This is a genomic window from Legionella sp. 227, from assembly GCF_043161935.1.
In the GTDB taxonomy this organism is placed as follows: domain Bacteria; phylum Pseudomonadota; class Gammaproteobacteria; order Legionellales; family Legionellaceae; genus Legionella; species Legionella sheltonii.
Genome location: NZ_CP171154.1, coordinates 2,330,685 through 2,446,027, shown reverse-complemented (window position 1 = coordinate 2,446,027; position 115,343 = coordinate 2,330,685). Strand labels below are relative to the sequence as shown.

Here is a 115,343-nt window from a genome sequence, read left to right as displayed (position 1 = left end):
TGCTTTTTCATATGATGAAGAAATTGGTTGCCTTGGTGCACCAAGTCTTATTGATAAAATGACACAGCTCAATTATAAACCGCAAGCCTGTATTGTGGGAGAACCCACTTCGATGCAACCGGTAATCGGGCATAAAGGAATACAATGCTATCGTTGCCAAATTCATGGTGTAGCAGCTCATTCATCGCTGACGCCTCAGGGTTGTAATGCCATAGAACATGCTGCATCATTAATTACGTATCTTCGCAATATCGCGCATCACCTTAAATCTCAAGGACATCGTGATATAGCCTATGATGTACCGTATACAACGATATCTACAAATCTCATTCAGGGTGGGAATGCATATAATACGATACCTAGCTTGTGTGAGTTTATTTTTGAAATTAGAAACTTGGTAGCAGATAATCCCGATGAACTTCATCAACAAATTGTTGATTATATAGAAACTCAACTGCTTCCCACACTCCGTAAGGAACAATTGAACACCAACATTATTTTAGAAAGGCTTGCGAATGCTCCTGGGTTAGATACTCCCCCATCAGAACCAATTGTTCGCGCCGCTCAATTAATTTGTGACAATGACCAGCTACTTAAAGTGGCTTATGCAACCGAAGCAGGTTTATTCCAACATGCGAAAATACCGACGATTGTTTGTGGCCCAGGGAGCATTGAACAAGCTCATCGTGCCAATGAATTTGTTTCACTGGAACAATTGCATCGTTGCGAACAATTCATTATAAAATTTCTACACTCACCATTCCTTAATTCAGTTAATTAGATTAAAAATCACGATGAGCCAAGAGCATGATTATCCTATATATTCCATTCTGTGAAGAAAATGATTTAATAGCTAGTGCAATTTATTGGCAAAAAGTGCTCAACACTCAAAATCTGCTCATCATACAACATGGTAAAAAAATTAATTATCAATCTATGATGAAAGAATCCCTTACAATCTATGTGCTGGCGCATGGTATTGATTATTTGTTAGAGCAGTTTCATCTGGCAAGCACTTTTCCTACTACCGCTCAGACTACACTTCTTAGTATTGATAAAATAGCTGAGCGTTTTAACTCCGATTTCCTCTATCTGCATCATCGAATAAGAAGCATTAAACTTTATTTTTGCAACAATAAGGGAAATCAGAAATCCATAGCAGAGAAATTTCATCAAAATTTAATCTTATTTAATGCATTCATCGATTATTATGCAGGAACCCTTTTTAGCCCTTCAACAGATAAAAAAAAATATTCATGTCATAATGGCCAACGGCTCCCCGCTTCCAAGGTACGCCAAACATTAGATAAAAGCAGAAGAGATGAAGATTCGCCTGAGAGAATGAATATCAAACAGCTTAGCAAGGCGGATTTCATTGATGAGACAAAACAAAAGAACCTTGAGTTTATGATTCAACGACAAAAAAAAGTACGCCAGGAGTTATTTATGAATAAAAGAAATATACGTCTTAAACATCCTGTAGATAGTGAGCCAAGATCAGTCAATCCATTTTAGGTTGATTTCATTGATAGGCCGTATAGGGTTCGAACCTATGACCAAGAGATTAAGAGTCAGTTTTTCATCAATTTCATAAGCTATCAAAAAAGTTCAACCACAACCAACAGTCCTTGTAATTACTGAATTTAAACATTATTCTAGATATCAAAGAATAACAAAAAAATTCATCTAAGCACATTAAAAAGTACCCACCAAAGTGCCCACTGAATAACATAGGATTGTTATGAATCAATTTACTGATACCTTTATTAAACGATTAAAACCACAAGATAAACGACAGGAAAAATTTGAAGGTGGTGGCTTTGGTATTCTCATTTATCCTTCCGGAACTAAAAGCTGGATTTACCGCTATAAAATCAATAATAAGAAAGATTACATTATTTTTGGTCACTACCCAGCAATGACGTTGGCTGAAGCGCGAAAATGTTTTAACGAATTAAGAGAAATTCGTCGTTCTGGTATTAACCCAAAATTAAACATCGAGCAGGAACGAAAGCGTGAACGATATACCATAGAGAAACTCTTCACCTCTTGGTACACAAACTACGTCGAAAAAAATCACAAGCAACCCTTGAAAATTAAGCAGCATATTGATGCAAACATCATCCCCCTGCTTGGAACAATGGAAGTAAATCAAATTCAAACCATGGATATTACAATGGCACTTGACACTATTGTACAGCGTGGAGCACCTGTGCATGCCAATCGTATTTTAAGTACATTAAAGCAGGCGTTTAATTACGCAGTTAGCCGTGGAGCAATGCAACAAAATCCGGCAAACAATATCCGTGCACGTGATATTGGTGGTGTAGAAAAACCTCGTGAACGTTACTTAAGCATCGATGAAATACAAAAAATTTGGCATTTCTTAGATAGTGAAGCCTGTAAGATGTCTATCCAAACGAAAAGCGCCATCAAAATCATTATATTGACTGGCGTTAGAACTGCAGAAATCCGCCTCGCCCAGTGGCATCACTTTGATTTTAGCAATTCTATTTGGACTGTTCCTCCTGAACATAATAAAGGTGCTGTCACGGTTAAGATTCACTTACATCAATTAACAAAATCTATTCTTAAAGAACTGCAATCCATCAGTGACTCCCCTTTTGTTTTGATGGGTCTGGATCCTGAAAAACCACTGGATGAAAGTGCCTTACCACGAGCAATTAAACGTATCCAGGACCGTGTTGGCATCCCGGAGTGGACAGCACATGATTTAAGAAGGACCTTTGCCACTCAATTAGGAGAATGTTTGAATATTGACCCCGTTGTTATAGAAAAATGTCTCGGTCATAAAATGCCTCGCATTATGGCTACTTATAATAAGAATGAGATGTTACCTCAGAGAAAAGAAGCTCTTGAGAAATGGGCAATATGCATTCAAGAATGCATTGGATATAATTCTGAAGCCACAGTCGCTTTACAAAACCGTGATCAAGAATGTATAATTTAGATAACATAACCGCCACGCCTAGAGAGCTTCGGCCCTTGCGTAACCTTGGCGGTTTTTTTATATGTGCGCTATGAACACTAAAACAAAAATAAAATACCTCAAGCCCGCCCTTAGTTTTCAGGAACAACTGATACAATTAAAAGATCGTGGACTGATCGTCAATAATGAAGAAGAAGCCTTAATAATTTTATCCAATATTAGTTACTACCGATTGAGTGCGTATTGGATACCTTTCAAGAAAAGAGATAAACAAGGAAAACTCCTTAATCAATTTCAAGATAATATTTTCTTTGAAAATATTATTGAGCTATACGAGTTTGATAGAAAGTTAAGACTTCTTATTATGGATGCCTTAGAACGTATCGAAATATCGATAAGAACACATATCACCTACCATCTAGCCCATCATTATGGTGCATTTGCTCTTGAGAAGAGCGAAAATTTTCATAACAAGTTTGAACATAAAACTTGGCTTTTACAGATACAAAGCGAAATCATTCGCTCCAAAGAGCCATTTATAGAACATTTTATGCATAAATATGAAGGCTTCCCTACGCTGCCCGTTTGGATGGCAACCGAAGTTACGTCTTTCGGATCACTTTCATTTTTATATAAAGGTTTGAAAAATGAAGATAAACGAGTAATTGCTGAAACCCATTATAATTTGCATCCCAAAACATTAGCTAATTTCCTGCATTTTTTAACTTACGTCCGAAATATATGCGCACACCACAGTAGACTTTGGAATAAAGAACTTGCAATTAGGCCAAAACTAGATGGACTTGATCAAGCATGGCTTCCACCCATAACCCCAAGAAGTGATCGTTCCTTTTTTATTCTGCTTATTCTTAAATACTTATTGAATCATTCTGATAAAACTCAACAGTGGGCAAAATCCTATGAGGAGCTGATTCTTCCAATATTGGCGAAATATAAATGGAGTGCAAGCTCAATGGGGATACCAAATAACTGGCAAAATCATCCACTGTGGAATTAATGAATAATTTTTTTCACACAAAGGATAATTTTAAATCCAAATGAGCAACTTATGCATTTCGTATAGATGGAATTAAATGCATCATTGATGTAATATTGCGCACTCGATCAAATTTAGATCAAAACACTCTTAACTCCTAAAAATACAAATATGGAATTGTGAGACAAGAATTTCTATGGGTTTGATGTTGTGTAATCAACATCCAAGATAAAACAAACGAGCTAAAGATTTGAGGTCATTAATGCAAAATTACTCCAATGCGGATGTCGATGAGTCTATTCAAGAAGTAACTACTCCTAGCACTATAGAACAGGAACGCTTTTTATCTCTTATTGAATTTGCTCAGCAATCTGCTCGTTTAAAACTTAACCCAGTCAAAGATGTCAGTAAGCATGGAATATTTCAACGTTTTGAGCATGAATTAATTGCTTTACCAGGAGTGCATTTCGACACGAGTGAAGACGATCAAGATGAAGTATGGTTACGAATTGAAAGATTAACCGAAACATCGCCACCAATACCGGAAGATGATCGATTAATCGTATGGCTAGATATATCAAATAAAGCTGAAACAGAACCTCAGTTAAAAAAAGCTGTTGGGTCAGATAAAATTTATGATTCTATCGATCCTGTTACTGAGAACTCACAAAAACAACAGAATATAATTCTTTTATCTGAATATGAAAATCGCGATACTATAGAAACTCTCTTTCAAAATTACATTAATAATCAATGGGCTATTTGGTCAACCGAAGAAAAAAAACGTAGACTTACAATCAAATTATATTCTGAGCTTTTTACACTGAAACAACAACTTGAAGGAGCAATTACCGATACACAAATTGAATTAGTGTGGGGAATTGGACTTGGTATATGGAAAAGAACAGAATTCAATATTAGATATCCTCTAATTACTCAGTCAGCTGAAATTTCATTAAATCAAAAAGATATGGCCATTGAAATTCGTCCAAGGCGATCTGTTGAGCCAGTTTTTGAAATTGATGTGTATATGTCTATAGATAATCTAGGGGTAACTGACTTTCAGAAAGCATACAATGATATGATTTCACAGCAATCTCAAGACTTATCACCATTTGAACGACTTTCATACGAACCACAGTTACAATTGGCAGTTACACATTTGGATTCTAAAGGCGTTTATTGGCCGAACCAAACCAAAGAAGATGATCGCAAACTACCAGAGGCTAGTGAAGAATTAAAAGTTACTGATACATGGATTTTATTTGCCAGACCTCGTAGTAAGAATCTTTATATTCAAGACTTAGAAAATTTCAAAAAACAATTTAAAGATGAAACGAACCCCGAAATAACAAGCATTATCAAAGAAATTATCACAGAACCTTTAAATGAGCATCGAGAGATAAAGCTTACTAACTTTCGAGGCTTATCAAGTATCAGTTATTCCTCAACCTCAGAAACTGCGGAAGTTAAAGAATTATTTTTTCCTCTACCTTTTAACGAAGAGCAAGTAAAAATTGTTCAAAAATTAGAACATTCAAATGGAGTTGTTGTACAAGGTCCACCGGGTACAGGAAAGACACATACTATTGCAAATATTATTGCCCATTATATGGCGAATGGTAAACGTGTACTTGTTACATCGATGAAAGAACCAGCCCTATCTGTATTAAAAGAAAAATTACCTCCCTCAATCCAACCTCTTGCTATTTCGCTTTTAACTAATGAACTAGACGGAATGAAACAGTTTGAGTTTGCAATTTCTAAAATTGCACAAGAACTACAAACTATTAATCGTATTGAATTAGAAAGTGAAATTAGAAATGACGAACTATTTATTGATAAGCTCCATGCTCAACTGGCATGGGTCGATCGATCAATTTCAAATTGGGCTATAAATAATATTCAGTCTCTCTTCATGGATGGTCAAGAGATTCGACCTGAACAAGCTGCACAGGAAATAGCTGAAGCAGATGGAGAATTTAATTGGCTTGACGATTTAATTATCATAGGAGATGAAAATAAACCAAGGTTCGATAATACTGATATAGTTCATTTGAGAGAAGCCCGGCGTAAATTACAAACAGATCTTATTTATCTTAATAAATCATTACCTAATCTTGAACAAATTCCGAAACTTAATACCATTTTAAATTTACATAGCAAATTATTAAAAAATAAGACTCTGAAAGAAGAGGTTTTATCTGACAGCTCTCTTCAGTTTGTAGACATATCATCAGATATTTCAGTAATTGAATCCGTTCTGCAGTGCATTTATGAGTTGCAAAACCTAAGAAAGCAGATTGAAGCTGCAAATAAATCTTGGGTTAAATCATTAGCCCTTTCTTTGAAAAGTACAGATACAGCTCAAATAATAGATATTATCGAAAAAATTTCTGCTGACGTTAATGAATTACACATTGAAAAAAATTCTTTTTTAGAAAAACCTCTCTCAATACCCAAGGATCTTCAATTAACCGAGGACGTTATTCAAGCAATTGCCAATAAAAGCCAAGATAAGCAACCGTTCGGTATAAGTGGGATATTAACTAAACGATCATTAATTAAAAAAATTGATGAGATTTTTATTTTAAATAAACCAGCCAAGACCAAAGAAGAATGGCTATATATATACCGTTATGTTTTATTTTGTAACCGAACTAATGAACTGATTTTGAGATGGAATTCAGTTGTTACAGGAATGTCAATCTTCACATTAGTTAATGAAGAGCAAGTTAACTCTTTAAAACTGATAAAAGAAGATCTGGATATTTATTTTGCAATTAAAAAGAGTAAGGAGCTTGAATCAAAGATTTTAGAACAATCAGCTTCAGTATTACAAAACTACTTATATGATGATCTTTTTGAAAATGATCATCGCTTGCTTGAGTTAGTGGATTTTTTTGAGAAAAATATAAATTACTATCACTCATCGAAAGCATGGTCCGATAGAGAAAATATACTCAACAGTACATTGGACTTTAATGGTCCAATTTCAGATGCAATCAGAACATTTCTTTCTGAAACATTGGGTGATCCATCGCTTAACGATATTGCACTACAAAACCAATGGACAAGCTTGATTGAAGAATTACGACGTATTCAAAATCTTAAACCAGCTTTTGATGACGTACAATCCATAACTGATTTAATATCGCAATCTGGCGCTACTCAATGGGCTCGAAAACTCAAGGAAAATCCATTAGAGGGTACAATAGATCATTTACTTCCTGATGATTGGCACCAAGCTTGGCGCCTTCGCCGTTTAGCAAATTACTTTCATTCAATAAATCACTTTGATGAGTTTAAAAAATTAACGTCTCAAAGACATGAGATTGAACGGGAATTAGCAAAAACCTATCAAGATACTGTGGCTAAACGTACATGGTTAAAATTATCCAAGAATGCAACACCAGACATTAGAGCTGCTTTACAGGCGTTTCAATCGGCAATTTCAAAAATAGGAAAAGGCACAGGTAAAAGAGCAATTCGTTATCGACGTGATGCTAAAAATGCAGCAGCACTAACCAATAAAGCAATACCTTGCTGGATAATGCCTCATTATAGAATTTCTGAATCATTACCTCCTGAACTTGGATGTTTTGATCTCGTTATTATTGACGAAGCCTCCCAATCAGATTTGAGCGCACTTCCGGCTATTCTTCGTGCAAATAAATTACTTGTTGTTGGCGATGATAAACAAGTGTCACCCGATGGTGTTGGTTTAGAAGAAGAAAAAATAAATAATTTAATGGTTCAATTTTTAACAAATCAAGTTGAAATATATAGACAAGCCATGTCACCTGAGCGATCAATTTATGATTTGTGTAAAGTTGTTTTCGCTGATTCACAAGTTATGTTACGTGAACATTTTCGTTGTGTAACTCCTATTATTGAATATTCAAAACGTGAATTTTACAATCATGAACTCAAACCATTACGATTACCAACAAAATCAGAACGGCTAGATCCACCATTAGTAGATATTATTATTGAGGATGGATTTCGTAATAATAAGGAAAATATTGCAGAAGCAAAATTTATTGTAGATGAGATAGATAGAATCTGTGATGACCCAAACATGGCAAACAGGACAATTGGTGTAGTTTCGTTGTTAGGTAATGAACAAGCACGAAAAATTTGGGAACTAATTCAACAAAGGATCTCACCCGATAAAATAACAAATCACCAAATCACTTGTGGGGATGCTCTCACGTTCCAAGGTAAAGAACGAAATATTATGTTTTTATCAATGGTTGCTACCCGGGAAAACGTTAAAGCCGATACTCGTGACTCATATGCTCAACGATTTAATGTAGCTGCCTCTAGAGCTCGTGATCGAATGTATTTGGTACGAAGTGTTGAACTCCAGGATTTAAGTATCGTGGATCGTTTACGGCGTGGTTTGATTGAGCATTTTAATTCGCCTTTTGCTCAGGATGAAATAAAAGTAAAAAATCTTCGTGAACTTTGTGAGTCAGGTTTCGAAATAGAAATCTATGATTTACTCGTTGAACGTGGTTATCGAGTTATCCCTCAAGTGAAAGTTGGAAATTACCGATTAGACATGGTAGTGGAAGGACATAATGACACCCGATTAGCAATCGAATGTGATGGGGATCGGTACCATGATGCGTCAAAGTGGGAAGACGATATGAATCGGCAGAGAATCCTTGAACGTGCGGGATGGAAATTTTGGAGATGTTTTGCCTCTACATCTGTTTTGGATAAAAAGTCTATTATGCAAGATCTAATTCGTTCATTAACCGAACTCTGCATCGAACCTATTGGAAGTGATGGAGTGATTAATAGTATCCATTGTGAGCAACGTCGCGTTAAAACACTAGCACAAATGGAAACAGTAGAGGAATAAAAGTGCGGTGTAGTCTCGGTGAATGAGTTTGATGAGTATGAGTGCATTTGTTCATAGACCCAAGAAAGTTGAAATAGTAAATTAATTATTCAAATAAAGATTTTGATGTATCCATTGCTCAATAACATCATAGTGCCAAGATAGTACGCTATCATTCAACTTTACAGGCTTAGGGAATTTTCCAGTCACCCACCATCTCCGTAGTGTAAGTCTGTTTCGACCAACAATTTCCTCAACATCCCGGATAAATAATATTTGCTGTTTAAATTGATGCTCTCTCATGGTTACTCCTGTATACTCACTTAACCCAATTATATGCTCAATACGAGCATTTATTAAATCATAACGAGTATTAACAATCAACAAATAAATGCACTTCTTTTTGATAAATTGTCAATCACATTCACGCAATTGCATTGCGCTCTAGAAATATTTATATCAGAATTTCTCATACGTATTAAAAATGTCTATCTCAAGAAAAAAATAAATTTAGAGTACGATACACACCTTTCGCACGACAAAAATATGCAATTTATCTGTATGATTAATAAATAATTTTTCATAAATTTTGCGAATTAAAAGCAAAAATGGCGGTGAACACATGATGAAGCAAGTGGTGAAGGATAATCCTTTACCCTACTGTATTAGAGATTGGTTTTTCACCACTCATTCACCACCAATTCATCAGAATTCACCAAAATGCATCATTGTTTAATCAGTGCTTACAAGATAGAGGGCTGAGAACTTTGAGAAAAAAACTCCATGCCATTGGCTTGACTATTGGCATTACTTGAAGAAAATGACATTGTTTTTGTTGGTTCAGTATCTGCTTCACATGGATTTCAAAACATCTCTTTTGAATTTCCGTGTTTAATGTATTGAAGATTTTTTTTGAGTAATGAATTCTCAAAATTTAGAAGCTAGAAAGCGTTCCATGCAAATGGGATTTCTTCTCAGGATAAAGCAGTCAAAATTTTTCGAATTGCAATAATAAATAAATATAATATTATCTTTATGAGGTATGGCGGCTTTTTGAGATTTTCCTATGTCGGCTTTTAATGGCTCAAACTCAGATAAGCCAGTATTTACAAGGAATCCCTCATGCAGGTTTATGGTGGCTTTCTGTGGCGGGTTTATGGCGGCTTTATTTTGGACGGAATAATGCCTTGTCGCTGATTGGCATTCTAAAATTAAATATATCCCACAGACTGAATAGTAATAACATCGCACGGACTAAACCATATAACACTCAACCTGAGGCTCAACGTATAATTGATAATTCATAATCAAATCCATTTACTCACTTCGTTCTTTCTTCTTATCGTCATAAGGTTCTGATTGTGTTATCTTTTAGACGATGGACTACATTAAAATACTCTAAATGAGCAATTCAACTCATAAAGAGTACAATTTAGCACGTATTGCGCTTAAGTCAATATCTGCTAATTGGCTATTTTCTCAGAAACTGGAAGGCTCGGTAACGATATGAATGTCAAAGAAAAAATTGGGCAACGGATAAAACACGAACGTATAACCAAAGGGTTGACCCGAAAAGCATTAGCCGAATTGACTGATAGTTTAAATATTTCCCGAATTAATAATTATGAGCGTGGAGAACGAACTCCTGGCCCAGAGGAAATTACCCAACTTGCAAAAGCATTAGAAGTCTCCCCTGCTTTTCTAATGGGTTTATCAGATGATCGAGAAGGACAATTTAATAGGTCAGGATTAGGAGCATTAATTCCTCTACTAGATTATAAAAAAGCATGTGATCCAAAATTTTATATTGATAAAATAAAGAATGAACTCCATCCCGAAAAATTAACATTTGTCCCTATAAGTCCGGAAATTGCAAGCATAATTGATGAAAATGCATTTGCACTACAAATTAAAGATAACAGTATGGAACCTGAGTTTAGAGCAAATGATATTTTAATCTTAAATCCCAACGCCAAATTAAATCCAGGAGATTTTGTTGCAGCTCAAATTGGAAATGAAGATGAAGTTGTTATCCGAAAATATAAGCAATTATCTGTTTCTAAAACAGAACCAGTCTATGAATTAATTGCATTAAATGAAGATTGGGCAAATCTTCATGTTGACAATCAAATTGTATGTAGAATCATTGCTAGGGTTATTTACTTGAATAGAAAAATTAAATAATTTAAAAAATTATTCATACTCCAACAATACTCTCTAGAAATCTCACGGACGGACACGTTGCACACCTCCGTAGTATTACATTTAAGGACTTTTATTTATTTGAAAAAAAGAAGCGTATAGATTTTTAACACATTAATTACTGGATGCCACAAAATTATTTTGGATATTTTTCAATTAGGGCCAAATACCAATGAATAATTATCAGGAAATAACCAACAGTTTAAATAAACTTAAAAATGATCCATATCAATTGATTAATGCGATGTTGAATTTACAAAGACAATATCCATTCGACTCAGAGGAGTTTTGTTTATTAATATCTAAATTTATAAATAATATGCAAATAGATATTTTTTGTACTGCTCAAATAGCTATAAATTCAGGAATAAATATTTTTGATGCTTCATCACTTCTTATAAAAATTTTAACTAGACTTAAGATTATTTCTCCTGACTCATTATTGGATTTCTTAGCTCTTTTCTCTGAAGCTGCAGAAAATGACCTTGCTTTAGGGATGTTCTACGAGCCAATTAAAGAGCTTGCCAGAATAACCAATAAAAACACAGATAAAATTGATAAAATTGAATCAGCAATTTTGGCAAGAAAAGATTCAAGATTGTATGGTTATTTAAATTCTATTTATCTTGGCACCGTATCAAAGGATTTTAATGTGGGCTATGAAAAAATAATAAAGATGCTAGATTCGGAAGATAACGAAATAATAGCAACCGGCGTGAGATCGCTAGGAATGATACATGGGCTTTCTATTGAAAAAATTCACCAAACCCAAAATAGAGTTGCTAATTTATGCTTAAATGAAGACATGCAAATTGCTTCAAGTGCTGTTTTTACTTTGTGTAAATTTGCTGAGAAAGATAATAGTCTGAAAGAAAAAATTTATGCTTTGTCTGAAAGTAAACATCCTGAGATTCAATATGAAATTGCTAAATATCTCCAATCTAAAAAAGGGGATATGGATAATGACGATATAAATCTAATATTAAATATTTGCTGTTATAACCTCAAATGGAAGGCAATCTCCCAAAGCTTAGATTTTATTCTTTTTGATTTAACAGAAAAGAATAAAATTAAAGAATCCATCCAAATTATTAATAAATGGATATCTTCGCATGCTTTAGAAGATTTGACCCTAACAAAATTTGAAGAAATATTTCATTATTCTATTAACAATATCGTTAAAAATAAGATTATTATGTCTTATTTAACAACAGATTGGCTAAACTCAGACGATCCAAGGTTTCATAAGGTATTAAACGAGTTATTTAATTTTATAAATACAATCAAATCAATATATATTGAAGTAAACCCTGAGTTGTTAATTGATTTTAAATATAATGATTTCTTATATGTCATGAGGAAAATACTTGGATATATTAATGATTATGATCATTCAGCATATTTGGTGGCGTCGATTCTAAAGGTTCCAAATTTAACCACCAATGTTGAAAATTTAATCAAATCAATTTTAATAGAATATCATGGGATAAAGTATCATAATAAAATCAATTGTATTTTAAACGGTTTGTTATCAAAAGAATTCGGTTATTCAGTAAAAGCAAAAAGGATTATAAAAGAATGTATCGCGGAAATTGATCAAAAAAATAAATTGAATAACAGTCTTGGCAAGATGTATGAGCTCCAACCTAATCTTGATAATCAAATTAAAATAAATCGTGCCGTACATCAATCAATTTCAAAAGCCTCTGCGGCAGCGTTAAGCAACTCTACACTCCTAGAAAGCATTAATAAAATTCAAATTAAAGAAGGAAATAGTTGGTTTTCTTACAACCAAGGGCAAGATATTGTAATTTATAAAATGAATACACTATCACATACTATTGAGATTCCAAGAGGTGAAATTCTTGATGAAATTGGGTCAGCAATGGAAAGATTTAATTTTAGACGGGTAAAAAGAGGTGAAAATTGAGACTTTTAATCCAAGAATATTTAGGTATGTTAAAAGAAGATGGTGAATTAGAATCAATAATAATAGAGCTTGTTGCCTCTATGGGAATGATTGTGCGCTCGAGTCCCCAAAAAGGAGTTAGACAAGATGGTGTAGATATTCACGCAGTTGGAGTAGATCCTGATGATGGTAATAAAAAGAATTTTTTAATTACTATCAAACAAGGCAATATTAGTCGTACAACCTGGGATGCTCCTAAACAAGGCGTTAGAGAGAGTTTAAATGAAATAATAGATGTTTATATTAATAATAAACTTAGCAACTCAGATAAAAAACTGCCTATAAAAATAATTACCTGTTGTGGTGGAGAATTAATGCAGGATGTAAAGTCTAATTGGGATGGTTTTCAAAGGAAGTATAGCCAATATGAATTTGACTTATGGAATGGAAACAGTCTTTCTAGAGACATTCTTAAATTTTTATTGAATGAAACAATATTTTTTGAAGAAGCTCGGAATAAAATGAGAAGGACATTAGTTGTCCTTTCAGACACAAGTTACGATCTTTATCATTTTAAATTGATGATTAACGAACTTTTCTTCAATAGTAAATGGCATAATTTAAAAATACCTAAATTAGAAAAACAAGCAATGAAAGCCTTAAGCACAGTTCTTGTCTGTTTAGGTATGATTTATGAATATTCTAAAGAAAACAACAACTTAACCCACGCATTGATGGCAACCGAATATTGCTTATTAAAGTGTTGGCACTTCATTCAGTTTCATAAACTTGATAAAAATAAAACAATAATAAATAAGCATGCTGAAATATTTAATCTTTATTTTCAATATAGTAGTGAATATTTCAGTAGAATATATGCTCATTGTTATGTTAAAAACGCTATTACAATGGATTGTTATGAACGAGTATCTGCATCTGAAGTTGTATTTAAACAAATAGGTTTGATAAGTACGCTTGGTTTAATTCAGTTATCTCGCACAGGGATATGTGATAACAGCCAAATTATTGTAAGGTCTTTAATAGAGTTAATTAATAATAACGGTATATCTGGATCTCCTGCCTATGATAATTTAACAATCGAAATTTGTCTTGCAGTGTATTTTTTAGCTTTATCCGGTGAATCAAATTTTATTAAAAAATGGTTTAATGATCTAATTAGTAGATTTCATTTTTCATATCTTTATGGTAAAGGGTTCCCCATAGCATATGATTCAATTGATAAACTAATAGAATTTGAGTATAGAAATGAATACACCAAAGAAGATATGATTTTATCTTCTCATTTATTGCCTACTTTAGCTTATTGGTGTGCAATATTGGACTTCCCAGATGTTTACGCTAACCTTCTTGATTTTGTTGAGAGTAATTTAAAAAAATGCTGTCTGCAGATTTGGTTTCCTGCAAAAGGGATCAAAGATAAGTTGTTTTCAGGTTACGTTGGAAATGAGTTTGGGATTGTAGAGGCACCAATTATCTTACCAAAGAAATTAGAAGAATTAAGGGCCCGTCTAAAAGATTTCGTAATATCATCAAAGACGAACAGTTGCTTTGAAACTGATTGGCAAGATCTCACATTAATTTTTTCAATAATTGCATCTAGACATTTTAGAACACCTGTTAATCCCTTCATTTGGTTAAGTCGTATTCATGATACTCATTAAACTTTACTTTACAGGTCTTTGCCATATTTCGGCCTTGAACTAAGTACCCACCAAAGTACCCATTAAACCATTTAAATTTTCTGTAAAAATCCATAACTCATTGATTCTATTGATAGGCCGTATAGGGTTCGAACCTATGACCAAGAGATTAAGAGTCTCCTGCTCTACCAGCTGAGCTAACGGCCCATTTTAAAAGGAATTATAATTACATCCACAACATGTTGATTACACATAAAATAGTAGCTGATAAAGATAAATTTTTCCATATGACCATGAATTATCATAAAAGTTGATATTAGCGTTTATTTTAAGTGCTGGAATCTCATTCTATTCAATAACAAACAATTTAATCCCAGACATGGCAAACCATTACCATTCCGGGATTTTTTTAAGTAGGAGACTCTACAGGATAAAGTTTTGCAGTGCCATAATTCTCCCGATACGTCAGAAACAGGAAACCAATAACACCCATTGCCAGGGTAACAGGAATAACGCCTACCCCATAAACAAAAGCATTTGCTTCACGAATACCGCCATTTGCATTGATTACAAAACCAATCACTGAATGAAAGGCATAGCCAAAAATCATGATGATCATATTGGCAATCGCCGTAGTCAAACCTGCAAGGTGCTCTGGCACAAAAGTTGAAACTTTATAAATCGCCAAGATTTGATAAGCGCAGCACATTCCAACCAATATAAAGGATATCGTAATAGTGGATACGGTTAACATCCCAGCAATAAGTAAGGAGAAAATCACGAACATGGTTATTCCTGCGGCAATAATCGTTCCCAAGTAATATCCGGTTTTTTCCGCGATTAAACTTAAAATGGGCGAGCCAAAACACATTCCTATGAAAATCATTGAAGGCAAATAATTTGCTGTCGAGGTATTCAAACCATAAACCTGTTTTAAAAAGCCCGATCCCCACACATCAGAAAAACCTTCAAGTGGACCTAGCATCAATCCTGCAAACAAACAGAGCAAAATTACTTTTTTGTTGGTAAACACCGTTTTAATATTTGTAAGGGCTGATGCCTGATAAGTAGGTTTCTCATCAGGTACAATAAAATAAGTGATGCAGGCAAGAATGAGTCCAACAGCAATAAATACTTCGACTACCATTTTATAGCCTACTGCATGACACATATAACTAACAGGACCGCCACCATAAACAGCTCCTATCAGTCCTATCATCACAGAAAAACTGAGCATTCTAGAAAAATGCTGTTCTTTGAACGTCATCCGTATTATTTTAAACGTCCCCAAAATTGCAGCTGAAGAGCCAATACCAATGAGTGCTCTTCCTATAAGAGGATAGGCCCAATGGTCTGCAAAAATAAGAGGTAACAATCCAACAACAGGAAGCAAAATGCATAAAGTCATCACTTTTCTTGGACCATAACGATCCAGCATAATCCCGATTGGCAAATGCATTAAAGAATAACCAAGATAATAAACACCAGAAAACTGCCCAAATACTGTCGCATCAATGTGAAATTGCGATGTAATATCATCCATCATGATATTGGGCATTACTCTTAGAACATATTGGTACGCATAAAATATGGACGCAACAATCCATACAAACCAGGCAACAATTCGTGATGTAGACATAAAAATCCTCGAAAAAACAAGCAGCCAATTGATGCACAATGACTATAACCTGCGCATCAGTATATTCTAATTCATTTTTTGTGAAATTTTATTGCAAATATTGGCGGTTAATGAATAAATTTGAATTTTAATTTCATAAAATTATTATTTCTTAGAATAGAATGCTAAAATATAAAATATTTATGTAATTTTTAAAAATTATGGACCGTACAGATAAAAAAATTCTTGATATCCTGCAATCCAATTGCCAAATCAACAACCAGGAACTCGCGGACATGGTGGCTTTATCTCCCTCCCCTTGTCTTCGCCGAGTTAAGTTGTTAGAAGATCAGGGTTACATCAAGAAAAAGGTTGCCCTTCTTGAACCTGAAAAAATAGGTTTAAAATTATCCGTGATTGTTTTAGTTGGATTAAACAGTCATCAGCCTTCCGTGATGAATCAGTTTGAAGAAGCGGTGCGTTTTCTTCCTGAAATAGTTCAGTGTTATTTAATCACCGGACAATCTGCAGATTACGTATTGAAAGTGATTGTACCTGATCTCAATGCCTATCAATCTTTTTTATTAGATAAACTAACACGTATCAATGGGGTAACCAGCGTACAATCCAGTTTTATTTTGAGAACGATTTGTGAAACAACCACGCTACCATTAGATCATCTAGATTAAATTTTATTCCTTCATCCATTAAGTAATTTAATTATAAAGCAATTTTATTGATTTAATTCCATAAAAAAAGTATTGTGCCAAAGAATTTTAATAAGGAGAAATTTATGACATTGAAGTTTTTACCCTTGGCTCTTTTAGGGTTATTTTTTGCAAATGCTGCATCTTCTGCTCCGCTTCCCAAATACATTGACAAAGACGGCCCTGTTTGCACGAGTATGCTATGCGCCTTTAAAAGCCCCGGCGGCCTCTATGTAAGCGGTACTGGGTATTATGTACAACCAAGTGAAACCGGGATTGGTTTAGTCACTGACAGCTGGTTATTCGTTGTACCTGGTGGCACCCAGGCAGAAAGCAAACCCTTTGATCCCGATTATCAATGGGCTGGAAGTGTTGCTCTGGGTTATGATATACCTATGTCTGCAAATAATATTGAAGTCAACTATCTTTATTTAAAAAATAGAACCCACGCTGTAAATAGTTTTGCTAACGGCTCCATTTTATTTGGAAGTATTTTATTCCCAGATGCCACCATCCCCAAAGCTTTTCTTCCAGGACTGGTCAGTGACGCTTATTTAACTTATAGAGTGGACCAAGCAGATGTGCGAGTAGGAAGAAAATACAGTGATACTTCCGGTGCATTTAAAATACGTCCCTCTCTTGGGGTGCGTTATGCGCAGATAACCCATAACCTTTCATTTATGGCTCCCGGACTTGTAACAAGCAAATTCAGTGGTGCTGGTCCTTTAATCAGCTTAGATGGCCATTATGACCTAGCCTATGGTTTTGGTTTGCTTGGTTATTTTGATTATGCACTCATGGCAGGTTCTATGCAGTCCTTCTCAGAAGTTTTCCTGGGAACCAACTTCAGTTTCAACTGGCCTAAACGCAACCGGGTTGTTAATAGCGTTACTGGTAAAATTGGTCTGGACTATACTCATGCCCTAACGAATACAGCAACATGGACTGCTGCAGTTGGATATCAAATCAATGAATATCTGAGTTCTATGGATACACTGAGAGGATTTACTGGAATAGGCGGTTTAGGACCTCAGCGCATTGCTGGCAATGAAACCAATAACTTCTCATTCCAAGGATTATTTTTAAGCCTTACTTTGCATGCATAAAAAGGTTGATTAGGACAATCCTGGCTACACCCAGGATTGTCCGCTTTTAAAGCACCTCTCTTCTATTCTCTCTACATTCACCTCAAATTAAAATTTCTGGAATTTGCTTTCTTCATATACCCAAGGTATACAATTTAAGGTAATACTTACAGTGTCTCATTGAATGATATCGATAAATTGCAGAGAGCAGATGCTTACCGAACCACATATATGTCATTGAATAAAAGGATATAAGAGATGACAAAAACAGTTGATTTTTTACTCATTGGCGGAGGACTTTCCTGCGCATTTAGTGCGGACACTTTGAGAAAAGAAGGTGCTAATGGCAAAATCACCATACTATCGGAAGAAAATTTTCTCCCCTACCTCCGTCCTCAACTCGCTAGAGGATTTTTGATTGGAGCACGAAAAAAAGAACAGCTGGTTTTATTCGATGCAGATTATTATAGAAAAAATGATATTGAGGTTCTACTTAATACCAAAGCGCTATCTGTTGATACCGAAAAAAAGAGAGTCAAAACGGATCAGGCTGGCTACATATACTTTAACCAATTGCTTATTGCCACAGGTTGCAGCCCCCAAAGGGTTTATCTACCAGGAAGTCAATTAGATAAGATCTACTACCTTAAAACGATTCTCGATGCCCAACCCATCATTCATGAAATAGAAAATGCAAAAAAAGTCGTCATTTGGGGAGGAAGCTATATTAGCGTTGAGATCGCCTCCTTATTGGTCAAAAAAAAGATAAAGGTCACCATTGTTACCGAAGAATTCCATTTGTTCAATGTCAGTTCTTCTGCTGAGGTTGCTGCCTTTATAACTCAAAATGGCGTTGAAGTACTCCTCAATCAAACAGTAACAAAATTTAACGGTAAAAATCAGGTTCACTCAGTGGAGACCAGCACAGGAAAAATTTTATCATGTGACTTTGTCCTCATTAGCGATAAATATTTTCCGGTTACTGATTTTCTCCAAGGCAGTGGCATTGAAGTCAATGACGGCATAATAGTAGATCAATACCTACAAACAAATAAAAAAGATATCTACGCCTCGGGTGATGTTGCTAATTTCTTTGATCCCGTATTTAGAAGAGGGCATCGAAATGGAGGAGTGGATAATGCGATTAAACAAGGAAAAATTGCCGCATATAACATGATGGGAATGAGAAAGAGCTACCACAGTGCATCCTATTTCAATCTCCATGCCTTTGATACATATATTGTCATTATTGGTGATGCAACAGATGCTACAGAGCAAATTGTAAGAGGATCTATTAAGGAAAGGAATTGCTCAATATTGTATTTAAAAGATGGATTGTTGCAAGGTGCCTTTTTTTCTGGACGCCCTATAGAAGAAATTAAAGCTGCAGAATCACTCATTATCAATCGAGTAAATATAAAGGCCCATAAAAAAAAGCTTTTTGATGTAAACTTCCGCCTGGAGAAAATTGCACTCCAAACAATTCTTACTCTACAGGGAGGAGGTGCTTTAGGGGCTTTTGAATGTGGCGTGGTCAAGGCCATGGAAGAGCATGGCGTTTATCCAGATATTGTTTCCGGAATTTCTATAGGCGCATTTAACTCCGCAATTATTGCTGGAAATCCAAAACATGCTACTGAGGCATTAGAAAGTTTTTGGAATGATCTTGCTTTGGATACGTTGCAGGTTTCCGATGAACAAACTCGTCGTATTCTCTCTTCTTGGCAGGCTATGATTTGGGGCTCCCCTAACTTCTTTCATCCCAAATGGACAATGCCAATATTTAGTGCCGCTCAATCTCCAATACACTGGACAAGTTTTTACGATACTTTTTACGTTAAGGATCTTTTACGCAAATACATTAATTGTGATACGTTAAAGGACAGCCCCATTCGTCTGCTGGTCATGGCAGTTAATGTTGAAACATCTGAATTTGAAACGTTTGATAGTTACACGGATAACATCACCCTAGACCATATTCTTGCCAGTGGCAGTTTGCCTCCAGGCTTTCCATGGACAACAATTAATCATAAACATTACTGGGATGGGGGAATCATAAGCAATACACCAATTGATTCAACACTCGATGTCTGCGGCCAATCCAACAAAAAAATTTATACCGTTGAGCTCTATTCAAGGCATCGGGCCCTTCCTCAAAATATGATTGAAGTTCTCTCAAGAAAAGATGAGATCTTATACTCAGAAAAGATAAGAAAAGACATACGAACTACCGATCTTATCAACAACTATAAAAAGCTAATTGAACAAATTTTGCGTTTATGCGAACCCAAAGTGGCTGAAGAAATCAGACAATTTCCTGCTTACATTCAAGCAATGGGTGATGCGGGCATACAATCCATCACGCGAATTATCCGCGAAGTAGGAAAAAATGAACCCTATTCATGGGACTCTGATTTTTCAAGAGAGACTATAGAGCAACATAAGAAAAATGGTTATAAAACAGCTAAGAAAATCCTGGAAAAAGAAGCATTGAAAAAGAAACCGCTTAAATAAATCGGACTTATCCTGATAGGACTAAGTTAAGCCAAAATAACTCCTCCCTACATCCCGAGAGGTAGAAATGGACCAAATTGAGTTAAAAATTCTTTACCTAGTGTCATAGAGACAGAATGTAACCTACAATTAGACTAAAATTCATGTTATATCGGTTGTATTGTTTCTCAGTATGAAAAGGACCATCATGCTCTGGGCACTGATTTCTCTATTTTTCTTCTGGTTAGTTTTTCGAGAGCTCACAGGCAATTTACCCATATCCAAAGGATATCTTATCACGGTACTGAGCTTGGCTTTGTTATTTGCATGGCCTCCATATCATCACTGGCACTTTGAACGTTTTTTAACAGCTATAGCCGGCCAACTTGCTGAAAATCACCCGGCAAAAGTACATTGCAATACTTTATTTGACACACTGTTTGATGAAGAACCCAGAGTTTATGGTCATGCTGATCCTAAAACTGGATATATTGTCATCCAATATCCGAGATGCTCTCTATTAATGGATTATCTTCACCATCCTGCACTCGCAAACATGCAAGAATTGATTAGTTTGGATATCCTGACCCATGAAAGCATGCATGCACGTGGTGAATACAATGAAGCGAAAACTGAATGTGAGGCAGTACAAAGAAACTATCGCACAGCAAAACTGCTTGGGGTTCCAGACAATATTGCGAAACAAAATGCTCTTGACTACTACAATGGCTTTTACCTGAAACGTCACGATGGTTATTTCTCAAAAGAATGTGCTCCAGGTAAAACTCTGGATGAACATTTAAATGATTCAACCTGGGATGAATAATTAGGGATGCTTAAGGCGAACGCAGATAACCTTCAGCAAGTAAACGCGGCAAAATCTGTTGTCCCAAAATTGAAGCAAATTGATGTCCGCTCGTCTTAAAATGAGCATCTAACCATACAAAATGATCAATCTCACTGCCAGGAACTGGAATGCCTTCAATACGCACAAAATAGGTACGCATCACCAATAATGCATCTTCATATATAGCCTGTGCTTGGAACTCATCATAAGGAATAACGGATAGGACACCGACATTCAATTCTTCAAATAATTCCCTTCTTAATGCGTCTTCATCCGTTTCTCCACATTCAATCTTACCTCCAGGGACAATATACTCATTGGGTGGTTTCCCACGTTTATGTACTGCCAATACTCGATGCTGTGCATCAAAAATTAATGCACCGGCTTTAAAAATAGTTTTCACCAATTGATTCATTTTCTAATACCTTATCTGTTAAGTCAGTTAATTGGTTTAAAATGGCTATAGATGGATTACTAATACTCTTGGAAGTAGTAAACACCGTATTACATTGTTCGCATTGGTGTTGCTGATGAGGAACTACAGCAAGAACTTCTGTATCAAAATGAGCGTGATAGCAACTAGGACAGCTTAGACTAGTTAAATAGAGTTTGAGTTGAGGAATTGCTTTTTGAATTTGCAATACACGTACCATTTCAATATCCAGAAGAATTCCATTGACCCAAACTTCGCTATACGTGTTATCGATAACGCGCTTTTTTTCACTATTGTACGCGTGGACATGAATTGCACTTTCTTCCAAACGTGGTGCCGTCCAAATAATTGAAGGATTTGCCCCCCAAATCTGAAATCCACCTGGATATCGTGTGCTGTCTAAATATATTTTACGTTGCGGCATTATCGAGGGTCGCTTTACTAATTTATCATCAAGTATCTCTTTGAATCGAATCACCGGATTTGCAACACAACGCCTGTTGGTTAAGGTTAAACCGCCACAAAAGGTACAATAATGTTCAAAAGAAGGGAGAACTGAGGCCAAGTCTTTATCAAGTATTTCTGCGCCGCAATGACTGCAATTCAAACTCACGATATCAAAATCAAAAATTGAGCTCATGGTGTAACTTAGAGCACACTCTTCAGTAAGTGTCATCGTTTTTTCTTGCCAGATGAGCTCAACTTCCGGGAAAGATTGGTCTATGATTTTTTTGCGCGAGTGAGCCATTCTTGCATGAATATGAACACCGCGATCAAATTTCTTATCGTGGCTATCAAACACTGCAGGTAAAGCACCCCATGCAGCCACTCCCCCAGGAAAATCATCCAGATTGATTGAAATGGATGTACGTTTCAACATTGAAATGTCATTGAGCATAGAGATACCTTAAAAAGAATCAAAGTATCCCTCGCCCTACAAGTTGAATAAGACATTACAAATCGGGAGGGACTCGAGAATAGATGTAATCATCAACTTGCGTGGATGCAATAGAATATAGAGAAAACTTTTTTGGATGTCAATGTAAAGAATAAAGTGCGGTAGTTGACTAAAGCTAATCATTTCAAGGAATATAAGAATATCTAAATGATATAACTATTCAAATTACAATGATAAAAATACCCCTATTCCATACGATGATTGGTTCATGCTAAAAAAAATAACACTTTTAATATTATTGTTAACAGGATTGTTAAGCTGCAATAAACGGGTTGAACAGCCAATCTTCTCACCACCTAATAAATTTCCTTCCAGTACTAAAAATTATAAGCCGGTAAATGATTTACCCTATGTTGCCTGGTGGCAGCAATTTCATGATGACGAGTTAAATCAATTGATTGAGACTGGCTTAAAGAACAATATGGACATTCATATTGCTCTAGGAAACTTACAACAAGCACAAGGCGAATTGCAGCAAGTTAAGCTTAGCTGGATACCTATAGTACAAATATTTGCTGGTTATTCCACAAACCCCGCACTGGGGGCGCCTGGGGCATTTTTAGGAGTATGGCCCTATTATTTTTTGAATATTATGAAACTTTATACGCAACAGAAACAAGTTACGTATAATGTTCAATATCGTCTCGCTGCAATTGATGCAACACGTCTTACATTAATTGCTCAAGTAGCATCAGCTTATTTCACATTAATCGCTCAATTAGAACAATTGAGATTATTACAACAATTAGATAATGACTTAAAATCACTCGTTAAATTGAGCGAAGGAGAAATTAAAATTGGATTAGAAAATGAAATTACTTTAAGCCAATTGCAAACCGATGAGCAACTTGTTGCAGCCCAAATGAAACCTGTTTTGTATAATATCGTATTCAGTGAAAATGCACTTCGTTATTTGATTAATGCAAATCCAGGGAACGTTAAAAATAAACATAACTTCTCAAAAATTGATTTTTCTCGCTTTAAACCTGGCAGCCTACCTGCTACGGTATTAAATAATCGTCCTGATTTGAAAATGGCTCAATATGCATTAAAAGCTTCTCATGAAGGAATTAAAGTGGCTTACAGTGATTTTTTCCCTGGATTACAACTCGATGACTTTCTTGGTGACGTACATCTACCCCATAGTAACTTTGCTCAGGCAACGGATGCCTACGTTAATTGGACTATTCCACCAAGTTCTCTTGGTAAAATTGCAGCAAGCAAAGGAGCTTATAATGCTCGAGTTTCCGAATTTAATAAAACAGTGAAACGAATTTTAAGAGAAGTTGATAGCGATTACTCTGCCAATAGGCGCATGAATGAAAAATTTGTGGCTTATTTACGCGCTGAAAAAAATTATCGCCATAAATATAAATTGCAACAAGGTCTGCTAAAAACAGGGCTTCTTTCTTACAAAGAATTATTACAAAGCAAAATCTATTTGGATAACTTGGCACTCTCAACGAATCAAGCTAAATTGGAACTTGCTATGTCATTGGTTATTTTGTATCAAGACTTGGCTGGAGGATATGCTTACAGTAACTAGTTATTGGGAATAGTCGTAGCTTCACTGCATTTTAGGGGCTTACATCCAGATTGGCACCAGGGATCTGCATGGTGTAGCACCGTGTTACGATGCGAGATTCCTTGTGTCACTCGGGATGAAGGATTTTTCGCTGTGCTCTATCCCGGGCTTGTATCTTTAATCTGTAAGCAAAAAAGCTTAATCTCAAGGGCACTTGAGATGGGAGAAGTGATCTTGTAACCGGGCAAGGCATAAAAGCCTGATGTGTAGATTAGGACCTTCTCCCCACTTATCAATCGACCGAACAGTATCTTAGGCCGCTCTCGTCAAAGTAAGCCTGTATTCGCAAGCTTGGTCAATGATAAATAACCTCAAGTATTTTTTACAGCCATTGGAGATTAGCATGAGTGCATATGATTTTATAGGTGTTGATATCGCTAAGGATAAGTTTGATAGTGCTCTAGCAATCAATAACCGTTACAAACATGCTGTTTTTCCTAATAACAAACAAGGATATCAAGCATTTCATAAATGGCTTGAGCAACACACAATATCTCCTTGGGTCTGTATGGAAGCAACTGGTCATTACAGCGAGGGGCTTGCTGACTTCTTAACGGAAAAAGGAATTCGAGTGAGTGTCATTAATCCCTTTCAAATTAAGAGCTTTGCCAAAGCCTCCCTAGCACGCAATAAAAATGATACGATTGATGCAAAAATCATTGCCCAATTTGGTCAACGTATGGAACCCCGCCTTTATCAGCCAAGCTCTATAGAGCAAAAAGAAATAAGAGAGTTAACTAAAGTATTGGATATGCTAAAAGCCCAGGTCATTCAATTAACGAATCAACTACATAGCCTTAAGGGACATGCAGCACAGAAAAGCGTCAAGAAAATGATTGAGAAGCTGGAACAAGAAATTAAAGCCATTCAACAACAAATTGATGAACGCATTGATAATAATAAGCAGCTTAGAGAGCAATTTGAATTATTACTGTCTATTAAGGGTATTGGAAAACTTACTGCCTATCAGATATTGGCACGTATGCCTGAAGTACAATGCTTCCAAACAGCAAAACAATTCGCTGCCTATATGGGGATTACTCCCAAACAACATCAATCAGGTTCTTTTATCGGCAAAACTACGATTTCGAGACTCGGTGACAGCCGATTAAGAAAGGCTCTTTACATGGCTGCTTTAGTTGCCAAACGTTACAATAAATCGCTGCTTCCTTTTGCTAATAAACTTCAAGCGAAAGGCAAAACACCGAAAACAATCATTTGTGCTGTGATGCGCAAGTTAGCTCACATTATTTTCGGTGTCTTAAAAAATAAGCAAGCTTTTAATGAACATTTAACTTGCTTTTAAAGACAGTATCTACATACTCATTTTAAGGCTGACCGTATATTTTATGATAAAATTTACTCGAACTCGTATACACATTAAACAAGGTTTTACTCGATTAAAACACTGGCTCACTATAGCCAATATCATCATTTTTATTGGCTTTTTAACGACAATTATCTATCTTTTTTCTTTTTTATTTCCTTTTACCGATAATGCATTTGTCGTCAATAATGTGCGCCCTGTCGCAGCCCTTGCAAATGGTTATATTACAAATCTTTATATAAAAAATGGTGATTTTGTCAAAAAAGGCCAAAAGCTTTTCACTGTATTTCAAAAACCCTATATCTATGCCCTAGAACAACTCAGCGCAGACTTAGCAGGCGCAGAAGCAAGACTTGCTGCTTTAAAAGCAACCTATGAACGCCATCTCAAACTCAGTCAAAATGAGCAAAGGAATTACATTAAACTCAAGTTGGATGACCAAAAATTTCGTAAAGGTTATTTATTAAAATCGGTATCGCTGATTACCTTACAAAATTCGCAGCAAGAAACAAAAGCAGCTAAAGACAGATGGGATGCGGCTTTAAAACAACTAGAAATTGATCAGCACCAGATAAGAGCCCAAGAAAATGAAATTAAATCCCTGTATGCCCGTTTAAAAAATGCGAAGGTCAACTTGGAACAAACCGATGTATATGCGCAAAGTAATGGCATTATTCAAAATTTGTTTTTTAGTGTCGGAACACCGGTAAATATGAACCAACCACTTTTTTCTTTAGTTGATACAGATAATATTTACATTCAAGCAAACTTTAACGAAACCGATTTAGGTCAGGTGCGTAAAGGTTCGAAGGTATTGGTATTCCCTAGAATGTATTTGGGAAGAAAAATGTTTCATGGTGTGATTGACTCTGATTATTGGTCGGCCAATAGGCAGTTAGTGGATAACCGCACTCAGTTACAAAATGTCATCAACGAAAATCAATGGATCTTATTACCACAAAGACTGCCGGTGATTATCCGAATCACTGATCCCGATCCCGATTACCCACTACGTCTTGGAACAAGTGCTTATGTCTATATCAAAGTTTGAGCAATGGCTTGATAAGGTTGATCCATATGCCTTACAAAGGATCACTCTTTATAAGTCTCTTGTTGTTGCGACAGTACAAGTGTATGTTTATTGGTTATTTCAACCCGTCAGTTTTCTGGCTTTTTTTTCACCTTTTCTTTTGTTGTCCCTCTATGAAGCGCCAGTGCTTCCTACCTTTAAAGAAAAGGAATGGTTACTGATTTTTATCGGAATTGCAGTGATCCTCATTAGTGTGTCTTTTTATCTTGTTTACCCATTCCGTGGCGTCTTTTTCTTTTTTTCAATATTTGTCTTCGCAGTAACCTATTTTTGCGTATTAAAATATTTCTATGCGTTAAAAAGTTTATCCATGCTGCTTATCGCTACCGGAGCCGTTGTTCTAAGCACCGAACCACCTGCAAATCTTGAAGTAGCGTATGGTTTTATTTCATCCACTGCGTTATCAATAACCACGACCTTAATTTGTTTGAGATTTTTTCCAAATATGTATTTGATCATATGGAATAAGGCGCTGCAAAAATTCATTTTATACCTCGAAGAAGATATTGATTCGGCCCTGAATCAAGATCGTAAAAGCCCTATAGGAGAAGAAATTCAACATTTAGGAATGGTTCGAAATTATCGGCGACTGCTTCCCAAGAAGTACGTAATGCAAACTTATCGGGTTTCAGTATACATCCGAAACATTCAACATTCTTTGGACAATTTATATTATGAGACCAAGAGTGAATTATTTTGGCATGGTGTCAAAAATAATCTTTCTCGGCTGAGACATAATATGAAAACTTATACTCCATGCGGCACGCCGACCCTATATGTAGCCCCTAAAACCCAATTGCAGTTTTATATTGCCCGCTGTCTGCAACTGGCTTTTCTCCGTTGGAATAAATTATGCTCACTGCGGAAAAACTAAAAAAGAAGCTTGATTACGCACGGTTTACTCAATTGACAATTATGTTTATGGTCGCCATGTGGGTTTATTTATTTACGACTATTCCTCACAAGTGGTGGGTTTTGCTGACCGTAATTATGGTCAGTGCGGGAATCGAACCTGGGTTAATTATTAGAAGAGCCATCCATCGTATTGGGGGTACTTTTGCCGCGTTGTTCGTTTTAATTCCCTTGATTTATCTAATGCAGGTAAATTATCGATTAATCCCGATTGTATTTATTGTCGCGATCATTGGATTAGCTGTCACAGCATTAAATACAAGACGGTACGATATCAGTGTTTTTTTCATTACGCTTGTCGTTTTTTTGCTTTTAGCGCAAACAACCGACGCAAACTCCCCCGAGGGGCCATTTGAAATGGTACTGAATCGAGGGATATGTACGCTGATTGGCGTTTTTATTGTTTTGGTTGGCGATTATTTTTTATTTCAAGCCTATCGTTATTCACAAAAACTTTATTTATTTCACCAAATGATGGTATACAATTTTTTTAACGATACCATGCAGCAAATCGTCAAATGCCGAGCTAAAAAAATTAATACCTTTATTTTTGTTGAAAAATTGCGTGGCCAAGTCATTAAACATTGTGCTCCTATCGCAATTAGTTCTGAGAACTTGAAACTTGAAGTAAAAATCAGTGCCGAAACCAAAAAAAGGGTAGACCTTTTCCAAGAAACAATTTGGGACCTACGAAGGCTTATCTTTGCGTTATGTGTTTCAGAGTTTGTTTTAAATTCCTCAACAACAACCGAGAAACATTTACAACAGTTTAAGATACTAATGAAGAAAGCAAAGGACAATTTTATATATACTGAAGATATTTTAGAGTAGGCTCTCCTGGAACATAAAATGTCACAGTCGCACGCTCCAGGATGACGGGGTTCGTGACACGTCATCCCGAACGTAGTGAGGGATCTCCAACCCGTGGCTCGAAATTCATCAAGATGACGGACTTGGGCATTTGCTACATTCTATTAGCCCGTTCAGTATTATATTCACTCGCTCCTGGGGTAACCTGATTTAAAATTTCGGCTCTCTTTTCTGTAATAACTCGATTTAAAATTCTTAATTCAGAAATCGCATCCGTTTTCTTTTGCTCTAAGGCAGTCAAAAGCTGAATCAAATGATCAATTTTTTCAGAGTGATTTGAAATTTCGGTGACTAAATGCAACTTTTGATAATCATACTGCTCCATCGGTGAAGCACCCGCCGCTTGTCTTCCAAGAAAACGATCAGTCCTGCTGGAATCTGCAAGTACGCTATTTAACTGCGCGCGATATGCTGCTTCGGAGGTTTCTACTGTGTCATAATTATTTAGATGCGCTTGTTTTCTTTCCTCAAACCGCTCCAAACGTTCTTGCGCATCAACTATGTTTTTATTGCAGCGCTCAATTCGTTCTTCCAACTGCTCAAAATGCGGTCCGTATGAGCGGTTAATTTCGAGTAATTGGCCCAAGGTCAATTGTTTAAAATATTGACGCAGTTCAAAAGCAGTTCTATTTGGAAATTTTGACATGGTTTACTCCCTAACTTACAAAAAAACAAATAATATCCTTTTGTTACCCAAATAAAAAGTTATTTTACCATTTTGGATGTTTATAAAACATTTCTTGATTGGAAATTATGAAAACCTGGAGTAAGTAAAGTGGTTTACAAAAAAATGTTATTTTATTGTATCTCACCTAAGGTATTAGAATTATCACCATGAAGCGTGTGAATTAGATTAATTTTAATGAGCTCAGCCAATGTCTTAGCCTCCATTTTCCGCATGACATTTGCACGATGAACTTCTACAGTGGATATCGATATATCAAGCTCATGAGCAATTTGCTTATTTAATTTTCCCTCAATAACAAAATCCATCACTTGCCGCTCACGTTTGGTTAGTCGTTCAAGACGTTCAAAAAAATCAGATTGAGATTGGAGGGGATAATTATACGTTTTTTTAAGCAATTTTTGCGTAATTTCAAGTAAATGCTGATGATTCACTGGTTTAAGAATAAAATCGGATGCTCCGGCTTTCATTGCACGAACAACCATTGGAATATCACCATAACCCGTAATCATAATCACTAAAAGTTGCGATTTTGATACATTCAGATGCTGCTCTAGTAACTCCAAGCCACTCATGACTGGCATACGCACATCAATAATCAAGCACCCTCTTTGCTTCATATCATAATGTTCAAGAAACTCCTTCGCATTACTGAAGGTGTATACGGGGATGTTTACTGATTCAAATAACCAACGAAGCGCTTGGCAAAGCTCAGGATCATCATCTACGATAAAAACTGCAGCATCGGTGAAATCCATCTCTATTTCCTTAGTGAATGAGTACTAAGTTGAAAGCAAGTAATTCATACAACAGGATATTGCTATTCCCAAACAGAATCCAATTACAATGGGTTCGTTGTCTTGATAACTCCGGTTCCTTCATCACAAAATTCACTCTTATTATAATTTTAGCAGTTTTTTCTATCTATTGTGACGCACTGAGGTTTTTGAGTTTATTAGGGTTTACCTCAGCTGTGTAAACCCCATTAGTCATATTACGATAACGATTTGAATAATAACAAAACAATTTAATTGAGCAAATAGAAAAAACATCCAATTTTTTAGCAGGAGGTTTATTTATGGAAAAAAAAGTAGCTCTTGTTACCGGTGGTACTGGAGGGATAGGTACTGCAATTTGCAGACGTCTCGCAGCGAATTATAAGGTTGTTGGCTGTTACTTTAAGAATGGCAAACATGACGAAGTATTGCAATGGCAAACCCTGCAAAAAAAAGCAGGTTATAATATCGAAATTCTTTTTGCAAACCTAGTCAATTTTTCTGATTGTGAAGCAATTACAAACTCTGTTATAGAACGCTTTGGTCGTATTGATATTTTAGTAAATAACGCCGGTTCTACCTGCGATGTCAGTCTAAAAAAAATGGAACCACATCATTGGCAACAAGTAATTGATGCCAATTTAACAAGCACATTCAATATCACCCGTAATGTACTTCCTTTCATGATAGAAAAAAAATTCGGGCGTATCGTGAGTATTTCATCCGTTAATGGCCGAAAAGGACAATTGGGTCAATGTAATTATGCTGCTACCAAATCCGCCTTATTTGGATTCACTAAGAGTTTAGCGCTGGAAGTTGCAAATAAAGGGATCACCGTGAATACTATTTCTCCCGGTTATATTGAAACTTCAATGCTGGCCACTATGAAAAAAGAAGTCATTGATAAAATTACCAAGAGCATTCCAGTAGGACGCCTTGGAAAACCTGAAGAAATTGCCAACGCCGTATCTTTTTTAGTGAGTGAAAATGCGGGATTTATCACAGGTTCTAACCTGGATATCAATGGGGGCCAATATATGTAACGCCGAGCATATTCATCTATTCTTCCAACTATGGTTCCTAAAAATTCGCTCTGTGTTTGGGGGGCTTCTAACCTCTTTAAGCAGCATTTTATTTTTACCATCGATTTATTCCCTATCAGTGGACCCAGCCAAGCTAAAATAGTGCCTTTTTCATTCTTTCTGTAATAAGATGAAAATAATAAAGCATTTTTTACTCAACGATAATTTTAGTATGAAATAAATAACCAACAACAATAAGGGCTGTTTTCAATTCGCTGGCTTGAGCCAAATTAGTAGAATGGTACATAGCCCCTACGTTCATTACTTTTTTTGTAGGAGATAATCATGCCAACGCTTCATCATGATATTGAGCTCAAAGAAGTAAAAAAAGAAAAGCTGCCTGATAAAATTGCCTCCTCTTTATCAAAGGGAATCACTGAAAAAAGAATATTAAGTGATCAATTTGGGACCTATTATCTGATTAAAAAGCCAGATGTTTTAACTATAGAAGACGTATTTAAAGGATATCTTTCTCATCAGGAACTGCAAAAACCCTCCTTTGACACCATGGAACATATTTTTTCAATTAAACTTGAAAGTGCCTTTCTGGAAATTTTAATTCCGCGGATGGCAAAAAAAATGTTTGAGGGGATTTTAGAAGTCCCTGAAAATTACCTACATGTAGATAAAGACAAATCCATTGGTGTCATTTCAAAATTCATCAATAGTTTTTCTGAATTTTTATCGCAAAAAGAAGCAGTCAAAACGAAACCATTATTCGAACGCGAACAATTACCTAAACGTGATGATTTATCACTTACCTCTGAAGAAGCACGATTTCTAGGCCAATTGTACGCAGTAGCACTCGTTTTTAATTTATGGGATTTATTAAATTCCAAATTGCTCAATTCAGGCTATTGTGAGGATAAAAATCATGTAAGGCGAGCTGCTATTGTTGATTTTGGTTGTGGAGGCACTCTAAGTTATAAGGGAAGACATACAGATACACTGGCTTTTGATGATCCTGATTTTTCTCCAACTAAAAAAGTAGCTTATTCATTTTTCGGACAAAACTATCGTGAACATTATCGTCATGGTTATGCCTTACCTTTTGATAAATTGGTTGCCCCTCTTTTACCTCATACGATAATTGCTGATTTATTTGATATGTCTCAAGAAGATAAAATTAGCCGCTCCATGCTTGAAGGTTTTTGTGAGGCAATTACCACAGCGGAGAAAAACATGGCTCAAGATCCTCGTTTATTAGAAGACGCCTTATTACAATCATTCAACGCAATTACTTTAGATTCCTCGATACAAACAAACGATTTGAAATCTCATTTAAATGCAGAATTTTATGGGAAGCCAGAGAAAAACTCACATTCTTTAGTGACTATTCTTCAGCAACGTCTTGATAGCGTCAAAATGCTTCTCATGCAATTTAAAGTAGGAATATCAGCAACTGAGATTCAACAGGAAATCAGAGACTATTATTATTACTCCCAAAATTGGGTAAAACCCTAAAGGAACTGTATCGATCGTCAATCCACTCAATTGGAATTTGCTATTTTAGAATTTTGTGTGTATTAATTTAATATTGTGATGCACCATTTTTTCGCATCTTTCTAAAATATGTGAGGCACTTCTATGCATTTTCACCCTCTTGATAATCGTTATCTTTACAATATCTATGATTTTAATATGCGTTTGCTTCAGCCTTACTCCGATTATTTTGACCATATGGCGAAACGTCTTCGCAGAATTTCTGACAATATTAATTTGCCCGTTAACATTCCTTATATGCCCAATGAAGGACAAGAGGTGTTGAAAAAAATATTGGATTCATCTTCAGGTCATTTTCGTAGGTTATCCGGTTACTCCTATGTATTTCATATTATTACGAATGTTTACGATAAACCCCAATTTGATATTAATGAAGTGAAAATCCATGATGAATATTACGATGTCCAAGAAGAAATTATAAATAAAAAAAGTTTTTGCAACCTAATTCGTTTTAAAAAAGTAAATGCGGAACACTTGGATTTACCCAAATTACTCGTCGTCGCACCAATGTCCGGACACTATGCAACCTTGTTGCGAGATACCGTTAAAAATTTACTTCCTATGTACGATGTCTATATTACTGACTGGAAAAATGCTCGTGATGTGCCCTTAATTGAAGGATCGTTTGATTTGGATGATTTCATTGATTACATCATTTCCTATTTAAATTTACTTGCACCCAATTTAAACGTCATGGCAGTTTGTCAGCCGACGGTACCGGTTTTAGCTGCCGTTGCTCTAATGTCCACCAATAATTCACCCAACCTTCCTCGCACAGCAATATTGCTCGGGGGACCTATTGATACGAGCCAATCACCTACTTCGGTCAATGAATTAGCTTCTTCCAGAGGAGACGATTGGTTTCAACAAAATGTCATCTCGATTGTGCCCTCTCGTTTTCCAGGTGCAATGCGTCTTGTATATCCTGGATTTATGCAACTTGCAGGTTTTATGAGCATGAATTTTCAGCGTCATATGGAATCACTGCAAAAAGCAGTCGATCGATATGCAGACAACCAAAAAGAAGCGGCCTTCAAGATAATCAAGTTCTACCTTGAATATTTTTCAACTATGGATCTGACTGCCGAATTTTACATGCAAACAATCAATACAGTTTTTCAAGAAAAACTATTAACTACTGGACGCTACAAATCGCGCGGACATAATGTGCGCTTACAGGACATAAAGAATACTTCTATTCTGGCAATTGAAGGTGAACGAGATGACATCACGGGCGTAGGCCAAACAAAATCGGTGCTTAGCTTATGCAAAAACTTACCAGATTCCATGAAAAAATATTTCCTTGCCGAAGGCGTAGGTCATTATGGATTATTCAACGGCAAAAAATTCCGCAACATTATTATTCCAGAAATTAAGGCCTTTACAGAGGAACATTCTGATTCCTAAGGCTTGGTTTACAAATGATATTGTCGAAGGCAGAGCATGATTTTATGCACTTTGATATGCGTATACTTGATGTATGCCGCACAGTTAATACCCCCGAAAAATAACGTCATTCGGACTTAATTTAGCGATTGTTAAAGAGCCGACTAATTTACAGATGAAATTTTCTTCGAGAATTCAAGAGAATTGGCCGCATCGATATTAAAAATAAGCTATATTATTAAAGTTAGACAATCAAAAGGAACTGATATGGCTACTAATCATGTTATTCATCGTCCCGAATCAGAACTCTTGCAACATCATCGAGGATGGCTCTTTGGTTTTGGAATACTGCTATTACTCTTAGGGTTTATTGGTTTAGGTATGGAAATCGCATTAACCATAGTGAGCATGTATTTTTTTGCAGTACTCCTCATGGTTTCTGCACTATCACACATTGCAGATGCATTTAAATATAAAAAATGGGAAGGCGCGATTTGGAAAGTTTGTATTGGCATATTGTATCTTATTGGAGCCTGTATCATCTTATATGATCCCTTGTTAGCCTCTACAATTATCACTGCCTTACTGGCTTGGACACTTATTGTTATTGGTGTTACTCGTATTTTCATGTCGATTTCGTTACGACATACCACAGGCTGGGGGTGGATCTTTTTTGCCGGAATAACCTCCTTAATACTCGGGATCCTAATTTTAATGCATTGGCCGATGAGTGGATTATGGGTCATTGGAATGTTTATTGCGATTGATATGATAGTCAGTGGTTGGACTTACATTATCATTGCAATTGCTCTACGCACCTCCAAAAGGTTACCCAGCTAATAATCAGTGCGCTGAATATCGAATCTATGTGGGTCATTTTGACCTGAGTTATTGTCACCTTTTGTGAAGAATTTATTAACAATATGAACTATGCAAAAAAGTGACAATAACTCAGAGCATAATGACTCAAAGCGATTTGCTGTTTTGGTTTTTCTTGCACAATGAGTACAATTAAGTTTTAGAATTCATTAAAAATGCCTATACCCATTATAACTTACTTAGCGAATTTGCATGTCCCTAATCTCACTATGGATTTTCCAAAACTTTTAAATTAGCGAAACATTGGAACTATCACTTTTAATAGAGCTATTTATGTAAAAAAAATCTAGAATTATAGAAAATAGGAGTGAGATATGGACAAGATTCCCAAAGAAGGTTTTATTCTTTCTATCCGTAGCCGATTAGTTATTGGCTTTGCAACACTTTGTTTGCCTTTATTGATATTAATTATGTTATTGCTCCCCAAAATAGATTGCGTCATGCAATTGAGCCAATTAATTAATCGCGAAAGTTTACCTCAAATTCTTGATACCCAAATTTATCAAGCCCAAGATATTCTTGAACATTGGGCAATGACGGGAGATCCCCAGGATAAAGACGCTTTTGCGCGGATATGGAGAGAAATTAATGAAACCCGAAATCTATGGAATCAGATTATGAACTCCACCGAGCTGGATAATACGGAGTTACAGAAAAAATGGGACAAACTTCAAAACTTGTATGGGCCTCTCTATGAAATCCAAGCAAAAATAATCAATGCCCCTAGAGATCCAAATGATCCCAATAATGTAGAAAATAGTAGAAATAATACAAAAGAAATTCAAAATGCAATGATTGATATTATTGATGGTCCCTATTCTTCTGATGCAGGAAAAAGAATAGGAGGTTTTTTTAATGAAATATCATCAGAAATTGACAAAAGTACAACTAGAATAAATGAAAGCCTAACTTCTTTAAAAAAATCGGCTTATGGATTACTTGTTTTAGCCATTGCTTTAACTCTTATTGTGCCTTATGTAACCCAAAAATCGATATTAGGCGCCGTGGGTTTTGCGATTGATATTGCGAAACGAATTGCTGCAGGTGAGCGTAATATTCCAATTCAACTTCGCTCAACAGGTAGGCTAGGGAAATTGTTTATAGCACTTAAGGCCATGCAAGAAGCAATTGCAGCAAATGATGAGGCTCTACGTGCAAAAGAAGTGGAAACTCGAGAATTATATGAACAACTAGTCAATTCATCAAAAAAATTTAGCGAATTCAGCAGCAAAGTTGCTGCAGGAGATCTTCAAGAGCGACTTAAACTCGATAAAGAAGACATATTGCACGATTTAGGCCGTGATTTAAATTCAATGACCGAAGGTTTGGCATCCATTACTAGAAATATTACCGAAGTGAGTACGAACATAGTCACTATGGTGAACACGGTGATTACTTCTGCAGAGGAACAAGCAGAAGGTATTACCTCACAAGCATCCGCTATTAATGAAATCAGTGCTTCACTGGAAGAAATGGATAAAAGCTCAAAACAAACCATGGAAAAAGCTCAAACGCTGCGAGAAGTAGCTAAGAATACTTATGAGCAAGGGAAATTAGGCACACAGTCTGTAGAACAAAGCATTCTGGGTATTAGAGCTTCAGAAGAAAAAATGAAGCTCATTGCCCAAACCATACTTGATTTAAACAATCACACCCAACAAATCGGTGACATCACCTCAGTGGTCAATACTTTGGCACAACAATCAAAGATGTTGGCATTGAATGCTGCAATTGAAGCATCAAAAGCTGGAGAATCTGGAAAAGGTTTTGCAGCAGTAGCTAAAGAAGTAAGAAATCTAGCCGAACAATCGGAACAATCAACAGTACAAGTACAAAAAATTCTTGAGGACATTCGTCGCGCTACTGAAAAAGCGGTCATTGTTACCGAAGAAGGGACAAAAACATTGGATTCAGGAGCAAAATTGATTGAGAATGCAGGTAAAATCATTCAAACACTGAGCCAAATGATTAATGATGCCTCCATAGCAAGTCAACACATTGAGGTAGCCATTCGTCAAGAAGCAGTCGGAATCGAGCAAATCGTTGAAAGCATGAATGAAATTAATCGCACAACCTCGACTTTTTCCAGCGGCATCAAAGAAATGATGACATTTATTCATCATTTGGACGAGATTGCCAAGCAGCTCAAAGATGATGTGGATGTGTATAAAGTTTAAAAGGTTGGATCAAAAGGATCCAACCAGCTTGTTATAATTATCTATGCCAGGTAGATCCATAGCGTGTGGTACCACAATGACCGTTAAAGCAACCTTTATTTACACTCGTATGGTGACAATTGCCTCCACGACAGACGGTATAGCTTCGGTGATATCCCCAAGCAAAAGAGTTAGAAATAAAACCGCTCATAACAATAATCATCGTAATTTTTTTAATATTTTTTGATAACATATACCGCTCCTTGTAATTATTTAATCAATAAGATCATTAAAAGTACAATTATGCATGCTAAGTATAGTTTAGTTTGATAGGCTTTGTGGTTTTTTACGAAGCTTTTTACGTTCGCGTCCCTACCAAGAATTAAGAATAGTTTAGGCCGAATCATTTGCATTTCAGCAACTTTTAATGGTTTGATGATGTTGACTCGAGTTAATTACAACATCATAAAATCTGTAATGCATCAAATTACATGGACGATAGGCTAAAAATAATTCCTGCAATGCTGAGTTTGGATTACAAATTCGATGAGAACGGTGTTTGCTTTGACGTAGTAAATACGAAAGATGAATCTATTTTAAAGTTTATAAGGGTTCTTTTTATTGAACTTCATAAAGTTTACTAAACTTAATAATAAATAACTCTCATGTTTTCGATACATATGACGCCTTACGAAAATAATCAAATAAATCATGTGGACACTATAGCCATTTTTGATTTTGATGGCACCATGACGTACAAGAATACCACCATTCCTTTTTTAAGATTTATTGAGGAAAAACACTTTTTCTGGAAATTTTTACCCAAAGTCCCTCATGCACTAGCCTATAAACTTCACTTAATCGATGTCGATGGTTTAAACAACATTATTGCAACACATTTTTTAAAAGATTTATCACAAGAGTTCCTCTATCAAAGCGGAGAAAATTTTGTCGATTCGATATTGCCGCAATTAATTAAAAACTCGGCAATGCAACGGTTAAAATGGCATAAAGAACGAGGTCATCATTGCATTTTAGCTACGTCTGCTTATAACCTTTATGTAGATTATTGGGGAAAGCAAAATGGCTTTGATCATATCGTCTCTACACAAATTGATTTTGACCCTCAAGGTAAGGCTACAGGTAAGTTACGAGGTAAAAGCTGTAACGGCCAAGAAAAATTAAGACGTGTACTAGAGTGCATCAATAACCCCAAAACACTTTATGCTTATGGCGACAGTAATGGGGATAAGGAAATCTTAAATTATGCTACTCATCCTTACTATCGCCTATTTAACTAGCTTTTTATCCTAGCGAGCAGCTCACTTATCATCATGTCCATTATTGTTTGAGCTTCTTTCTCAGTCACCAACATGGGATTAAAAATTAAACCCAGAATGTCTCCTTGAGAACTACTTCTTACCATTAAATTACATCGCTCCGGATTCGAATAATTCCACAGAGCGACCTGTTTGGTTTCCTGAATTATTGTTTCAAACACATAATCTGCAGAATTAAATTTCAGGGGATCGATTAAAGAATACTGATTGAAAATAAACTGAGGCTGTTTGTAGTTAATTCGTGTCATATCCTGCAGTAAAAATGGAAATTCAAAGCGAGAAACTAACTCTACTATCTTTATTTGCAAAGCCTGTAATTGAGAGATAAGAGGGTCATCGTTAATGGAAACTAACAAAGGAATGTTATCAGCATAATAACCCACTATATTATGATGCTCCAAATGTGTTCGATTCGATTTTACAATACTGATATAAACTTCTTTATTACCCCAATACTTGGCAATACTCGCACAGAAAAGATGGAGATAAAAAGTATAAAGGGATATTTTATTGGTATGACAAAAATCAGCTATTTTCTTGGAATAAATTTCCATTACCTGCTGATAAACCACACCACCATAATAAGTCTCTTTTACTAAAAACGTATCTTGCTTCCTGGTAAGGTTTACTGAGGCCAAATAATCCGTGTAATCATTGAGTCTTAATTCATAATTTTTATAATCTGCAGCAATATGATTTAAATAGCTTGAGTCCTGCTCAATGATGCTTGTTTCATCAGGGTGTAAATAATAGTGTTCGAGTTCCTGAAAAAAAATCTCTGCAGACAAACCGTCACAAACCAGATGATGAATTCTAATTAATAAAATGGGCTTTTCTTCTGTAGATAAAACAAGATACCACCGTAATAAGGGAGGGCTATCTATAGCAATAGGCTCTAGTAATAATTCACCCAGCGTTTGATAGAGCTTATTTGTTTTTACTTGCTTTAAAGGTAAGTGCGCCTCTTTTCTAGTGAGAATGAGCTCAAGCTTTTCTTCTTTAGGGGTAAAATAGGTTCTCAAGGCTGGGTGCTTACTAATGCAAATGCGCATCGCATTATCTAATCGTGCTAAATCAACATCCTTCTCTAACTCTTTAATAAGGGGAATATAATAAGGCATGCCATTAGGATGCGATTTTAATAACTGCCATAAATTTTGTTGTAAAATAGAAGCATTCATGACGGTTAAATTAGCTTTTTGTGCATTAATTTTTTGATTTTTTTTCTGAATGCAGTTGCTGATCAAGGTCATCCATTGCATTAATAAGGCCTGTGCTAGATTATCTCTTATTTTATCTGCGCGGTATTTTAACGCTAACTTGAGTTCTGTGGGTTCAAGCAATGCTTTAAAAGACAAAAGCCTAGGCATTTCTCCCCACAAATAATTTTGCACATTACCACTTTTTGCAGCAGTAACCTTAAGTTGTGAACTGGTCACACGTATTTGAACACCGCGCTGAAAATCAAAAGAAATTTCTGGAAACTCAAGGCCGTTTTCCGGGAGCATAGGCATGCGTAAATATTGCTTATCGACTCGTGATAAAATTTGCTCTTGTAGTGCCTGCGCATGCTGTAAAATATCCTCGCATTGATGGGAAACTATGACCACATCACTAGAGGTATCACCGAATACTGAAGTAAAATTGCCATCTTCTCGGCCTGAAAAAAATACTACAATACCTTGCTTTTCTCTCTTAAAAGACTTAAGGAGTAAATCAAATAAATGAGCAAGTATGAAGTTACTTAAGGAAAGTTTGTTTTTTTCAAGAATTTCCAATGTCTCATTTAGATTCTCAAGAGGTATACTGGCTGAAATAACACGGGCCTCCATAGGACAATGGGTGACACAGACAAAGGGAACACTCAAAGGAATATCTTTTAAATAATTCAGCCAATAATCTTTTAGACTGCCATCAAGTAAATCCAGGACATTATTCCATTGCCAATACACATAATCACTATATTGCTGAGGTTTTTCTTCGAACTGCTGATCGTCATAATGTGACATCACTTCCTGAATAAAAGAAGTTACTGTATTACCATCACAAATCAAATGATGAAAAACAATCAGCCAACGATGTTCTTGCTCATTAACACGAATGAGTCGGTTGCGTATCAGTGGTGGCTGCTTTAAATCTATGGGGGTAAGCAAAAATTCAGCTACCTCCCCTGCATCATAATTATCACTATATTCGAGACAAACCGCTACATCCTGATGAATATGTTGGTTAACCTGATGCAAAATTTTGTGGAAACCATATCGGAAAATATCATGACGCAGCATTGTCTGTTTTAAAGCATACTCAAATTTTTCTCGGGATATAGTTCCCTCTATCTTTATTTCCATAGGAATTTGGTATGCCCTTTTATCTTGACAACGATTAAGAAAATTCCATACCTCTTGCTGCTGTAATGATAGAGGAATAGTGTTCGCTGTAGGAAAAGTGTTTTCTTGTGCTATGTAATCAGTTAACCTTGCTTGAATTTGTGTGGCCAGTTCTTCAGCTGAGGCATGCTGAAATATATCTTTAAAAGAGACAATATTGTCTTTGTATTTTTTATTCACTTGATGAACCAATTGTGTTGCCATTATTGAATCCATGCCGGCTTCGAACCAATTATGGCTTCTCGATAAACTATCATCATCCGCTTTTAATATCTTTTGCACCATATGGAGAATGTCATCTACACGACACTCTTTTTTGCCCGGTGTTGGGGTTATATTTGCAGAGTCATTGGAAGATGTTTGCGTGTGCATCGCTTCTTCATGAGTTGCAGAGGCATTATCATTAAGAAAATTCGCAACAATAACCTTGTTTATGCCAACTTTTTCTTTCACTACTGCCCGAATTACTTCTTGGGTAATTGGAGCAATTCCTAATGAAGCCAAGTAAGGAGTTAATGATTCTTCATTTTTTTTGAATAAACCCGTATTTTTTACCGGCCCTAGTATCCAATTTAAACCAGGTTTCCCCTGTTGTTGGCGTAAATCAGTTAAAGCATCGAGAAAAGCATTAGCTGTTGCATAGGCCGCTTGCCCCTGACTTCCTAAAACACCAGCAATAGAAGAAATACAAATAAATTCTTTAAGTTCACATGATGCTGTTGCACGATGTAAATTAAAAGCTCCCAGTGCTTTGCCTTCCAGAATAAGTCTAATATCCGTCTCTTGCATAGCAAGCCAAGGTTTATCGATAGTGACTCCAGCTGCGTGAATAACACTGACCAATGGAGGTAATTGTTTATTAATTGCTCCAATTAATCGTTCTACCTCATTGGCTTCGGCAATATTACAGCAGTAATAGTGAATCTGCGCGTCATGTTTGAGATACGATTGGATCACTGGAGACCAAATTCCAGGTTTTTTCCTGCGTCCTACCGCAACAATTGTTTTTACTCCTTGCTGTAGGAGCTCTTCAATTAAAACTTGACCTATGTCGCCACAAGCACCTGTAATTAAATAGCTATTATCCGGGTAAATCACCTTATTACCCAAAATTAACTCAGGCATAAGTGGAACAATGTTTAACGAATAATAGCGTTGATTTTCATAACGTAAAATCCAATCGTTTTCCGACTCACCAAGCAATATATTAACCCAATTCTTATCGGTCTCTTCTAGAGTGCCCTCTCGATAGTGGACAGACCACTGGGGATACTCCTGCTTGATGGATTTAAGCAGAGCAAGTAGGGCAGTACCTACCACAGAGGAGTTAGCATTTAAGAAAATAAAAGATTTATACATCTTATTTTTAATCAGTAATTGCGTTATCCGAGCAAGAAAAATAGTCTCGGAAATTACTTCCTCTTCATCAGCTTCACAGCAATAAATAAAATGAGACGCGTCTTTGAGTTGTGCTAAAATAGTCGCTTCCTGTGCTTCTCTAGCAATCCGTACCGTGGTAATGTCATGCTGCTTTAACAGGAAATTCAGAAGCTCTATTTTTGATTCTGTGCGAGCCATGACAGCAATTTTTTGAGTGGAAGAAATAGAAGACGCGTGCCAATTCAGTTCCTGCCATTGCACCTGATATAAATTTTTTCGCCACTGCCCCTGCGATGTGTTCTGCTGTTGCGAAAAAGCAGGTAACCAATAATCCTTTCCTGCAAAAGGATATTTAGGCAGCGATTCTTTGTGAAAAAATGCCTTCAAATACAATGCACTCCAATCAATGCTCCAGCCTCTTAAATAAAGTACTCCCAAGACCTGAAGCAGGCTTGGCCAAGGATTCTCTGCGTTCATAACCGATGGCAAGACTGTGAAATCCCCAAGGAGTTGAATTTGTGCCGTTAAAACGGGTTTGGGGCCAATTTCCTGATAGAGATTAATCCCCTGTTGCATTAACGTTTGGAGCCCTTGATAAAAATTAACTGTTTTTAGCAAGTGCTCACACCAATATTGCGCATTTATTTCCTCAGGATTCAATTCTAAACCCGTAACATTGGAAATCAGCGCTATTTTGGGTTGATTGTAGGTTACTTTCTGGGTTTCCTTATAGAAATCAGCCACAATAGGCTGCATGAGTGGTGAGTGAAAAGCATGAGATGTCGCTATAGCGGTACAACGCAGATTATTTTCTGCGCAATAATTTTTTAAAGCCTCAATCGCCTCACGAGGGCCTGAAACAACAGTTTGCTGTGGACTATTCTTTACAGCAATGACCAAATCTGGGAAATCCAGCAATAAATTTTCGGTTTTTTCGGAGTTCACAGCAACAGCCAGCATTGCCCCCTCTTCAGGCAGAGAGGCAATCAACTCTGCACGAATACATACTAAACGCAGGGCATCTTCCAAAGACAGGATCTCAGCAACACAAGCGGCAACATATTCTCCCAAGCTATGACCAATTAAAGCATGCGGACGAATCCCCAATGAAAGGAACCATTTGGCCAGCGCATATTCATAGACAAATAAAGCGGGCTGGGCATAACGAGTATGATTAATATTGATATGCTCGGGGGTATTGAGTAAAACTTCGTGCAAATCATAGGAAAGCAAAGGATTAGCGATAGAACAACAGTGATCCACAACGAGTTTAAATAATGGCAATGTTTTATAAAGTTGGGCCGCCATCCGTGGATGGAGGCACCCTTGACCGGTAAATAGCCATACTAATTTATTATTGTCACTAACTTCACCTTGCTGCCACTCCCCCTGTTCCAAACTCTTCTGCCACTCGCTCCTATCTTTAGCTACGATAAAGGCACGGTATGCAAAATGGGTGCGTTGGCTAATTACTTGTTGGCACATTGCAGCAAAATCCACAGGTGCGTTTTTGCTGTATTGGCGATAAATTTCTAAATAATTTTTTAAAGCAATTTCTTCTCGGGCACTAACTACCCAAAGATGATAAGGATAAGTTTCTTGTTCGATTTGAGGCTCTGAGAAGCGGGCATTTTCCAAGATAATATGGGCATTCGTGCCACTAAAACCAAAAGAACTGACACCGGCATAACGCTCGCTCATTTGCCAAGTTTGACTTTGTGTGGGGACATGCATGGTCTCTTGTGGCGTAATTTTGGGATTAAACTGTTTTAAATGAAGATGACTTGGGATTTGGCCGTATTTAATTGCCAAAACTGTTTTAATAAAACTCGCAATACCGGCAGCAGCCTCCAAATGCCCTATTCGTGTCTTCAAAGAAGTAATATAAAGTGGTGTTTTTCGTGCAAGCGCATACGCTCGTCGTATGCTTTCCCATTCAATAGGATCACCTAATGACGTTCCTGTACCATGTGCCTCAATATGAGTAATTTGCTCTGGAGTTAAATGAGCAAGCTTGATGGCATCTTGCATCACCTCAACTTGTGCTTGTAAATTAGGCGCAGTTAAACCATTGCTCGCCCCATCTTGATTTACCACACTGCTGCGAACCACCGCATAAATTTTATTTTGATCGCGAAGAGCATCTTTTAAACGCTTTAAAACAACCATCCCGCAGCCTTCTCCTCTAACATAGCCATCGGCTTCGCTATCAAAAGTACTGCAGCGATTCTTAGGGGATAACATGCCCGTTTTACAAAAAATAATATTGGTTTCTGGTGAAAGGATTACATTAACACCCCCAGCCAGAGCCAGATCGCACTCTCCATCTTGCAAGGCACGACAGGCTTGATGAATGCTCACCAATGAAGAGGAGCACGCAGTATCAATTGCCAAGCATGGTCCATGGGTCCCTAAAAAATAAGCGATACGCCCAGCGGAGGTAGAGAAACTGGTTCCTGTTGCTTGATAGGTAGTTAATTCCTCCAAGGGAACATGCTTTTGAATCAAAGCATCATAATCATGAGTACTGATTCCAAGATAAATGCCCGTATGTGTGCCGCTTAAATCAGCAGGAACAATACCGGCATCTTCCAATGCATGCCAACTCACCATTAACGCCAGACGCTGCTGAGGATCCAAATATTCAGCCTCTCTGGGTGCTATATTGAAAAATTTGGTATCAAATCGTTTAATTTCAGTTAAAAAACTTCCAGCAGTAGAGTACATCATCCCTTTTTTCTGGGGATCGGCATCATAAAACTGCCTATTATCCCAACGATCTTTTGGAATCGGCCTGATACTGTCCTCTTGACCTTGCAGGAATTTCCAAAACTCATCCACATTTTCTAAAGTCTGATGAGAACCTGGAATACGACAATCCATGCCAATGACGGCGATCGGTTCATAATCTTTTTCCAATAATCTACTCTCTTCCTTATTTTTTTTAACTATATGCTGGCTTAAAGCGAAAATGGTCGAGTACTCCCAGGCAAGCCAGGGATCTAAAGGTTGCTGGATAAATTGCTCCAACTCATTGACCATCGTGACTAATTTAATGGAAGTAAGCCCAAATTCTGCGAAAGCACGTTGCTCATCAATATCGTCATAACGAACGATGCTATTGTTTGCTATCCATTGCTTAAGCCAAGAAACAACTTCCTTGTTATCTTCAATGGTTACCGTTGGGTTTGTTTTCTCTTCTTCGAACTTTTCGGGCAATAAAAGACGTGCGAGATAATTGAATTGTCCCTCAGTGTAGGCGTGCTTACAGGCACTGCGCTGAATTTTGCCGCTGGTGGTCTTAAGAATTTTTCTAGGAGGAATCAGCAATATATCATAGAGAACAACGTCGGTAGCCTCAAAAACCGCTTTTTTTATTTTATTTAGAATTTCGCTGTATCTTGCTGCCTCAAGATGGCGGTTTACTTCAGCAACCACAACACATTCTTCTGAAGATGTCCCTACGATGGAAAATGCAGCGGCGCCATTTTGAATTAAATTGGAATCAGCTTGATAACAAGCTAATTCAACATCCTGAGGATAAATATTACGACCATTAATGATAATTAAATCCTTAACGCGCCCACAAATCACTAAATAATTTTGCTCATCTATAAAGGCTAAATCCCCCGTTCTCAAGAAAGGACCATCACCACCAGCAGTAAACGCATTAAAAATTTCTGCAGTTTTTTCTGAATTGCGATAATAACCTGCAGCAACAGAAGTTGCCTGCAGCCAAAGTTCACCAACCACCTGTGTAGGAAGCTCTTTCCGAGTAGTCGGATCCACAATTTTTAGGGAATAATGATTAGAGACTTTACCACAACGTACTAATTCAACTGCCTCCCCCTGAATGGAATGAGGCCTAACTCGTCCATTGCTCAATTTTTCTTTATCAACCAAGAGAAATCGATTCTCAGGATTCTGGTTATAGAGGGAAATGACCAAGGTTGTTTCGGCCATCCCATAACCAGTCTTCATCGTTCCTGGTGCCAAATTATAAGTTTTCAACTTTTCTTCAATCCGTCTCACCGTGTTTGGCTTTACCGGTTCGGCGCCGTTAACCAAATGGCAAACAGAACTAAAGTCTAGTCCTTGATATAAAGAAGCGTTTTTTTCCAAGGCATCAATCGATAAATCATAAGCAAAGTTAGGAGCCATGGTATAACTTCCCTTCTCTTCGCTAATTTTTTGGAGCCAAAAGAAAGGATTTTTTAGAAAGGTTAATGGCGCCATAAAAGCACATGTTCCCCCACGATACAAAGGCAATAAGGTATTACCAATTAATCCCATATCATGGAAAATAGGTAACCAGGAAACACAGGTGTTTATTGAACTTTCTCCTAGGTACTCTACGAGCAGATTCAGGTTAGCATGGAGATTTCTATGGGTCACTATTACCCCTTTGGGCGAACCGGTAGAACCCGAGGTATATTGCAAAAAGGCAATATCATCCGGTTGGGCAATTGATGGAGAGGCAATAGAAGAGTTTTCTATATCGAGCATATCCACACAAATTAAATCAGCGTTTGGGAACATGAAATGATTGGTATCACAGTAATTTTTAACTTTTGCGGTTGTCAAAATCATCTCAACTTGCGAATCCTCAATTATTTTTAGCAGGCGCTCCAAATGACGGGTTTGCCGAGGAGGATAGGCTGTAACTGCAATATTTCCAGAGTGTAATGTGGCTAAAAATGAAACGATATAATCCAAACTCGAATCAAAAATTAATAAAATGGGGTGTTGTCGCGCCGATTTTTGTTTCGTAAAACTATAGCTGGTAATTACTTGAGAATAAGCAATAATTTTCTCTTTTAATTCACGGTAATTAAGCTGCTTTTCAGAGAAATAATCTCCCTCGAAAAATTTTAAAGCGATTTTTTCCGGTTGGACTTCCGCATAGTGGAGGATTTTAGTTAAAATTAGTTCAATAGTCATGGCATACCTTCTTTTAATCTATACAGCATTTTTTGATTTTAAATTTCTTAAAAAAAAGGAATCTTTTCGAAAACTATTAATTCGCATAGGTAATTTCCTCTTTAGAAAAATAAGAATACTGTGGGTAAAGTGAAAGATGGGTGAAATACATCTGATGAGGTAGAAATAAAGCCAGAAACACCATTTCAACATAACAATACAGACACTTGGCATTGACTCTTCTCGTTTTGTATAATAAACAACAACCCAACGGGTTCTAAAACCAATTTTCGGTAAATTATAGTACAAAAATTAAACAATTTTATTAAAAAAAACGACATTTCCTGAAAAAACTTGGTTTTATTTCAAAAAATGGTTATGGAAAGCTAATTCTGATGTGTTGAGACTAAAATCTTATAAGCTCTCCATTTTGACCTGGGGTCTAAGACAACATGTTGAATTAAATAAAAAACCGCTCATTAAATAATATACTATTTGCGTTCTCATGAGCTAAAGTAGATTTTATGGATCTAATCGATGTAAAGGATTGCAAATGAATCATATTCTTATTGTCTATGCACAACAAATTGAAGATTACAAAAAGCATTTTATCAGTATACTCGAAGATTTTTTAACACAGAGAAACTACGAGCTCACTGTATGTACTTCATTAAAAGATGCTTATGATGTGAGCAGTTTAAATCCACGAATTGTTACTATTCTTTATGATTGGGATGATTTTGGATTTGATGATTTACATCATTTTTCGAGTCATAATAAATTGTTACCTATATTTGCAATGGCGAATAGACATGCCTCCATTGACATTAATCTGAGTGACTTTGATCTCACTCTGGACTTTTTGCAATATGATGCAAACTTAGCACACGATGATTTTAAACGCATATTACTTGCCATCGAAAAATATCAACAAGAGATTTTACCTCCATTTACCAAAGCGCTGATGCATTACGTGCATGAATTGAATTATGCATTTTGTACACCCGGGCACTTAGGAGGCACAGCATTTCAAAAAAATCCGACCAGTGCCGCATTTTATGACTTTTTTGGCAAAAATATTTTTCGCGCTGATCTTTCAATTTCAATTGAAGAGCTTGGAAGCTTACTGGACCATTCAGGACCTCAACGTGATGCAGAGCAGTTTATAGCCAATATCTTTAAAAGTGATCGTTCATTAATTGTAACGAATGGCACATCAACATCCAATAAAATAGTGGGAATGTATTCGGCAACTTCCGGCGATACCGTAGTGATTGATCGTAACTGTCATAAATCAATCGCCCATTTTTTGATGATGGTCGATGTTATCCCTATTTATCTAAAACCAACACGAAATACTTATGGAATTCTTGGTGGGATACCTAAATCAGAATACACAGAACAAGCGATCCACGATAAAATTCTTGAACATCCAGAAGCTACTGCTTGGCCTACCTACGCGGTCATTACTAACTCGACCTACGACGGTATACTTTATAAGGTTGAAAATCTTCAAAACGAGCTCAAGGTAAAACATTTGCATTTTGATAGTGCCTGGGTTCCCTACACCAATTTTCATCCCATTTACGCTGAAAAATTTGGGCTCAGTTTAACGCCACAAAAGGATCAAGTGATTTTTGAAACGCAGTCAACCCACAAATTATTGGCAGCGTTCAGTCAATCATCCATGATCCACATTAAAGGCTCTTTCGATGGGGCCATTCTTGATGCCAATTACATGATGCATATGAGTACTTCTCCTTTTTACCCTCTTGTCGCCAGTTGTGAAGTCTCTGCGGCAATGATGGCCGGTAATCAAGGCTATGATTTAATCAATGAAGCGATTGAATTAGCAATAGACTTTCGCATGGAAGTAAAACGCTTAAAAAAACAAAGTACCGATTGGTATTTTGACGTGTGGCAACCGACAGTAGAAAGAAAATCATCCTGTTTTCCCTTAAAACCCAATGAAAAATGGCATGGTTTTCATCACGTAGACGAAGACCATTTGTTTTTAGACCCAGTGAAGGTAACCTTACTTTTACCAGGAATCAAAAATGATGAGCTCGATGATTGGGGAATTCCAGCTGTCATTGTCGAAAAATTTCTTGCATCCCATGGAATTATTGTTGAAAAAACAGGCCCCTATTCCATGTTGTTTTTATTTAGTTTGGGAATTACTCGCGCAAAATCGATGGCATTATTGGCTGCTTTAAATAAATTTAAACAACTTTATGATGAAAATGTACCGGTCAAAGTCCTACTCCCTCAGTTGTATCAAGAACATCCTGAATTTTATGAAAAGATGTCCATTCAATCCTTGGCTAAAACCATCCACGGTTTAATGCAAAAACATAATTTACCCAAAGTGATGTATCATGCTTTTGATACATTGCCTAAAATCGTCATGACACCTCATCAGGCTTACCAAAAACTCATTCGGCAAGAAACACAATTGATCCCCCTATCCCAATTGAAAGATAAAATCTCTGCTGCAATGATCCTGCCCTACCCACCTGGTATTCCTTTAATTATGCCAGGAGAACAAATTACTGATGACAGCGAAGTGATTCTTGATTTTCTCCTCATGCTGGATGATATAGGAGAAGCACTACCAGGTTTTGCAACTGAAATTCATGGCGTTGTCACTGGAGATGATGGAAAGAGTTATGTGCAGATCATTAAAAAAGCTTAGGGCAGCAATGAGGCTGGAGTACGTTGCCTTAAAATCGTTTAGACATAGGTACAAAGGCTTCTTTTTGATCAGTTATGATATAATTTATTGTGTAACTAATGAGCTTTGATGATGCGATATAAAATTACAGAGCAATTTGCGCGCGGCGAAGAAAAACTCATTGCTGAGTTCGATGAATTAAAAAATATGAATGTATTTATTACTAAAAAGGTCGCGAATTCAGCTCAAGAAAAGCAAAAAATTATTTATAGAATCTACGATGATTCTGAATTATTGCATGTGTTAAATAATGAAAATGTCTCTATAGCTTATGCAAAATATGCAGAGGGCAATGGAGATCTTAATCTTATCCAGCTTCCATTCATGGTACTGAGCAAGCCAGAAAACGTACAGGAAAAAACTGAAATTGCTCACTTTAGCGATAAAATCGATGCAGATTCATTTATAGAGGATAAGTGCGAATTAGATGAAACGGTCCAAGATAACGATCTCTTCTTTCTATTTAAAAATCAAAATCTTATTGACACCTTAAACAGAGTGATCAATTCACATCGAAAAAAAGAAGCAATTGACTTTACTGAAAATGAAAACGGAGCAAAATTTCATCCATCGCCATTACCAAACCGCCCAAAACCTCCAGGTGGTCCTAGCGACTGCTGGATTGAAGAAGATGAAAATAATTGAGAAAAACAGTACCCACCAACAACGTGAACTTAGACCACCCGTTCTCAAACTCTTGGTGCGGTGAATGAGCAAATTGTATCCTCATTAAATTCAGTGATAAAATTCTTTAGAATTTTTTCAATTTCAGATTGAATGGCTTCTTTGGCTTTTGGATCCATATTCTTAATATATTGCTCCGGATGATGAAAAAGAGAATCTAGAGTAATAATTTCTGCCGAAGATACAGCTTTATTGAGTTGTCCCTCAAGAATCAGATTAATCGCAGAAACGATATGGTTAGGATCATTTTGTTTTCTTAGACGATTAAGTATCGCTTGGACATGGATCTTAAATGTATTAACTTCTGTAAAAAATTTATAATTTTTAGTTTCACGCATAATAATGTTTATCGATTCTTGCAACACATAACAAAAAGTTGCAATATTGTATAATAACTTACAACTTTATTCCATTTTCATGCAAAGCAAATCTGCATTTTTCGCTTCCAATGGCTATTTTTCCATAGATAACTTTGATTACGTCTTTCGAAAAATGGTCTTAAGTGCCTATGCGAAGCGTTTTAATAGTGTGGCAGATGCTCGACTTTATTTAGCGATATGCGGAGTAGACATAGAATCCACAGTCAAAATACTCTTAACAATGGAAAGAACTGGACTGCTCACTACCCCCATAGCCGAGGCTATTTTTGCACCAGTGGGATGTGGTGATATTGCAAATGCATTTTGTAAGCTGTTGACTGGCGATATCATGATAACGGGAAAAAAGGGAATTGAATCTCTTACCCCGCTCGTTGAGGCACTCGAAAATGATTTGCCCAAAATTATTCGCATTGATATTCCTGGACATTCTTATGTGATGTTGGCTTGCGAAAAAAAAACGGAAGGAGTTTTGGGGTACATTTATCAATCTAACGTAGCGTATGACATGGAAGATAATGCTTTTTCCCTTGCAGCATGGCTAATGGATGCGAAATCGTGTAAAACAAATCTCTCTGAACATCTGCAAAAATTAGCGCGACTGATTAATCCCGCTGTTTCTAATTTAGAGAAAGAAAGCATCTATTTTGAGTTATATTCTGCCAAACCCATCGTCGATGTAAAAGTTCCCGCGAACATGAAAGAAATGGTCTCATACATTAATGAGAATATGAGTTTTCAATACACCATCAAATCCATAAACGCTAAAGACATGCTCCATGTTTCAAAACGAATACAGAAAATAATAAACCAGCACCCTGAAGAACAATTCCAATCCTTAGAGAGTTATATTTCCAGAATGAGAATAGAAATAGAGTGTGATAACGAATTTTATCCTGTAACAGAGCCCTCCTAAGACCCGTCAAATGAATGCCTACTTAAGGATTTGGAGATAAAATCGGTGCTATGCGTAGCGTAGTACCAAAACGGTTTCAGTATCTTGGGCATAGCTAGGCATAATTTGGTGAGCGATTACCTTTCATTAATGATCAATTATGTTACAATATGGACAACAATAGATTGGAATTAACTCGTGTCCTCCTCAGTATCCCCAAAGAACTATCAATGGATAGCCAGTCTCTATTTTTTTCAAAGTATACCCTATGTGGTCGTCACGTTGATCGCAACCATCATGTTTCAACAATATGGGATGACCAATACCCAAGCTGCGTTTTTGACCAGCTTATTTATGATCCCTTGGACAATTAAACCGCTGTTTACACCTTTTTTGGAAGATCGTGCTACCAAAAAAAAATTAACCCTTTATGCACAAGCCACCTTGAGCTTCCTTTTTATGTTCATGGCATTTGGCATCGATACGCCCTATTTTCTAATATTGAGTTCATTAGGTTTTGCAAGTCTTGCCTTTATTTCTTCACTTCATGATAGTGTTTCTGATGGTATTTACTTACTGTTAAATAATGAGGAACAAAAAAGATACGTTGCTTGGCGCAGTTTCTTTTATCAAATGGGAAGGTTGCTTATTAAAGGAGGCCTATTGGCCCTCATTGGCGGCCTCGCCTTGCACTATCAATTTAATGTATGGCGAATATTTTTTCTCAGCTTATTTGTCATAGGGCTTCTGCTGACCTGTTACCACAAAGTGAAAATCCCAGAAAACGACTCACGAATCGAATCGATTAACCCCAACTATCAGCAAATATTTAAAACGCTTTTCTTTAATAAAAAAATCTATCCTATATTACTCTTTATTTTTTTCTATAATTTTTCCGAAGCGCAAATGCAAAAAATCATCCCTTTATTTTTATTGGATCAAGAGGGATTAGCGCTCAACTTATATCAAGTTGGAGAGCTCTATGGGATTTTTGGAAGTACCCTATTGATGTTAGGTATTTTTATGTCGGGCTGGCTTATTACTCATTATAAACTGGAGCTCTGTATCAAAAAGGTAACGGTACTCTTGCTCCTTGGTCATTCACTCTATCTTTTGTTTCCCCTTTTTAATGCAAACCATAACCTACTTTATCTGGTTATTTTATTGAATCAATTCACTGTAGGTTTGGCCAATGGAACCTATATGGGCTATCTGTTGGAAGCAGCCAACAAAAGCGCCTACCCAATGTCCATGTACACTGTTTGTACCTCCATCATGGCCTCAAGTTATGTGTTTTTTGGTGCACTGAGTGGGTGGATGGAGCAACAACTCGGTTATTCTGTTTTTTTCCTTTATATTTTTGCAGCAAATATAATGCTTGTCATAATAACCTTTAGAATGATGAATCAGTATGACTGACTTACTTGTAACCTTAGAGAATCAATTAGTACAGGCATGCTCACTTGCTGATTGTGATCTTGCCTTGAGTTATTATTTAAATAAAAAAGGGATTACAACCTTTTCATTTACTTATTATGCATATCATCCCAATTCAGCCAATCGTTTAAAATATGATATGTGTTCCGCCAATTTCAAAGCCTGGCATCAACACTACCTTGCAGAACAATACCAAGATATTGATAGTACAATGAATTTTGTTTATAACAATCATTTACCAATTTATTGGAATTTAAAACAGCAATTGGCACAAGCAGCCAGTGAGTCAGAACGTAAAATGCGCGAGGACTCAATTGCGTTTGGCGCAGAAGCAGGCTTATCAATCCCTATCCATGGTCCACATAATAATTTTGCCATTTTGTTATTGGTGCAAATGCAAAATCAGCACTGTAATTTGCAGGATAACCGTGCACACTATGATTTTTTTGTTACTGCGCATCTCTACTATCACTACATCCAAACTCATCTTCTCGATCAAATTAGTGAGAAAGAAGCTTTCCATTTAACCCAGCGTGAAATTCAATGTTTGCTGCTGATCGCAGAACAACATTCCGTCAAAGAGATATCTCAACGGCTTGAAATCAGTGAACGAACTGTTAATTTCCATATCCAAAAAATCAATAAAAAATTAGGTACTAAGAATAAATATCAATCCTTGGCTAAGGCCTTAGAATATCAATTATTAGTCTTATGATCCCCCTGTCACAATTGACAGTGGTCAATGACCAATTGACGGGATTAAAATTTAACTTCCTGTTCATTGGAGATACATAATGAATTTTTTTAAGAAAATTATTCAATTAACTACAATTACTGCTTCCCTAACTCCTATAGTAGGAAATGCAAGCTTAACTTTATACACGACCAATTGGTCTATGTATGGCCAAAATCCTTACGAGTATGATGGGGCTTACAAAATAGGTCGGCCTTATGGACAGTTAGCTTATGTGTACAATCCGGAAATGGTCGCTCAATTCAATAAAGCGGATGTAGTCGCCTGGAGTTTTTTACAAGTATGGAATAGCAAAGACCCCAACCAGGCTCAATATCAAATCCCTTCCAGCTGGGATGGTTTAATGCATTTTGCAGATCTCTGGGGTGAGCTGCCTTTGGAAGGTTCCTGGATCTCACCTTTACCACCAGAAACTAAAGATTTCCTTGATTTTTGTACCGCAAATCAAGGTGCATGTACTTCCATACAAATGAATGGCAACACCGGACAAAAAGAATTATTTAATTACACAGACCAAAAAGGTGTGGGACAACTCAACAGTTTTGGTGCATTTATTCATTCCAATAAATATACTGCCAAACGCATCATTGCAATTGGTGGTGCCAACACAGTAGAAAATAAAGGAATCAGCACCGCTACATTTGCTGCCATCTTCGCCAATCAAGATAAATTTTTAAATCAATTTAAATCCTGGATGAATCATTTTAAAAATTTAAAGGGAATTGATTATGATTTTGAACCCCCTATTGATTTGCAAACAGGTGGCCAATTACCTCCTGATGCCAATACTCTGGCTGACTACAAACATCTTTTTGATTTAGTCAAAGCCAGCCGACAAACCTTAGGAAAAGATGCCTATATCTCTGTAACCATCACGGTGAATAAAGAATATTTGGAAAAAATCAATCAATCGGTTGATGGCGGCTGGTTTAAACAAATCGCCAATTATGCCGACAGCGTTAATTTAATGACCTATGATTTACATGGCCCTTGGTCACAAAGTAGTGATCCCTATACCGCTGTACATGCCTATTTAAAGCAACCGGACACCAATCATAAGGATGAGTTTGCGATTAACTATGCAACAGACTCCATTACCGAACAAGTTCTTGCATACGGTATGCCTAAAGAAAAATTGCAAGTAGGTTTAGCAGCCTATGGCCGAGGATTTTCCGGGGTAGCGTCTGGTGAAAATCCTGATCTTCCTGGTTTTGAACAACCTTGGACTGGGGCAAGCCATTTTGCCACTGAGTATTCAATACAAGATGGTCTACTCCCTTATAAATCTGTAGATAAAGTGGTAAACCAACTCAATTATAAGAGCTATCGAGTCAATGCCTTCGATGAGAACAATAACCCTTTTATTACCGGTTCTTATCTCTACAATGCAACAACCAAACAATTTATTGGCTATCAATCTCCCGAGGTAGTAAAGGAGGTATGCCGATTTATCAAGAATAAACAACTAAAAGGTGCCATTATGTGGAGCGCTGATACCGACCTACCTGTTTCTAATCCTAATAGTTTGGTTGCAGCGTATAAGAGTATGTGTAACTAATCCTTGTAGCCTGGGTGAAGCGTTAGTGGAACCCGGGATTTTTTTTGCCGTCATCCCGAGTACAACGAGGGATGACGAGTTTCTTGAATCTCCATAACTCCTTGACTATTATTTAAAAATACCAAATCTCAAACTCAAAACAATGAACCCATTCTCTTTATCAATAGCATCGAAATGGAAAATGATTTTGGTTTTCCTCTCATTGATTGCTATTTTCTTATACCTCGTGATGAAAATAATGAATGCTCCATTAGCTGAAGTGCCTTTATTGATCATTATCATCATTGGAGGCATCCCCTTATTTTTACAAATCGTAGGTAAACTATTTCAAGGTAATTTAGGTGCAGACTCCTTAGCCGCTATTGCTTTAGTCACCGGTACTCTCCTCCATGAATACCTGGCTGTGGCGCTCATTATTCTCATGTTGGCTGGTGGACAAACGTTGGAACAATATGCCATGCGTAAGGCATCCTCTGTTCTAATGGCCCTCGCCGCGCGTATGCCCACTAAAGCCCATCGAAAAACAAAAGATCAAATTGAAGACATCTCACTAGATGATATTCGTATTGGTGATGACATTGTTATCTATCCCTATGAAATTTGTCCCGTCGACGGCAACGTTGTGGAAGGACATGGCATGATGGATGAATCCTATCTGACAGGTGAACCTTATATGATTTCCAAAGCGCCTGGAACTTCTGTGATTTCGGGTGCAATCAATGGTGAATCTCCTTTAACTATTCAGGCAGTCAGACTCCCTTCTGATTCACGTTATGCAGCTATTGTTGAGGTACTTAAAGAAGCAGAACAACGAAAACCTTCTTTACGACGATTAGGAGACCAGATCGGCGCCATTTTTGCTCCGTTCGCCTTGATCTTTGCCTGTGCTGCCTGGTACCTCACCGGGGATTCGATGCGCTTTCTCGCCGTAATCGTCATCGCCACACCTTGCCCATTACTCATTGCCATTCCCATTACCTTGATTAGTGCGATTTCTATGGCGGCAAAACAAAGTATTATTATTCGTGACCCAACCGTTCTTGAGCGATTACCGACCTGTCGCACTGCGATTTTCGATAAAACAGGAACATTGACCTATGGTAAACCCGCATTATCAGAAATCCATGTTGCCCAAAACACATCCCTGAATTCAGATCACATTTTGCAATACACTGCAAGTTTAGAACGTTATTCAAAGCATCCTCTGGCTCCTGCAATCCTGAAAGCTGCTGAAGAGCGTCATTTAAAATTGCTTGACGCCTCTCACGTTTCTGAAAAACCAGGACAAGGGCTAATTGGTATTATCGAGCATCATCAGATTCATGTTACCAGTCGTAATAAATTTCTGCTTAATAAACCCGAATCCGCTAGGGAACTTCCACCTGAATCTCCAGGGTTAGAATGTATTATTCTCTATGACGAACAATTTATAGGCTCATTAGTTTTTCATGATGCACCGCGTAAAGAAGGGAAATCCTTTATCAGCCATTTATCCCCTTCACACCAGTTTAAAAAAATAATGCTGGTATCCGGTGATCGTGAGTCAGAGGTTAGATATTTAGCTTCCCAGTTAAATTTGAAAGAAATTCATGCCTCACAAAGTCCAGAACAAAAGCTTGCCATTGTTCGCGAAGAAAGAAAAAACTCGCCCACCGTATTTATGGGGGACGGTATTAATGATGCTCCAGCACTCACCGCAGCAACAGTGGGAATTGCCTTTGGACAATACAGCAATATAACCTCTGAGGCAGCCGGCGTCGTAATCATGGAAAATACTTTGAAAAAGGTAGATGAATTAATTCACCTAAGTTTGGATACCCGCAAGATTGCATTACAAAGCGCTGTTGGAGGAATGCTACTTAGTGTTATTGGGATGGGCTTTGCATCAGTCGGTTATATCACTCCCGTAACTGGTGCTATTCTTCAGGAAGTAATTGATGCAATTGCAATTGTTAATGCGCTCAGGCTTGCATGGGGCGGCAAAATTAAAATTGATTTACCCCCTGTTTCTGCCAGCTAAATTGTGTCGATGGTAACAATTTTAACTCCAATTGTGCATTTATTTGCACCTGTTTAACTATAATAAATATAGGAACACGAAAATTGGAGGTATTGGATATGAACTCACTCCGGCAGAAAGACCCATATGAGGCCAGAGTTACAATTGAAAACAAAATTATCTCTAAAACTACTGGACAAAATATCGATGCGTTGAAAGTACATCTAAGCCAACAATGTGATTTAGAACATTCGGGGGTGGAAGGAGAAATTATTGAACTTGCCACAGGCAAGATCGTATATAGGTGTCATAAACAAACGATAATCGATCAATAAATTTTCCCCGAAATCTCTCATAAGTACAGATGATCTATGCTTCATATTAATCTTTCAACAAAATATGTAAATCGCTATAATAGCAATTCACTTAAGACCAAGGATAGGACATGCGAAATTCATACGGGTTTGGCAAAAAAGTCGACTACGCATTCGATCAAGCACTTGAGCATGTAACAAATGAACTACAAAAAGAAGGCTTTGGGATTCTTACGGAGATCGATGTATCCGCAACCATGAAGCGGAAACTGAATAAAGACATCCCGCCCTACCGCATACTTGGAGCATGTAATCCCCATTTAGCTCACAGTGCACTGGAAACCGATCCATCTATTGGTTTATTACTTCCCTGCAATGTTGTTGTCCGACAGGATGATAACCAACAAGTCCATGTTGAATTCATGGATCCTGAAGCCATACTCCAATTGGTTAATAAACCAGAGATTAAACAGCTAGCCCAAGAGGTAAAAGCTCGCCTACAACGAGTTCTCCAGGGAATTTAAGAACTGATGTGCCCCTCTGTCAACCCAATTGAATGTCTCTATATTAGGTGTATAGCGTGATAACTCGAGGAACTGTTCAAAAAAAATTATTGCTCTTGGGACTAAGCCAGTTCCTGGCGTCTTCATTCGTAAGTGCTGAGGTGGTGAAACCCATCAGTTATATTGAAGCGGTGCGACTTTCACTCAGTAGCAATCCCCGCATTGGTGCGAGCCAAGCCCAAATTGAATCAGCCAGAGCAGCAATTATAGAAACACGGGGAACCGGGTTACCCAAGCTAGGCATGGAAATGAATGCTGCTCGCAGTGATAATCCTTTAAACGTTTTTAGTTATAAATTAAGCCAGGGCAATGTTTCATTTGCTGATTTTGGTCTGGGGCAATTCACAGGTCCCGGTTCAATTAATGTAAGGCCCCAAGCATTGGATTCACCTGGGTATTACAGTAATTACAACGCAGGATTTAAACTAACCGTACCCATTTACTCAGGGGGTGAAACCAGCGCAAGACTGAGAAATACTAATGCCCTGCTTCGTGCTGCTCAACACGGTGATCAAGCAGCACGTATGCAATTAGCTTATGATATTCTCCAAGCTTATGAAGGTGTTCTTGCTACCAACAAACTCATAGTTCTTGCGAAAGAAGAAGTCGATGCGGCTACCGCATATCTCAAAACAACGAAAACACTTTTTAAGCAATCGCTGGTCATAGAAAGTGACTTGTTACTCGCGGATACTTATCTGAGGACAGTAAAAATATCTTTAATAGCAGCGCAAGCAGAATTGCAAAACCATCTTGATGAGTTCCGCAGCTTAATTGGCCATCAAGAAGGTTTGTATGTTCCAAAACATTCCGTTCAGTTTCCAACAACAAAAAGAACGATTGCCGCCTTGACACAAAAGGCATTCATCCGTAATGCACAATTGCGTGCCATTAAATCAACCATAGAGGCGGGTCGCGCCAATGTTGATGCAGTAAATGCAACAAACAAGCCGCAGGTAAACTTACAATTACGGCAGGATTGGAATGGGAATACTGTAGGTGCTGGACTTCCATCAAATCTCATTGCCCTTGGTGTCAATTGGGAATTATTTAGCTCAGGCGAACATTCAGGAGCAGTCCAAAAAGCGGTTGCTGAGGTAAAGCAAGCTACTTTTCAATTAGAAGATACTGCGAATGCACTGCGTCTTGCACTTATCCAGGCACGACGCGCTGAAGAACTTGCAATGGTTCAATATCAAGCACATCATGCTAACGCAATGCAAGCAAAAAAAGTTGTAGGCCATCTTAGCAAAAGATATGGGCGTGGATTAGTACCACTTGGGCAATTGTTGGAAAGCCAAATGAAATGGGCTGAAGCGAAAAATCAGTGTATCCAATCACAATACAATCAAATTCTTGCGCGAGGACGATTGTTAATGCTAACGAATGAGTTAATTCCATCAGAGAAATAAAATAGTGTAATTTATTGGACAAATGGGAGTTGCTACTAACAAGATGTTTTTACAACTCTTTCAACAAAAATGCATCGGAGCACATGGATTTTGAATAAAAATATCCCAAATAAACCGCTATTAAACAGTGCTGGCCAAATGGCTAGAGCCTTTATTCACTCAAAACTCACGCTGCTCATTATTCTTAGCTCCCTGCTGTTTGGTGCGCTTGCATTAGAATTCACACCGCGAACTTATAATCCTGAAATTGTAGTGCCTGTTGTTGCAATTTCCGTGAGTCGTCCAGGCAGTGATGCTCAGGAAATGTTGCATCAAATTGTAAGGCCATTGGAAGGACTTATGGCATCTATTCCTGGAGTAGATCATACCTATGGCATGGCAATTAATGACAATGCATTAGTCACAGTACGATTTAAAGTAAACGAAAACGAAGAAAACAGCCTGGTTAAAGTATACAATCAAATCAACAGCAATGTGGATAAAATGCCTTCAGGCACATTAATGCCTTTGATACAATCAATCAGTCTGTATGATGTCCCTCTGTTGACAATTACGCTTAGCTCCTCGCAATACAGTTCCATTCAACTGCAGAACATGGCAACCAAAGTACTCGAGCAATTACGCGGGGTACCTCAAGTAGGTAAAAGCTGGGTTATGGGTGCATCACCTTCCGCGCTGCGAGTATGGTTAGATCCTGATAAAATGGCTGCGCATTTCATTCCATTGCAAAAAATCAAACAAGCGCTCGAGATGAATAATATCAGCCTGAATGCTGGGAAGTTGGAGCCTGAACAGCATGAAGTTCCTTTACGTATCGAAGGAAATCTCATCTCTGCGGCTGATCTGAATAAAATCATCATTGGAGTCGATAATGGTAAACCCGTCTTATTAAAAGATGTTGCTCGCGTTGAGTTAGCGCCAGCGGATGAACATATTCGCTCCTATCTCGCCTTTGGCCCAAGCGCCTCGAATCAGCCCACAGGAGTACTCAAACCTGCAGTGACGCTGGCACTGGCTCGCCAAAAAGGAAGCAATGGGGTGCTTGTCGCCAATGCACTACTTGAGCGGTTAAAACTCGTTCAAGAAAGCAACATGATACCCAGCGATGTAACAACTACTGTAACACGCAATTATGGTGACGATGCAAATGACGCCGTCAATACGTTGATTGAGCATTTAGGAATTGCGATCGCTTCTGTAGTACTTCTTTTAATGCTGTTTTTAGGTTGGCGTGAAGCATCTATAGTGATTTTTTCCATACCACTGATTCTCTGTATTGTACTTGGGATAGGATGGATATCAGGACAAACAATTAACCGGATCACCTTATTCGCATTAATTCTGTCGTTGGGTTTATTGGTAGATGACAGTATCGTTGTGATTGAAAATATCCATCGTCATATGATGCAAAAAGCACAACATAACCTCACTCGGTTGATCGTATATGCAGCAAATGAAATAGGAAAACCAACCATCATTGCTACTTTTACTGTCATTCTTGCGTTAATTCCCATGGCTTTTGTTTCAGGCATGATGGGCCCTTTTATGGCCCCTATCCCATTTAATGCGCCGCTGGCCATGCTTACTTCACTGATTATTGCCTATACCGTTGTTCCTTATTTGGCTTATAAATGGCTAAAAACAAAACACCGGTCTTATTTGCACTCAGAAAACCAGATCGTAATTTCCCAAGAAAAGCACCACTTAAGCTTTATACATAAAATTTATATTTATCTTATTACTGCGCTTTTAAGATCGCGATGGTTACGCTATTCATTTTACGTTTTTATTTTTGTTCTTTTATTTCTAGTGATGTTGCAACCTTTATGGCAGTTCATCCGACCATCAGGTAGTAATGGCCCGTTGAGTCCCTTAGGTGTTGAGCTTAAAATGCTTCCTGATGATAACGTGAATACCTTTTTACTTGAGGTGAACTCTGGAGCTGGTTCCTCGTTAGAGCAAACCCTAAAGATTACAGACGATATTTCCAACGTTCTTGCCAAAAATCATTTTATAACCAATTATCAGCTCTTTTTGGGACAAGCAGCCCCCGAAGATTTTGCAGCGATGGTTCGAGGGGATACCATGAACAGCGGCACCCATTATGCGCAAATTCGCGTTAATTTAATTAGCAAACACGAACGAACCATTGGATCGCATGAAATCGCCCAACAGGTTTATGATTCATTGTCTGAAGTGCGTCATACTTATCCTTTGGCCCATATCAAACTTTTTGAAAGTCCTCCAGGACCTCCGGTTCGCTCACAAATGGAAGCAGGATTGTATGGACCAAACTACTATTATCTAAGAGAGCTGGGACAATACATCAGCAATACCCTTTATCCCAAAATCTATGGAATGATTAATATTGATAATTCAGTCACTGAGGATTTAACTGAATACAGCATTTTGATTAATCGAAATGCTACTGTTTTCTCAGGCCTGCTTCCTAACACACTGGCTAACGATATACGTAGTTATTTTAAAGGGGTTAAGGTAGGTAATGGCCACAGACCAGGCCTTCTTGAACCCGAAAATATCATACTTCGCTTACCCAGAATCACGCGAAATAATATTACATCTCTAAAAAAATTGTATTTATTAAATCAGCAAAATCAACTTATCCCCTTATCAAGGGTAGTTGATTTTAAAAATGTAATCCAAGAAAAACCCATTTTCACCCGCGATCAACATCAAGTTGTTTATGTCACAGGTGAGATGCTGCACTCAAGCCCAGCCTATGCGGTAGCAACCGTAACTCATATGCTGCACAATGAAAAACTGCCTCACGACCTCCATTTAACCGTTGGAAATCTTGGCTTTGCAGAAGAGCAACCGCAGAATATTACTAAAAATCAGATACTTTGGCTTGGTGAAATGCGTTTAACTTTAGACGTATTTCGTGACTTGGGCTCGGCTTTTATAGTAGCAATTGTACTTATTTATATATTACTGACAGGGTTTTATCGATCCTTTTTCATCCCATTGATTATTATGGGAGCTATTCCACTCACGATTATTGGTGTATTCCCCGGTCACTGGATTATGCATCAACCATTTACGGCTACTTCCATGATTGGAGTGATTGCTCTGGCAGGAATTGTTGTACGAAATTCTTTATTACTCATCGATTTTATTTTGGAGAACCAGCGAGCCGGATCTTCAATCGAATCTGCAGTCACAGAATCCGGCGTGGTTCGGCTCTTGCCTATTCTTTTAACAGCTTTTGCAATTATTTTAGGCTCCGCAGTGATGTTATCTGATCCTGTTTTTGGTGGGCTTGCCATTTCATTAATATTTGGAGCCTTTGCTTCAACTATACTTACATTATTTCTCATTCCTTTAATTTATTTGGGTTGGTGGAAATGGCGTAATTCTTAGCATGCTCAAAAGGAGCTCCTCATGAATCAGTTAGAATCGACTCAGTTTACTTTCATTAGGCTATAATTTCAGTTAGGAAGGAACCACTATGAAAATATATCTCATTCAGCATGGAGAAAGTCTGGGAAAAGAAATTGATCCCCAGCAATCACTGAGCAAGAAAGGAATAGCTAACATTGAGCATTTAGGGCATTTTCTGAATCATAAAAAAATAGAAATCGCTCGGATATGTCATAGTGGCAAACGTAGAGCCGAGCAAACTGCGTCAATACTAGCATCCAATTTGGCCTTTTCCGGGGAGATCGAATTTCATCAAGGGCTGGAACCTTTAGATGATGTTAACCCGGTTGTAACTGAAATAAATCAGCTACAACATAATATCATGCTTGTAGGGCACATGCCTTTTATGGGCAAATTGGTTGGTAAACTTGTTGTTCACGATGAAGAAAGAGCTCTTGTTGCTTTTGTTCCGGGAACTATCACATGCCTTGAGCGAACGGATGAAGGTCAATGGATTATCAATTGGATTAAACGCCCTGATATATAGAATGGGGTATTGCAAGCAAGCGAATGGATTATTAAATAAATAATTTTTACTGGCAAGGAGGTCTCATCTATGTACAAACAAATTATGGTCGCTGTGGATGATACTAAAGCCTCCACTTTAGCGTTAAAGGAAGCCATTAAACTTGCAAAAAATCAAAACTCCAAACTTCGCGTGATTCATATAATTGATACCTTGTATGAAGGTGATGTCGATCGCGAATCATTTGTTGAACTCACTAGAAAGCAAGGACAGGAGGTCTTAAATTCAATGAAAAAAATGCTGAGTCGTGCAAAAGTAGAATTTGAAATGAAACTTTCTGAGTTAATCCCTTCTAAGGCTGAAATTGCTGAAAAACTCGTTGATGAAGCAACAAGTTTTTCTGCTGACTTAATTGTTATAGGGACCCATGGTCGTCGAGGAATTCATCATATATTGACAGGAAGTGTAGCCGAGGAGGTCATTCGAATTTCCAAGACTCCTGTACTGTTAATTAGAGGTTAGAAAAATAACGATGGACTATCAATTAAAAATTACTCTCGATTTGATAAATTGACTATATTCTACTTCACTTAACTCATTTGAATTCATTCTTCATACCTATTTTTGGAGAAACTGCTGTCTCTTGCGGTAAATTAAGACTCCTTTTAATAAAATCTTAATAATCTTATGCTATAAATTATTAGCCGGCAATTAAACATATTGATATAAATATGACCAAGCCATACTCCAAGCAGCGTATAAATTTCGATTTGTTGACTGATATGGATCTGCCTCGCTATGAGTATCATCGAACCTTGCGTCAGGCAATTGATCTATCTGCTACGAGCTATTCACAACAACAAACGAGTGATGGGGTAATTTATCAATGGGATAATATCGCACCAGAAATAGCACTGGTTATTCTTCAAGAGGCTCAAAAACAAAAAATTAATATCCAAGATGAAGTGATTCAGGGCATGGGAATTGAAGCTTTTCATGAAGCACGCTTGCAACGAGCGATAGAAAAATTACAAAACAATCCAAATTACTCTTTATTTATTCAAAAACTGGCCTTACATAGTACTGCGAACAAATCTACAGAGCTAACTCTAAAACAATTAAAATCGGCAGGAATTGTCAGCCTCGAGCAATTCGATGAAGTATTCACTAACTTTTTATACACACAAAAGAAATTAAGCAAGAGCTTTCCTAATTTCAAAAAAATAACTGAGGAAGATGATTTTTATCAATTCATTACTTTTATAGCAAATGAACCCTTATATGAATCGTTCCTTTTGGCATTTACCCAACATCTTGCTGCCGAATTTAATCAAAATAGAATAAAAAATAATCAGGTTGAAGTTCCTAACGAAATGGATAACAAAACTCTATTAAAATTTTTCCAGTCCATTAGTTATGATTTAAGTTTCAAATTTCCAAAATCCGGCCCCCTACAAAACAATACCTTGTACCTTGAAATACTTCATGACAAGCTAAACTATGCGGTCATTGATCCCTCTGGGAATGAAATTAGCGCCACAATCAATTTTAGTGAACTTGGTTTTACCCTAGACGAAAAAACTACCGAAGAAGAGTTAAGAAGTCATTTACCTAAACTGTTGAAAATCACCTCGCAAAGAGGCCATACCGGGAACATCGCCCTTAATAGCACCGCAGCGTTAAGAGATAAAGGAATTGATTTTTTGGAAAGCGATGTGGGTACTAGTTTATTTTTATCCCATTTACCAGCAGTCGATCTCGTCAAAGACGAAGGATATCAATTTACTCTATATCAGTGGTTAAATCAGGGAAATTTGGAGCGTTTAAACGATCTATTGGTTTCGGGGGCTTGCCAACGTTATAACCAGGAACTTGACGCCTGGATAAAAGAGATGAAAGCCCCTACAGAAATAAATGAAGAATTTCAACACGAGATCGATGCAGTCGGTGACTTAGTGAAAGAAATTACCGCAATAATCGCTACTCTTGATGATGATCCGCATGCACAAGATAAAGAATTAGATAATAAAATAACGTCACTGTTCCTCCATTTAAAAGTCCTAAAACAATTCTATAGCGACACCCCTTTTTTAAATCCTGGAGAAACATTACCCTCCACAACAGGTCATTTTGAACAGTTCATCAAAAGAATTCTATTCAACTCATCAGGTGATAAATTAATTCAATATATACCAGACGATCATGAGAAAGGCCGAACTTGGAAATTAAATTTGGTGAGTTTAGTTAATGGAATAGTGAACAACAGAAATTTTGTTTCGGTTCGTGATGTAAAGAATAAAAACGAGCAGTCAATTTTAACCGATGAATCAGGACTTGTTGTAAACCCTTCTATTGTTTTTAGAGAACAGCTAAAACAGAGGCTTACAGCCTATCTTAAAAACGATGTTCATCATTATCATACCGTACAGAGTTATCAAAATGATAAATTAAATATCACTCCAGCACCTGTTGTTTTTAGAGGCGGACATTTTACTGACTCTGTGGGTGAAACAATACAGTTTGCTAAAAAAATGACGAGAACTGGTGAGTATACTGCGGACAGTCATTTATTAGCTGGGCAAGAAAATAATGTTAAAAAGCATGAAATTCGCTCTGGAACAGCATCTACCCTGGCGGCTACAGGGGTTGCTGGAACACGTTCTGTTACGGATAAATTTGATGTAGCAATCAAATTTGGTGGAATGAACGAGGTAAAGATTCTCTATATCGTTCGGGGTAAGGAATCATTTCATTCACAACCTTTTGCAGAAATTGTAGGCAAAACAAAATTAGGTGAAATAGCTTATACCCACCTGAATCCTCATGATTATATCATGACAATCCTTTATAACCGCCATAATGAAATTCTTGATGTGATCCCTGGAAATTTAAGTGGGGAAATTCAGGAGGTAAGTGAATTTACCAGGGAAGTTATTACTTCGGGAATTGAGTTTTATAATAAGAAACAAGACAACTCGTTGACTTCCAAACCTTTAGTGAAGCTCCCCTCCCCCGGACAAAAACAGATGGCAACAATTCATTTACCTGAAAAAAAACCCTTAATTGATATTCTTCACTCTCATAAAACAGAATTAGCTCCAGCAGTTCACACAAAGTCTGCTCCAAAAAAATTAGACAGCATCAGGATCACGCGAGGCATGCATCAAGGTCATAAAATGCTGTCATTAGAAACCTTGCGCTCGGAAGTAGCAGTCATGAAGCCAATGAGCGAAAAATTAGATCTTCCACAGGGAACATTCAAATTAGTTCCTGGAAGATTAAGCGAGGTAAGAGAGGCAGCAGTAGCTCATTTCAATATGCGGCATGTTTTAACGCTTAAAGATTTTAACCGATGGAGTGTTCAAGAAAGAAAGTTGCAGGAAACTTATAATCGAATTTTACAGCCTAATTTTATGGAAGGGGACATCCAAGAGCAGTTAACACATGCCAATATAGCTCATGAAGAGTGGTTAACTGATGTACTGGTGCCCAAATTGCAAACGGCGTTGATGCTTCATCTCGCAGCACGCTTAATAACCGATTATCGCGTTGACACTGAAGAGGTGAATGAGCTCGCTCAAAAATTATTCCATGACATTCTGGAATTACAGGAGAGCGGTTTGAAGCTAATGACTTTTTGGTCAAAAATTCATGAATCCCTGAATAAAGAAGAAGTACATCACTTTTGCGTGCAAAGAGCGCATGAGCGGATGGAACAATTGTACCCCTCCTTGAGCAAAGACAGTAGCGAGTATACATTCAAATATAATTCATGCTTGGTGATAGAAAAGAATAAAATCCAAAGACAATTAGTCAACAAAACGATGTCCGAGTTTTTGGATAAAAATCTGGATGGTTTTGCTCAAAAATATAAGCTGGAGAAAAAAACAGTTTATCCATTCGCTGATAATCATGATTTTGTTTTTTTAGGCCCGGCAGCAAGTGGCAAGAGCACCATTTCCAGTCAATATATTAAAAAAGAAAATAGAAAAGATTATGTTTCATTGGCCACAGATGATTATCGAGGCATTTATATGCCATTTACCGAAGAATTTGAAAAACAAGAAACCGATCAGGCCTTTATTCGCACCCAAGACAGCGCCTATTTAATCAGTGAACTCGTTGAAGAACGAATGCATGCTCAGAAAGATAAAAGGCCTAATGTAATCGTTGATGGGGTAACCTATAAACCATCTCAAAAAGCTTTGGTCGAAAGAAATAATAATTCTATTGTAGTCTGTGCTTGCTTGGATGATATGTCCCAAGTGGTTAAGCGTTGCTATGATAGAGCAAGACAAGAGGAAAGTGGATCAGCGGATAAAGGACGATATGTCAATACAACCAGCTTACTCCACATGCATAAAACGGCAAGCCTCAACTTATTAGTTCATTGTGCACCGAATACAAAAATTGATTTTTACAATACGAATGTCCCACGAGGCATCACTCCTCCTTTAATTGCTACGGTCGATACTCATGGAGAAAAAACACTCACAATTAATCATAATAAAGGCTCTTTAATGTATTTAGCTTCTTTTTTCAATAAAGCTCGCGTTAATGTAGGGGCTAAAAGTGATCAACATCTCTTTTTAGAAAAATTAAAACAACCCGAATTCCAGATTGATTCATTATTCTCAGTTATGGAGTATGGATTTAAAATTATGTTGCTGGGCGAAATGAACAGTCCCTGTTTAACTATTAAAAAGAATGGTGATGGAATTACTATGGAAATTCTCCATCCAGAACAGCTGAAAAATAAAATTGAAGAAAATCAAGCTGAAAAACCTCTATTGCAAATGCTTTTATTGTATGGGCATCTTGGTGGTTTGAAAGCAGTTCAAAAGAAATGTTTGGTGCATGAAGATATTGATTTAATTGTAGAACAAATAATTGATACCCAATCTCAAACCCAAAAAACCGCTGTAAGCAATGGAGAAATGCCCTTTTAAAAAACAGTTTGCAGCTACAATATATAGAATATGAAATTAATAGATATAATGCATTCCTAAATCGAAAGGAAGATACAATGAATAAGCACTTACTAAAAAAAATTGAGAGAGAGAAAAATAAAATAGAACATTTTATTGATTCTATGCGTGATTTTTTCTCGAAAACTCATGATGAATCTGAGAGAAAGAATCGTCTTGAAGTGTTTGATACTTTATTGCTTTTAGCCACTTATGCGCAAGCCGACGAACTTGAAAATGAGTTTCAAAGTGTATTACCACGTAATGAACGAGGAGAGGCAATCAATTATTTATGTCAGGAACTTCGAGAAATCAATGGCTTTTGTCAAAGTTCATTTAGCGATGAGCATGACGTATATAGAGATTTATTCTCTGAAATAAAGTTTCCTACTGCAGAAAAAAAACACGCAGTGCGCAAAATTTTAAGTACAACGATTACTGAACTAATTTTTGAAAAGACCAATACCCCGTCAAACCGTTTAGGTGCATCAAAATAGTACATCCTTCTTCTTTTTTCTCATTTTCTCACCTCTTCAAATAAAATTATGTTCAAATTTTTTTTATGATAAATACCTGTTTCAAAAAATAAAAATTTACGTTTGAATCCCAAAACCAGATGAGATATGATGACGATTTGTTGTTTCTGTATTTTTTGAAAACAACCATAGGATTAACATTAGCCATTGTTTCTCAGGAGGGTTATTCTGAGTACTTTTTTTAATGCAACACGCATCGCAGCGTACGCGATTTACGCTGAGCTCAAACTTTACCCTTATTATAATTTTGGTTTTCATCTCGATGCCATCACCAGTTTTTTTTGTCATATACTGCGTGCTCTATATGATTTGAGTGCATTTCTATGGCGCGTATTCATTACCCCATTTTATCTTTTAAATCCTTTTTCTTGGCCCAGTGTACCAGGTCATGCCTTAAATCTTATCGATGATGTAGTGGGTTTTGGGCTCAGTGCAGTCAGTATTGCCATTCACCCTATCATTTTTGTTCTCCGTACCTTAATTTCTATGATTCGTGGTTATGATGAAGGAACAGATTACGATTGGGATGGGGGGCTTACCGAAGAAAACGACCTAGAAATGGCAATGACCTTTTGGTAGGGGTTCAAATACAGCATTATTTCTCATTTAGGTATGTGTGTTCGAAAATTCATGTTGAGCCTAGACCTCGCTTATTAAATACGCATGCTTTTCCCGAGCGTGAATCCGTTCACATACTACTGATCGACCACCTGTGCAAATGATCCTGTTTTAAGAAAACTCATAATTAATTGCCTGGTTTTTGCATTATTCATAATAAATGTATGATTGGAGTTAACAATAATCGGATCATTTTGTCCTTGTAAACGCGCTGATTCAGGAGGAACTTTCGCATCATAGCGCCCTGCTATAATTCCGATTTTAATGTTTGGTACGGGGACACGATGTACATAGGACGTTTGCTCAGAACTCAGTTCAGCCAGGGGTTTTATTGGGGAAGTAAACATAGGAAATATTTTGGAAGACAGTTTTGCCATTTTTGAGCCTTGATTTGGGGGTGCCAACATGATGAGACAACCGATTTGTTTTAATTGTTCTTGCGACCAAGTAGATAATGCCTGACGAGTAATAATTCCGCCAAGACTATGAGTTATAAAACTAACCTTCACCCCTGGGTTTTTTTCTAATAAATTTTTAATAAATTGATTTAAAATTATTCCGTGCTCTTGAATACTGTATTTTGGAGATGGATAACTGTAGGAATAAACCTCATAGCCTTGTCTTTTCAAATAATTTTTTAATGGCCACATACTAAGGGATGTGCGCATCAAACCATGGATTAGCACGATGATTTCCCGATGATGAGCCGGTTTAACTTGTGCTGCAGAAGGCACTGCATAAAGTTGCTTGCTGGTATTGGATAATGCGTATGCTTGAACCATACCGATCATTCCAATGGCCATCATTAGAATGTATCGCACAAATGGGTTGGTTTTAAAAATGGTTGTGGTAGCCATTGTTTCCCTTTCTTTAATTTTATAGGGGTCTGCCCCAATTATCCCTTATTATTTGAAGTGAATTAATATAGCAGGTTCAAAAAACTTTCCAATTAGAGTAAGTACGTATTCCTTTTAAAATCAGCTTCCTCGACAGATTAACCCTTCTCTCACTGCAAATTTTGTGGATTTATTGTTCATATTATGGTACATGATAACAGTTCACTGTAAAGTGAATAAATCATTTTAAAAGATCTAGTGTATTAAATAGTATCATTGTTCGATTCAATTAAATCCAAACCGATGAGGAGTTTATTATGTTGAAAAAAGTGATTGTCGCTACACTGTCTATTATCAATTTCTCTGTTTTTCTTCCTGCCTATGCCAATGAAGATTTGAGCTGTAAAGTTGAGGTTGCTGTTGCTACTCCACCGGTGCAATTTGATCAAAATGTAGCATTTAATGTGACTAATGAATTCGGACTCAGCAAATCACTTACCCTTCTTGGAGGCAAAGCACCTCAATTTATCGATAAACTACCTTGTTCTCCGGCGCCTTTAACCATCAGTGCCACCTTATACTCAACTCCAACTCATTCTTTGCTACAAGGCCCCATCATTGGTCAATGTGTTTTAAAAGCAGGACAAGTCATGTTAAATGGTTCAGATAATAGTGTTTCTGTAGTATTTCCTTATGATTTTAATTGCAATTAAGGTAGGACGTTCCCTTCTCCCCTGCTCTCGTCATTCCGAGCAAAGCGAGGGATCACCATACTCGTGTCATAATGAGAAGTGCTCTCGTTGGTTCGGGATTTGATGGCAGGCTGATGAGCCCTCCACCCCACCCCTCTTCCACAAGTAGGAGAGGGGATTTTAACTTCAGGGCACGAGTTAAGAATTTATAGGGTGTCATCATCTCTCTTACAACGCATTCCCCAACGCGCTCCTACACAAGTGAAGATAGCCCCTAAGAAAAAGAGCGTGAACATAATAAATGCCCCTGAGGTCAAATTAGCGGGAGTCACATTAACCTCTACCACCGCTTCATTTTGACCATTTTTCATGGCAGAAGAAATTTTGGTGGTACCTACTGGGGTTGAAATTTGATTAACTGTAACTGGAACTGCGACGACAGTACGGGAAATAGAATTGGTATAGGTTGCTACGGATTGGCTTAAAAGTCCTATCAATACAGCGCCTAAGATTAATGCCATAACCCAGGTGATAAAGCCATATATCACTCCCAAATTACGTTCAGGACAATACAAGCGGCCCAAATAACCAGCAGTATATCCTGCAACCAGCGAAGAAATCACAACACCTATAATAATTCCCAACATTCCGCCAACGACGACTATAACTGAGCCATTACTCATGGTTTTAAAGGCACTTAGCCCTATAGCAATTCCGAAGAGATTCAATAAAAAACTGAGACCTAATGCAGTTAATGCACCAGCAACAACTGCTGTCCAAGAAATGCGTTTATTAGGATGTATGTGGCAATGTTCTCGAACCGATGAATTTTCACTTACCATTTAAATCTCCTTATTTCATGATGAATGTGTGGTTGGGGGAATTATATTTGAAGTTTGCTCTTTCGGCTGTTACTTCAACTTATATGAATTGTATAGGCTCAGCTTGCATTTCTACCCTCTTGGCCAAGCCGAACCCTAGTACAGGTAATTATTTTTACTAAAAAATTACCCCATATATTTATATTTTTCAAGAGCATACCTTCTCTGATAGCGAGGATGTAAGCGCTTAACCTCATCTACGGCTCAGCGATTTGATCTATATTTCGAGCAATATTTTTTGCGATAGCACTTAAGGGTAAATCGTTATCTTCCTTACCAAAAGGTTCTTCCAAGTCCTCAGATAAGATTTCCAAACCCAATAAAATATATACAATCATAACCATCATCGGGATAATCATAAAACCGAATGTATCTACCCAACCAAAGGGGAACATAATGGCATAAAAAAGTAATGCTTGTTTTACAAAAAAGGCAAAGGCAGGCGGTACATGGGTATTTGCGATTCGTTCACAACCTCCAGCCATATCAATCAAATTGGCCATATGAGTGTCCAAAACCAGATATTGTTCCAATGTTAATTTATTTTCTTGGCGTAGTTGATTCAGCATACGATACATTTTTTTAGTTACTAAGAGGACCGGATGCTTTCCCTCAAACTCATGAATGCACAAAGAAAGCAACTCTGTTTGCACCTCTCTACTGTCTTTTCGTAAATGGGCTTTAATAATAGCAGGTAATTTTTTCAACAACTCATAAAACTCAGGATATTCCTGCAAACCCACATAAGTATCGAATTTTAGACCTAAGTTTCGACAATTATTTACAATTGACCCCCATAAAACTCTTCCCTCCCACCAACGTGAATAACTGGTATTTACTCTAAAACCAATGACTATAGTCAGGATAAAGCTAAAAATCAGATGAAATTGACCTAAATTATAACGAGTGGCATTTTCAAAAAAATAAGCAATTATTACCGCATAGATAACTATAATGATGGTTATGGGTAATAATTTTCGAAAAACTTTTTCTTTATAAAACAAGAAAAGATGAGGAATCCAGGTTAAAAGATTATATGTTCTCAGTTTCATCAATGCTTCCCTACATAAAAAAATACAGTGTAACTTGACTGTTATCTCGAAGCAAAGTCTTAGATCGTGACATGAATTATTAAAAGAGTTTAATATGCTCATCCGATTTAAATAAAAGGATGTATCATTATGTTGACTTATATTACTCAACTCTTAAGCAGTGGGCTTGAAGGATTTGATGAAACGTTTAAAGACACTCCAGCCCATCAGATCGTTTTTGCTACCGCAGCGCTTTATTTTCTTTGGCAACAATACCCCGCAATAGCTCAAGCGTATCGCTCTCGAAATAATACAACTTACAAACAAAGTGTGATTGATGTCGCCTTTAGTTTGGGTAAAAATTTACCGCAAGTAAAAGCCTATCTCGATAAGGAACTGAACAAGGATCTCCAAAGCACGAAAGACAAATTAAAGGAATTACGCGCTCAGATGGCGCTACAAGATAAAATTCCTGAAGAAAGCACTTCCCCAAGTCTCATTTTAAAAGAATTTGGCATCAATCCAGAGGAATGTCTTTTTAATTTTGCAGGTGTAAAAAATAACGATACGGCAAGACAATTTACGGTCCAACAAGGAGATGGTCAGGATTCAGGTGCACTCTATGCAGTTCATCCTCAAGAACTTAAAGAATTACTCAAGGAAGTATATGCCAAAACTGCTTTAACCAATCCGTTGCATGACAAATGGCCACGCATTATTGCCATGCAGGCTGAAATTATTCGCTGGTGCCAGGGGTTATTTGGTGGTTCTAAAGAGGGTTATGGGCTCATCACTCATGGCGGTTCGACAAGCATTATTGAGGCAATGGCTGCCTATGTCATTCACGCTCGAGCCAAAGGAATTAAACAACCTGAGATCGTAGTACCTGAAACCGCTCATGCTGCTTTTAAAAAAGCAGCAGACTTGACCGGAGCTCGACTAATTACAGTTCCAGTCGATCCTAAAACCGGCGCAGTTACTGCAAATGAAATGAGAAAATACATTTCCAGCAATACGGCCGTAATAGTTGGCTCAGCACCATCCTTTATGAATGGAATTAATGATCCTATCGAGGACTTAGGACAATTAGCTCTAGAAAAAGGGGTCCCACTTCACGTCGATGCCTGCTTAGGCGGATTTTTAACCGCATTTCTAGATACTTCCAAAAAGCCTATGGATTTTCGTGTTAAAGGGGTAACTTCCATGTCAGCAGACTTACATAAGTATGGTTGCTGTCCTAAAGGAACATCTGTATGTCTATTTAGCGAAGACTCTCCAGCTTTATCCGTATACGCTGCCTTAAACTGGTCTGGTGGGCTTTATACTACTCCAGGTATTTTAGATGGCTCAACCAGTGGTGCCCGCGTTGCAGAAATATATGCCACATTGTCATATTACGGACGTCAAAAGTATCAGGAAATTTCTGAAAATATTATAGCCCTGCGCCAACGACTGCAAAATAAAATTGAAGAATTATATAAACCCAATGAATCAGGAAAGCGAGACGTCACTATTTTTGGAAATCCTCAATGGTCCATATTGGGTTTCCGTAGTGATACATTAAATCCCCACTTTATAGCAGATGAGTTAGAAAAGCGGGGTTGGAAACTTAATCTGTCACAAAAACCGGATGGATTTCATTTATGTTTAACCCATGTGCATACCTTGGTTGATCACTTTGAGGAGAAATTTATTAGCGATCTTGATGCGGCAATAACTGCAGTAAAGCAATATCCTGCTGACAAAAAACCTACAGGAAATGTTAAAGTTTATGGCACCATCGGCATGCTACCCACCGCCGTACAAGAAATGGTATGCAGGCAATATCAAAAAGCTCGTCTTTATTATGAAGCGACGTGTACTAAGTTAGGATTTTTTGCACCCAGCAGTAAACAAGAAATCAAAGAGGATACGCAGGAAGTTAAGAATGAACTAATTTTATAATTAGCCATTTGGGATCAAAGGAGGACTCCCTCATCCGCCCTAACGGGCACCTTCTCCCCTATGGGGAGCAGGGATTCAGAAATAGATTGAACCTCCCACCGATGGGAGAAAGAATTCAAAAATAGATTCCCCTCTCCCAGCGATGGGAGAAGGGCTAGGGGTGAGGGTTATGTTATGCCCATTGTCTGATTTTATTTTCCACTTCCAACGATAATGCTCGGTGAGCCATATCAGTAGGATGAACTGAATCAGCAAAAAGATAATTGTTTGAAGTTTGCTGACATAAAATAGCCAATGGAGCAGTACACACTGGATCAGTAACGTTCTGAAATAAGAAAGGTACACCACTTACCACTGTTGGCTCCCCTGCTTCTGCATTTAGGATTAGATTATCCAAAGCCATATAAGTATCAAAATATAAAATCTTGACTTCATGACGCTTATAACGCTTCACAATAGCACCCAGCTTTTGATTTAACAGTGAATCAAACATAAAGCTGAGATTTTTTATATTTCCAGGAAGCGATGGATCCCCTATTGTTACAGCCAGTCGAGTGATAAAGGGGGTAACACCGATGTTAGGCAAAGATAACACTACAATTCTTTTTGCACCCCGTGCAGCAAGTGCTTCAACCTGTTGGACAATCTGGGTTGTGGTCACGTCGATCAACTGCATAAAAGCAATTGGATTAAGTTGTGACGAAATACCAAAAAGCATGTCATTTGCACCAGACCAAATGAAGTACATTGCTTTGGGATCCAGTACTTTTGGTGCGGTAGATAAATAATTTTGAACTTGTCGTTGAACGGATGGCGCCCAATAAAAATTAATGCCGGGCTCGGCTGCAGTTCTAGCCCCTCCACACGCATAATTAAACCAATTAAGCGGCACGACTGGTGGTGCTGGGGGACGACTTGGATCAACATAGATAGGCGTTGTATTGTTGGTCATCTTATCATTAAGTGATGGGAATAAGGTGCCAGGGGGAAGAAGAGGAACACCTAAGATATCATGCGCAATATACTGAGACCAGGTATAGCCGTCAAAGGTTGTGAAGGTAGGGGCTTTATCAGGAATTCCATTTATAAGCGTAAATGTATTATTGAAGCCACTATCCGTTAAACTATCACCAAAAAACACCATTTGGCTAATTTCACTAAATGGAACTGCCTGCGCGATATTGGACAAAGTACAGCATAACGAAAACATACCAACGAGCACCGTCAATTGTGTTTTGGCATGTAATATCATTTTTCTAATTTTGGCTAACATTAAATTATCTCCTTATAATGGCCTTAGCAACTGTAACGTAGTCCCAGTGATACAATATTATTTGTTCCTTTATAATCAGCGCTGACCTGATTAATTTCCAATGGTGCGACCAAGCCAGGAACACCTTCATTAACCTGAGTGATGTTCACAGATTGCTTATGAATAAATATGTGCGAATAAGCTCCATCAATGGAGAAATGGTCGTTTACCAAATAACTCAATCCAAAATTTAACCAATATTGATCTGAGTCAGGAATCAGTGGAGTACGGTTTTGAGAACTTATTGGCGACTGATCCCAGGCAAATCCGCCACGTAGTGTCAAAGCAGAGTTGTAACGATAATCAGCACCTAACGATCCGAAAAAGGTATTGTGCCATTTCATTGGAACAACATAAACAGTCTCAAAAGCATCTGGGGTTGAAACAACAATATCACCCAAATAATCCCAGAAGTTCACTTGTGCTGTTGCTTTGAGCGTCCACTCATTAATATCACGAGCTAGACCAATGGTTAATACGCCGGGAGTTCTCAGCGTGTTACTCACAGAGGTTTCCGTATTAAACAAAAAAGTAGTTGCAGGCGAAGGAACTATATCACCAATGATCGTATATTGTTCGCCATGACCACTCAGTTTGGTAGAGATTTCTGAACGATAGCTCAACCCTATACGAGTAAATTGGTCCATCTGATATAAGGCACCCACAGTATAGCCATAACCCCAGCCATCACTTTTCATATGAGTTGGTTCTGTTGCTGAAATCAACGCATCAATGGGAGGAACCCCAGTGTTAATTCCGTCAAAGTGAGAAAAAATTGTTTTTAAATACTGGGCTTGAAAACCAGCACCCACAGACAGTTTTTCATTAAGTTGGTAAGACAGAGAAGGATTTATATCAACAGAGTTAATCTCGGTCTTTACCGATGCATAGCGTAAAACGGAGTCTTCCGAATATTTGTTATAGAGGTAGAATGGTTCAACAACAGCTAAACCTAAGGTTAACTTATCAATAGGAGTTCGCCAACCAGCATAACCTTGAGGAATAAAAACCGCATTACTGATGTTATGTTCTGATGCATCTCCTTGTACCCGGCCCACAATGCTTGATGGTGGCGTGCCAGGTACATTAAATGTATGAGTAGCCGCTCCATCATACATACTAATTTGAGGAATAAATTCGCTCGCTCCAACATATATCTGGTTTTGCTTTAATGTAGATAATGTTGCAGGGTTGTTAAATAATGCAGAAACATCATTATTAGCCGCAGCAGAACCGGCCATTGCCGAACCTTGCAAGCTGGGGCTAGTCTCATTTAACTGAAAGCCACCCGCAAATACAGGCAAGCCAACAAAAAATTGACCCATTACAAGGGCAACCGCAAATTCCTTATTTAATAAACGTGAATTACTCACCTTAGACTCCTTTCTTCATTTCAGTGCGCTTCATTTTTAAAACTCAGCAATTACCTTGTCAGATTTATGCAAAAAGTTCAAATTTATTTTTATTTTTCTTGCCAAAAATTAAATGTTTTCTGAGATCTATTGCCAACACGCCCCCTTATCACTCGTGACATAGAGAGAAATTTTTCGTGGTAAGGGGGTATCAATAACCCTCGATTGCTCCCCGTCTTTAGTCCGGTTAATATAGATGGAATGTAACAATCTAAAGGACTGGATTGATGAGTGATTTTTTCCAAACTCCCCCCCGTTTGGGTAATCAATATGATGAAGATCGGGTTTTAAAGACGTATCTAGAGTGGAAGCTTCCTTCCTCCATGCTGACCGAAATTCAACCTGAATTGCATCACCTCGGCCAACGAGTCATTGAAGATATCTATCAATTAGGACAAGAAGCGGAAGCACATCCACCTCGACATATACCCTATGATCCATGGGGAAAGCGCATTGATCACATCGAGGTTTCTCAAGCATGGAAAGAACTCGACCGAATTTCTGCGGAAGAAAAATTAATTGCCATAGGTTATGAGCGCCAACATGGCGCTTTATCGCGCATACATCAATTTGCCAAATTGTATTTATTTCACCCATCATCAGCAATTTATACCTGTCCTCTTGCCATGACCGATGGCGCTGCGCGAGCATTAGAACTTTATGCTGATGAATCTTTAAAAAAACATGCGCTTTCCCATTTAATTTCTGCTGATCCTAACTACTTCTGGACTTCCGGCCAATGGATGACTGAACGAACAGGCGGCTCTGATGTCAGTGGCACATCAACCATTGCCAGACCAGATGGCAACCAGTTTCGTCTTAGCGGAGTCAAATGGTTTACTTCTGCTACCACATCCCAAATCGCCATGACCCTTGCCCGTATTGAAGGCGCTCCTGAAGGAAGTAAAGGTTTAAGTTTGTTTTACGTGGAGCTTAGGGATCAAATGGGTAGACTGAATGGAATTCGCATCAATCGCTTAAAAGACAAGTTAGGTACTCGTGCCCTACCTACTGCAGAATTAACTCTGGAAAATGCGCCTGCCGTACTGGTGGGTACAGCAGGTGATGGCGTTAAAAAAATTTCATCCTTATTTAATATTACCCGCATTTACAATGCCTGTTGTGCCGTGGGTTATATGAGACGCGCTATCGCTCTAGCCCGTGATTATGCAACAAAACGTGTCGCATTTGGCCATACCTTGTCAAAGCAGGTGCTCCATTTAGAAACATTGGCGAATATGCAAGTAGAATTTACTGCATCGTTCCATCTGGTTTTTCATGCCATTGAACTATTGGGAAAAGACGAGTTAGGTGAAGCAACAAAGGCCGAACAAGCTGTGTTGAGGCTTTTGACCCCTCTTGCAAAACTTTATACAGCAAAACAGGCAATCGCCGTGACCAGCGAAGCCTTGGAAGCTTTTGGTGGAGCAGGTTACATTGAAGATACGGGTCTACCTCAATTACTAAGAAATGCGCAAGTACTCTCTATCTGGGAAGGAACAACGAATATTCTAAGTCTTGATGCCTTGCGAGCGATACATAAAGAGAATGCAGCAGAATTTTTTCTTGACGACATTCAACAACGACTGAGTCATATCCATCATAAGGAACTCATACAGTCTAAAGTGAAAACTGAGCACACCACACAAAAAATAAAAAACTACATTCATTCCATGCCTAAGATGAGTATTGAAGAACAACAAACTGGTGCACGACAACTTGCCTATGCATTAACACAAAATTATGCAGCCAGCCTATTGTTGGAACATGCTCAATGGTCTTTGCAAAACAATAAGGATACTTTACCTACAATTACTGCGATTCGCTGGTGTGAAAAAAATCCATCTGAACTGATTTCATTTTCGGAAAACTACAACAAAGAATCACAATTACTGGCTATGGATTACAATGAGTTCCACTAGAGCAGCTGCTCTTTGGGTTCTGACTGTACTTTCAGATAATTCAATACAGGGAGTTATAAAATATGAACCTTTTGCATTCGCGCATTGTACCTTTTTTCTTTTTATTTTTTTTATTACCCTTTTCTGCACAAGCTGCGACTGATAATTCAATCAGTCTGGTTGGGGATCAAGGCTATGACCTTGTCTCCTATCAACAAAAAAGTGGGCCTGTACGAGGAAGTGGAAATCATGTCGTCATGTATCATGGTATTGCTTACATTTTTGCAACCCAGGAAAATAAAAAAGCATTCGCAGCAAATCCTGAAAAATATTTACCTGCCTATGGGGGTTATTGTGCTTATGGAGTTGCCTCGGGACATAAAGTCATCAGCGATCCTTTAGCATGGAAAATTGTTGCTGGGAAACTTTATCTTAATCTGAATAAGCAAATTCAGGCTATTTGGGCAAAAGATATTCCTGGCAACATTAAAAATGCAGATGAGCAATGGTCTCAAATAAAAGATAAAGACGCATCCATTTAAATCAGTAACAACTGTTTTTTTAGACTGGAATGAGGAGAAAAGCACAGGCTTAGCTGTGCTTTTTTATTACAAAAAAAAATCTTGCATTAAATCTTAAAGCTCTTTATTGTTTAAACCCCAAATCACTAATTTTATGAAAATTAAGGGAATTTATGAAAAAAATAGGACTATTAGTGGGTTTCTTGTTTTTCTTAAATGATGGTTTTGCTAAAACGCCCATTGTTGCCCCCCAACCAACTTCTTGTATTACAGGCAGCTTCAGCTCAACTGGTACAAGTAGCTGGCAAACCGTTTCATTGAAAATAACCAACAATTGCAGTCAAACTGTAGATTTTCAAAACTCGACTATAACTTTTTCTAATGGCAGCAATCTTAATACCTCTTTTTGGGGAAATTTTTCGCCATTATCTTATCCAGTGAATACCTTGCAAATCACGTCACAACCTCAAAGCGGTACCTATTTATCCTCGCTCTCATTACAATTTCCCACCTATCAAGGAGCCAACAGTAAACTCCCCAAAGGAAGTTCATTTACCATTATTTACGGGGAACCAACTGCAGATTATATAGCCAATAGCGTCTCTGTTTATTTAAATTCTCCAGTATCTACTGGCACTGTCAATTTAATTAACGCTACAGCAAAACCTGCCAATGTAACCCAAACCTATGCACTGGTTAATTTAACTTTAAACGGTCAAACAGTGAGTGCGCAGGTTCCTTGGTCTGGACAACAACAGATATCTGGCCTTGCTGCCGGAACTTATACTGTTTCGCCTACTAATGTAACGGATAGTAATGGAGTCGTGTATCAAGGAGTGGCAAATCCTGCAAGCTTAAACGTTTCAGCAGGCGCTACTGTTTCTTCTACAGTGAACTATGCTGCAATGCAAACAACAGGAAACATCAACATCAATTTAGCTGCATTGCCTTCTCAATTATCTGGTTATACAGGCAATCCAACCGTAACCTTAACTCGCATGGATAATCAAAGTGCAACCAATGCTCAAGTGAGTTGGAGCACAATTAACGTAGTCAGCCAGTTATCCAATGGGGTCAGCTACGCTTTTTCTACTCCAGTAATCACCTATAATGGATACAACTGTACTCCGACCTTTACACCAACATCAGCTGTTGCTGCAGTGACTGCTCCCACAGTACAACTCACTTATAATTGCGTTCAAGTAGCCCAAGACAGTATTCCCGTTACCATAACAGGAGCACCTTCATCTCTTTCCGCCATTAATGTAACCTTTACTCCGAGCGGCAATGGCACACCAGTTAATGAAACCATTTCATTAAGCAACGGAACTGGTACAGCTAATGTCAGCTTAACCGATGGAATGGTTTACACTGTAAGCGCTACATCAGTAAATGGTTATGCGGTAAGTTATGCTCCCCAACCGTTAACTGCATCATCCTCTGCCACTGAAACCATTACTTATACTCAGAACACAAGTACCGGAGGCAGAATTATAGGTTACTTGCCTGGCTGGGAGACTCCACCCTCTGCTACCGCGTTGGCAAATGCGGGTTATACCCACATCCTCGTAGCATTTGGAGTCTTTAGTACCACCAATCCTGGACAAATCACTTCTGCATTTGATACCGTCTCCGCAAGTTACATTCAGTCCTTGCATAATGCAGGCATTAAAGTGTTACTGTCCTTAGGTGGGGCATCATCTGGTATTGCGAATACTACGGTAGATTTTCATCAAGTATTATCAGCAGCCTCTTCACCTACAGCATTTGAACAAACTTTTATTAGTTCCTTAGAAAACCTGCTCACTCAATATAATTTTGATGGATTTGATTTTGATATTGAAAGTGGATTAAATGCGAGTGGAACTTTTAGCAATCCAACAGGTGATATCGCTGTTCTTGCGAATATTATCAATACAATGCATACGAATCATCCTAATTTGCTTCTTACTTTAGTACCACAAACTGCGAATATCGCTGCTACCTCAGGTTTTGATGCAACGTGGGGAAATTATGCTTCTTTAGTGATGCAAACCCATCAATCTTTAGCATGGGTCGGTATTCAAATGTATAATGCGGGTTGTACGTATGGCATTGACCTGATTTGCTATGATCCGAACAATACAAGCAGTCCAAACGCTTCAGTAGCGATGGCCACCGATTTACTTGAAAATTGGCCTGCGATCACCAGTTCTGGACAGCAAACTGGGTTCCAACCTTATATTAGTTATCTAACTCCATCTCAAGTGGTATTAGGTTATCCTGCACCTAATGCATCAGGACAAAGCGATGGCTCACCTGCAGCAGTTATTGGTACAATCAAACGAGCCATACAATGTTTACGGACTGGAGTTGCCGGCGCATCCAGTTGTGATACCTACATTCCACCACGGACTTATCCAGGATTTGGAGGAGTCTTTGACTGGGAAGTTATTCATGACGAGAGCAACAATTATCACTTTGCCTCCAGTTTGGTAAACTGTGTCATTAATGGGAATTGTAATTAAATTAAATTCCCCTTCTCCCCTAGGGGAGAAGGTGCCCGCTAGGGCAGATGAGGGCAACTGACTAGCATATTCACCCCTCTCCCACTCTTGGGAAAGGGGATTTTTTTTATTTCGAAGTAGCATACTAGAGAATACACCATGGAAAATACCGGATTATTTTTAATCGCAATGGCCTTTTTGCTAGGTATCCGCCATGGTTTTGATTTAGATCATCTGGCAACCATAGATTCCGTCGCACGAATAGTCAGTAGACGTCGAACTCTAGCAAAACTTGTAGGATTTTTATTTTCCCTAGGACATGGTTTAGTAGTCATTTTAATCAGCTTAATTATTGGCAATGGGGTTAAGCCAGTACTTGTTCCCAAATGGCTCGATGGGCTTGGCAATAGTATATCCATTACCTTTTTATTGATTTTTGGATTACTCAATCTTTGGAATATTTTCCGAGATCCCGCCCAATCTCCTTTTCCAACCAGTTTCAAAAACTATTTCTCAAAAAAATTAATCCGCAGTCAGGCTAACCCTTTTTTTATCGTATTGATTGGCGCCCTCTTTGCCCTGTCGTTTGATACAGTAAGTCAAGTGGTCTTATTTTCCCTTTCTGCTCGGGCGATGGCAGGATGGTTATTCTCAGGGATGCTTGGCCTTGTTTTTATGTTTGGGATGATGGTTTCAGACGGATTAAATGGATTACTTGTTTCAACTTTAATCCAACGTGCCGATTCAGTATCTCTGTTATTTTCCCGGCTGGCCGGCTTTATGATTGCATCATTTAGTCTGATTATTGGTATGATTAATTTTATCAAAATGTATAATTAGAGTCGTCTCATGCATGAATTATGGGTATGTAAAAGTATTCTTGAGATTATTAAGCAAAAAGCAGCTGCAACAGAGTGTACTCGTGTAAAAAAAATCATTTTAGAGATTGGCCAGCTTGCAGCAATTGAGAAAGACGCCCTGACTTTTGGTTTCAAAGTGATTACAGAAGGAACGATAGCGGAGCATGCAGAACTTTATATCATCGATATTCCAGGTGAAGCACTTTGCGAATCGTGCCAAAACCGGAGTCCTTTACAGCAATATTACGATGGATGCCAGGTTTGTGGAAGTCATGAATTAAAGGTCATTCAAGGTGAAGAATTACAAATTAAATCAATGGTGGTTGAATAAAAATGTGCGGAATCTGCGGTTGTACTGAAGAACATAATGAAATGGAGCATCATGATCATACTCATGAGTCGATGCATCACAGCCATGATGAACATCTAATCCACGTGGAGCAAAATATTTTAGCCAAGAACCAACAATTTGCTCGTGCCAATAAAAATTTTTTAACCAGTAAAACTATTTTGGCCTTGAATATTATGTCAAGCCCAGGTTCTGGTAAAACAACCCTTTTAGCAAAAACCATTCTGGATTTAAAGAATGAAGTGGATATTGCGGTTGTGGTTGGCGATCAACAGACCAATCATGATGCAGAATTAATTAAAGCCAGTGGTGGTAATGCTTTACAAATCAATACAGGAAAAGTGTGTCATTTGGATGCGCATATGGTCGGTCATGCCTTAGAAGATCTACCTTTAAAAGAAAATTCACTCTTGTTTATTGAAAATATAGGTAATCTTGTTTGTCCTGCTTTATTCGACTTAGGAGAACAATTTAAAGTGGTTATTCTTTCAGTGACCGAAGGAGACAATAAACCACTAAAATATCCAGATATGTTCCGTTGTGCTGACTTAATGCTCATCACAAAAATGGACCTCCTGCCTTATGTGAATTTTGATCTAGACCAATGTATTGAATACGCACGTCGAATTAAGCCATCCATTGAGACACTAACCCTCTCAACGGTGAATGGCAATGGTTTAGAAGCCTGGTACGAATGGCTCAGGAAAAAACAAACGGACACTCGTGTGAATTAATGGAACGTCTAAGAATAATCATTCAAGGACAAGTCCAAGGTGTTGGCTTTAGACCCTGTGTGTACCGAATCGCCAAACAACTTGCGCTCACAGGTTGGATCCAAAATAATGCTGTGGGCGTATTGATTGAAGTACAAGGGATTTTGGCCTATCAATTTATTTCTCATTTACAAGAAAATCTCCCCCCGCTTGCCAAAGTACAACAAATTCAATCTGAAACGATTCCCTTAAAACACAATGAAACAGTCTTTGAAATTATTGAAAGTCAAAAAGGGAGAGTAAATACGGTTATTACCCCTGATGCGAGTATTTGCACCCTATGCTTAGACGAACTGTTTGATCCTCAAAGCCGCTATTTCCGCTACCCCTTCTTGAATTGTACGCATTGCGGCCCCCGGTTCACAATCACCCGAAATCTTCCCTATGATCGCCATCAAACCTCGATGGATTTGTTTCCCTTATGCCTGGATTGCCAAGCGGATTACAACGATCCTGGAAACCGACACTATCATGCCCAACCGACAGCCTGTGTGCATTGTGGTCCTCAACTTTCATTACCCGTGGAAGAAATTGCCCGATGTATTACACAAGGCGAAATCATTGCTCTCAAAGGTTTAGGCGGATATCAACTAATTTGTGATGCGCGTAATGAGGAAGCGGTAGCCAAGTTGCGCATAACAAAGCGCCGTGACGAGAAGCCTTTTGCCCTTATGGTCGCAAACAGCTTAAGTGCAGAACAGCTTGTCACAATGAATCAGCAAGAACGGGATTTGTTAGAGAGTATTGCGCGTCCCATTGTATTGCTCAAAAAAAATGATGTATTGAACACATACAGTCCTGCAATCGCTCCAGGATTAAATACCTTGGGAATTATGCTTCCGTATACTCCATTACATTATTTACTTTTCAATGCTCTTGCTGGAAATAAAAACGGTTGTGCGTGGTTGAATGAGTATCAAAATACCGTATTAGTAATCACCAGTGCCAACTTAGGCGGCGCCCCCCTCATCATTGAAGACCATAGTGCCGAACAGCAACTCAATCACATCGCCGATAAAATAATTACCTATAACCGCCAAATTATCACTCGTGCCGATGATTCGGTCGTTCGCGTAGTCCGTCATGGTCCTCTATTTATTCGCCGCTCTCGAGGTTTTGTACCAACTCCCATTCAGCTCTCGCATGAAATTCCCCCCACTTTGGCAGTAGGCGGACATTTAAAAAATACGTTCTGTATTACTCGTGGTGATGAAGCTTTTGTTTCTCAACATATTGGCAGTTTAAACAATAAAGCAACTATTGAGTTCTTTCATGAATCATTAGAGCATTTACTGCGTTTTCTCGATGTGACCCCAGAACGGATTGCTCATGATTTGCATCCTGATTTTTATACCACCCATTTTGCCCGACATTATGGAATTCCTGCTTTTGCCATTCAACATCATCATGCGCATTTAGCTTCAGTTATAGCGGAGTATGGGATTAAAGAAAAGGCATTAGGACTTGCGCTTGATGGGTATGGATACGGTATCCATGGTGAAGCTTGGGGTGGAGAACTTTTTCTATTAGAAAATTCAACCTGCACTCGGGTGGGATCTTTTTTACCTCTTTTACAACCCGGTGGAGAAATTGCAGCACGGGAGCCCTGGCGAATGGCAGCCAGCATTTTACATCATTTGGGCCGTAGCGATGAAATTAGCGAACGATTTTCAAATCATCCCCAAGCGCACATTATCCATCAACTGCTGAATAAAAGAATAAATAGCCCCAGCACAAGCAGTTGTGGTCGCTTGTTTGATGCAGTAAGTGCCTTATTGGGAGTTCAATTGATCTCGCACTATGAAGGTCACGCTGCCATGCGTTTGGAAAGCATGGTCACTCAAGTACAAATACTCCCCAATGGATGGCAAATAAAAGAGGGATTCTTTGATATGATGCCTACCCTAAACGTATTAGCTAATCGATGTGAGCCGATAACTGGTGCGAATCTTTTTCATGGAACACTCATTGCTGGTCTTGCAGCATGGATCACGGGAATCTGTCGAGAAAGAAAAATTGATGTGGTAATATTAAGCGGAGGTTGTTTTTTAAATCCAATATTAGCCGAAGGATTAATCACCACGTTAAGTGAATCAGATATTACCTCTTTTTTACCACGTGTTCTTCCACCCAATGATGGAGGAATTTCCCTCGGACAAGCGTGGATTGCTGGGAATTTATAACCATAACAGGGCTCTAAGAGCTTTTCCCTTCTCCTTTATCCTCGTCATCCCGAAAGTAGCCAGAGATCTCCATCGGAAACACTGTGCCACAGCAAGGGATCCCTGGCTACGCTCGGGATGAAGAAGCTTGGGGAGAAGCTGCCCGCTGGGTAGATGAAGATCAAGATATTATAAAAAAAGGATAACTTATGTGTTTGGCGTTACCTGCACGAATTACTCAAATTCTTGATGATGACAAAGTCCTAGTGAATATAGGTGGCATCACTAAAGAAATCTCAACTGCATTACTAGACAAAGTCGTTCTAGGAGATTATGTCATTATTCACGTTGGCTACGCTTTAACACGACTCGATGAGCATGAAGCTCAGACCACTTTAAATTTATTTGCGCAAATGGCGAAGGATGAATCCTTATGAAATATATCGAAGAATTCAGGAATGCCGATTTTGCAAAAGCACTGGCCAGAGAAATTGCTGCACACGTTGCTCCGGATCGACATTATCAGTTTATGGAGTTTTGCGGGGGACATACCCACGCCATTCATCGGTATGGAATACCCAGTTTGTTACCCAAAAATGTGGAACTGATCCATGGCCCAGGATGTCCAGTCTGCATATTACCAATGGCAATCACAGACAAAGCCATGGCATTGGCATCATTACCCCATGTTATTCTCTGCAGTTATGCAGACATGTTGCGAGTCCCTGGTTCAGGACAAAAAAATCTATTACACGCCAAGGCAACGGGTGCTGATGTGCGGATGATTTATTCGGCAAGTGATGCACTAAAAATTGCCAAAGAAAATCCGCAAAAAGAAATCATATTTTTTGCTATTGGCTTTGAAACCACAACGCCCCCCACAGCCGTAATTATCCAACAAGCGCGTAAACTGAACCTCAAAAATTTTAGCGTTTTTTGTAATCATGTTTTAACACCGGTCCCCATGGACCACTTGCTGCAATCCAATGACGTCAGCCTCGATGGATTTGTTGGCCCAGCTCATGTCAGCATTATCATTGGCAGTCAATCTTATGAATCAGTGTGCAAAAAATACAATAAGCCCATCGTGATTTCCGGCTTTGAACCTTTGGATTTACTGCACTCCATTTTAATGTTAATTCAACAAATCAATGAAAAACGGTGTGAGGTAGAAATTCAATATACTCGTGCCGTGAATCGCGAAGGAAATTTACTGTCGCAACAAATAATGGCTGACGTATTTGAATTACGTGATCAGTTTGAGTGGCGTGGTTTAGGATTCATTCCTCAAAGTGCTTTAAAAATCAGAGCAAAATATGCGGAATTCGATGCGGAGCAACGTTTTGATATTCCTGATTTTGTCTCCCAAGAACACAAACAGTGTGTTTGTGGTGACGTACTTCGCGGTGTAAAGAAACCCATGGAATGTAAATTATTTGCCAAAGTATGTGCCCCTGAGAATCCGCTGGGATCCTGTATGGTGTCGTCAGAAGGTGCATGTGCCGCAGTATATGCTTATGGACGGATGAATGGATGACTGAAGCAATCATAACGAATACACCAAAAACACCTAAACTTAATGTTCGAGAAGGAGTTATTAATTTAACTCATGGGAGCGGTGGACGTGCTATGACTCAATTAATTGAGCAAATGTTTTTAGCTGCTTTCGATAATCAGTGGCTTGCTGCACGAAATGATCAAGCCTGTTTTTCAATATCTGCAGGTCGAATGGTCATGACTACAGATGCCCATGTCATTTCCCCTTTATTTTTTCCAGGCGGTAATATTGGCTCTTTATCGGTACATGGAACAGTGAACGACGTTGTGATGTCCGGCGCCAAACCCTTATACTTATCTGCCAGTTTTATCCTCGAAGAAGGATTTCCATTAGCGGACTTACAAAAGATCGTCGAAGCCATGGCTGTCGCAGCGCAACAAGCGAATATTGCCATCATTACTGGCGATACAAAAGTAGTCGAACGTGGGAAAGGAGACGGTGTATTTATTACCACTACGGGAATAGGCATAGTTCCTGAAGGAGTTCATATTTCCGGAAACAGGGCCAAGCCAGGTGATCGGGTGTTGATTAGCGGGTTCATTGGCGATCATGGAGTTGCGATTATGGCGCATCGAAATAACTTGCAATTTCATACCGAAATTCAATCGGATACTGCGTCACTTCATGATTTGGTCTCTTGCATGGTTGATGCAGTACCTGACATTCATTGTTTACGTGATCCTACGCGCGGGGGGCTGGCAACCACATTAAATGAATTGGCGATACAATCCAAAGTTGGATTTATGATTGAGGAAAATAAAATCCCTATCCGCACGGAAGTTGCCGGTGCATGCGAGTTATTAGGGCTTGATGCGTTATATGTCGCAAATGAAGGGAAATTAGTTGCCGTTTGTGCTGCTGATGATGCAGATACATTATTAGCTGCAATGCGAGCACATCCTTTGGGAGTGCATGCAGAAATCATAGGGGAAGTGATTGAAGATCCACACCATTTTGTGCAGCTTAAAACAAAACTTGGAGGTATGAGAATTGTCGATTGGTTAGCGGGTGAACAATTACCACGAATTTGTTAATGTTAATTAATGTAGGGGAATATCCCTTCTTCCCAACGGGAGGAGGTGCCCTTTAGGGCGGATGAGGACATTACTTGCGATTAAATGAGCCTCACCCCCGTCCCTCTCCCAAAAATGTGAGCGGGGATCTCTTCAATTTAATGGCAGTGACATTGTGCTGCACCCAGGTGAAAGGAATTTTATGACAGCAAATAAAATAAGCTATTTCATGCCTTATTTGAAATTGCAGAATTTATTGGACACCCTGCACGATGCAGGATACTCCTGTGTAGGCCCTCAAGTACGTGATGGAGCGATTGTTTATGATGTGTTACAACACGCCGAACAATTACCTTGGGGCGTCCGTGATCAACAAACCCCGGGTAGTTATCAATTAGAAAAAATTAAGGAACATAAAGCATTCGCCTTTGCAAATGGTCCGCAAGCAATCAAACCGCTTCTATTTAAGCCCCAAGAAACCGTATGGAAAGTAGAACGTAACCAAGAAGGAAAATTAATTTTTCAACCACATCAAGCAGAAGAACAACCGATTGCGATTATTGGCGCTCGTTCTTGTGATTTAGCGGCAATGAGTATTCAAGATAAAGTGTTTATTGAGAGTGCCCATCCCGATCCTCGTTATAAAAAACGTCGTGAGCAGTTATTGGTTATTGCGGTCAATTGTTCTTATTCTTCAAATAATTGTTTTTGTGTTTCCGCAGGAACTGGACCTGAAGTCAGAAATCCTTTTGATATTCTGCTGACTGAAATCGATGATGGATTCGTAATCCAAACTGGCAGCGAACGGGGTCAAGCAATGATTGCCAATTTAGATTTACCCAAAGCGGAAGCCCATCAATGTAAAAAAGCCAGTCACAATGTGGAACACGCGGCAGCAATGCAAACCAAAAGAATTCCCTTAGAGAATAAGCAGGGTTTACGGGATTTATTATTTGCCAATTTACATCACGCAAGATGGGACGATGTTGCACAAAGATGTTTATCATGTGGTAATTGCACCTCAGTGTGCCCTACCTGTTTTTGTCATAGTGAGGTGGAAAAGCCCAGTTTAGATGGCACAAGCAGTGAACATCAGCGCGAATGGGATTCTTGTTTTACCGCAGGCCACAGCTATTTAAGCGGGAAAGTCATTCGTGACAATACCCATAAACGCTACAGACAATGGTTGACGCATAAGGTCGGCAGTTGGTTTGATCAGTTTGGTACGAGTGGTTGTGTCGGCTGCGGACGTTGTGTTACCTGGTGCCCTGTTGGTATTGATATCACCGAGGAACTCGCGGCAATTTCTGGTGAATCCAATGTAAGGATAAAAGAAAGTGATTAACTCCATTCCCGACCCCTATCTACCACTTGAAGCCATCATTATGGAGAAAACCGAAGAGTCCTCTTCAATTTTTACCTTGCATTTGCGTTTTCTTGACCCAGATCATCATGAACGATTTCTCTTTTATCCAGGCCAATTTAATATGCTCTATCTGTATGGCGTCGGTGAAGTTGCCATTTCCATTGTCTCTGATCCGGAAAAAAAGGATATTCTCACGCATACCATTCGCGCCATAGGGCGAGTGACCAAAGCATTACAAAAACTCCAACCTGGAGATCGAATAGGAGTTCGTGGACCTTATGGACGCGGATGGCCGCTTGACCAAGCAAAAGGTAAAGATGTAGTGGTGCTTACAGGAGGACTAGGTTGCGCCCCCTCGGTCTCCATTATTGAATACATTTTGGCGCGCCGAGAACAATACGGTCATTTGAGTATTCTGCAGGGCGTGAAGCACAGCGATGATTTTATTTTTAGGAAACAGTATGCAATTTGGCAAAAATCGCCTGATACTGTAATTCATATCGCAGCAGATCAAGCCGGACCGAAATGGCCATGGGCTGTAGGTTATGTTACAGATATGATTGATAAACTTCATCTGAATCCTGTAAATACCATCGTGATGATGTGTGGACCGGAAATGATGATGAATACCGCAGTCAAAGTACTTACGCCACGAGGAATTTCAGAACATGATATATATTTAAGCATGGAACGAAATATGGAGTGTGGTATTGGACAATGCGGCCATTGCCAATATGGAGGGGTTTTTATTTGTAAAGATGGCCCGGTATTTGCCTATTCAGAAATCAAAGAATTATTTAATGAACCAGGATTTTAGCAACGATGAAGCCACGTTTGGCGGTACATAAATTTACATCCTGTGATGGATGCCAATTGGCCTTTTTAAATGCCGGAGAGGCCTTAATCACGCTATCAGAATTAGTGGATATGATTCATTTTTCGGAGGCGGGAGCGGTCGATCTTGATGCCAAGGTTGATATCGCCTTTGTTGAAGGCAGCATTTCCACGCCCGATGAAGAACTACGCATTAAAAAAATTCGCGAGAACAGTAAATTCATCATTACCATCGGTGCTTGTGCTACCGCAGGAGGTGTGCAGGCTTTGCGTCATTTTGCAGATACGAAAGAATGGGTCAGCAGTATTTATGCGTCTCCAGAATACATTCATAGCCTAAGTACTTCCACACCCATTTCCCATCATGTGAAAGTGGATTGGGAGTTATGGGGGTGTCCGGTAAATAGCAATCAAGTATTGGAAGCAATTCGTTTTTTATTATCCAATGCGACGCCCCGCATCAAACAAGATTCTGAGTGTATGGAATGTAAACGTAAAGGCAATGTTTGTGTTTTGGTTACCCAAAAACAACCCTGTATGGGCCCTGTAACCCAATTAGGCTGCGGTTCTCTTTGTCCCTCAGTAGGACGGGGATGTTATGCATGCTATGGCCCCAAAGAAAATCCAAATCCTAACTCTTTGGGTAACTGGTTTGAACAGCTTGGTTTATCAAAGGAAGCCATCGCGCAAAAATTTTTGCATATTAATAATCAAGCTCCTGCATTTAACAAAGCAGGAGCTTATTTTAAGGGAATTAAAATAAGCAATGAGTAACACCATTTCCATTAATGTTCCTATTTTGGCGCGCGTTGAAGGTGAAGGAGCGCTTGAGCTGCACATTCGTAACAGTAAAATCAGCAAACTCCAATTAAAAATTTATGAACCACCAAGATTGTTTGAAAAATTTCTCGAAGGCAGAAGTTATACGGAAGTTCTGGATCTTGTAGCGCGGATCTGTGGGATATGTCCTGTTGCTTACCAAATGAGTGCAACTCAGGCTATTGAACATTGTTTTGGTCTGCAACCCTCCCCTTGGGTACGCGAGATGCGCCGCCTCTTTTACTGCGGTGAATGGCTTGAAAGTCATAGCATGCACATTCATTTTTTAGCTTTACCTGATTTTTTAGGATTTAAGTCAGCACCAGAAATGGCAAAAAGTTATCCTGAAGAAGTACGACGGGGCATCCGTTTGCAATCGTTTGGTAATGATTTAATCAAATTATTTGGTGGTCGTTCGGTTCATCCAGTTGGTGCTTGCGTGGGTGGATTTTATAAAGCACCCTCTCTGACGCAAATCAACACCCTATTAGAAAAAGCAAAAGCCCGCATTGAAGATTGTGAAGTATTAATTCGCTGGCTTGCAAAACATTCCTTTCCGGATAACTCACATGAGTTTACCTATGTTTCTCTTTATCATCCTACAGAATATCCATTCAATGAGGGCAGACTGGTTTCCAATCATGGCTTAAATATCAGCATCGAGGAATTTGATGCCTATTTCAAAGAAAGCCAAGTCCCATACTCTACCGCCTTGCATTGTTTATTACAAAATAAGCCTTACTTGGTAGGACCTCTAGCACGAGTGAACAATTGTTTTGGTCACCTGCCTGCCCCTATCCATCTACTTTTACAGGAATTAAAAATAAACTTTCCCTCCAAAAATATGTATCACAGTATTTTTGCACGCGCCGTTGAAATCTATTTTTGTGTTTTAGAATCGATACGTATCATGGAACAATACAAAATTCCCAAAGAATCCCATCCTGAAGTGAAACCACGTGCCGGAATAGGATTTGGGTGTACTGAAGCCCCCAGAGGGACTTTGTGGCAACATATTCACTTGAATGAGCAAGGACAAGTAAAATCGGCACGCATCGTACCACCAACCAGTCAAAATCAGGCACGTATTGAAGAGGATTTACATCGTTCTTTAGTGCAATATGGCCTTGATCAGGATGAGGATTCAATACGTGCTTACAGTGAAATGATCATTCGCAATTATGATCCCTGTATTTCATGTTCCACTCATTTTTTAACGATTAAAGTGAATCGAGAATGAAAATCATCAAAGTTCTAGGAATTGGTTCTCCTTTTGGTGATGATCAGGTAGGTTGGAAGGTAGCCAATGCGTTACAACAACACCTATCAAACCATCCTCATCTTGCAGACCTTGTACTCATTGAAAACCATGATCGGCCAGGTGTGCGACTCATTGAGCTAATGAGTGGATTCAATACTGTTTTTATCATTGATGCAGTCAAATCAGGGAGTACAATTGGAACCATTCATCGATTTAAAAATGAATCAATCCTCGATTCAGAAAATAGATTCTCGACCCATGGTATCAGCATCCTGCAAACACTTCATCTAGCCCGTGCTCTTAATGAGTTACCTGCTAACCTTTTATTTTATGGAATCGAAATTGATGCAATTACGCTGGATGAAACACTTTCCCCTCAGATAGAAAAAGCAATTGCGGAGGTGACGCGCCGATTGATCAATGACCTAGTTACTGCTTATGAAGTCTAGCATGAAGCCCGTATCAAGCTCGATACGGGAACTTTTTTAATCTGTCTACCTAGTGCTTTGTTTTTTCTTTAGCAACGTCGCCAAACAGCCAATCCGTGCTCACTTCAAGTTCATCAGCAATTCTTTGCATCGTATTGTCATCGAATGCCACAACACCATGCAGGAGCGCTTCAATTTTAAACTTGGGCAACTGAAACATCTTTGAACATGCTTGAACACGCTCTGTCATTAATTCAGGAACACCTAATTCATCAAGCTCATAGTTCAAACGTTCAGTTAATTTTTTGTTTGACATGGTCGTCTCCTTTTTCACTTTTTATCAGTGTAAAACAAGCAAGCTTAAGGATTGATTAACAAAAAGATTTTTTTAAACATTATTTTCACGACAAGCTGGATCACGCTAATAGGCAAATATTTGGAACAAAAGGATGGCACAAATATGGCGCTAATGTGCGGAAATGCTAATGAGTATTTGGCCACCGCACCTCTTAATGTATTTTTAATAATCATAGAGTATTATATATAGTTAATTATAACCCCTTATCGCCTTCATTGGAGACAGTATGTTGCCACTTAATTTTAAAACTCATGGAAGTCTTGTTGTTCCAGCCAACATTGCCGTTCCTTTAGTTTTCCCGGGAGTTCGAGGAAAAATCAAAAAAACAATTCAATTACCTAATGATAAATCATTAGAAGAGAATAGCTTGGCAATAATACAGCCACTGAATTTAGATAAGCCAGGAGAAGTACAGAGATTTAGATTAACTCCTTATGTACCAATCGGTGCGAGTCGTGATGACTTACCTGAAAATCAAAGAAACATTACCATTGATGAGAAAGCTAGTTGCGAAGTTGAACTTGATAATCCAGAGCAATATTTAGGATATAACATTGAACAATATCAGCAATCCAATGCTCCTTTATTTGGTGAGGGATCACCCTCCATAGAAGATGTTAAGCAATACAAGGTACCTGATTGCTTTTTTTTAGCCTCACTGGCAGCTATTTTAAGTCAACCTGATGGAGCCAGCTACATTCGTAGTATGCTGAGACAAAATGATGATGGCACAACAACCGTTCGTTTATTCAATCCTAAAACGTTAGAACCAGTTTATGTTCGAGTACAAAATTCCTATATTGTAGACCAGCAAGGTAGCTTAAATAAGCATACGGGCTTATGGGTCGATATACTCGAGAAAGCAGCAGCGTCTGTTCCTGAGCTCTTTGGAAACACTAATCCCTCCATGAGTGGTGCTCTGAAAGGCGGTTCAGAGTCTACTGCGTTGAAAGTATTAACGGGTTGTAACGCTAAAGAAGAATATATTAATTATGATAAATTTTTTGCTTGGGATATAGGTAACTTTTTTGCTGATGAGCTTGAACAACTAACTGTGTTAAATCAACAGAAAAAAATCATGCAAGAGGAATTAGGGGCAGAGCACCAATCAGGAACGGATGAAATTATTACAGAAATGTTATCAACAAGAATTCGAGCATTTGAAGAAATTTTTGGTCAGGAGGACGCACAGGAAAACTGTTTGAAATTAATCGATTTTTATTCAGAAAACAAGGAAGAGTGGGAAAGAATATACTCTCAAGATGCTAATGGTCAACAGCGCCTTGAACACTTAATATCGCATTTTTCACAAGATGAGAAAAACAACCAAATAATTGATATCTTACAAAAATTATTTACTTATTATCATGAAGATGTAGAAAAAGCGGTAAGGCGCGATAATCAAGAAATATTTAGTGGAATTTATTCACCTGAAGAGCTGAGTATTTTTAACGACATAAAATTGAAAATCGCGAAAGGTGAATCTTTAACAGCAGGCACACCCCAAAGATACGATGAAAAAGTACCAGGCTTAAGAGCAATGCATGCTTATACAATTGTTGATGTTGTTGAAACAATCCGTCCTGTAGATCAGGATACTGATGAAATGCGTCCAATTAAAATGATACGCATTAGAAATCCATGGGGTTTCACTGGACGGCTTTATTTACCAAATATGGAGAATCCTAATCAAATTGACATCAAAGAAGAACGTGTTGCGGGTACTTTTGATTTAGAACTCAAAGATTTTTGTCGTTATTACGAAAGTTATACCAGCACACAACAATTCTCTAAAGTTCGAGAACTGACTGCCCAAAGGCAGCGCTTGGCCTTAAAAATGCAAGATCTCTTAAAAGGAGATGATGCTTTAGCAGGTAAGGATTCTCAGCATGATTTATTGCCAAAAATAGATGCTTATTTTGAATGTAAGGCTGATTTAATTAATATCCAAATAACTGCTGTTCAACTATTAGATGATAATATTCATGAACAAATCAAAGAAGCATTAAGCCAAGAGGATCAAGATTCATTAAATAGAATTATTGAAGCAAATAAAGTAACAATGATGAATATTTTTCAAACTTCAGATTGTGAATTAATTGCTGCATCCATTAACTATTGGTGGAAAGTTTCGAACCAACAGCTTTCCAAAGAGAATGAAAAAACTTATCAACACCAATTGATTCAGTCTGTTAGTAAAAATGATTTGCTGTGGAGTAAATTTATTGAAAATTATCAGATCAATGCTTCTATAGTTCTTAGACCATTAAATAAATCGCAAAAATTAATTGATGAGTTATTTGGAAGTATTGAGGAATCACAACAAACACTAAAATCATTACTTCCAAATGATGAAGGTTATGAGCAACTTCTAAAAGCCCTATTTCTCCAAACAGATTTGCTAAAGCACCATTTTAGTTATCTTGAAAAAAATGAAAAACTTCTACAGCGATGGGGTATTGAAATAGATTTATATCGTGAAAAATTAGCAAACCTTAATGCTTATATTGAGGATTTGGTAGAACAAAATCCAATTGCTGAGCGTGTAAAAAAGCAACTAGAAAAAGAGTTACCTCAACAAAGTTCATCAATAGATGATTTTACACGCGACACTGAAAGACTTTTACGGAATATGGCTGGAATGGAATTGATTTTAAATAAATATAAAGAAATAAAATCAAGCCAACCTGCATCAAGTCAACAAAATGAAATTGAACAACACAAATCAAAACACTTTCCTCAATGGTTAATTTCTTTAGGAAGAATATTAGATCGAGTTCTTGAGGCAATAACGAGATGGAAAAGCCCCAATAATACGAATCAAGAACAACTGCCTGGGTATAATCGAAGACCGGAATCTGATTCAAAATATCCCAGTCTGGATTCATTTGGCTTTTTTGAGCGCGTCAATCCTGAGGAATCCACTCCTTCTGTTCCTCAAGACAAACCCACAAATCAATGCTAATAGGTAAAAAGGGTTTAGTCACAAGCGGCTAAAATTTAAAGATTAGCCGCTTTATTTATTGATTAACTCATTCGTTCCAAATGAATCAAACTCAATAAAATCCCTTACCATTAAAGTGAAAATTACATTCAGCAATGTTATGCTTTCCACACGAAATTAACCGATGGATTGGTATAAAATTATGCCCAACTCAAGAGAAATGTTATTAAAAATTTTAAATCGAACAAGAAATTCACTTCAAAATAAAGTTCCCCCCTTTCAAATAGAGTGTCTTGATATGTTTCAAAAAAAGATTGAGGCCATTCAAGAGGATGAAATTTCTGAAATGGATGTACAAGTTTGTGATGTGCTTCTTGATAAATGTTTTTGTGACTTAGATGATATAGTCCCAAGAGAATATAGGATTATCGGTCTTATAAATAAAGCAAATCTTAAGAATGATGATTTTTATACTAAAGTTGCCAAGATTTTTGATAATGAAATTACAAGAATCAATAATTTATCGAGAAAGGGCTTTTACGACCAAACACTTACCAATGTCAAGAGGATAGTGATTGATATGAAAACCCATTTGACCAGTTTAAAAAATGAATTAAATCCACAATATCATGATGAGAAATCTCACAATGGTTTCTTCAGGTAAGAAATAAGGATTTTTTTCATTCAAATCAAGTGCTGGAGCATTCAATGTCACACATTGCAGTGATTACAGGAGCGAGCAGTGGTATCGGGCATGCATTAACTTTAGAATTAGCCTCTCAAGGCATTACCGTAATTGCGATTGCCAGAAATAATACGAAGTTACTTAAATTAAAAGAGAAACATCCAGAAAAAATCAAGACCATACCTGCTGATATTACTACTGATGAAGGGCTAAAAAGAATTGCCAATGAAATGAAATCATCGAATATCAATTACTTGATTCATAATGCAGGCATTATTTCCCCTCTGGGCTTATTACATAAGGCGACGGCAGCTGATATAAGAAAAATAATTGAAACCAATCTTATTGCGCCCATGTTACTTACTCAAAGTATGCTTCCCTTGTTCTCCAAGCAAGGAGGCCGCATTTTAAATATCACTTCCGTAGCTGGAGAAAAGGCGGTTGCAGGAGCAGGCGCTTATTGCATTTCCAAATCAGCATTCAACATGTGGACGAACGTCTTACAGGCTGAATTACCCCAGGGAATAGTGGCGACTGATGTTATTCCAGGTGAAGTAGATACCGGTATGCAAAAAAATTTACGGGAATGTCCTGTAGAATTATTTCCATTAGCTGATGAATTTAAGAGAGCATATCAAGAAAAGACCTTGATACCTCCCACAGTATGCGCTGAGTTTTTAACGTTCCTCTTATTAAAAACGACTCCAAAAGAGTTTTCGGAGAAAAGGTGGAACATTTATAAACACTATACAAAACCAATTCCTCTTCCCTTAAATAAAGACAAACTCGATGATTAAACTCACATCATCCCGAGGGTAGCGAGGGATGACGTGGTAGTGAGTAGCACAGTACGTCAAATTACAGCATTGAGGCGTGCGACTTGTAACTGACACTCATTAAATGGCAATCGTTATTCAAAGAGTAATGCCATAAAAATATGATTTTCATATACTCCATCGATACGGACAGCATTTTTATGGACTCCTTCTTTGACGAAACCATATTTTTCATACAATGAGATTGCCGCATAATTATGTTCCCGGACAGTAAGCTCTATCCGTGTTAACCCCTTTAATTTTGCCATTTGCAATGCCGTGCTTAATAATTTCTCACCTATTCCCTGTCCTCTATAGGGTGCAAGCACACCAATCCCCAAAGCACCAACATGAGCAAAAACAGGTCGATCAAGCGGGCTGATATCACACCAACCAATCACCTGATCCTCATGCATCGCGACCACTTGAGGCCACCCCTCTTTAATATGCTCTAAAACAAAATCTCGAGTTAATTTGATGGGAGGCCCTTCTAAAAAAGCTAAAAATTTACGTTCACGTGCCACACTATCTACAGCGTTCCAAAAAGCTTCAATATGTTTTTCTTGGATGGGAACAATAGTAAATTGCATAAGAATCTATTCAATAATTAACCTTGGGATAAGTAAAAAGGAGATTCTTTCTTGAGTCAATAAACAATTGCCCTAGGACTGTAAAACGGACAGCCAAAACTAAAGATAAAGAACAGAGAACATGTTATAGTGCAAAATAGAATCTCGGTAACAATGAGAAAAAATATGCAAGATATTACTATTTATCATAATCCTCGATGCTCCAAATCACGACAAACTTTGGCACTTCTGCAAAGCAAAGGTTTTAAACCGGTAATTATTGAATACCTTAAAACCCCACTTAGTTTAAAGCAATTAAACGCATTAAAGAGTCACTTTGCTTTTAAGGATTTTGTTCGTACCGATGAGCACGTTTTTAAAGAACTTGGATTATCTCTGGATAATGAAACTCAAGTATTAAGTGCAATGGTCAAAGAACCCATATTAATGCAACGTCCCATCGTCACTTACCAAAACAAAGCAGTTATTGGACGCCCCCCCGAGAAAGTCCTGGAATTACTTGAGTAATATTTAGCTGTTGATCTTAATTCTCGCTCCCTATCAGGGAGGTGCACGACAATGCGAATGAGGAAATTACACCCAACTCCCAAGTGGGTCCCGTTATAGCCTGGAAGAATAAGAATATTGTCACACTGGATGTCATTGCTGCTAAGTCAGGAATGACATCCAGTTTTTCAAAAACATCACCAATGAGCTAGGCGATTATTGATGAGGGTCACTGTTTTGACCATCCTGCTAATTGGAAGTCAATTGATTAGGGCATCCCGATTGATGGTAAGAAACTAATGCACTATATATTCCTTGATAATCTGCAAATGCATTCCTATTCTCTTTAACATCGTCAAAAACTGAATTTGTTCGCCCACAAGAGCCGAATTCGGTGAGATTTAAATGATCACCATTTGCTTTTTTGTAGGCAATAAAAGTTTCACCGCAATGTAAATGGGGGCGTTTGTTCCCTGCATTCCCTAAAAATTCCACATTACCACAATAGGTTTTCTTAAAGTTAACCTTGAAGTTGGGTGTATGTGCAAAAGTATTGATAGAAATAACTGCGATAACGCAGGCTGTTGCAATTGAAAGTTTATTCATCATAGAGAATTAAAAAAAGTGTTAAAAATCAAATTTAACACACTCCGTTCCTACAACCAAGAGCTGACTGCAAGTTTTTGATGTTACTTTATTTTTGCAGCACATAAGTTCCTGGTGCGGAGGGTAACGAAGAATCCAGCTCTGGAGGTGAAACAAACCTTTGCGAACTGTTGTTTACCAACCAATGATGCCATGCAGTCCACCAGGAACCATCTCTTCTTTTTGCTTTACTGAGCCATTTTTTCGGTCCTATATAAGGCATCGTCTTTTTGCTTTCCAGAATAGAATAATAACGTCCGGGATGGTTGGGTTCACTGACAATTCCTGCGTTGTGACCGCCGCTGGTCAACACAAAGGTAATATCCGTATGCATCATCAGGTGGATTTTATATACAGATTCCCAAGGGGCAATGTGGTCATGTTCTGTGCTTACTGCAAAAATAGGTAAATGAACATTTCTGGGAGCTACTACTTCATCTTCGACCTTAAAATGTCCCTCAGCAAAATCATTATTCAGAAACAATTTTTCAAGATATTCCGTATGCATTTTATAGGGCATTCGAGTTGAATCGGCATTCCAGGCCAGTAAATCAATCATCCCCCGCTTTTTGCCTGTCATGTAATCATCAATCATTTTTGACCAAATCAGATCATAAGTCCTTAACATTTGAAAAGAACCGGCCATATGTTTGGGATCAAGATACCCTTTTTCCCACATCATATTTTTGAGAAATGCTATTTCACTCTCTGTAATGAACAACATCAACTCGCCTGCCTTTGTAAAATCACCTTGTGCAGCCAAAAGTGAAAGGGTTTTAAGGCGATAATCTTTATTTCGTGCCATCGCAGCAGCAGTGATCATCGCTAAAGTTCCTCCCAGGCAATATCCCATTAAATGAATTTTAGTATTAGGTAAAATAGAACTCACTGCATCGATTGCTGCCATTGCACCAAGGCGATAATAATCATCCATTCCTAAATCCCGATCCTTCTCATCCGGATTACGCCATGAAACGATGAATACCGTATGTCCTTGCCCCACAAGCCATTTAACTAAAGAATTTCCAGGAGATAAATCTAAAATATAATATTTCATTATCCATGCTGGTAATATAAGTATTGGCTCTTTAAAAACCTTTTCTGTTTGTGGTTCATATTGAATTAATTCAATCAAATGGTTAGTAAACACGATTTTGCCAGGGGTAATTGCAACATTCTTGCCCGGTTTGAACTTTCCAGCCCCCGGGGGAGGTAGACCGACTAATCTTCTTAAAGTATGTTCAATAGCAAGCTCTGTACCCTGAATCAAATTGACCCCACCGGAGCGAATCGTTTCATAAAAAAGATCAGGATTGGTCATTACAAAATTGGAAGGCGATAAGGCATCATGTAACTGGCGAATATAAAATGAAACCGTACGCTCTGCTCGACCTGAAAGGCCAGGAACTTTTCGTGTTGCAAATCGCCACCACTCTTCGCTCTGAAGAAAAACTTCTGCATAAAATCGCCAAGGCATCAATTGCCAATTCTCTTTATGAAAACGAACGTCAGTCCCTTGTGCTGGTTGCTTATCACACAGCAGATGCGTAAGAAACTCATCGGAATGTGTGATGTGAAAAAAAGCCAGTGCTAACAAATGCCCAGGTGATTGGGCTAATTGTAAAAGCCAAGCACAATGAGAAGTCCCGATTACAGCTGGACTCATTCCCATAGTAATCTTACCAAGATTTGCCTGATATAATTTATTGATATAATAAAAAAAATCATCCAACTGATTCTTAAATATTTCGTACTGAGGCTTAGCCCCACTCTCGGCTGGAGAAGTAGATTGAATCTTTAGGTGTCGAGTTGAAGCGTTTGTTTTCTCAGTTCCTTTCATAGTGAATATCCTTGGGAGCATTCCAGCATTGATTGGGTGAACAATAAAGTGTTGATATAAATTATAGTATTATTTTTAAATAGAGTGCATGAATTACAAAAATAGAGAAAGCAAACAAGGAAATCTTGAGTAGTTCCGATATTAGAGTATGCTTAAAGGAATAAACCAAATAAGGAAAAAAATGAAAAAAATATGGATTATTTTATTGTATGCCGTTCATACTGCGTCATTTGCTGAAGATTTGGGTAAAACAACTTATGAGATATCATGTCAAAATTGTCATGCAGCTCAATTTGCAGTTGGAATGAAAGCTCCTGCCGCCTTTGATAAAAAAGCATGGGGTGTACGTTTTAAAAACGCAGCGCTGGAAGCGAAACAAAATCCCACAGAATATAAAACGGCCATGGATTATTTATTATACAGTATGAAGCGAGGTAAAGGGCTAATGCCTCATAGTGGTTTATGTAAGGAAGTGGATGCCCCTCAGAAAAATTGTTCTGATGAAGCATTCGTTCAAGCCATTCAGTACATGTCACAAAACTGATTATAAACGTTTAGTAAATGGGCTTAAGAAGGATCTATTTTTTAGCAAACATATTCAAGGCTTATCATGATATAAAACAATTAATTCCTTACTGGAAGAACAGCCTAATAATTCCATCGTTTTAGCTAAAGTTCCTTCTACAGTTCGGTAAGAGATATTCATTTCCCGGGCGATTTCTTTGGAACTTTTTCCCTGAGCCAGTAATCTAAGACAGACGGCTTGTTGTTCTGATAAACGCATGGGTAAATGGGTCGCTTTATGAAACAGCACCATATCCTTTTCGTTTAATGAGACCGGTTTGGCTTTTTCTGTTGTGTTTTCAGCAACGCGCTTAAGCGTTTTTAATACATGTTCTTCCAAAGCATTATCATCCGTATCAAGAGAGATACTTGCTGTAGTTTCGAAAAAGTGATCGCGCTCGCTATGCAGCGAATCAAAAAAAGTTTTGAGATCAGTCGTTAATAATGGCATAGGATTTCGTGAAACTCGTCCTATTTGTACGGCAGTACTGACTTGCAAAAATACGACAACCTCTGATGACAACAATTCTCGAATTGCTTCATCACAAATAATGCTGGCATCGGTGGTTGCTACAATATGTTCTTTAGCTTGTAACCCTATCAATACTTCCTTTTGGCATTGATAAAAATTTCTTTGTCCCTCTGCACCCAAAATCTCATGCAAAGTACGGCCCATATGATATTCGATTCCAAGATCCACATCGATAAATTCCCAGCCCAGTTTTTCAGCCAGAAGCTTTGCGAATAAGCCTTTGCCAGCACCAGGTAGACCGACAATAAAAATACGTTTAGGTTGATTCATCATTTTTCTCCTATGCGTGGCTTCCAATAAGCTTTGAATCTACTCATAGTATAAAAACGTATTTAAATTGCATCAATACGTAAAAATACGTATCAAATATTAAATTTTTTATACAAAGTTTTTATCCCTTCTGTTTTACTAACATGTGCTTTACAGTTAATAAATCAAGATATGCTTTTTTCTTATCGGCGGGATTTCGCAAAAGATAAGCAGGATGATAGCTCACGATAAAAGGAATATTATTGTAATGATGGAGTGTATTTCGCAATTGTTTCAGCGGCAGTGGTTGATTAAGTAAAAATTGACCCGCAAAGCGTCCTAAAGCCAAGATCAAATGCGGCTCAATCAGCTCAATTTGCCGTGCGAGATAAGAACTGCATTGGGTAATTTCCTCAATCTGAGGATCTCTATTATTGGGTGGTCTACATTTCAAAACATTGGCGATGTAGACATCTTGTTCCTGCATTTCAATGCTCTGTAACATTTGATTCAATAAACTTCCTGCTTTACCTACAAAAGGTAACCCTTGCTGATCCTCATAAAAGCCAGGAGCTTCACCAATAATCATTAATTTTGCGTTCGGACTGCCACGGAAAAAAACAGTTTGCGTCCGCGTTTTATGTAAAGAACATCGAGTGCAAGCAGCCACTTCTTTAGCTAAGGCAGATAATCCTTGTTCACTGGAAGGATGCGAGCTACGTCGCTCCCAGAGATCGATTCCCATAGCCTGTAGATAATAACGATTTAAAGGGTCTGACATAGAAGGCTCATTTTACACAATAATTGCTCGAGAAAAGTTGGATGGTTATTTTCGTTTTTAATTTTTGATAAATCAATGCTTCCATAATTAAAAAATCCCCTGATCCCGAGCCTAGTGAGGGATCTCCATATCGTAGAAGAGTGCTAATGGATGGGAGATCTCTCGCTAGACTTGAGATGACGTTGGAAATAAATTAGCCGATTCGTTAAGTATCATTTTGCGAGCATTTAGAAATTGCGTCTCATTCCAAATGTTTTCTACAAGTAATGTTCCCTTATCGAGACATTCTTCATAAGCAGCTAACCCGATTAATAAATGGGAGAATTTAATTTTTCTAAATTTGCCCAACGCCTCAAATAAAGTCAATCGTTCAATTTCAGATCCACATATATCATCCCCGCACTCGCCATCAATGCCTTTAAATTTTGCTGCAAACCAATCCTCTAAAGGCTTTCCTTTCATAATAAAGCTATGGGAGATTTGTGAACCACCAAGTACTCGAGTATCTAAATATTGCTGAATATCAACACAAATTGAGTTGTTCTTTATGTATTCCAATGCTTCAGTAAATAATGGGCTTAATTCGAAAGTTTGCACCTGAACTATAGCACGTAATTCCATCAATGATTTAAGTCTATTTTGTTGTTTTACCTGATTTTCTATAGTCTTATTTCGCGAAGTTTGTACCTCCTTTTTCATCGCCTCTATTTGATTATCGAGTTTAACTACAATCTTGTGCAGACGAACAGAATTTTTTCCTTTCGTAACCATTTGATCGTGCAACCAACTACATAACTCTGGAGATAAAGATTGAGTTTGTTTGCTCGAAAATACTTTGGTTAATGCGGCATTGAAATCATCTGGAGTTAGTTGATCATAGAATTCGCCCGCTTTTAAATAAAGATTCGCATGCTCTTCCTCCAGATGCTCCTCCAACATTTTCCGCTCCCAATCATCAATTTTGGTAACGTTGGTTATTTCGATCATCCCGCCTCCGGGTAATAGATAAGAACCATAATGTTTTGCAAAACGAATTCGACCCTGTGCATCGACATTAATCCTATCCACCGCTTCATTTTCAAGCGATCCACCCATTTGAATCTGAATAGGATAGAGTTGCTTCACGGGAGGATGAGCAATATCGAGCTGATCCAAATTAAAAAGATGAGATGTGTTCGTTTTCCTTAAATGGGCTTTTTGGGCTTGACGAAATTTTTCCCAAATCTCTGGCGTATACTCAGAGATTGGATGTTTCAATCTCATCTGCCCCGGAGTATTACCAAATTCAAACCAGGCATTTAATTCGTCATCCATCTCCATATTATAAAAATCGAATAAAATTTCAAAAAAGTTCTGATTTTCCATGCGTTGCAAAACATCAGCATAATTAATCAATGTTGCGGCATACGCTAACTCTTTATAATGCGCCTTTACTTGGCTCTGATGAGTCACTTTACCTGCAAGTTTTTTGATGTCTGCCATTTTATTCAACATAATGGCTTGTCGACCTTGGGGGTTCGCTTCTTTATATTGAATCAACATTGGGCCAATATCAGTAAATAACTGCACCATGTTTTTCCTTATCAGAGATTTGATAAATGTCAGTTTATAACAAAAATGTAAAATTTGAATACACTTAATAAAAATCAAATTATAATACTATTTGAGCTAATTTTATGCTTTCGTTATGCCTCTTATTATCGATTCGCAAAATATTGCAAATAATGAATGGATTTGGGATTATCTAGAGTCTCAGCGTCTCTTAGGGAAAGAGATTTGGAGGCCGAATGAAGTATTTACCTATAACGGCACTTCGTACACATTTCAGCAACCTGTATTTGCAAGAAAAAGAAAAAATCCTGCTCAGGGCTACGCTTATGAAATGCTATCCACAAAACGTCTCGGCGCAGGAGAATATGGATCAGTTTATCGCATTTCCTGCACCATTAGCCGGGGTAAAACAGATACCTTCCAGGTTCAAGACAAACATCGAGTCGTAAAGTTTCTAGATCCTAATGATGCCTTGTGCGAGTATAACGCTGGACATTATGCCGAACATTTACATATGAAAGCGCCAACCCAGTCTTACCTGGTAATGAAGGAAATGCCTGGTCAAACGCTCACTAGTTTTTTACATCAATATTCTCGAACGCTAACCCGAGAGAAAAAATTAGAATTAACTAAAGCAATCACAGATGCAATCAAAGAACAGCTTATTGATAGAAAACTCATTCATAAGGATCTTCATGGAGGAAACATTTTAATACATTATGATCCCTTGTCATCACAAAACCTTTTTACCGTTAATGTTATTGACTACGGCCTCGCGCATTACTCCCCGAGATTAAATATCGATTGGCTCAACTATGATGTTGGGTCATTATGGGATTTCTTATGCGCGATATGGGCGAATGAACCAGATAGACCTGAAATCATCAATGCGTTAATCAATATGCGATCTAATCGTTTCAGTGATTACTTAATGCTTGATGAAGTAGTTATGGCACCTACGCTAAAATCCCAAAAACCATTGGATCGCATGCTTGCCTACTTAAGACAATTGGCAGAAACACACGACGAATTAGCAAAAGAATTGCGACAGGATTTATTAAGTGCAGTAAAACAATCTGATGCGAGTAATTTGACGCCAATGAGAAAGGCTGTCGAACAATGCAAAGAGTCTCTAATCAAACACAATATTGATCTTTGTCCTTTTCCTTATCCAGTTTTTACGGAAAACACAGAGAAACAAAAACAGTTAAATGAAATTTATGCCTACCTCAGGCATCTCGAAAATAAAGGAAAATTCCTGATGTCCTATGATCAGGAAAATGAAGGAAATGAACTTTGTGAGCTGGCACACAACCTAAGACAGAAAACGTATCAAGCCGCTATGATGCCTCCTCTACAACAAAGAGTCGCTTTCGCTGCATGCAGCAAACAATGCAAAGAAATTTTAGACCAAAATCAAGAATTGCTTAATTTTCACCGAGACTCCAATTACATTTGGGCAGAAATTGGGGTAGCCCTGTGTTCTCTTATTGTGTTCTACCCCCTAGTTGGTTTTATTCATTATCTTGCAACGGATAGGTTTAGATTTTTTAATCAAACAGAATCAGCTGCAGGAGCCTCTAAAATGGAAAAGAATTTTAATCAATTATGTGATATTAAAGCCTACTAACAGATTTTTTTACAATTTACTTTAAACTCAATGCCTTAAACCACTACCTATAAATTTTTTCCCATAATAGTTAATGATTCAAAATTATTTTGCTAATATAGCTGCCGTTGTCATTATAAGAAGAATAATTTATGACATTAGCAAAAAATTCAAATCCCTATTCAGCAGATACTGCATTTCAAGATGGCCGATTGCGCCAAGCGCAGCTAAAAATGCTCACTATGCTGGAAGTAGTAGACGCTATCTGTAGAAAACATGGTTTGGATTATTGGCTTGATGCGGGAACTCTTTTAGGTGCTGTCCGCCATCAAGGGTTTATTCCCTGGGATGATGATGTGGATATTGCCATGCCCCGCGCCAGCTATGAACAATTTCTACGTGTTGCTCCATCAGAGATTCCAAGCTGGATGTGGTTGCAAACAATCCATAGCGACCCAGGCTATTTTAATATGGCTACTCCTTTAAAAATCAGGGATCGTGCCAGTCGTTTTATTGAAAAACACGAAAAAGGGAATGAGCCGTACGTTCAAGGTATCTTTATTGATGTATTTGTCTATGACAGGATGCCAGTAGACCCAAAACAACGTAAGCGATACAAATTCTATGCTAAAAAGCTCTCCCGTTTATTAAGCACTAAATACAGTAAAGTAAAAATAGGACACTATCCTACCCTCTATAAATTGATCGCCTCATTTTTTCCTAAACCTCTGCTTGAGTGGAGTTTGCAGAAAATCATCCATCAAGCAAATGCCAGTCATAGCCCATATATAGGACGAGGTTATAATTGCGTAGGCAAAAATTTAATTAAAAAAGAAGAAATCTATCCTTTGCAGCGCGTCTCTTTTGAAACCAAAGAATTTAATATCCCTCGTAACGCGGAAGCGTTCCTGATTCAACAATATGGTGATTATTTGCAGTTACCTCCAGAAGAACAACGAGTCATGAGACATTGTAAGGAACTGATTCCCCACCTGGAAGAAGCAATATAGCCCCCTACTCCCTGAGTATTGACAGATAATCATGCAATCGGATAGAATTGTACCCAATATCTAACAAGCACATCTCTAAGAGGCTTAAACTATCATGGACATTATTTCTTAAGTACGCCCTTTATTTCGGGCGATGACGGATGCAGTCAAAATCACTGCCCATTTAGAATACTTAAGAGAGTTACATGATGCATAAGCCTATTCGATTTGAAGATCTTAGTCTTTCTTTCCCCCACAAAACATGTTTTGTGGACTTCAGTGGCCAAGTTTACAACGGCAGTCGAATTGCAATTATTGGACGCAATGGCACTGGAAAATCAACCCTGCTCAAAATACTTGCAGGATTGCTTCAGCCAACCGAGGGTGACATCCATTTTCCTCAAGCATTAAATATAGGTTATGTCCCCCAAGTCATTGAAGAATATAACTCATTAAGTGGAGGACAACGTTTTCAAAAATTATTGACGCAGGCTTTGGCTGCGGATCCAAATCTTTTAATGCTCGATGAGCCTAGTAATCACCTGGATCGTAAAAATCGACATTCTTTAATAAGAATGCTTTCTGATTATCGAGGAACCTTAATTATGGTGACCCATGATATCGAATTATTGCAATCCACTGTGGATACGATTTGGCATATTGATCAAGGTAAAATCAATGTTTTTACTGGATGTTATGAGGATTACTTGCGAGAAATCACGATTCAGCGCCATGCGATTGAAGGTGAACTTGCCGAACTGATACGTCAGAAAAAGCAACTGCATGTCGACATGATGAAAGAACAAGTACGAGCTAAGAGCAGTAGAACTCAAGGTGAAAAACACATTCAACAGCGGAAGTGGCCAACCATTGTGTCACAGAGTAAAGCTAGGAATGCGCAAGAGACTTCCGGACGTAAAAAAAGCGCAATCAGCCATAAGAAACAAGAGCTAAGCCAACGTTTATCAGCACTCTACTTGCCAGAAACGATTCAACCCAAATTTGCTGTGCATGGAGTTGCAACCAACCAGACCTTAGTAACAATCAGCGAGGGTACTGTTGGTTATGTTGAAAACAACTCTATTTTGCGTGAGTTGAACTTTTCAATAAAAGCACGAGATCGGATCGCGATTTGTGGCGATAACGGTTCAGGTAAATCCACTTTACTCAGAGCCATTTTAGGTAGTCCGTCTGTCATCAAAACAGGAAATTGGACGGTCCCTCAAACAGATGAGATGGGCTACCTTGATCAACATTACACGACTCTGCCAGCAGAGAAAACAGTATGGGAGGCGATAAGCTGTTACTTAATGAATAAATCCTATACCGAAATAAGGGAGCATCTAAATGATTTTTTATTTCGAAAAAATGAAGAAGTTAATGCTTTGGTTTCAACCTTATCTGGTGGAGAAAAAGCCAGGCTCTCTTTGGCACAAATTGCGGCGATTACTCCCAAAATGCTGATTTTGGATGAAATGACAAACAACCTGGATAGAGAAACACGAGCTCATGTCATTCAGGTACTCAAAGTTTATCCTGGGGCCATGATAGTTATTTCCCATGATGCTGATTTTTTGCATGCTATCCAGGTCACTGATCAATATGAAATCAAAAATGGGCGATTAAGCACCTTTTAGTTGTACCCAAAACCGAGTAGAGATTATGAATAAAAAAAACAGTTCACTAAACACTTTTTTCCTGAGTCTGATAAAACCATACCGTGGCTATGTTATTGGATTATTGCTTACTGCTGCTTATTGGGGAATTAATAATGCCCTTTCTCCTTATGTATTAAAACTCATTATTGATAAGGTTGCGGCATTTTCGGGCGATAAATCAGCCCTATTTGATGCCATAAGACCCTATATTATCGTGTACATTACATTGTGGATCTTAATTGCTGTGGATATGCGTCTTTCAGATTGGCTCCGATTGAAGTTATTTCCCTACTTACGATATGACCTGGTTAATAACATGTTTGCTTATTTGAATCAGCATTCACATCGTTTTTTTCAAAATAACTTTGCAGGCAGTTTATCCAATAAAATCTCTGATATGACCGCAGGTACCATCTCCATTTTTACAACAATCGATGATGCTGCCGCGCAAATTGTCGGTCTTATTATTGCGATTATCAGCATGCTGCTTGTGCAACCGATATTTGCTTTGATTTTATTTGTTTGGGCCATTACTTTTTTAGGTGTCGCACTCGCTTACTTTAAACCGGTGCAAGATCTTTCTAATTCTTTTGCGACCAGTAAAACCACTTTAGTTGGAAAAATAGTTGATAGCATAAGCAATATCACCAACCTGCGCTTGTTTTCCAGAGCAGACTTTGAGAGTCAAGTGATTCGAAATGCAACCCAGGATACTACAGATAAGGATCAGACCATGCAATGGACTATCTTGAAAATGCGTATCTATTGGGATGTGAGTATTATCGTGTTGATTGCTGCCAACTTATATATGTTGGTCGTTATGTACAGTAAGGGTCAAGTATCGATTGGTGATTTTAGTTTCGTCATTTCATTGTCACTGAGTATTTTCTATAATTTATGGTACCTAGCGAGCCAATTCGTACATTTTGCTGAAGAACTGGGCAAGTGCCGACAAGCCCTAACCCTGATTTCAGAACCCCATGAGATCACCGATCAACCGAATGCGCAGCCACTTACAGTCACTCAAGGTCGTATTGAATTTAAAAACGTGAGCTTTCACTATGATGAAGGAGCCCACCTTTTTAAAAATAAATCCGTTGTGATTGAACCCGGACAAAAAATTGGTCTGGTAGGCTTATCTGGCTCGGGAAAAAGTACGTTTGTCAATTTGATTCTTCGCCTGTTTGATGTGGAGTCAGGTAAAATTTTGATTGATGGACAAAATATTCGCGAGGTAACTCAAGAATCACTACGCGAAAATATTGCAATGATTCCTCAGGATGTAACCTTATTTCATCGCACTTTAATGGAAAACATTCGTTATGGCCGTGTTGATGCAACTGATGCAGAAGTAGTTGCTGCATCAAAGAAAGCACATTGCCATGAATTCATTTCCAGACTTCCTGAACAATATGATGCGTTAGTTGGTGAGCGTGGAATTAAATTATCGGGTGGACAACGACAAAGAATAGCCATTGCACGAGCCATGTTGAAAAATGCGCCAATTCTAATTCTAGATGAAGCAACTTCAGCCCTGGATTCGTTAACTGAAAAATTGATTCAGGATGGCTTGCATGTGTTAATGCAAAACAGAACAACCATTGTAATCGCACACCGACTCTCCACCTTATCTGAAATGGATCGCATCCTGGTTTTTGAAAAAGGCCGTATCATTGAAGATGGCTCTCACGAGGAACTTCTCAAAATACCGAGTCATTACAGTCGTATGTGGAAAATGCAAGCTGGCGGATTTTTACCTGATGCGTTGTAATGATCATTAGTGAGTGGGGCAAAATTTGGGATTTTTTGTAACTATCCCCTCCCCCTATCCCTCTCCCGAAGGGCTTTGTTGAATAAATCAAATTTTTAACAAAGCCCTTCGGGAGAGGGCTAGGGTGAGGGTATTAAACTAACTTTTCCTTAGGGTTAATCCTGAGAGATACACAAACCGATTACGCTATGCTCATCAGAACCACTGAAACAGTGAAACAACTATTGTGTTAATTCAGTGACCGCTTTTTTACTCTGCTCATACTGAATGATCATTTCAGAAAGTGCTTCTGGTGAGACGTCTACTTTGGGGTCAATTGCTTGCTCACTCCATTTAGGAATTCGTACTGGCTTAAAATAACGACCTTCGGCCGGTTCAGAGCGTTTATCATACTCAACTGTATAAAGCTTCCCAAATCCTGTGATTTTTCCCTCATCATCTGCCTCTAATTCTACAATAGCCTTTTGGATTGCAGTTTTGGCGTCTATTTTTTTACCCTTAATTCCATCCTCCAGGATCTTCTTAGCATCTTCTATCGTTTCATAAAACAAGACTTCATGACCTAATGAATACCCACAAACTTGCTCAAATGCTAATGTATGAAGAGGGGAAACGAAATAAGAAGCCAAATCAGAAAAACTATCACCAATTTTGGTATATGGAGGTTTCACTAATGCGTATATTTTTTTCATTTTATTCCCTAAAAATTTAAAATATATAAAAAGACAGTTCTCGAATGGGAACTAATCACAAGTCTCCGTTGCGTTTGAACTTGAAAAAAGCAGTGACGCAACCTATAAGTGTTTCTTATATCCAGAACAGTAAACACCTGCAGTAGCATTGCAACCATTTTTTTCAGGTTAAATATTATCACACTTGTTCTATTTGTATATAAGCTTCTGCCCCCACTTTTTATTATGAATCCATGGCATTTATTTTGTGTCAGGGTAAAAAAGTACGGTAACAATTTCAGTACAAATTTGATGCAAATTCCTTTAGACAATCTCCTTTGAATATAAATGAACATGGAGAATAATTTTCACCCACTCAACTATACTCAAAATAACCCAGTCGAAAAATTGAGAACTTGCGGGATGCAATACTGGGCTGACTAAAAAGGAGTTTTTTTATGAAAGTTAATTATCTGCTCGCCTCTTTTATTTTAATGCCACTATGTGTTTTCAGTCAGACTCATGATGATGTGACCACCTTAATGATTTCACAAAACCCGGAGAATAAAAACAACCAAACCCTCACTTATTCAAATGAAATAGATAACTTTAAAAAAAATAAATCATTTATTCGCAGCATTGATTTTCCAACACAAATCATTCGTATGGATCAAAACATAGAAAATCAACAACTCACCTGTGATGAGGTAAATGGCCAAATTGATAAAATCTTAGTGCAAAAAATAGTGAATGAACAATTTAGTTATGCGATTTATATTAGTTGTTATTATAATCCGGAAACTCGATTAGCAACCCAATTCATTATCAACAGCTATTTTGATCCTTTAAATGACGAAGCAGTTACCTACTTGGAATCCTATCTTAGCGAATACAATGGCACTGATTTATTTGGGACGAAATATAAAATTGAATCTGCAAAAGGTCTCATCATTTCCTTAGAAGTTGCTGCAGGAATGAAAAAAAAGCCGAATAGACCTCCTTTTGTCGAGTATCACAAAGACCGTAGTAATTTCTACTTCAAAAGCAACTATGAAATGAAAAATAAGTTATTCAGTGATATCTATCAAAATTTCTTTACTCCTGATCCTAATAAAATACTGCCTTTCCTAGATAAATGGGTTTCATCTCATGCAAGCTCCATTTATAAAGCAGTCTTAAGAGATTCAAATTATGTTGAATTACAGCCCGAAAAAATTTTTCTTATGGAGAATGAGGAACTATTTGTATCTAACTTTAAACAATATTTTGCGCATTATTGCGAGCCTTATGAAAACCATCGATGCTTGAATCCTGGGGGCAGAATAGACAATGAGGAAAATCTTTCGAAAGTAGCTTTGTAAGGTATGAAATGAATCTTGCAGCAAAATTCCCCTCATCCCTCGTTGCGCAGGGGATGAAGGGGATTCTATTTAACCCAATTCGGCTTCATAAGAAGCTATTTTTCTCGGTTTTAATTCGGCTTGCTCCTCGGCAATTGCTTTATCATTGACGATCTTGGTGACACAAGCATCAGACCATACATTTAAAGCAGTTTCTAACATATCAATTAAACCATAGAAAGGTAAAATAACCCCCATTAGCACGATAGGAACGTTCATACTGGATAAGAGGCTAATGCTCAGGAAGAAACATCCCATAGGTACCCCAGCATTGCCAATAGCAGCAACAGTCGCAACGAATACCCACAAAACCATCGTCCCGTAGGAAATGGGCATGCCATGATTCTGCATTAAATAAATCACCGTAGCAAAAATAAAGGCCGCACAACCATTCATGTTAATGCTGGTGCATAAGGGTAAAACAAAACGGCTTACTGCTGGCTTTACCTGTAAATTCTTTTCTATAGTATTCATGGTGACCGGTAATGTCCCTACGGAAGACTTAGAGAAAAAAGCCACTGATAAGGCAGGAAGCATAGAACGCATTGCAGCAAAGGGTTGAATATTATTCTTTTTTAGCCATAAAGGTAAGACGACAAAACCTTGGACTAAATTGGCTAAAACAACGATCAGTAAATACTCACCGATCCCTTTGATATCCATACCTGAACGCAACTGAACTACTGTGGAGGTAATAAAGCCGAACAAACCTAATGGAATTACTGCAATAATCCAACGCGTCATCACTAAAAACATACCGTGCGCGCCTCGGAAAAAGCGCGTAATGGTATCACGTGCTTCTTCATCAGGTATTTGCCGCACCGCAATACCGATAATAATACTTAAGAACAATACCCCCATAACTTGTTGCTCAAGAAAAGGAGATAATAAATTAGTGGGTATAATATTCGCCAGATACCCCAAATAACCTAAACTGCTCGTTGATGTGGTTGTTTGCGCATCCAAATTGACTTGCACCGAACTGGGTTGAATGATGAGATAAAGCAAACAGCTGATCACC

At 38.0% G+C, this 115,343-nt stretch carries 89 protein-coding genes, 1 tRNA gene and 1 pseudogene (2 of these 91 cut by a window edge); 66 read left to right on the top strand and 25 right to left on the bottom strand.

All coding sequences use genetic code 11. The features are described from left to right. The 5 genes from argE to ACF8MK_RS10525 all read left to right on the top strand — a co-directional run. A protein-coding gene (gene argE, locus ACF8MK_RS10545) for an acetylornithine deacetylase (protein WP_392536616.1) crosses the window boundary here: on the top strand, nucleotides 1–781 show its 3' portion. The gene continues 389 nt to the left of window position 1, outside the view; the window shows 781 of its 1,170 coding nt (coding positions 390–1,170); the start codon falls outside the window, past its left edge; it ends in the stop codon at nucleotides 779–781. A 26-nt stretch (nucleotides 782–807) separates the two neighbouring features. Then, the gene (locus tag ACF8MK_RS10540) at nucleotides 808–1,515 is read left to right on the top strand and encodes a hypothetical protein (RefSeq protein ID WP_392536615.1); all 708 of its coding nucleotides are present in this window, start codon (nucleotides 808–810) and stop codon (nucleotides 1,513–1,515) included. A gap of 226 nt (nucleotides 1,516–1,741) precedes the next feature. Further along, nucleotides 1,742–2,971, top strand: coding sequence for a tyrosine-type recombinase/integrase (locus tag ACF8MK_RS10535; protein WP_392536614.1), 1,230 nt, complete (start codon nucleotides 1,742–1,744; stop codon nucleotides 2,969–2,971). Nucleotides 2,972–3,041: 70 nt separating this feature from the next. Beyond that, nucleotides 3,042–3,968: an Abi family protein gene (locus ACF8MK_RS10530; RefSeq protein WP_392536613.1), complete on the top strand. Its 927-nt coding sequence runs from the start codon at nucleotides 3,042–3,044 to the stop codon at nucleotides 3,966–3,968. A 241-nt stretch (nucleotides 3,969–4,209) separates the two neighbouring features. Continuing rightward, a complete protein-coding gene (locus ACF8MK_RS10525; RefSeq protein ID WP_392536612.1) occupies nucleotides 4,210–8,820 on the top strand; it encodes an AAA domain-containing protein in 4,611 nt (1,536 codons plus the stop codon). Nucleotides 8,821–8,901: 81 nt separating this feature from the next. On the opposite strand, the gene ACF8MK_RS10520 is transcribed toward ACF8MK_RS10525, so the two are convergent. Further along, nucleotides 8,902–9,102, bottom strand: a complete 201-nt coding sequence (locus ACF8MK_RS10520; protein WP_392536611.1) for a helix-turn-helix transcriptional regulator — start codon at nucleotides 9,100–9,102, stop codon at nucleotides 8,902–8,904. 688 nt (nucleotides 9,103–9,790) lie between these two features. Beyond that, a pseudogene (locus ACF8MK_RS10515) lies at nucleotides 9,791–10,023 on the bottom strand (hypothetical protein); the annotation flags it as partial. Between the two features lie 282 nt (nucleotides 10,024–10,305). Between ACF8MK_RS10515 and ACF8MK_RS10510 the strand changes: the two are divergent. From ACF8MK_RS10510 to ACF8MK_RS10500, 3 genes are all read left to right on the top strand, one after another. Then, nucleotides 10,306–10,983, top strand: coding sequence for a helix-turn-helix domain-containing protein (locus ACF8MK_RS10510; RefSeq protein ID WP_392536610.1), 678 nt, complete (start codon nucleotides 10,306–10,308; stop codon nucleotides 10,981–10,983). A 190-nt stretch (nucleotides 10,984–11,173) separates the two neighbouring features. After that, nucleotides 11,174–12,931 carry a hypothetical protein gene (locus ACF8MK_RS10505; protein ID WP_392536609.1) on the top strand — a complete coding sequence of 586 codons (1,758 nt, stop codon included), beginning with the start codon at nucleotides 11,174–11,176 and terminating at the stop codon, nucleotides 12,929–12,931. A 26-nt stretch (nucleotides 12,932–12,957) separates the two neighbouring features. After that, on the top strand, nucleotides 12,958–14,592 hold the full coding sequence (locus ACF8MK_RS10500) for a hypothetical protein (protein ID WP_392536608.1): 1,635 nt from the start codon (nucleotides 12,958–12,960) through the stop codon (nucleotides 14,590–14,592). Nucleotides 14,593–14,705: 113 nt separating this feature from the next. Here ACF8MK_RS10500 and ACF8MK_RS10495 read toward each other — a convergent pair. Both ACF8MK_RS10495 and ACF8MK_RS10490 read right to left on the bottom strand, forming a co-directional pair. Beyond that, nucleotides 14,706–14,778: transfer RNA gene (locus ACF8MK_RS10495), tRNA-Lys, on the bottom strand. 202 nt (nucleotides 14,779–14,980) lie between these two features. Further along, entirely contained in the window at nucleotides 14,981–16,210 is a 1,230-nt protein-coding gene (locus ACF8MK_RS10490; protein WP_392536607.1) for an MFS transporter, read from the bottom strand. A gap of 200 nt (nucleotides 16,211–16,410) precedes the next feature. Here ACF8MK_RS10490 and ACF8MK_RS10485 point away from each other — a divergent pair, with 200 nt between their 5' ends. From ACF8MK_RS10485 to ACF8MK_RS10470, 4 genes are all read left to right on the top strand, one after another. Beyond that, nucleotides 16,411–16,878, top strand: a complete 468-nt coding sequence (locus ACF8MK_RS10485; RefSeq protein ID WP_392536606.1) for an Lrp/AsnC family transcriptional regulator — start codon at nucleotides 16,411–16,413, stop codon at nucleotides 16,876–16,878. A 104-nt stretch (nucleotides 16,879–16,982) separates the two neighbouring features. Then, nucleotides 16,983–18,002: an Lpg1974 family pore-forming outer membrane protein gene (locus tag ACF8MK_RS10480; RefSeq protein WP_392536605.1), complete on the top strand. Its 1,020-nt coding sequence runs from the start codon at nucleotides 16,983–16,985 to the stop codon at nucleotides 18,000–18,002. A gap of 237 nt (nucleotides 18,003–18,239) precedes the next feature. Continuing rightward, nucleotides 18,240–20,495: an FAD-dependent oxidoreductase gene (locus tag ACF8MK_RS10475; RefSeq protein WP_392536604.1), complete on the top strand. Its 2,256-nt coding sequence runs from the start codon at nucleotides 18,240–18,242 to the stop codon at nucleotides 20,493–20,495. Nucleotides 20,496–20,682: 187 nt separating this feature from the next. Next, nucleotides 20,683–21,300, top strand: a complete 618-nt coding sequence (locus ACF8MK_RS10470; protein WP_265702748.1) for a hypothetical protein — start codon at nucleotides 20,683–20,685, stop codon at nucleotides 21,298–21,300. Nucleotides 21,301–21,310: 10 nt separating this feature from the next. Here the strand turns inward: ACF8MK_RS10470 and ACF8MK_RS10465 are convergent, their stop codons facing one another. Together ACF8MK_RS10465 and ACF8MK_RS10460 are read right to left on the bottom strand one after the other, a co-directional pair. Continuing rightward, nucleotides 21,311–21,736 carry an NUDIX domain-containing protein gene (locus ACF8MK_RS10465; RefSeq protein WP_392536603.1) on the bottom strand — a complete coding sequence of 142 codons (426 nt, stop codon included), beginning with the start codon at nucleotides 21,734–21,736 and terminating at the stop codon, nucleotides 21,311–21,313. After that, nucleotides 21,708–22,634 carry a hypothetical protein gene (locus ACF8MK_RS10460; protein ID WP_392536602.1) on the bottom strand — a complete coding sequence of 309 codons (927 nt, stop codon included), beginning with the start codon at nucleotides 22,632–22,634 and terminating at the stop codon, nucleotides 21,708–21,710. Before ACF8MK_RS10460 ends, ACF8MK_RS10465 begins: the two co-directional genes overlap by 29 nt. A gap of 286 nt (nucleotides 22,635–22,920) precedes the next feature. Here ACF8MK_RS10460 and ACF8MK_RS10455 point away from each other — a divergent pair, with 286 nt between their 5' ends. The 5 genes from ACF8MK_RS10455 (at nucleotide 22,921) to ACF8MK_RS10435 (ending at nucleotide 28,457) form a co-directional block, all read left to right on the top strand. Beyond that, entirely contained in the window at nucleotides 22,921–24,258 is a 1,338-nt protein-coding gene (locus tag ACF8MK_RS10455; RefSeq protein ID WP_392536601.1) for a TolC family protein, read from the top strand. Nucleotides 24,259–24,640: 382 nt separating this feature from the next. Next, nucleotides 24,641–25,603 carry an IS110 family transposase gene (locus ACF8MK_RS10450; RefSeq protein ID WP_392536427.1) on the top strand — a complete coding sequence of 321 codons (963 nt, stop codon included), beginning with the start codon at nucleotides 24,641–24,643 and terminating at the stop codon, nucleotides 25,601–25,603. Nucleotides 25,604–25,646: 43 nt separating this feature from the next. Next, the gene (locus ACF8MK_RS10445) at nucleotides 25,647–26,675 is read left to right on the top strand and encodes an HlyD family secretion protein (RefSeq protein ID WP_392536600.1); all 1,029 of its coding nucleotides are present in this window, start codon (nucleotides 25,647–25,649) and stop codon (nucleotides 26,673–26,675) included. After that, nucleotides 26,656–27,588 (top strand): hypothetical protein, encoded by a 933-nt coding sequence (locus ACF8MK_RS10440; RefSeq protein ID WP_392536599.1) that lies wholly within the window; start codon nucleotides 26,656–26,658, stop codon nucleotides 27,586–27,588. The genes ACF8MK_RS10445 and ACF8MK_RS10440 overlap by 20 nt, the downstream gene beginning before the upstream one ends. Then, a complete protein-coding gene (locus ACF8MK_RS10435) occupies nucleotides 27,567–28,457 on the top strand; it encodes an FUSC family protein (RefSeq protein ID WP_392536598.1) in 891 nt (296 codons plus the stop codon). The genes ACF8MK_RS10440 and ACF8MK_RS10435 overlap by 22 nt, the downstream gene beginning before the upstream one ends. A gap of 133 nt (nucleotides 28,458–28,590) precedes the next feature. Here the strand turns inward: ACF8MK_RS10435 and ACF8MK_RS10430 are convergent, their stop codons facing one another. Both ACF8MK_RS10430 and ACF8MK_RS10425 read right to left on the bottom strand, forming a co-directional pair. After that, nucleotides 28,591–29,142, bottom strand: a complete 552-nt coding sequence (locus ACF8MK_RS10430; RefSeq protein ID WP_392536597.1) for a hypothetical protein — start codon at nucleotides 29,140–29,142, stop codon at nucleotides 28,591–28,593. Between the two features lie 152 nt (nucleotides 29,143–29,294). Continuing rightward, a complete protein-coding gene (locus tag ACF8MK_RS10425; RefSeq protein ID WP_392536596.1) occupies nucleotides 29,295–29,939 on the bottom strand; it encodes a response regulator transcription factor in 645 nt (214 codons plus the stop codon). Between the two features lie 320 nt (nucleotides 29,940–30,259). On the opposite strand from ACF8MK_RS10425, the gene phbB reads away from it, so the two are divergent. The 5 genes from phbB to ACF8MK_RS10400 all read left to right on the top strand — a co-directional run bounded on the left by phbB (nucleotide 30,260) and on the right by ACF8MK_RS10400 (nucleotide 36,984). Continuing rightward, on the top strand, nucleotides 30,260–31,000 hold the full coding sequence (gene phbB, locus ACF8MK_RS10420) for an acetoacetyl-CoA reductase (protein WP_392536595.1): 741 nt from the start codon (nucleotides 30,260–30,262) through the stop codon (nucleotides 30,998–31,000). Nucleotides 31,001–31,324: 324 nt separating this feature from the next. Continuing rightward, nucleotides 31,325–32,503, top strand: coding sequence for a hypothetical protein (locus ACF8MK_RS10415; protein ID WP_392536594.1), 1,179 nt, complete (start codon nucleotides 31,325–31,327; stop codon nucleotides 32,501–32,503). A 123-nt stretch (nucleotides 32,504–32,626) separates the two neighbouring features. Further along, nucleotides 32,627–33,949 carry a polyhydroxyalkanoate depolymerase gene (gene phaZ, locus ACF8MK_RS10410; protein ID WP_265702737.1) on the top strand — a complete coding sequence of 441 codons (1,323 nt, stop codon included), beginning with the start codon at nucleotides 32,627–32,629 and terminating at the stop codon, nucleotides 33,947–33,949. A 246-nt stretch (nucleotides 33,950–34,195) separates the two neighbouring features. Then, on the top strand, nucleotides 34,196–34,768 hold the full coding sequence (locus ACF8MK_RS10405; protein WP_265702736.1) for an HdeD family acid-resistance protein: 573 nt from the start codon (nucleotides 34,196–34,198) through the stop codon (nucleotides 34,766–34,768). Nucleotides 34,769–35,121: 353 nt separating this feature from the next. Beyond that, the gene (locus tag ACF8MK_RS10400; RefSeq protein ID WP_392536593.1) at nucleotides 35,122–36,984 is read left to right on the top strand and encodes a methyl-accepting chemotaxis protein; all 1,863 of its coding nucleotides are present in this window, start codon (nucleotides 35,122–35,124) and stop codon (nucleotides 36,982–36,984) included. A gap of 37 nt (nucleotides 36,985–37,021) precedes the next feature. Here ACF8MK_RS10400 and ACF8MK_RS10395 read toward each other — a convergent pair whose 3' ends face one another. After that, nucleotides 37,022–37,216, bottom strand: coding sequence for a hypothetical protein (locus ACF8MK_RS10395; protein WP_265702734.1), 195 nt, complete (start codon nucleotides 37,214–37,216; stop codon nucleotides 37,022–37,024). Between the two features lie 427 nt (nucleotides 37,217–37,643). Here ACF8MK_RS10395 and ACF8MK_RS10390 point away from each other — a divergent pair, with 427 nt between their 5' ends. Next, on the top strand, nucleotides 37,644–38,264 hold the full coding sequence (locus ACF8MK_RS10390; RefSeq protein ID WP_392536592.1) for an HAD-IB family hydrolase: 621 nt from the start codon (nucleotides 37,644–37,646) through the stop codon (nucleotides 38,262–38,264). Here the strand turns inward: ACF8MK_RS10390 and ACF8MK_RS10385 are convergent. After that, the gene (locus ACF8MK_RS10385; RefSeq protein WP_392536591.1) at nucleotides 38,261–47,011 is read right to left on the bottom strand and encodes an SDR family NAD(P)-dependent oxidoreductase; all 8,751 of its coding nucleotides are present in this window, start codon (nucleotides 47,009–47,011) and stop codon (nucleotides 38,261–38,263) included. The two genes, ACF8MK_RS10390 and ACF8MK_RS10385, sit on opposite strands and share 4 nt — an antisense overlap. A 532-nt stretch (nucleotides 47,012–47,543) precedes the next feature. On the opposite strand from ACF8MK_RS10385, the gene ldcC reads away from it, so the two are divergent. Further along, on the top strand, nucleotides 47,544–49,685 hold the full coding sequence (ldcC, locus tag ACF8MK_RS10380) for a lysine decarboxylase LdcC (protein ID WP_392536590.1): 2,142 nt from the start codon (nucleotides 47,544–47,546) through the stop codon (nucleotides 49,683–49,685). Nucleotides 49,686–49,793: 108 nt separating this feature from the next. Further along, nucleotides 49,794–50,369: a hypothetical protein gene (locus tag ACF8MK_RS10375; RefSeq protein WP_392536589.1), complete on the top strand. Its 576-nt coding sequence runs from the start codon at nucleotides 49,794–49,796 to the stop codon at nucleotides 50,367–50,369. Between the two features lie 44 nt (nucleotides 50,370–50,413). Here ACF8MK_RS10375 and ACF8MK_RS10370 read toward each other — a convergent pair whose 3' ends face one another. Next, the gene (locus ACF8MK_RS10370; protein WP_392536588.1) at nucleotides 50,414–50,746 is read right to left on the bottom strand and encodes a hypothetical protein; all 333 of its coding nucleotides are present in this window, start codon (nucleotides 50,744–50,746) and stop codon (nucleotides 50,414–50,416) included. 46 nt (nucleotides 50,747–50,792) lie between these two features. On the opposite strand from ACF8MK_RS10370, the gene ACF8MK_RS10365 reads away from it, so the two are divergent. From ACF8MK_RS10365 to ACF8MK_RS10300, 14 genes are all read left to right on the top strand, one after another. Beyond that, nucleotides 50,793–51,701 carry a hypothetical protein gene (locus tag ACF8MK_RS10365; RefSeq protein WP_392536587.1) on the top strand — a complete coding sequence of 303 codons (909 nt, stop codon included), beginning with the start codon at nucleotides 50,793–50,795 and terminating at the stop codon, nucleotides 51,699–51,701. A 177-nt stretch (nucleotides 51,702–51,878) separates the two neighbouring features. After that, nucleotides 51,879–53,099, top strand: a complete 1,221-nt coding sequence (locus ACF8MK_RS10360; RefSeq protein ID WP_392536586.1) for an MFS transporter — start codon at nucleotides 51,879–51,881, stop codon at nucleotides 53,097–53,099. After that, nucleotides 53,092–53,832 (top strand): autoinducer binding domain-containing protein, encoded by a 741-nt coding sequence (locus ACF8MK_RS10355; RefSeq protein WP_392536585.1) that lies wholly within the window; start codon nucleotides 53,092–53,094, stop codon nucleotides 53,830–53,832. Before ACF8MK_RS10360 ends, ACF8MK_RS10355 begins: the two co-directional genes overlap by 8 nt. Before the next feature lie 79 nt (nucleotides 53,833–53,911). Beyond that, nucleotides 53,912–55,429, top strand: coding sequence for a glycosyl hydrolase family 18 protein (locus ACF8MK_RS10350; RefSeq protein ID WP_392536584.1), 1,518 nt, complete (start codon nucleotides 53,912–53,914; stop codon nucleotides 55,427–55,429). A gap of 142 nt (nucleotides 55,430–55,571) precedes the next feature. Then, entirely contained in the window at nucleotides 55,572–57,449 is a 1,878-nt protein-coding gene (locus tag ACF8MK_RS10345) for a heavy metal translocating P-type ATPase (protein ID WP_392536583.1), read from the top strand. A 98-nt stretch (nucleotides 57,450–57,547) separates the two neighbouring features. Then, entirely contained in the window at nucleotides 57,548–57,763 is a 216-nt protein-coding gene (locus ACF8MK_RS10340; RefSeq protein ID WP_265702721.1) for a hypothetical protein, read from the top strand. Nucleotides 57,764–57,873: 110 nt separating this feature from the next. After that, complete coding sequence (locus ACF8MK_RS10335) at nucleotides 57,874–58,266, top strand: DUF302 domain-containing protein (protein WP_392536582.1); 393 nt, start codon at nucleotides 57,874–57,876, stop codon at nucleotides 58,264–58,266. A gap of 56 nt (nucleotides 58,267–58,322) precedes the next feature. After that, a complete protein-coding gene (locus tag ACF8MK_RS10330) occupies nucleotides 58,323–59,717 on the top strand; it encodes a TolC family protein (protein WP_392536581.1) in 1,395 nt (464 codons plus the stop codon). A 90-nt stretch (nucleotides 59,718–59,807) separates the two neighbouring features. Continuing rightward, nucleotides 59,808–63,098, top strand: coding sequence for an efflux RND transporter permease subunit (locus tag ACF8MK_RS10325; RefSeq protein WP_392536580.1), 3,291 nt, complete (start codon nucleotides 59,808–59,810; stop codon nucleotides 63,096–63,098). A gap of 88 nt (nucleotides 63,099–63,186) precedes the next feature. Beyond that, on the top strand, nucleotides 63,187–63,645 hold the full coding sequence (gene sixA / locus ACF8MK_RS10320) for a phosphohistidine phosphatase SixA (RefSeq protein WP_392536579.1): 459 nt from the start codon (nucleotides 63,187–63,189) through the stop codon (nucleotides 63,643–63,645). Between the two features lie 69 nt (nucleotides 63,646–63,714). Continuing rightward, a complete protein-coding gene (locus tag ACF8MK_RS10315) occupies nucleotides 63,715–64,146 on the top strand; it encodes a universal stress protein (protein ID WP_392536578.1) in 432 nt (143 codons plus the stop codon). A gap of 209 nt (nucleotides 64,147–64,355) precedes the next feature. After that, nucleotides 64,356–68,573: a hypothetical protein gene (locus ACF8MK_RS10310; RefSeq protein ID WP_392536577.1), complete on the top strand. Its 4,218-nt coding sequence runs from the start codon at nucleotides 64,356–64,358 to the stop codon at nucleotides 68,571–68,573. Nucleotides 68,574–68,650: 77 nt separating this feature from the next. Beyond that, nucleotides 68,651–69,088, top strand: coding sequence for a hypothetical protein (locus tag ACF8MK_RS10305; RefSeq protein ID WP_392536576.1), 438 nt, complete (start codon nucleotides 68,651–68,653; stop codon nucleotides 69,086–69,088). 186 nt (nucleotides 69,089–69,274) lie between these two features. Beyond that, on the top strand, nucleotides 69,275–69,706 hold the full coding sequence (locus tag ACF8MK_RS10300) for a hypothetical protein (RefSeq protein ID WP_392536575.1): 432 nt from the start codon (nucleotides 69,275–69,277) through the stop codon (nucleotides 69,704–69,706). Nucleotides 69,707–69,822: 116 nt separating this feature from the next. Here ACF8MK_RS10300 and ACF8MK_RS10295 read toward each other — a convergent pair whose 3' ends face one another. Beyond that, a complete protein-coding gene (locus ACF8MK_RS10295) occupies nucleotides 69,823–70,602 on the bottom strand; it encodes an esterase/lipase family protein (protein ID WP_392536574.1) in 780 nt (259 codons plus the stop codon). Between the two features lie 296 nt (nucleotides 70,603–70,898). Between ACF8MK_RS10295 and ACF8MK_RS10290 the strand changes: the two genes are divergently transcribed. After that, nucleotides 70,899–71,294 (top strand): hypothetical protein, encoded by a 396-nt coding sequence (locus tag ACF8MK_RS10290; protein WP_028379961.1) that lies wholly within the window; start codon nucleotides 70,899–70,901, stop codon nucleotides 71,292–71,294. Between the two features lie 185 nt (nucleotides 71,295–71,479). Here the strand turns inward: ACF8MK_RS10290 and ACF8MK_RS10285 are convergent, their stop codons facing one another. Both ACF8MK_RS10285 and ACF8MK_RS10280 read right to left on the bottom strand, forming a co-directional pair. Then, nucleotides 71,480–72,115, bottom strand: a complete 636-nt coding sequence (locus ACF8MK_RS10285) for a hypothetical protein (protein WP_392536573.1) — start codon at nucleotides 72,113–72,115, stop codon at nucleotides 71,480–71,482. A 236-nt stretch (nucleotides 72,116–72,351) separates the two neighbouring features. After that, the gene (locus ACF8MK_RS10280) at nucleotides 72,352–73,206 is read right to left on the bottom strand and encodes a bestrophin family protein (RefSeq protein ID WP_265702709.1); all 855 of its coding nucleotides are present in this window, start codon (nucleotides 73,204–73,206) and stop codon (nucleotides 72,352–72,354) included. 129 nt (nucleotides 73,207–73,335) lie between these two features. Between ACF8MK_RS10280 and ACF8MK_RS10275 the strand changes: the two genes are divergently transcribed. Further along, nucleotides 73,336–75,129, top strand: a complete 1,794-nt coding sequence (locus ACF8MK_RS10275; protein WP_392536572.1) for a pyridoxal phosphate-dependent decarboxylase family protein — start codon at nucleotides 73,336–73,338, stop codon at nucleotides 75,127–75,129. Between the two features lie 172 nt (nucleotides 75,130–75,301). Here ACF8MK_RS10275 and ACF8MK_RS10270 read toward each other — a convergent pair whose 3' ends face one another. Both ACF8MK_RS10270 and ACF8MK_RS10265 read right to left on the bottom strand, forming a co-directional pair. Further along, nucleotides 75,302–76,402 (bottom strand): SGNH/GDSL hydrolase family protein, encoded by a 1,101-nt coding sequence (locus tag ACF8MK_RS10270; RefSeq protein ID WP_392536571.1) that lies wholly within the window; start codon nucleotides 76,400–76,402, stop codon nucleotides 75,302–75,304. A 23-nt stretch (nucleotides 76,403–76,425) separates the two neighbouring features. After that, a complete protein-coding gene (locus ACF8MK_RS10265) occupies nucleotides 76,426–77,814 on the bottom strand; it encodes an OmpP1/FadL family transporter (protein WP_392536570.1) in 1,389 nt (462 codons plus the stop codon). A gap of 266 nt (nucleotides 77,815–78,080) precedes the next feature. Here ACF8MK_RS10265 and ACF8MK_RS10260 point away from each other — a divergent pair, with 266 nt between their 5' ends. The 15 genes from ACF8MK_RS10260 (at nucleotide 78,081) to ACF8MK_RS10190 (ending at nucleotide 94,205) form a co-directional block, all read left to right on the top strand. Further along, nucleotides 78,081–79,775, top strand: a complete 1,695-nt coding sequence (locus ACF8MK_RS10260) for an acyl-CoA dehydrogenase family protein (RefSeq protein ID WP_392536569.1) — start codon at nucleotides 78,081–78,083, stop codon at nucleotides 79,773–79,775. 62 nt (nucleotides 79,776–79,837) lie between these two features. Beyond that, nucleotides 79,838–80,296, top strand: a complete 459-nt coding sequence (locus ACF8MK_RS10255; protein ID WP_392536568.1) for a YHS domain-containing (seleno)protein — start codon at nucleotides 79,838–79,840, stop codon at nucleotides 80,294–80,296. A 152-nt stretch (nucleotides 80,297–80,448) separates the two neighbouring features. Then, a complete protein-coding gene (locus tag ACF8MK_RS10250) occupies nucleotides 80,449–82,782 on the top strand; it encodes a glycosyl hydrolase family 18 protein (protein ID WP_392536567.1) in 2,334 nt (777 codons plus the stop codon). Nucleotides 82,783–82,920: 138 nt separating this feature from the next. Beyond that, on the top strand, nucleotides 82,921–83,601 hold the full coding sequence (locus ACF8MK_RS10245) for a DNA repair protein (protein ID WP_392536566.1): 681 nt from the start codon (nucleotides 82,921–82,923) through the stop codon (nucleotides 83,599–83,601). 9 nt (nucleotides 83,602–83,610) lie between these two features. Beyond that, a complete protein-coding gene (hypA, locus tag ACF8MK_RS10240) occupies nucleotides 83,611–83,952 on the top strand; it encodes a hydrogenase maturation nickel metallochaperone HypA (protein WP_392536565.1) in 342 nt (113 codons plus the stop codon). 2 nt (nucleotides 83,953–83,954) lie between these two features. Beyond that, the gene (gene hypB / locus ACF8MK_RS10235; RefSeq protein WP_392536564.1) at nucleotides 83,955–84,704 is read left to right on the top strand and encodes a hydrogenase nickel incorporation protein HypB; all 750 of its coding nucleotides are present in this window, start codon (nucleotides 83,955–83,957) and stop codon (nucleotides 84,702–84,704) included. Continuing rightward, nucleotides 84,704–86,926 (top strand): carbamoyltransferase HypF, encoded by a 2,223-nt coding sequence (gene hypF, locus ACF8MK_RS10230; protein WP_392538949.1) that lies wholly within the window; start codon nucleotides 84,704–84,706, stop codon nucleotides 86,924–86,926. Before hypB ends, hypF begins: the two co-directional genes overlap by 1 nt. A 188-nt stretch (nucleotides 86,927–87,114) precedes the next feature. Further along, nucleotides 87,115–87,342, top strand: a complete 228-nt coding sequence (locus ACF8MK_RS10225) for a HypC/HybG/HupF family hydrogenase formation chaperone (protein ID WP_265702698.1) — start codon at nucleotides 87,115–87,117, stop codon at nucleotides 87,340–87,342. After that, complete coding sequence (hypD, locus tag ACF8MK_RS10220; RefSeq protein ID WP_392536563.1) at nucleotides 87,339–88,442, top strand: hydrogenase formation protein HypD; 1,104 nt, start codon at nucleotides 87,339–87,341, stop codon at nucleotides 88,440–88,442. Before ACF8MK_RS10225 ends, hypD begins: the two co-directional genes overlap by 4 nt. Continuing rightward, nucleotides 88,439–89,497 carry a hydrogenase expression/formation protein HypE gene (gene hypE / locus ACF8MK_RS10215; RefSeq protein WP_392536562.1) on the top strand — a complete coding sequence of 353 codons (1,059 nt, stop codon included), beginning with the start codon at nucleotides 88,439–88,441 and terminating at the stop codon, nucleotides 89,495–89,497. Before hypD ends, hypE begins: the two co-directional genes overlap by 4 nt. Nucleotides 89,498–89,678: 181 nt before the next feature. Then, entirely contained in the window at nucleotides 89,679–90,821 is a 1,143-nt protein-coding gene (locus ACF8MK_RS10210) for a 4Fe-4S dicluster domain-containing protein (RefSeq protein WP_392536561.1), read from the top strand. A 40-nt stretch (nucleotides 90,822–90,861) separates the two neighbouring features. Beyond that, nucleotides 90,862–91,659 (top strand): FAD/NAD(P)-binding protein, encoded by a 798-nt coding sequence (locus tag ACF8MK_RS10205; protein WP_392538948.1) that lies wholly within the window; start codon nucleotides 90,862–90,864, stop codon nucleotides 91,657–91,659. 5 nt (nucleotides 91,660–91,664) lie between these two features. Beyond that, the gene (locus tag ACF8MK_RS10200) at nucleotides 91,665–92,450 is read left to right on the top strand and encodes a sulfhydrogenase subunit delta (protein ID WP_265702694.1); all 786 of its coding nucleotides are present in this window, start codon (nucleotides 91,665–91,667) and stop codon (nucleotides 92,448–92,450) included. Continuing rightward, the gene (locus ACF8MK_RS10195; RefSeq protein ID WP_392536560.1) at nucleotides 92,443–93,735 is read left to right on the top strand and encodes a Ni/Fe hydrogenase subunit alpha; all 1,293 of its coding nucleotides are present in this window, start codon (nucleotides 92,443–92,445) and stop codon (nucleotides 93,733–93,735) included. Before ACF8MK_RS10200 ends, ACF8MK_RS10195 begins: the two co-directional genes overlap by 8 nt. Beyond that, nucleotides 93,732–94,205 (top strand): hydrogenase maturation protease, encoded by a 474-nt coding sequence (locus tag ACF8MK_RS10190; RefSeq protein WP_392536559.1) that lies wholly within the window; start codon nucleotides 93,732–93,734, stop codon nucleotides 94,203–94,205. Before ACF8MK_RS10195 ends, ACF8MK_RS10190 begins: the two co-directional genes overlap by 4 nt. 49 nt (nucleotides 94,206–94,254) lie before the next feature. On the opposite strand, the gene ACF8MK_RS10185 is transcribed toward ACF8MK_RS10190, so the two are convergent. Then, nucleotides 94,255–94,500: a hypothetical protein gene (locus ACF8MK_RS10185; RefSeq protein WP_265702691.1), complete on the bottom strand. Its 246-nt coding sequence runs from the start codon at nucleotides 94,498–94,500 to the stop codon at nucleotides 94,255–94,257. A gap of 268 nt (nucleotides 94,501–94,768) precedes the next feature. Here ACF8MK_RS10185 and ACF8MK_RS10180 point away from each other — a divergent pair, with 268 nt between their 5' ends. From ACF8MK_RS10180 to ACF8MK_RS10170, 3 genes are all read left to right on the top strand, one after another. Continuing rightward, nucleotides 94,769–97,507, top strand: a complete 2,739-nt coding sequence (locus ACF8MK_RS10180) for a C2 family cysteine protease (protein WP_392536558.1) — start codon at nucleotides 94,769–94,771, stop codon at nucleotides 97,505–97,507. A gap of 163 nt (nucleotides 97,508–97,670) precedes the next feature. Then, nucleotides 97,671–98,150, top strand: coding sequence for a hypothetical protein (locus ACF8MK_RS10175; RefSeq protein ID WP_392536557.1), 480 nt, complete (start codon nucleotides 97,671–97,673; stop codon nucleotides 98,148–98,150). A gap of 44 nt (nucleotides 98,151–98,194) precedes the next feature. Further along, nucleotides 98,195–98,968, top strand: coding sequence for an SDR family NAD(P)-dependent oxidoreductase (locus ACF8MK_RS10170; protein WP_392536556.1), 774 nt, complete (start codon nucleotides 98,195–98,197; stop codon nucleotides 98,966–98,968). A 113-nt stretch (nucleotides 98,969–99,081) separates the two neighbouring features. Here ACF8MK_RS10170 and ACF8MK_RS10165 read toward each other — a convergent pair whose 3' ends face one another. Then, nucleotides 99,082–99,576 (bottom strand): GNAT family N-acetyltransferase, encoded by a 495-nt coding sequence (locus ACF8MK_RS10165; RefSeq protein ID WP_265702688.1) that lies wholly within the window; start codon nucleotides 99,574–99,576, stop codon nucleotides 99,082–99,084. A 165-nt stretch (nucleotides 99,577–99,741) separates the two neighbouring features. Here ACF8MK_RS10165 and arsC point away from each other — a divergent pair, with 165 nt between their 5' ends. Further along, nucleotides 99,742–100,083, top strand: a complete 342-nt coding sequence (gene arsC, locus ACF8MK_RS10160) for an arsenate reductase (glutaredoxin) (RefSeq protein WP_392536555.1) — start codon at nucleotides 99,742–99,744, stop codon at nucleotides 100,081–100,083. 228 nt (nucleotides 100,084–100,311) lie between these two features. Here the strand turns inward: arsC and ACF8MK_RS10155 are convergent, their stop codons facing one another. Together ACF8MK_RS10155 and ACF8MK_RS10150 are read right to left on the bottom strand one after the other, a co-directional pair. Then, the gene (locus ACF8MK_RS10155; protein WP_392536554.1) at nucleotides 100,312–100,671 is read right to left on the bottom strand and encodes a hypothetical protein; all 360 of its coding nucleotides are present in this window, start codon (nucleotides 100,669–100,671) and stop codon (nucleotides 100,312–100,314) included. An 85-nt stretch (nucleotides 100,672–100,756) separates the two neighbouring features. After that, complete coding sequence (locus ACF8MK_RS10150) at nucleotides 100,757–102,547, bottom strand: PHA/PHB synthase family protein (RefSeq protein ID WP_392536553.1); 1,791 nt, start codon at nucleotides 102,545–102,547, stop codon at nucleotides 100,757–100,759. A gap of 181 nt (nucleotides 102,548–102,728) precedes the next feature. Here ACF8MK_RS10150 and ACF8MK_RS10145 point away from each other — a divergent pair, with 181 nt between their 5' ends. Further along, nucleotides 102,729–103,091: a c-type cytochrome gene (locus ACF8MK_RS10145; RefSeq protein ID WP_392536552.1), complete on the top strand. Its 363-nt coding sequence runs from the start codon at nucleotides 102,729–102,731 to the stop codon at nucleotides 103,089–103,091. A gap of 54 nt (nucleotides 103,092–103,145) precedes the next feature. On the opposite strand, the gene ACF8MK_RS10140 is transcribed toward ACF8MK_RS10145, so the two are convergent. The 3 genes from ACF8MK_RS10140 to ACF8MK_RS10130 form a co-directional block, all read right to left on the bottom strand. Continuing rightward, nucleotides 103,146–103,913 carry a shikimate kinase gene (locus tag ACF8MK_RS10140; RefSeq protein WP_392538947.1) on the bottom strand — a complete coding sequence of 256 codons (768 nt, stop codon included), beginning with the start codon at nucleotides 103,911–103,913 and terminating at the stop codon, nucleotides 103,146–103,148. A gap of 121 nt (nucleotides 103,914–104,034) precedes the next feature. Beyond that, complete coding sequence (locus tag ACF8MK_RS10135; RefSeq protein WP_392536551.1) at nucleotides 104,035–104,673, bottom strand: uracil-DNA glycosylase; 639 nt, start codon at nucleotides 104,671–104,673, stop codon at nucleotides 104,035–104,037. Between the two features lie 165 nt (nucleotides 104,674–104,838). Beyond that, nucleotides 104,839–106,245: a hypothetical protein gene (locus ACF8MK_RS10130; protein WP_392536550.1), complete on the bottom strand. Its 1,407-nt coding sequence runs from the start codon at nucleotides 106,243–106,245 to the stop codon at nucleotides 104,839–104,841. 115 nt (nucleotides 106,246–106,360) lie between these two features. Here ACF8MK_RS10130 and ACF8MK_RS10125 point away from each other — a divergent pair, with 115 nt between their 5' ends. The 4 genes from ACF8MK_RS10125 to ACF8MK_RS10110 all read left to right on the top strand — a co-directional run bounded on the left by ACF8MK_RS10125 (nucleotide 106,361) and on the right by ACF8MK_RS10110 (nucleotide 112,251). After that, a complete protein-coding gene (locus tag ACF8MK_RS10125; protein WP_392536549.1) occupies nucleotides 106,361–107,854 on the top strand; it encodes a protein kinase in 1,494 nt (497 codons plus the stop codon). Nucleotides 107,855–107,985: 131 nt separating this feature from the next. Continuing rightward, nucleotides 107,986–108,843 (top strand): phosphorylcholine transferase LicD, encoded by an 858-nt coding sequence (locus ACF8MK_RS10120; RefSeq protein ID WP_392536548.1) that lies wholly within the window; start codon nucleotides 107,986–107,988, stop codon nucleotides 108,841–108,843. Nucleotides 108,844–109,028: 185 nt separating this feature from the next. Further along, a complete protein-coding gene (locus ACF8MK_RS10115; protein WP_392536547.1) occupies nucleotides 109,029–110,459 on the top strand; it encodes an ABC-F family ATP-binding cassette domain-containing protein in 1,431 nt (476 codons plus the stop codon). 25 nt (nucleotides 110,460–110,484) lie between these two features. Next, entirely contained in the window at nucleotides 110,485–112,251 is a 1,767-nt protein-coding gene (locus ACF8MK_RS10110) for an ABC transporter ATP-binding protein (protein WP_392536546.1), read from the top strand. A 221-nt stretch (nucleotides 112,252–112,472) separates the two neighbouring features. Here the strand turns inward: ACF8MK_RS10110 and ACF8MK_RS10105 are convergent, their stop codons facing one another. Next, the gene (locus ACF8MK_RS10105) at nucleotides 112,473–112,943 is read right to left on the bottom strand and encodes a hypothetical protein (RefSeq protein ID WP_265702676.1); all 471 of its coding nucleotides are present in this window, start codon (nucleotides 112,941–112,943) and stop codon (nucleotides 112,473–112,475) included. Nucleotides 112,944–113,380: 437 nt separating this feature from the next. On the opposite strand from ACF8MK_RS10105, the gene ACF8MK_RS10100 reads away from it, so the two are divergent. After that, on the top strand, nucleotides 113,381–114,283 hold the full coding sequence (locus tag ACF8MK_RS10100) for an Lpg0189 family type II secretion system effector (protein ID WP_392536545.1): 903 nt from the start codon (nucleotides 113,381–113,383) through the stop codon (nucleotides 114,281–114,283). A 69-nt stretch (nucleotides 114,284–114,352) separates the two neighbouring features. On the opposite strand, the gene ACF8MK_RS10095 is transcribed toward ACF8MK_RS10100, so the two are convergent. Beyond that, nucleotides 114,353–115,343: the 3' portion of a dicarboxylate/amino acid:cation symporter gene (locus ACF8MK_RS10095; RefSeq protein WP_392536544.1), read on the bottom strand. Its footprint extends 287 nt past the window's final position; only the last 991 of its 1,278 coding nucleotides appear in the window; its start codon lies off the right edge, out of view; it ends in the stop codon at nucleotides 114,353–114,355.

Excerpts from the sequence above, each read along its gene's own strand:
- ACF8MK_RS10540 (WP_392536615.1), top strand. The coding sequence starts at position 808 with ATGATTATCCTATATATTCCATTCTGTGAAGAAAATGATTTAATAGCT.
- ACF8MK_RS10535 (WP_392536614.1), top strand. The coding sequence starts at position 1,742 with ATGAATCAATTTACTGATACCTTTATTAAACGATTAAAACCACAAGAT.
- ACF8MK_RS10530 (WP_392536613.1), top strand. The coding sequence starts at position 3,042 with ATGAACACTAAAACAAAAATAAAATACCTCAAGCCCGCCCTTAGTTTT.
- ACF8MK_RS10525 (WP_392536612.1), top strand. The coding sequence starts at position 4,210 with ATGCAAAATTACTCCAATGCGGATGTCGATGAGTCTATTCAAGAAGTA.
- ACF8MK_RS10520 (WP_392536611.1), bottom strand. The coding sequence starts at position 9,102 with ATGAGAGAGCATCAATTTAAACAGCAAATATTATTTATCCGGGATGTT.
- ACF8MK_RS10510 (WP_392536610.1), top strand. The coding sequence starts at position 10,306 with ATGAATGTCAAAGAAAAAATTGGGCAACGGATAAAACACGAACGTATA.
- ACF8MK_RS10505 (WP_392536609.1), top strand. The coding sequence starts at position 11,174 with ATGAATAATTATCAGGAAATAACCAACAGTTTAAATAAACTTAAAAAT.
- ACF8MK_RS10500 (WP_392536608.1), top strand. The coding sequence starts at position 12,958 with ATGTTAAAAGAAGATGGTGAATTAGAATCAATAATAATAGAGCTTGTT.
- ACF8MK_RS10490 (WP_392536607.1), bottom strand. The coding sequence starts at position 16,210 with ATGTCTACATCACGAATTGTTGCCTGGTTTGTATGGATTGTTGCGTCC.
- ACF8MK_RS10485 (WP_392536606.1), top strand. The coding sequence starts at position 16,411 with ATGGACCGTACAGATAAAAAAATTCTTGATATCCTGCAATCCAATTGC.
- ACF8MK_RS10480 (WP_392536605.1), top strand. The coding sequence starts at position 16,983 with ATGACATTGAAGTTTTTACCCTTGGCTCTTTTAGGGTTATTTTTTGCA.
- ACF8MK_RS10475 (WP_392536604.1), top strand. The coding sequence starts at position 18,240 with ATGACAAAAACAGTTGATTTTTTACTCATTGGCGGAGGACTTTCCTGC.
- ACF8MK_RS10470 (WP_265702748.1), top strand. The coding sequence starts at position 20,683 with ATGCTCTGGGCACTGATTTCTCTATTTTTCTTCTGGTTAGTTTTTCGA.
- ACF8MK_RS10465 (WP_392536603.1), bottom strand. The coding sequence starts at position 21,736 with ATGAATCAATTGGTGAAAACTATTTTTAAAGCCGGTGCATTAATTTTT.
- ACF8MK_RS10460 (WP_392536602.1), bottom strand. The coding sequence starts at position 22,634 with ATGTTGAAACGTACATCCATTTCAATCAATCTGGATGATTTTCCTGGG.
- ACF8MK_RS10455 (WP_392536601.1), top strand. The coding sequence starts at position 22,921 with ATGCTAAAAAAAATAACACTTTTAATATTATTGTTAACAGGATTGTTA.
- ACF8MK_RS10450 (WP_392536427.1), top strand. The coding sequence starts at position 24,641 with ATGAGTGCATATGATTTTATAGGTGTTGATATCGCTAAGGATAAGTTT.
- ACF8MK_RS10445 (WP_392536600.1), top strand. The coding sequence starts at position 25,647 with ATGATAAAATTTACTCGAACTCGTATACACATTAAACAAGGTTTTACT.
- ACF8MK_RS10440 (WP_392536599.1), top strand. The coding sequence starts at position 26,656 with ATGTCTATATCAAAGTTTGAGCAATGGCTTGATAAGGTTGATCCATAT.
- ACF8MK_RS10435 (WP_392536598.1), top strand. The coding sequence starts at position 27,567 with ATGCTCACTGCGGAAAAACTAAAAAAGAAGCTTGATTACGCACGGTTT.
- ACF8MK_RS10430 (WP_392536597.1), bottom strand. The coding sequence starts at position 29,142 with ATGTCAAAATTTCCAAATAGAACTGCTTTTGAACTGCGTCAATATTTT.
- ACF8MK_RS10425 (WP_392536596.1), bottom strand. The coding sequence starts at position 29,939 with ATGGATTTCACCGATGCTGCAGTTTTTATCGTAGATGATGATCCTGAG.
- phbB (WP_392536595.1), top strand. The coding sequence starts at position 30,260 with ATGGAAAAAAAAGTAGCTCTTGTTACCGGTGGTACTGGAGGGATAGGT.
- ACF8MK_RS10415 (WP_392536594.1), top strand. The coding sequence starts at position 31,325 with ATGCCAACGCTTCATCATGATATTGAGCTCAAAGAAGTAAAAAAAGAA.
- phaZ (WP_265702737.1), top strand. The coding sequence starts at position 32,627 with ATGCATTTTCACCCTCTTGATAATCGTTATCTTTACAATATCTATGAT.
- ACF8MK_RS10405 (WP_265702736.1), top strand. The coding sequence starts at position 34,196 with ATGGCTACTAATCATGTTATTCATCGTCCCGAATCAGAACTCTTGCAA.
- ACF8MK_RS10400 (WP_392536593.1), top strand. The coding sequence starts at position 35,122 with ATGGACAAGATTCCCAAAGAAGGTTTTATTCTTTCTATCCGTAGCCGA.
- ACF8MK_RS10395 (WP_265702734.1), bottom strand. The coding sequence starts at position 37,216 with ATGTTATCAAAAAATATTAAAAAAATTACGATGATTATTGTTATGAGC.
- ACF8MK_RS10390 (WP_392536592.1), top strand. The coding sequence starts at position 37,644 with ATGACGCCTTACGAAAATAATCAAATAAATCATGTGGACACTATAGCC.
- ACF8MK_RS10385 (WP_392536591.1), bottom strand. The coding sequence starts at position 47,011 with ATGACTATTGAACTAATTTTAACTAAAATCCTCCACTATGCGGAAGTC.
- ldcC (WP_392536590.1), top strand. The coding sequence starts at position 47,544 with ATGAATCATATTCTTATTGTCTATGCACAACAAATTGAAGATTACAAA.
- ACF8MK_RS10375 (WP_392536589.1), top strand. The coding sequence starts at position 49,794 with ATGATGCGATATAAAATTACAGAGCAATTTGCGCGCGGCGAAGAAAAA.
- ACF8MK_RS10370 (WP_392536588.1), bottom strand. The coding sequence starts at position 50,746 with ATGCGTGAAACTAAAAATTATAAATTTTTTACAGAAGTTAATACATTT.
- ACF8MK_RS10355 (WP_392536585.1), top strand. The coding sequence starts at position 53,092 with ATGACTGACTTACTTGTAACCTTAGAGAATCAATTAGTACAGGCATGC.
- ACF8MK_RS10350 (WP_392536584.1), top strand. The coding sequence starts at position 53,912 with ATGAATTTTTTTAAGAAAATTATTCAATTAACTACAATTACTGCTTCC.
- ACF8MK_RS10345 (WP_392536583.1), top strand. The coding sequence starts at position 55,572 with ATGAACCCATTCTCTTTATCAATAGCATCGAAATGGAAAATGATTTTG.
- ACF8MK_RS10340 (WP_265702721.1), top strand. The coding sequence starts at position 57,548 with ATGAACTCACTCCGGCAGAAAGACCCATATGAGGCCAGAGTTACAATT.
- ACF8MK_RS10335 (WP_392536582.1), top strand. The coding sequence starts at position 57,874 with ATGCGAAATTCATACGGGTTTGGCAAAAAAGTCGACTACGCATTCGAT.
- sixA (WP_392536579.1), top strand. The coding sequence starts at position 63,187 with ATGAAAATATATCTCATTCAGCATGGAGAAAGTCTGGGAAAAGAAATT.
- ACF8MK_RS10315 (WP_392536578.1), top strand. The coding sequence starts at position 63,715 with ATGTACAAACAAATTATGGTCGCTGTGGATGATACTAAAGCCTCCACT.
- ACF8MK_RS10310 (WP_392536577.1), top strand. The coding sequence starts at position 64,356 with ATGACCAAGCCATACTCCAAGCAGCGTATAAATTTCGATTTGTTGACT.
- ACF8MK_RS10305 (WP_392536576.1), top strand. The coding sequence starts at position 68,651 with ATGAATAAGCACTTACTAAAAAAAATTGAGAGAGAGAAAAATAAAATA.
- ACF8MK_RS10295 (WP_392536574.1), bottom strand. The coding sequence starts at position 70,602 with ATGGCTACCACAACCATTTTTAAAACCAACCCATTTGTGCGATACATT.
- ACF8MK_RS10290 (WP_028379961.1), top strand. The coding sequence starts at position 70,899 with ATGTTGAAAAAAGTGATTGTCGCTACACTGTCTATTATCAATTTCTCT.
- ACF8MK_RS10285 (WP_392536573.1), bottom strand. The coding sequence starts at position 72,115 with ATGGTAAGTGAAAATTCATCGGTTCGAGAACATTGCCACATACATCCT.
- ACF8MK_RS10280 (WP_265702709.1), bottom strand. The coding sequence starts at position 73,206 with ATGAAACTGAGAACATATAATCTTTTAACCTGGATTCCTCATCTTTTC.
- ACF8MK_RS10275 (WP_392536572.1), top strand. The coding sequence starts at position 73,336 with ATGTTGACTTATATTACTCAACTCTTAAGCAGTGGGCTTGAAGGATTT.
- ACF8MK_RS10270 (WP_392536571.1), bottom strand. The coding sequence starts at position 76,402 with ATGTTAGCCAAAATTAGAAAAATGATATTACATGCCAAAACACAATTG.
- ACF8MK_RS10260 (WP_392536569.1), top strand. The coding sequence starts at position 78,081 with ATGAGTGATTTTTTCCAAACTCCCCCCCGTTTGGGTAATCAATATGAT.
- ACF8MK_RS10255 (WP_392536568.1), top strand. The coding sequence starts at position 79,838 with ATGAACCTTTTGCATTCGCGCATTGTACCTTTTTTCTTTTTATTTTTT.
- ACF8MK_RS10250 (WP_392536567.1), top strand. The coding sequence starts at position 80,449 with ATGAAAAAAATAGGACTATTAGTGGGTTTCTTGTTTTTCTTAAATGAT.
- ACF8MK_RS10245 (WP_392536566.1), top strand. The coding sequence starts at position 82,921 with ATGGAAAATACCGGATTATTTTTAATCGCAATGGCCTTTTTGCTAGGT.
- hypA (WP_392536565.1), top strand. The coding sequence starts at position 83,611 with ATGCATGAATTATGGGTATGTAAAAGTATTCTTGAGATTATTAAGCAA.
- hypB (WP_392536564.1), top strand. The coding sequence starts at position 83,955 with ATGTGCGGAATCTGCGGTTGTACTGAAGAACATAATGAAATGGAGCAT.
- hypF (WP_392538949.1), top strand. The coding sequence starts at position 84,704 with ATGGAACGTCTAAGAATAATCATTCAAGGACAAGTCCAAGGTGTTGGC.
- ACF8MK_RS10225 (WP_265702698.1), top strand. The coding sequence starts at position 87,115 with ATGTGTTTGGCGTTACCTGCACGAATTACTCAAATTCTTGATGATGAC.
- hypD (WP_392536563.1), top strand. The coding sequence starts at position 87,339 with ATGAAATATATCGAAGAATTCAGGAATGCCGATTTTGCAAAAGCACTG.
- hypE (WP_392536562.1), top strand. The coding sequence starts at position 88,439 with ATGACTGAAGCAATCATAACGAATACACCAAAAACACCTAAACTTAAT.
- ACF8MK_RS10210 (WP_392536561.1), top strand. The coding sequence starts at position 89,679 with ATGACAGCAAATAAAATAAGCTATTTCATGCCTTATTTGAAATTGCAG.
- ACF8MK_RS10205 (WP_392538948.1), top strand. The coding sequence starts at position 90,862 with ATGGAGAAAACCGAAGAGTCCTCTTCAATTTTTACCTTGCATTTGCGT.
- ACF8MK_RS10200 (WP_265702694.1), top strand. The coding sequence starts at position 91,665 with ATGAAGCCACGTTTGGCGGTACATAAATTTACATCCTGTGATGGATGC.
- ACF8MK_RS10195 (WP_392536560.1), top strand. The coding sequence starts at position 92,443 with ATGAGTAACACCATTTCCATTAATGTTCCTATTTTGGCGCGCGTTGAA.
- ACF8MK_RS10190 (WP_392536559.1), top strand. The coding sequence starts at position 93,732 with ATGAAAATCATCAAAGTTCTAGGAATTGGTTCTCCTTTTGGTGATGAT.
- ACF8MK_RS10185 (WP_265702691.1), bottom strand. The coding sequence starts at position 94,500 with ATGTCAAACAAAAAATTAACTGAACGTTTGAACTATGAGCTTGATGAA.
- ACF8MK_RS10180 (WP_392536558.1), top strand. The coding sequence starts at position 94,769 with ATGTTGCCACTTAATTTTAAAACTCATGGAAGTCTTGTTGTTCCAGCC.
- ACF8MK_RS10175 (WP_392536557.1), top strand. The coding sequence starts at position 97,671 with ATGGATTGGTATAAAATTATGCCCAACTCAAGAGAAATGTTATTAAAA.
- ACF8MK_RS10170 (WP_392536556.1), top strand. The coding sequence starts at position 98,195 with ATGTCACACATTGCAGTGATTACAGGAGCGAGCAGTGGTATCGGGCAT.
- ACF8MK_RS10165 (WP_265702688.1), bottom strand. The coding sequence starts at position 99,576 with ATGCAATTTACTATTGTTCCCATCCAAGAAAAACATATTGAAGCTTTT.
- arsC (WP_392536555.1), top strand. The coding sequence starts at position 99,742 with ATGCAAGATATTACTATTTATCATAATCCTCGATGCTCCAAATCACGA.
- ACF8MK_RS10155 (WP_392536554.1), bottom strand. The coding sequence starts at position 100,671 with ATGATGAATAAACTTTCAATTGCAACAGCCTGCGTTATCGCAGTTATT.
- ACF8MK_RS10150 (WP_392536553.1), bottom strand. The coding sequence starts at position 102,547 with ATGAAAGGAACTGAGAAAACAAACGCTTCAACTCGACACCTAAAGATT.
- ACF8MK_RS10145 (WP_392536552.1), top strand. The coding sequence starts at position 102,729 with ATGAAAAAAATATGGATTATTTTATTGTATGCCGTTCATACTGCGTCA.
- ACF8MK_RS10140 (WP_392538947.1), bottom strand. The coding sequence starts at position 103,913 with ATGAATCAACCTAAACGTATTTTTATTGTCGGTCTACCTGGTGCTGGC.
- ACF8MK_RS10135 (WP_392536551.1), bottom strand. The coding sequence starts at position 104,673 with ATGTCAGACCCTTTAAATCGTTATTATCTACAGGCTATGGGAATCGAT.
- ACF8MK_RS10130 (WP_392536550.1), bottom strand. The coding sequence starts at position 106,245 with ATGGTGCAGTTATTTACTGATATTGGCCCAATGTTGATTCAATATAAA.
- ACF8MK_RS10125 (WP_392536549.1), top strand. The coding sequence starts at position 106,361 with ATGCCTCTTATTATCGATTCGCAAAATATTGCAAATAATGAATGGATT.
- ACF8MK_RS10120 (WP_392536548.1), top strand. The coding sequence starts at position 107,986 with ATGACATTAGCAAAAAATTCAAATCCCTATTCAGCAGATACTGCATTT.
- ACF8MK_RS10115 (WP_392536547.1), top strand. The coding sequence starts at position 109,029 with ATGATGCATAAGCCTATTCGATTTGAAGATCTTAGTCTTTCTTTCCCC.
- ACF8MK_RS10110 (WP_392536546.1), top strand. The coding sequence starts at position 110,485 with ATGAATAAAAAAAACAGTTCACTAAACACTTTTTTCCTGAGTCTGATA.
- ACF8MK_RS10105 (WP_265702676.1), bottom strand. The coding sequence starts at position 112,943 with ATGAAAAAAATATACGCATTAGTGAAACCTCCATATACCAAAATTGGT.
- ACF8MK_RS10100 (WP_392536545.1), top strand. The coding sequence starts at position 113,381 with ATGAAAGTTAATTATCTGCTCGCCTCTTTTATTTTAATGCCACTATGT.